This is a genomic window from Pseudorhizobium sp. NPDC055634, from assembly GCF_053618655.1.
The window spans coordinates 57,672-169,944 of the sequence record NZ_JBSHHW010000007.1; the positions used below are offsets into that span (position 1 = coordinate 57,672).

106 protein-coding genes, 1 tRNA gene and 4 pseudogenes (2 of these 111 only partly in view) are annotated in these 112,273 nt (G+C 62.5%); 48 read left to right on the forward strand and 63 right to left on the reverse strand.

The window, feature by feature from the left end; all coding sequences use genetic code 11:
• Window positions 1–491 carry the start of a Gfo/Idh/MocA family protein gene (locus ACWGPT_RS12915; RefSeq protein ID WP_452606019.1) on the reverse strand. Its footprint begins 580 nt before the window's first position, so the window shows 491 of its 1,071 coding nt (coding positions 1–491); the start codon lies at window positions 489–491; the stop codon falls past the left edge of the window.
• 222 nt (window positions 492–713) lie between these two features.
• On the opposite strand from ACWGPT_RS12915, the gene ACWGPT_RS12920 reads away from it, so the two are divergent.
• The 7 genes from ACWGPT_RS12920 (at window position 714) to ACWGPT_RS12950 (ending at window position 7,335) form a co-directional block, all read left to right on the forward strand.
• Entirely contained in the window at window positions 714–1,613 is a 900-nt protein-coding gene (locus ACWGPT_RS12920) for an NAD-dependent epimerase/dehydratase family protein (RefSeq protein ID WP_452606020.1), read from the forward strand.
• Between the two features lie 333 nt (window positions 1,614–1,946).
• The gene (locus tag ACWGPT_RS12925; protein WP_452606021.1) at window positions 1,947–3,074 is read left to right on the forward strand and encodes an ABC transporter substrate-binding protein; all 1,128 of its coding nucleotides are present in this window, start codon (window positions 1,947–1,949) and stop codon (window positions 3,072–3,074) included.
• A 95-nt stretch (window positions 3,075–3,169) separates the two neighbouring features.
• Window positions 3,170–4,048 carry a branched-chain amino acid ABC transporter permease gene (locus ACWGPT_RS12930; protein ID WP_452606022.1) on the forward strand — a complete coding sequence of 293 codons (879 nt, stop codon included), beginning with the start codon at window positions 3,170–3,172 and terminating at the stop codon, window positions 4,046–4,048.
• Window positions 4,045–5,019 (forward strand): branched-chain amino acid ABC transporter permease, encoded by a 975-nt coding sequence (locus tag ACWGPT_RS12935; RefSeq protein ID WP_452606023.1) that lies wholly within the window; start codon window positions 4,045–4,047, stop codon window positions 5,017–5,019. The genes ACWGPT_RS12930 and ACWGPT_RS12935 overlap by 4 nt, the downstream gene beginning before the upstream one ends.
• Entirely contained in the window at window positions 5,016–5,783 is a 768-nt protein-coding gene (locus ACWGPT_RS12940; RefSeq protein ID WP_452606024.1) for an ABC transporter ATP-binding protein, read from the forward strand. The genes ACWGPT_RS12935 and ACWGPT_RS12940 overlap by 4 nt, the downstream gene beginning before the upstream one ends.
• Window position 5,784: 1 nt before the next feature.
• Entirely contained in the window at window positions 5,785–6,507 is a 723-nt protein-coding gene (locus ACWGPT_RS12945; RefSeq protein WP_452606025.1) for an ABC transporter ATP-binding protein, read from the forward strand.
• A 73-nt stretch (window positions 6,508–6,580) separates the two neighbouring features.
• A protein-coding gene (locus ACWGPT_RS12950) for an IS5 family transposase (protein ID WP_452606026.1) occupies window positions 6,581–7,335 on the forward strand; the annotation gives its coding sequence in 2 pieces (ribosomal slippage) (window positions 6,581–6,896 and window positions 6,896–7,335; 756 coding nt in all).
• Window positions 7,336–7,450: 115 nt separating this feature from the next.
• Here ACWGPT_RS12950 and ACWGPT_RS12955 read toward each other — a convergent pair.
• Genes ACWGPT_RS12955 through ACWGPT_RS12965 form a run of 3 tightly spaced genes read right to left on the reverse strand, consistent with a single transcriptional unit; the run spans window position 7,451 to window position 10,663 of the window.
• On the reverse strand, window positions 7,451–8,206 hold the full coding sequence (locus tag ACWGPT_RS12955) for an SDR family oxidoreductase (RefSeq protein ID WP_452606027.1): 756 nt from the start codon (window positions 8,204–8,206) through the stop codon (window positions 7,451–7,453).
• The gene (locus tag ACWGPT_RS12960; RefSeq protein WP_452606028.1) at window positions 8,199–8,978 is read right to left on the reverse strand and encodes an SDR family NAD(P)-dependent oxidoreductase; all 780 of its coding nucleotides are present in this window, start codon (window positions 8,976–8,978) and stop codon (window positions 8,199–8,201) included. The genes ACWGPT_RS12955 and ACWGPT_RS12960 overlap by 8 nt, the downstream gene beginning before the upstream one ends.
• Window positions 8,975–10,663 (reverse strand): FAD-dependent oxidoreductase, encoded by a 1,689-nt coding sequence (locus tag ACWGPT_RS12965; protein ID WP_452606029.1) that lies wholly within the window; start codon window positions 10,661–10,663, stop codon window positions 8,975–8,977. Before ACWGPT_RS12965 ends, ACWGPT_RS12960 begins: the two co-directional genes overlap by 4 nt.
• 118 nt (window positions 10,664–10,781) lie before the next feature.
• Here ACWGPT_RS12965 and ACWGPT_RS12970 point away from each other — a divergent pair, with 118 nt between their 5' ends.
• The 3 genes from ACWGPT_RS12970 to ACWGPT_RS12980 all read left to right on the forward strand — a co-directional run bounded on the left by ACWGPT_RS12970 (window position 10,782) and on the right by ACWGPT_RS12980 (window position 13,256).
• On the forward strand, window positions 10,782–11,681 hold the full coding sequence (locus ACWGPT_RS12970; RefSeq protein WP_452606030.1) for a helix-turn-helix domain-containing protein: 900 nt from the start codon (window positions 10,782–10,784) through the stop codon (window positions 11,679–11,681).
• Window positions 11,682–11,778: 97 nt separating this feature from the next.
• Complete coding sequence (locus ACWGPT_RS12975) at window positions 11,779–12,342, forward strand: NIPSNAP family protein (RefSeq protein WP_452606031.1); 564 nt, start codon at window positions 11,779–11,781, stop codon at window positions 12,340–12,342.
• Window positions 12,343–12,461: 119 nt separating this feature from the next.
• Window positions 12,462–13,256, forward strand: a complete 795-nt coding sequence (locus ACWGPT_RS12980; protein WP_452606032.1) for an IclR family transcriptional regulator — start codon at window positions 12,462–12,464, stop codon at window positions 13,254–13,256.
• An 89-nt stretch (window positions 13,257–13,345) separates the two neighbouring features.
• Here the strand turns inward: ACWGPT_RS12980 and ACWGPT_RS12985 are convergent, their stop codons facing one another.
• The 5 genes from ACWGPT_RS12985 to ACWGPT_RS13005 all read right to left on the reverse strand — a co-directional run bounded on the left by ACWGPT_RS12985 (window position 13,346) and on the right by ACWGPT_RS13005 (window position 19,231).
• Window positions 13,346–13,957, reverse strand: a complete 612-nt coding sequence (locus ACWGPT_RS12985) for an NIPSNAP family protein (protein WP_452606033.1) — start codon at window positions 13,955–13,957, stop codon at window positions 13,346–13,348.
• Entirely contained in the window at window positions 13,944–15,698 is a 1,755-nt protein-coding gene (locus tag ACWGPT_RS12990; RefSeq protein WP_452606034.1) for an FAD-dependent oxidoreductase, read from the reverse strand. Before ACWGPT_RS12990 ends, ACWGPT_RS12985 begins: the two co-directional genes overlap by 14 nt.
• Window positions 15,688–17,487, reverse strand: a complete 1,800-nt coding sequence (locus tag ACWGPT_RS12995) for an FAD-dependent oxidoreductase (RefSeq protein WP_452606035.1) — start codon at window positions 17,485–17,487, stop codon at window positions 15,688–15,690. The genes ACWGPT_RS12990 and ACWGPT_RS12995 overlap by 11 nt, the downstream gene beginning before the upstream one ends.
• 120 nt (window positions 17,488–17,607) lie before the next feature.
• Entirely contained in the window at window positions 17,608–18,429 is an 822-nt protein-coding gene (locus ACWGPT_RS13000; protein WP_452606036.1) for a sugar phosphate isomerase/epimerase family protein, read from the reverse strand.
• Window positions 18,430–18,439: 10 nt separating this feature from the next.
• Complete coding sequence (locus tag ACWGPT_RS13005; protein WP_452606037.1) at window positions 18,440–19,231, reverse strand: shikimate dehydrogenase family protein; 792 nt, start codon at window positions 19,229–19,231, stop codon at window positions 18,440–18,442.
• 279 nt (window positions 19,232–19,510) lie between these two features.
• On the opposite strand from ACWGPT_RS13005, the pseudogene ACWGPT_RS13010 reads away from it, so the two are divergent.
• A pseudogene (locus ACWGPT_RS13010) lies at window positions 19,511–20,244 on the forward strand (nucleotidyl transferase AbiEii/AbiGii toxin family protein); the annotation flags it as partial.
• Window positions 20,245–20,365: 121 nt separating this feature from the next.
• Here the strand turns inward: ACWGPT_RS13010 and ACWGPT_RS13015 are convergent.
• Complete coding sequence (locus tag ACWGPT_RS13015; protein ID WP_452606038.1) at window positions 20,366–21,328, reverse strand: dihydrodipicolinate synthase family protein; 963 nt, start codon at window positions 21,326–21,328, stop codon at window positions 20,366–20,368.
• Between the two features lie 45 nt (window positions 21,329–21,373).
• A complete protein-coding gene (locus ACWGPT_RS13020) occupies window positions 21,374–22,048 on the reverse strand; it encodes a GntR family transcriptional regulator (RefSeq protein WP_452606039.1) in 675 nt (224 codons plus the stop codon).
• 71 nt (window positions 22,049–22,119) lie between these two features.
• Here ACWGPT_RS13020 and ACWGPT_RS13025 point away from each other — a divergent pair, with 71 nt between their 5' ends.
• Genes ACWGPT_RS13025 through ACWGPT_RS13035 form a run of 3 tightly spaced genes read left to right on the forward strand, consistent with a single transcriptional unit; the run spans window position 22,120 to window position 25,020 of the window.
• Complete coding sequence (locus tag ACWGPT_RS13025; RefSeq protein WP_452606040.1) at window positions 22,120–22,740, forward strand: TRAP transporter small permease; 621 nt, start codon at window positions 22,120–22,122, stop codon at window positions 22,738–22,740.
• Window positions 22,740–24,005, forward strand: coding sequence for a TRAP transporter large permease (locus ACWGPT_RS13030; protein WP_452606041.1), 1,266 nt, complete (start codon window positions 22,740–22,742; stop codon window positions 24,003–24,005). Before ACWGPT_RS13025 ends, ACWGPT_RS13030 begins: the two co-directional genes overlap by 1 nt.
• A 25-nt stretch (window positions 24,006–24,030) precedes the next feature.
• Complete coding sequence (locus ACWGPT_RS13035) at window positions 24,031–25,020, forward strand: TRAP transporter substrate-binding protein (protein ID WP_452606042.1); 990 nt, start codon at window positions 24,031–24,033, stop codon at window positions 25,018–25,020.
• A 405-nt stretch (window positions 25,021–25,425) separates the two neighbouring features.
• Here ACWGPT_RS13035 and ACWGPT_RS13040 read toward each other — a convergent pair.
• The 9 genes and pseudogenes from ACWGPT_RS13040 to ACWGPT_RS13080 all read right to left on the reverse strand — a co-directional run.
• Window positions 25,426–26,287: pseudogene (locus ACWGPT_RS13040) on the reverse strand (transposase); the annotation flags it as partial.
• Window positions 26,288–26,538: 251 nt separating this feature from the next.
• On the reverse strand, window positions 26,539–28,461 hold the full coding sequence (locus ACWGPT_RS13045) for a hypothetical protein (RefSeq protein ID WP_452606229.1): 1,923 nt from the start codon (window positions 28,459–28,461) through the stop codon (window positions 26,539–26,541).
• A 70-nt stretch (window positions 28,462–28,531) separates the two neighbouring features.
• Window positions 28,532–30,592 (reverse strand): nSTAND3 domain-containing NTPase, encoded by a 2,061-nt coding sequence (locus tag ACWGPT_RS13050; RefSeq protein WP_452606043.1) that lies wholly within the window; start codon window positions 30,590–30,592, stop codon window positions 28,532–28,534.
• Window positions 30,579–32,885 (reverse strand): nSTAND3 domain-containing NTPase, encoded by a 2,307-nt coding sequence (locus ACWGPT_RS13055; protein WP_452606044.1) that lies wholly within the window; start codon window positions 32,883–32,885, stop codon window positions 30,579–30,581. The genes ACWGPT_RS13050 and ACWGPT_RS13055 overlap by 14 nt, the downstream gene beginning before the upstream one ends.
• The gene (locus tag ACWGPT_RS13060) at window positions 32,882–34,930 is read right to left on the reverse strand and encodes an AAA family ATPase (protein WP_452606045.1); all 2,049 of its coding nucleotides are present in this window, start codon (window positions 34,928–34,930) and stop codon (window positions 32,882–32,884) included. The genes ACWGPT_RS13055 and ACWGPT_RS13060 overlap by 4 nt, the downstream gene beginning before the upstream one ends.
• Window positions 34,927–35,457: a hypothetical protein gene (locus ACWGPT_RS13065; RefSeq protein WP_452606046.1), complete on the reverse strand. Its 531-nt coding sequence runs from the start codon at window positions 35,455–35,457 to the stop codon at window positions 34,927–34,929. Before ACWGPT_RS13065 ends, ACWGPT_RS13060 begins: the two co-directional genes overlap by 4 nt.
• Window positions 35,457–36,092 (reverse strand): hypothetical protein, encoded by a 636-nt coding sequence (locus ACWGPT_RS13070; RefSeq protein ID WP_452606047.1) that lies wholly within the window; start codon window positions 36,090–36,092, stop codon window positions 35,457–35,459. Before ACWGPT_RS13070 ends, ACWGPT_RS13065 begins: the two co-directional genes overlap by 1 nt.
• A gap of 34 nt (window positions 36,093–36,126) precedes the next feature.
• On the reverse strand, window positions 36,127–36,774 hold the full coding sequence (locus ACWGPT_RS13075; RefSeq protein ID WP_452606048.1) for a hypothetical protein: 648 nt from the start codon (window positions 36,772–36,774) through the stop codon (window positions 36,127–36,129).
• Between the two features lie 248 nt (window positions 36,775–37,022).
• On the reverse strand, window positions 37,023–37,367 hold the full coding sequence (locus tag ACWGPT_RS13080) for a hypothetical protein (RefSeq protein ID WP_452606049.1): 345 nt from the start codon (window positions 37,365–37,367) through the stop codon (window positions 37,023–37,025).
• Between the two features lie 312 nt (window positions 37,368–37,679).
• Here ACWGPT_RS13080 and ACWGPT_RS13085 point away from each other — a divergent pair, with 312 nt between their 5' ends.
• A complete protein-coding gene (locus ACWGPT_RS13085; RefSeq protein WP_452606219.1) occupies window positions 37,680–37,967 on the forward strand; it encodes an HAD family hydrolase in 288 nt (95 codons plus the stop codon).
• 21 nt (window positions 37,968–37,988) lie between these two features.
• Here ACWGPT_RS13085 and ACWGPT_RS13090 read toward each other — a convergent pair.
• A pseudogene (locus ACWGPT_RS13090) lies at window positions 37,989–38,430 on the reverse strand (DUF1612 domain-containing protein); the annotation flags it as partial.
• A 158-nt stretch (window positions 38,431–38,588) separates the two neighbouring features.
• On the opposite strand from ACWGPT_RS13090, the gene ACWGPT_RS13095 reads away from it, so the two are divergent.
• The 3 genes and pseudogenes from ACWGPT_RS13095 to ligD all read left to right on the forward strand — a co-directional run bounded on the left by ACWGPT_RS13095 (window position 38,589) and on the right by ligD (window position 43,562).
• Window positions 38,589–38,798: a hypothetical protein gene (locus tag ACWGPT_RS13095; protein WP_452606050.1), complete on the forward strand. Its 210-nt coding sequence runs from the start codon at window positions 38,589–38,591 to the stop codon at window positions 38,796–38,798.
• Between the two features lie 419 nt (window positions 38,799–39,217).
• Window positions 39,218–40,316, forward strand: a pseudogene (locus ACWGPT_RS13100) (IS3 family transposase).
• 591 nt (window positions 40,317–40,907) lie between these two features.
• A complete protein-coding gene (ligD, locus tag ACWGPT_RS13105) occupies window positions 40,908–43,562 on the forward strand; it encodes a DNA ligase D (protein WP_452606051.1) in 2,655 nt (884 codons plus the stop codon).
• 58 nt (window positions 43,563–43,620) lie between these two features.
• Here the strand turns inward: ligD and ACWGPT_RS13110 are convergent, their stop codons facing one another.
• The 4 genes from ACWGPT_RS13110 to ACWGPT_RS13125 all read right to left on the reverse strand — a co-directional run bounded on the left by ACWGPT_RS13110 (window position 43,621) and on the right by ACWGPT_RS13125 (window position 46,089).
• Window positions 43,621–44,727: a tyrosine-type recombinase/integrase gene (locus ACWGPT_RS13110; protein ID WP_452606052.1), complete on the reverse strand. Its 1,107-nt coding sequence runs from the start codon at window positions 44,725–44,727 to the stop codon at window positions 43,621–43,623.
• 191 nt (window positions 44,728–44,918) lie between these two features.
• Window positions 44,919–45,377 carry a helix-turn-helix domain-containing protein gene (locus tag ACWGPT_RS13115; protein WP_452606053.1) on the reverse strand — a complete coding sequence of 153 codons (459 nt, stop codon included), beginning with the start codon at window positions 45,375–45,377 and terminating at the stop codon, window positions 44,919–44,921.
• The gene (locus tag ACWGPT_RS13120) at window positions 45,374–45,778 is read right to left on the reverse strand and encodes a helix-turn-helix transcriptional regulator (RefSeq protein WP_452606054.1); all 405 of its coding nucleotides are present in this window, start codon (window positions 45,776–45,778) and stop codon (window positions 45,374–45,376) included. The genes ACWGPT_RS13115 and ACWGPT_RS13120 overlap by 4 nt, the downstream gene beginning before the upstream one ends.
• 221 nt (window positions 45,779–45,999) lie before the next feature.
• Window positions 46,000–46,089, reverse strand: a tRNA-Ser gene (locus ACWGPT_RS13125).
• 293 nt (window positions 46,090–46,382) lie between these two features.
• Between ACWGPT_RS13125 and rplU the strand changes: the two genes are divergently transcribed.
• From rplU to ACWGPT_RS13145, 4 genes are all read left to right on the forward strand, one after another.
• Window positions 46,383–46,694 (forward strand): 50S ribosomal protein L21, encoded by a 312-nt coding sequence (gene rplU / locus ACWGPT_RS13130; RefSeq protein WP_452606055.1) that lies wholly within the window; start codon window positions 46,383–46,385, stop codon window positions 46,692–46,694.
• Window positions 46,695–46,730: 36 nt separating this feature from the next.
• Window positions 46,731–47,000, forward strand: a complete 270-nt coding sequence (gene rpmA, locus ACWGPT_RS13135) for a 50S ribosomal protein L27 (RefSeq protein ID WP_052639912.1) — start codon at window positions 46,731–46,733, stop codon at window positions 46,998–47,000.
• A 132-nt stretch (window positions 47,001–47,132) separates the two neighbouring features.
• Window positions 47,133–47,765, forward strand: a complete 633-nt coding sequence (locus ACWGPT_RS13140; protein ID WP_452606056.1) for a GNAT family N-acetyltransferase — start codon at window positions 47,133–47,135, stop codon at window positions 47,763–47,765.
• On the forward strand, window positions 47,762–48,340 hold the full coding sequence (locus tag ACWGPT_RS13145; protein ID WP_452606057.1) for a GNAT family N-acetyltransferase: 579 nt from the start codon (window positions 47,762–47,764) through the stop codon (window positions 48,338–48,340). The genes ACWGPT_RS13140 and ACWGPT_RS13145 overlap by 4 nt, the downstream gene beginning before the upstream one ends.
• Before the next feature lie 37 nt (window positions 48,341–48,377).
• Here the strand turns inward: ACWGPT_RS13145 and ACWGPT_RS13150 are convergent, their stop codons facing one another.
• Window positions 48,378–49,241 (reverse strand): endonuclease/exonuclease/phosphatase family protein, encoded by an 864-nt coding sequence (locus ACWGPT_RS13150; protein WP_452606058.1) that lies wholly within the window; start codon window positions 49,239–49,241, stop codon window positions 48,378–48,380.
• Between the two features lie 96 nt (window positions 49,242–49,337).
• On the opposite strand from ACWGPT_RS13150, the gene obgE reads away from it, so the two are divergent.
• From obgE to ACWGPT_RS13200, 10 genes are all read left to right on the forward strand, one after another.
• Window positions 49,338–50,399, forward strand: a complete 1,062-nt coding sequence (gene obgE / locus ACWGPT_RS13155; protein ID WP_452606059.1) for a GTPase ObgE — start codon at window positions 49,338–49,340, stop codon at window positions 50,397–50,399.
• Window positions 50,396–51,574, forward strand: a complete 1,179-nt coding sequence (proB, locus tag ACWGPT_RS13160) for a glutamate 5-kinase (RefSeq protein ID WP_452606060.1) — start codon at window positions 50,396–50,398, stop codon at window positions 51,572–51,574. Before obgE ends, proB begins: the two co-directional genes overlap by 4 nt.
• Window positions 51,567–52,853 (forward strand): glutamate-5-semialdehyde dehydrogenase, encoded by a 1,287-nt coding sequence (locus ACWGPT_RS13165; protein ID WP_452606061.1) that lies wholly within the window; start codon window positions 51,567–51,569, stop codon window positions 52,851–52,853. Before proB ends, ACWGPT_RS13165 begins: the two co-directional genes overlap by 8 nt.
• A gap of 42 nt (window positions 52,854–52,895) precedes the next feature.
• Complete coding sequence (locus ACWGPT_RS13170) at window positions 52,896–53,480, forward strand: nicotinate-nucleotide adenylyltransferase (protein ID WP_452606220.1); 585 nt, start codon at window positions 52,896–52,898, stop codon at window positions 53,478–53,480.
• 161 nt (window positions 53,481–53,641) lie between these two features.
• The gene (gene rsfS / locus ACWGPT_RS13175; RefSeq protein WP_452606062.1) at window positions 53,642–54,028 is read left to right on the forward strand and encodes a ribosome silencing factor; all 387 of its coding nucleotides are present in this window, start codon (window positions 53,642–53,644) and stop codon (window positions 54,026–54,028) included.
• A gap of 104 nt (window positions 54,029–54,132) precedes the next feature.
• Window positions 54,133–54,615: a 23S rRNA (pseudouridine(1915)-N(3))-methyltransferase RlmH gene (gene rlmH, locus ACWGPT_RS13180; RefSeq protein WP_452606221.1), complete on the forward strand. Its 483-nt coding sequence runs from the start codon at window positions 54,133–54,135 to the stop codon at window positions 54,613–54,615.
• A gap of 82 nt (window positions 54,616–54,697) precedes the next feature.
• A complete protein-coding gene (locus ACWGPT_RS13185; RefSeq protein ID WP_452606063.1) occupies window positions 54,698–56,098 on the forward strand; it encodes a murein hydrolase activator EnvC family protein in 1,401 nt (466 codons plus the stop codon).
• A complete protein-coding gene (locus tag ACWGPT_RS13190; protein ID WP_452606064.1) occupies window positions 56,088–57,413 on the forward strand; it encodes a S41 family peptidase in 1,326 nt (441 codons plus the stop codon). Before ACWGPT_RS13185 ends, ACWGPT_RS13190 begins: the two co-directional genes overlap by 11 nt.
• Window positions 57,414–57,481: 68 nt before the next feature.
• Complete coding sequence (locus ACWGPT_RS13195) at window positions 57,482–58,681, forward strand: divergent polysaccharide deacetylase family protein (protein WP_452606065.1); 1,200 nt, start codon at window positions 57,482–57,484, stop codon at window positions 58,679–58,681.
• Window positions 58,678–59,205: an RNA pyrophosphohydrolase gene (locus ACWGPT_RS13200; protein WP_452606066.1), complete on the forward strand. Its 528-nt coding sequence runs from the start codon at window positions 58,678–58,680 to the stop codon at window positions 59,203–59,205. Before ACWGPT_RS13195 ends, ACWGPT_RS13200 begins: the two co-directional genes overlap by 4 nt.
• 10 nt (window positions 59,206–59,215) lie before the next feature.
• Here the strand turns inward: ACWGPT_RS13200 and ACWGPT_RS13205 are convergent, their stop codons facing one another.
• The gene (locus ACWGPT_RS13205; RefSeq protein WP_452606067.1) at window positions 59,216–60,391 is read right to left on the reverse strand and encodes a LysR family transcriptional regulator; all 1,176 of its coding nucleotides are present in this window, start codon (window positions 60,389–60,391) and stop codon (window positions 59,216–59,218) included.
• Window positions 60,388–61,275, reverse strand: a complete 888-nt coding sequence (locus tag ACWGPT_RS13210) for a DUF1932 domain-containing protein (protein WP_452606068.1) — start codon at window positions 61,273–61,275, stop codon at window positions 60,388–60,390. The genes ACWGPT_RS13205 and ACWGPT_RS13210 overlap by 4 nt, the downstream gene beginning before the upstream one ends.
• A gap of 154 nt (window positions 61,276–61,429) precedes the next feature.
• On the opposite strand from ACWGPT_RS13210, the gene ACWGPT_RS13215 reads away from it, so the two are divergent.
• The 4 genes from ACWGPT_RS13215 to ACWGPT_RS13230 are packed head-to-tail and all read left to right on the forward strand — an operon-like array spanning window position 61,430 to window position 64,869.
• The gene (locus ACWGPT_RS13215) at window positions 61,430–62,167 is read left to right on the forward strand and encodes a PIG-L deacetylase family protein (protein ID WP_452606069.1); all 738 of its coding nucleotides are present in this window, start codon (window positions 61,430–61,432) and stop codon (window positions 62,165–62,167) included.
• 12 nt (window positions 62,168–62,179) lie between these two features.
• Entirely contained in the window at window positions 62,180–63,136 is a 957-nt protein-coding gene (locus ACWGPT_RS13220) for a VOC family protein (RefSeq protein WP_452606070.1), read from the forward strand.
• 1 nt (window position 63,137) lies between these two features.
• On the forward strand, window positions 63,138–63,809 hold the full coding sequence (locus ACWGPT_RS13225) for a 4-carboxy-4-hydroxy-2-oxoadipate aldolase/oxaloacetate decarboxylase (protein WP_452606071.1): 672 nt from the start codon (window positions 63,138–63,140) through the stop codon (window positions 63,807–63,809).
• Window positions 63,802–64,869, forward strand: coding sequence for a 4-oxalomesaconate tautomerase (locus tag ACWGPT_RS13230; RefSeq protein WP_452606072.1), 1,068 nt, complete (start codon window positions 63,802–63,804; stop codon window positions 64,867–64,869). Before ACWGPT_RS13225 ends, ACWGPT_RS13230 begins: the two co-directional genes overlap by 8 nt.
• 29 nt (window positions 64,870–64,898) lie before the next feature.
• On the opposite strand, the gene ACWGPT_RS13235 is transcribed toward ACWGPT_RS13230, so the two are convergent.
• The 4 genes from ACWGPT_RS13235 to ACWGPT_RS13250 all read right to left on the reverse strand — a co-directional run bounded on the left by ACWGPT_RS13235 (window position 64,899) and on the right by ACWGPT_RS13250 (window position 70,031).
• Window positions 64,899–65,729: a phosphatase PAP2 family protein gene (locus ACWGPT_RS13235; protein WP_452606073.1), complete on the reverse strand. Its 831-nt coding sequence runs from the start codon at window positions 65,727–65,729 to the stop codon at window positions 64,899–64,901.
• A 100-nt stretch (window positions 65,730–65,829) separates the two neighbouring features.
• Window positions 65,830–67,410 (reverse strand): acyl-CoA dehydrogenase family protein, encoded by a 1,581-nt coding sequence (locus ACWGPT_RS13240; protein ID WP_452606074.1) that lies wholly within the window; start codon window positions 67,408–67,410, stop codon window positions 65,830–65,832.
• 6 nt (window positions 67,411–67,416) lie between these two features.
• A complete protein-coding gene (locus tag ACWGPT_RS13245) occupies window positions 67,417–68,178 on the reverse strand; it encodes an SDR family NAD(P)-dependent oxidoreductase (RefSeq protein WP_452606075.1) in 762 nt (253 codons plus the stop codon).
• Window positions 68,175–70,031 carry a feruloyl-CoA synthase gene (locus ACWGPT_RS13250; RefSeq protein ID WP_452606076.1) on the reverse strand — a complete coding sequence of 619 codons (1,857 nt, stop codon included), beginning with the start codon at window positions 70,029–70,031 and terminating at the stop codon, window positions 68,175–68,177. The genes ACWGPT_RS13245 and ACWGPT_RS13250 overlap by 4 nt, the downstream gene beginning before the upstream one ends.
• Before the next feature lie 109 nt (window positions 70,032–70,140).
• Between ACWGPT_RS13250 and ACWGPT_RS13255 the strand changes: the two genes are divergently transcribed.
• From ACWGPT_RS13255 to ACWGPT_RS13280, 6 genes are all read left to right on the forward strand, one after another.
• The gene (locus ACWGPT_RS13255) at window positions 70,141–70,944 is read left to right on the forward strand and encodes a crotonase/enoyl-CoA hydratase family protein (RefSeq protein WP_452606077.1); all 804 of its coding nucleotides are present in this window, start codon (window positions 70,141–70,143) and stop codon (window positions 70,942–70,944) included.
• Between the two features lies 1 nt (window position 70,945).
• Window positions 70,946–71,428: a MarR family winged helix-turn-helix transcriptional regulator gene (locus ACWGPT_RS13260; RefSeq protein WP_452606078.1), complete on the forward strand. Its 483-nt coding sequence runs from the start codon at window positions 70,946–70,948 to the stop codon at window positions 71,426–71,428.
• Entirely contained in the window at window positions 71,415–72,290 is an 876-nt protein-coding gene (locus tag ACWGPT_RS13265; protein WP_452606079.1) for an amidohydrolase family protein, read from the forward strand. The genes ACWGPT_RS13260 and ACWGPT_RS13265 overlap by 14 nt, the downstream gene beginning before the upstream one ends.
• A gap of 40 nt (window positions 72,291–72,330) precedes the next feature.
• The gene (locus tag ACWGPT_RS13270; protein WP_452606080.1) at window positions 72,331–73,446 is read left to right on the forward strand and encodes a C4-dicarboxylate TRAP transporter substrate-binding protein; all 1,116 of its coding nucleotides are present in this window, start codon (window positions 72,331–72,333) and stop codon (window positions 73,444–73,446) included.
• A gap of 69 nt (window positions 73,447–73,515) precedes the next feature.
• The gene (locus ACWGPT_RS13275; RefSeq protein ID WP_452606081.1) at window positions 73,516–74,031 is read left to right on the forward strand and encodes a TRAP transporter small permease; all 516 of its coding nucleotides are present in this window, start codon (window positions 73,516–73,518) and stop codon (window positions 74,029–74,031) included.
• On the forward strand, window positions 74,028–75,335 hold the full coding sequence (locus ACWGPT_RS13280; RefSeq protein WP_452606082.1) for a TRAP transporter large permease: 1,308 nt from the start codon (window positions 74,028–74,030) through the stop codon (window positions 75,333–75,335). Before ACWGPT_RS13275 ends, ACWGPT_RS13280 begins: the two co-directional genes overlap by 4 nt.
• Before the next feature lie 109 nt (window positions 75,336–75,444).
• Here ACWGPT_RS13280 and ACWGPT_RS13285 read toward each other — a convergent pair whose 3' ends face one another.
• From ACWGPT_RS13285 to ACWGPT_RS13370, 18 genes are all read right to left on the reverse strand, one after another.
• Window positions 75,445–75,969, reverse strand: a complete 525-nt coding sequence (locus tag ACWGPT_RS13285) for a hypothetical protein (protein WP_452606083.1) — start codon at window positions 75,967–75,969, stop codon at window positions 75,445–75,447.
• Between the two features lie 15 nt (window positions 75,970–75,984).
• Window positions 75,985–77,811 carry a DUF294 nucleotidyltransferase-like domain-containing protein gene (locus tag ACWGPT_RS13290; RefSeq protein WP_452606084.1) on the reverse strand — a complete coding sequence of 609 codons (1,827 nt, stop codon included), beginning with the start codon at window positions 77,809–77,811 and terminating at the stop codon, window positions 75,985–75,987.
• An 84-nt stretch (window positions 77,812–77,895) separates the two neighbouring features.
• The gene (locus ACWGPT_RS13295) at window positions 77,896–79,662 is read right to left on the reverse strand and encodes a sodium:solute symporter family protein (RefSeq protein WP_452606085.1); all 1,767 of its coding nucleotides are present in this window, start codon (window positions 79,660–79,662) and stop codon (window positions 77,896–77,898) included.
• 15 nt (window positions 79,663–79,677) lie between these two features.
• Window positions 79,678–79,938, reverse strand: a complete 261-nt coding sequence (locus ACWGPT_RS13300) for a DUF4212 domain-containing protein (protein WP_452606086.1) — start codon at window positions 79,936–79,938, stop codon at window positions 79,678–79,680.
• A 352-nt stretch (window positions 79,939–80,290) separates the two neighbouring features.
• Window positions 80,291–81,790, reverse strand: coding sequence for a siroheme synthase CysG (gene cysG, locus ACWGPT_RS13305; protein WP_452606087.1), 1,500 nt, complete (start codon window positions 81,788–81,790; stop codon window positions 80,291–80,293).
• A 73-nt stretch (window positions 81,791–81,863) separates the two neighbouring features.
• Complete coding sequence (locus tag ACWGPT_RS13310) at window positions 81,864–82,709, reverse strand: formate/nitrite transporter family protein (RefSeq protein ID WP_452606088.1); 846 nt, start codon at window positions 82,707–82,709, stop codon at window positions 81,864–81,866.
• Window positions 82,710–82,739: 30 nt separating this feature from the next.
• Entirely contained in the window at window positions 82,740–83,093 is a 354-nt protein-coding gene (gene nirD / locus ACWGPT_RS13315; protein ID WP_452606089.1) for a nitrite reductase small subunit NirD, read from the reverse strand.
• Window positions 83,090–85,546 (reverse strand): nitrite reductase large subunit NirB, encoded by a 2,457-nt coding sequence (gene nirB / locus ACWGPT_RS13320; protein WP_452606090.1) that lies wholly within the window; start codon window positions 85,544–85,546, stop codon window positions 83,090–83,092. Before nirB ends, nirD begins: the two co-directional genes overlap by 4 nt.
• A 351-nt stretch (window positions 85,547–85,897) precedes the next feature.
• Window positions 85,898–87,184 (reverse strand): CmpA/NrtA family ABC transporter substrate-binding protein, encoded by a 1,287-nt coding sequence (locus tag ACWGPT_RS13325; RefSeq protein WP_452606091.1) that lies wholly within the window; start codon window positions 87,182–87,184, stop codon window positions 85,898–85,900.
• Window positions 87,185–87,219: 35 nt separating this feature from the next.
• Complete coding sequence (locus ACWGPT_RS13330) at window positions 87,220–87,807, reverse strand: ANTAR domain-containing response regulator (protein WP_452606092.1); 588 nt, start codon at window positions 87,805–87,807, stop codon at window positions 87,220–87,222.
• A gap of 152 nt (window positions 87,808–87,959) precedes the next feature.
• Entirely contained in the window at window positions 87,960–88,523 is a 564-nt protein-coding gene (locus ACWGPT_RS13335; RefSeq protein WP_452606093.1) for a rhodanese-like domain-containing protein, read from the reverse strand.
• Between the two features lie 12 nt (window positions 88,524–88,535).
• On the reverse strand, window positions 88,536–89,351 hold the full coding sequence (locus ACWGPT_RS13340) for a quinoprotein dehydrogenase-associated SoxYZ-like carrier (protein WP_452606094.1): 816 nt from the start codon (window positions 89,349–89,351) through the stop codon (window positions 88,536–88,538).
• Between the two features lie 29 nt (window positions 89,352–89,380).
• On the reverse strand, window positions 89,381–90,361 hold the full coding sequence (locus ACWGPT_RS13345) for a quinoprotein relay system zinc metallohydrolase 2 (protein ID WP_452606095.1): 981 nt from the start codon (window positions 90,359–90,361) through the stop codon (window positions 89,381–89,383).
• A gap of 164 nt (window positions 90,362–90,525) precedes the next feature.
• On the reverse strand, window positions 90,526–91,101 hold the full coding sequence (gene gfa, locus ACWGPT_RS13350) for an S-(hydroxymethyl)glutathione synthase (protein ID WP_452606096.1): 576 nt from the start codon (window positions 91,099–91,101) through the stop codon (window positions 90,526–90,528).
• 81 nt (window positions 91,102–91,182) lie between these two features.
• A complete protein-coding gene (locus ACWGPT_RS13355; RefSeq protein ID WP_452606097.1) occupies window positions 91,183–92,310 on the reverse strand; it encodes an S-(hydroxymethyl)glutathione dehydrogenase/class III alcohol dehydrogenase in 1,128 nt (375 codons plus the stop codon).
• Between the two features lie 95 nt (window positions 92,311–92,405).
• The gene (locus ACWGPT_RS13360) at window positions 92,406–93,266 is read right to left on the reverse strand and encodes a substrate-binding domain-containing protein (protein WP_452606098.1); all 861 of its coding nucleotides are present in this window, start codon (window positions 93,264–93,266) and stop codon (window positions 92,406–92,408) included.
• Window position 93,267: 1 nt separating this feature from the next.
• Window positions 93,268–93,789: a c-type cytochrome, methanol metabolism-related gene (locus ACWGPT_RS13365; protein WP_452606099.1), complete on the reverse strand. Its 522-nt coding sequence runs from the start codon at window positions 93,787–93,789 to the stop codon at window positions 93,268–93,270.
• Window positions 93,790–93,917: 128 nt separating this feature from the next.
• On the reverse strand, window positions 93,918–95,822 hold the full coding sequence (locus ACWGPT_RS13370) for a methanol/ethanol family PQQ-dependent dehydrogenase (RefSeq protein WP_452606100.1): 1,905 nt from the start codon (window positions 95,820–95,822) through the stop codon (window positions 93,918–93,920).
• A 441-nt stretch (window positions 95,823–96,263) separates the two neighbouring features.
• Here ACWGPT_RS13370 and ACWGPT_RS13375 point away from each other — a divergent pair, with 441 nt between their 5' ends.
• A complete protein-coding gene (locus ACWGPT_RS13375; protein WP_452606101.1) occupies window positions 96,264–96,608 on the forward strand; it encodes a hypothetical protein in 345 nt (114 codons plus the stop codon).
• Between the two features lie 6 nt (window positions 96,609–96,614).
• Here ACWGPT_RS13375 and ACWGPT_RS13380 read toward each other — a convergent pair whose 3' ends face one another.
• Genes ACWGPT_RS13380 through ACWGPT_RS13390 form a run of 3 tightly spaced genes read right to left on the reverse strand, consistent with a single transcriptional unit; the run spans window position 96,615 to window position 99,149 of the window.
• Entirely contained in the window at window positions 96,615–97,364 is a 750-nt protein-coding gene (locus ACWGPT_RS13380) for an ABC transporter ATP-binding protein (protein WP_452606222.1), read from the reverse strand.
• The gene (locus ACWGPT_RS13385) at window positions 97,333–98,157 is read right to left on the reverse strand and encodes an ABC transporter permease (RefSeq protein WP_452606102.1); all 825 of its coding nucleotides are present in this window, start codon (window positions 98,155–98,157) and stop codon (window positions 97,333–97,335) included. The genes ACWGPT_RS13380 and ACWGPT_RS13385 overlap by 32 nt, the downstream gene beginning before the upstream one ends.
• Window positions 98,154–99,149, reverse strand: a complete 996-nt coding sequence (locus ACWGPT_RS13390; protein WP_452606103.1) for an ABC transporter substrate-binding protein — start codon at window positions 99,147–99,149, stop codon at window positions 98,154–98,156. Before ACWGPT_RS13390 ends, ACWGPT_RS13385 begins: the two co-directional genes overlap by 4 nt.
• A 551-nt stretch (window positions 99,150–99,700) precedes the next feature.
• Between ACWGPT_RS13390 and ACWGPT_RS13395 the strand changes: the two genes are divergently transcribed.
• Window positions 99,701–100,033 carry a c-type cytochrome gene (locus ACWGPT_RS13395; RefSeq protein ID WP_452606223.1) on the forward strand — a complete coding sequence of 111 codons (333 nt, stop codon included), beginning with the start codon at window positions 99,701–99,703 and terminating at the stop codon, window positions 100,031–100,033.
• Between the two features lie 2 nt (window positions 100,034–100,035).
• Here the strand turns inward: ACWGPT_RS13395 and ACWGPT_RS13400 are convergent, their stop codons facing one another.
• From ACWGPT_RS13400 to ACWGPT_RS13425, 6 genes are read right to left on the reverse strand one after another with little or no spacing between them, the layout of a single operon-like run.
• Complete coding sequence (locus tag ACWGPT_RS13400; RefSeq protein WP_452606104.1) at window positions 100,036–100,674, reverse strand: hypothetical protein; 639 nt, start codon at window positions 100,672–100,674, stop codon at window positions 100,036–100,038.
• Window positions 100,671–101,543, reverse strand: a complete 873-nt coding sequence (locus tag ACWGPT_RS13405; RefSeq protein ID WP_452606105.1) for an ABC transporter permease — start codon at window positions 101,541–101,543, stop codon at window positions 100,671–100,673. The genes ACWGPT_RS13400 and ACWGPT_RS13405 overlap by 4 nt, the downstream gene beginning before the upstream one ends.
• Window positions 101,540–102,325, reverse strand: a complete 786-nt coding sequence (locus tag ACWGPT_RS13410) for an ABC transporter ATP-binding protein (protein ID WP_452606106.1) — start codon at window positions 102,323–102,325, stop codon at window positions 101,540–101,542. The genes ACWGPT_RS13405 and ACWGPT_RS13410 overlap by 4 nt, the downstream gene beginning before the upstream one ends.
• A gap of 27 nt (window positions 102,326–102,352) precedes the next feature.
• Window positions 102,353–102,838: a hypothetical protein gene (locus ACWGPT_RS13415; protein ID WP_452606107.1), complete on the reverse strand. Its 486-nt coding sequence runs from the start codon at window positions 102,836–102,838 to the stop codon at window positions 102,353–102,355.
• A 29-nt stretch (window positions 102,839–102,867) separates the two neighbouring features.
• Complete coding sequence (locus ACWGPT_RS13420; protein ID WP_452606108.1) at window positions 102,868–103,845, reverse strand: YVTN family beta-propeller repeat protein; 978 nt, start codon at window positions 103,843–103,845, stop codon at window positions 102,868–102,870.
• Window positions 103,846–103,868: 23 nt separating this feature from the next.
• On the reverse strand, window positions 103,869–105,077 hold the full coding sequence (locus ACWGPT_RS13425; RefSeq protein ID WP_452606109.1) for an ABC transporter substrate-binding protein: 1,209 nt from the start codon (window positions 105,075–105,077) through the stop codon (window positions 103,869–103,871).
• Between the two features lie 406 nt (window positions 105,078–105,483).
• On the opposite strand from ACWGPT_RS13425, the gene pqqB reads away from it, so the two are divergent.
• The 4 genes from pqqB to pqqE are packed head-to-tail and all read left to right on the forward strand — an operon-like array spanning window position 105,484 to window position 108,585.
• The gene (gene pqqB, locus ACWGPT_RS13430; protein WP_452606110.1) at window positions 105,484–106,422 is read left to right on the forward strand and encodes a pyrroloquinoline quinone biosynthesis protein PqqB; all 939 of its coding nucleotides are present in this window, start codon (window positions 105,484–105,486) and stop codon (window positions 106,420–106,422) included.
• Window positions 106,419–107,177 carry a pyrroloquinoline-quinone synthase PqqC gene (pqqC, locus tag ACWGPT_RS13435; protein WP_452606111.1) on the forward strand — a complete coding sequence of 253 codons (759 nt, stop codon included), beginning with the start codon at window positions 106,419–106,421 and terminating at the stop codon, window positions 107,175–107,177. Before pqqB ends, pqqC begins: the two co-directional genes overlap by 4 nt.
• 23 nt (window positions 107,178–107,200) lie before the next feature.
• On the forward strand, window positions 107,201–107,470 hold the full coding sequence (pqqD, locus tag ACWGPT_RS13440) for a pyrroloquinoline quinone biosynthesis peptide chaperone PqqD (protein WP_452606112.1): 270 nt from the start codon (window positions 107,201–107,203) through the stop codon (window positions 107,468–107,470).
• The gene (pqqE, locus tag ACWGPT_RS13445) at window positions 107,467–108,585 is read left to right on the forward strand and encodes a pyrroloquinoline quinone biosynthesis protein PqqE (protein WP_452606113.1); all 1,119 of its coding nucleotides are present in this window, start codon (window positions 107,467–107,469) and stop codon (window positions 108,583–108,585) included. The genes pqqD and pqqE overlap by 4 nt, the downstream gene beginning before the upstream one ends.
• 58 nt (window positions 108,586–108,643) lie before the next feature.
• Here the strand turns inward: pqqE and urtE are convergent, their stop codons facing one another.
• The 4 genes in view from urtE to urtB are tightly spaced (at most 27 nt apart) and all read right to left on the reverse strand, a layout consistent with a single transcriptional unit that may run on beyond the window.
• Complete coding sequence (gene urtE, locus ACWGPT_RS13450) at window positions 108,644–109,339, reverse strand: urea ABC transporter ATP-binding subunit UrtE (RefSeq protein ID WP_452606114.1); 696 nt, start codon at window positions 109,337–109,339, stop codon at window positions 108,644–108,646.
• Window positions 109,340–109,366: 27 nt separating this feature from the next.
• Complete coding sequence (urtD, locus tag ACWGPT_RS13455; RefSeq protein WP_452606115.1) at window positions 109,367–110,128, reverse strand: urea ABC transporter ATP-binding protein UrtD; 762 nt, start codon at window positions 110,126–110,128, stop codon at window positions 109,367–109,369.
• 4 nt (window positions 110,129–110,132) lie between these two features.
• Window positions 110,133–111,293: an urea ABC transporter permease subunit UrtC gene (gene urtC / locus ACWGPT_RS13460; RefSeq protein ID WP_452606116.1), complete on the reverse strand. Its 1,161-nt coding sequence runs from the start codon at window positions 111,291–111,293 to the stop codon at window positions 110,133–110,135.
• Window positions 111,290–112,273 carry the 3' portion of an urea ABC transporter permease subunit UrtB gene (gene urtB, locus ACWGPT_RS13465; protein ID WP_452606117.1) on the reverse strand. The gene runs 624 nt beyond the window's last position, so only the last 984 of its 1,608 coding nucleotides appear in the window; its start codon lies beyond the right edge, outside the window; the stop codon is at window positions 111,290–111,292. Before urtB ends, urtC begins: the two co-directional genes overlap by 4 nt.

Below are 112,273 nucleotides of genomic sequence, written 5' to 3' on the forward strand. Positions count from 1 at the left end.
TAGGAAGGGGTCTTGGCAAGGGAACAGGTCACCGTCGCCATCACCAGGTCGCCAATCCGCCCTTCGTGGATCGCCTCGTGCGCGGCTTTGATGATTGGATTGTGCCGCCGGTGATGGCCGACCAGCAGCGGCACCAAGGTTTCCTCTGCAAGTTTGATCAGTTGAAGCGCCGATTCCAGGCTCTCGGCAACTGGCTTTTCTAGGAGCACCGGCACTCCTGACTTCAACAGCGCTGCCGAGATCGGCAGATGTGTTTCGTTGGGAGTCGCGACAATGGCGGCTCGAGCAAGGCCCGACTGGATCAGCGAGGCAACGTCAGGGAGACAGGGAACCTCCCGAGCCTCGGCGGTCGTTTTCCCCGGCGGCGCGGGATCCACAACTGCGGCCAATCGCAAACCTCCTGCTCTTGCCCTTTCCATGCTGACCAGGGTGTCTATGTGGGTGCGGCCGATCGCGCCTGCTCCGATAACCGCGATACCAATGTTGTCCAACGTCAATCCTCCTATTACGCCGGATGCAACGATACAAAAACAGAAACGGAATTAAAGTTTATTCTTGAATGGAATTCCATTTTTTGCGAGGATTGCGCCCAAGGACGAGAATAGTGGCCTGAGGAGGAGCGTGACAGTGGGAGTTCCGGTAGGCAGGAGCAGAGGAGAGCGCGTGCGGGTTATTGCTGCCCTGCGGACCCTCAGGCCCATGAGATCCAATCTATGAAGCTGGTTCTCCTCACCGGAGGTACAGGGTTCGTGGGGCTGCGGACCGCGACCGCCTTGCATGCGGCCGGTCATTCAATCCGGATCTTCGATCTCGCTCCGCGGCCGGAGCGCCTTCCCGCCGGCATGTCCGTGGAGGTCGTTTCCGGCGATATCGCAGATCCTGCCGCTGTCGCATCCGCCTCAGAGGGATGCAATGGCATCATCCATCTGGCAGGGCTGATGACGGTGGATTGCGCGCGAGATCCTGTACTTGCCACGCGCGTGAACCTGATAGGCAGCCTCAACGTGTTCGAGGCAGCCAAGGCAGGAGGGCTGCCGGTCGCCTATCTCAGCACCGCAGGCGTCTTCGGCCCGAACGATGCAATCCATCCGCAGCCGATGACGATATACGGCGCGACGAAGCTCGCAGTCGAGGGGGCGGCGCGCGCCTTCTTCCTAGACCACGGCGTGCGCAGCCTCGGGCTTCGCCCCTACATTGTCTACGGTCCGGGCATCAGCTCCGGCATCGCGGCGGGCCCGTCCATCGCGATCGCGGCATCGGTTCGACGGGAACCGGCTGAAATCCGGTTCTCGGGTCGCGTCGGCTTCGTCTATGTCGATGACGTCGCCCGCATCCTGGCGGCCGCGATGACTGCACCACTCGAAGGAGCGACCGCGCTGACCATGGCCGGCCAGACCGCAGAGATGGAGGCGTTCGTAGCCGAACTTCGTGCACAGTCGAGCTGGTCCGGCATCGGCATCAGCGGAGAGCCGCTAAGGATCCCGGCGGACTTGGCGTCGGACCCCGTGCCTGCCTTCCTGGGGGCCCAGCCGGTCACGGGAATCGCGGATGGAATTCGCCAGTCGATTGCCACGCTGAAACGGGCCGCGGGCGACGAATTGTCTAATGTTTAGCGCCCATTGTCCATTTCACGTATTCCGCACCCGTGTTTTGACGATACCTGCGGAGAGGCAGGGACCAGCCTTTCCACAGGGAGGATCTTGAAAGGCTTAGTCGCGCTTGGCCGCCGACAAATAGGATGGCAGGCAGGTGGCCCGAGATCCGGGACGAGAGGTGGAGAACCAATTTCGGCAGCTGTCTGGGGATTGAGGGGTGTTGGTCTTGCAAGGACGAGAGATGCCGACAGAAAAGACAATCCAGCCGCAGGCGAACCCAGGGGGCACGCCTTCGGCAGGCGACAGACGTCGCCAGCACGTTTACGCAATGATCATTCAGGGAGGAAAATGATGATCAAGAAACTGCTTTCCGCAACCGCACTCGTCACGGCGCTTAGCGTCGTGCCGGCACTGGCCGAACTGAAGGTCGGCTCGATCGTGGAATTGTCGGGACCCGGCGCTGCCGCGGGCACCAACTTCCGCGACGGCGTCAAGATGGGCTTCGAGGAAATCAACGCTGCAGGCGGGATCCTCAAGGAGCAGGTCGCCATCACGGAATACGATAGCCAGACCGATCCGCAGGTGTCCCGCGCCATGGTGCAGAAGGCGATCGATGACGGCGTCTACGCCATCATGGGCACCGTCTTCTCGTCCTCGACCGTCGTGAACATGCTCGTTGCCCGCCAAGCCGGCATCCCGCAGTTCACCGGTTCGGAAGCGCCCTCGATCACCGGGATGAACAATCCCTACATCTTCCGGACCGCATTCGGTTCCCAAAAGGGCGTGCCGAAGATGGCCAAGTACATGGCCGAAGAAATGAAGGTGAAGAAGGTTGCGGTCGTTTGGGCAAACACGGAGTTCGGCAAGGGCGGCCACACGTCCTTCTTGAAAGAAGCCGAGAACTACGGTTTTGAGATCGTCGCCGACATTCCGACCGAACAGGCACAGACGGACTTCTCAGCCGACATCGTCAAGCTCAAGGGTGTCCAGGCCGATGCCGCCTTCGTTTATGTGACGGAAGAGGAAAGCGCCCGCTTCCTGCGCGAGGCGCGCAAACAAGGCATCACCATTCCACTCGTCGGCGAAACCACGCTGATCGGCCACAAAGTGATCGAACTCGCCGGCGAGGCGGCAAACGGCGCAATGGGTCACGTGGGCCTGACGCCGGACGCCAACATCCCCGCGATGACGGAGATGGTTGAGAAGTTCAAGGCCAAGTTCAACTACACGCCCGACCATAACGCGATCAAAGGCTACACCGCCGCCTATACGCTTAAGTGCGTGACTGAAACGGTCGGCGAGGCCGACAGCGCCGCGATTGCCGAGAAGATGCACGGCCTGACGCTGAAGGTCGCGGATTGCCCCGGTGTCCTCATGGATGTCAGTTGGGACGAGACTGGCGAAATGGCGCGCGAGAGCTTCTTCGTGGAGGTGCAGAACGGCAAGCAGGTCGTGAAGGCGATCCTTCCTGCGAACTAAGCCTCAACTCACACCGTGCCGGCGGGGACTTGAGCCGCCGCCGGCACGATCGTTTATCATCCGCCAAGCCGACCTATAGCCTCGAGGACGACATCATGGCCGAGCTTCTCCAAATTCTTATCTCCGGCCTTGCCGCCGGCTCGATCTATGCGCTGGCCGCCGTTGGCTTCACGTTGCTGTGGCAGGCCTCGCAGACGATCAACTTCGCCCAGGGCGAGTTCGTCATGCTTCCGGCTTTCTTCGTGCTCATCGGCATGACAGTGCTCGGACTGCCTCTGTGGGCATCGGTCATCCTCGGCCTTGTCCTTGCGCTCCTCATCCTCGGCCTCGCCTTTAAGCGAATGATTGTCGAACCCATGCTTCCGCATGGCACGCTACCGCTGGTCATCGCCACAATCGCGCTCGGTCTCTTGATGAAGGAAAGCGTCAAGGAGTTCTATGGCGCAACCGCGCAGCCCTTTCCGGCGATTTTCCCGCAGACCGTCTACAATGTCGCAGGCGCAAGCGTTTCGGTGCAGGACATCTGCAACCTGATCGTTTCGATGATCGCCATTGGCGGACTGCAGCTTTTCTTGAACCGCACCCGAACCGGCCGCTGCATGCAGGCAAGCGCCCAGAACCCGGCAGTAGCTGAGATCCTTGGCGTGAACGTTCGGCGCATGGTGCTTTACACCTTCCTCATCAATGCCGCACTCGCAACCATCGCATCGGTCCTCATCTCACCGATCTATCTCGCCAAGTTCTCGAACGGTGAGACACTGGGCCTTGTCGCCTTCATTGCCGCGATCGTCGGTGGCTTCAACCAGATCCGCGGTGCTCTCGTGGGTGGCCTGCTGATCGGCGTGATTGACAACCTTTCAGCCGTTTACATCTCCGCCGAGTATCGATCCGCCATGCCGCTCATCCTGCTCATCGCCATCATCCTGCTGCGGCCACAGGGCCTGCTCGGCACCCCGGAAGGGAGAACCGTATGACCCGCTATAAACCAGTTCTCGTCGCCTTCGGCCTCGCGGCGCTCATTGTCGCCCCGCTTGGGCAGGGCAACTACATCATCTATACGCTGTGCTCCTGGCTGCTGTTCTCGATCGCCGCCATGGGTCTCAACCTGACGCTCGGCTATGCGGGCCAGGTGAGCCTGGCGCAGGCAGCATTCATGGGAATCGGCGCATACATCACCGCGCTGATGACGCTGAACGGCATTCACTGGAGCCTTGCCGCCATCGTCTCGATCGGCGCGAGCTTCCTGGTGGGACTGGCGCTCGGCTATCCGGCGCTGCGCGTCCAGCATCATTTCCTGGCCTTCGTGACGCTCGCCTTTAACACGCTGCTCTTCCTCGTTCTGCGCAACGAGGAGGAGATCACCGGCGGCTCCTTCGGCCTCGTCGGCATGCCCCGCCCCTCCTTCTTCGGCATTGCGACGGACGGAAACCTGCCTTTCTACTACTTCTCGCTTACCTGCTTCCTTCTTGCTGCCGCCGTTCTGTGGTGGATCCTTCGCTCGCCGTGGGGCCGTGCCTTTAAGGCACTGCGCGAGAATCCGGTCCGGGCGGAAAGCCTCGGCCTCAATATCCGCCGCCAGACGCTGCTTGCCTTCGCGATCGGCTCGGCCTTCGGAGGACTTGCGGGCGCCATGCAGGCGCCGCTTGTTCAGTTCATCGAGCCGGGCAGCTTTGCGCTGATCCACTCGCTAAAGCTTCTGCTGATGGTGGTCGTCGGCGGTTCCGGCCTCTTCTTCGGCCCGATGCTAGGGGCCGCCGTGGTGATCCTTCTTCCGGAGCTGTTGCGCTTCACCGAAGGTTACTACCTCATAATCTACGCGGCCCTCGTTATCGTGTTGATGGTCTATTCGCCAAACGGCCTGATCGGGCTTGGCATGAAACTTTATGAAAAGTTCAAGCCGAGGCAGGAAGAACGTCGCGATCTCAAGCAGGGGGTCCAGCTATGAACATGCATACACTGGGACATGACGGGCCGATCCTGTCCGTCCGCAACATCTCGAAACAGTTCGGCGGCATCCGCGCCGTCAACAATGTCAGCTTCGACGTACGTAAGGGAGAAATTCTCGGCCTGATCGGGCCGAATGGCTCCGGCAAGTCGACGCTGTTCAACTGCATCCTCGGCCAGCTCAGGCCAAGCGAGGGCCACTGCGAGATCAACGGTCAGCCGACCGATGGAGTACGCCCAGCCGATCTCTCGCTGATGGGCGTCGGGCGTACGTTCCAGCAGCTGTCGGTGTTCCCGAAGATGAGCGTCCTCGACAACGTCATCCTTGCCGGCCAGGAGCACGAAGGTAGCATGATGTCCCGCCTGTTTGGCAAGCCGGATGCGGGACTGACACAGAAGGCGGAGCAACTGATCGAGTTCTTCCGGCTGGCTCCCTACCGCGACACGCCCGCAGGCTCGCTTTCGTACGGGCAGCAGAAGCTTGTCGACGCGGCGATGGCCTTCATGGCCGGACCTGGCATCGTTCTACTAGACGAGCCTGCCGGCGGTGTGAACCTGACGATGCTCGGCCACCTGAAGGAGCGGCTCGTCACCTACAACCGCGAGCACGGCACGACCTTCGTCGTCATCGAGCACAACATGGAATTCGTCATGTCGCTGTGCACCCGCATCATCGTGCTGGCGCAGGGTGAAATCATCGCCGAAGGAACGCCGGACGAGATCCGGTCGAACCAGATGGTCATCGACGCTTATCTCGGAGGCTGACATGCTGGAACTGAGGAAAGTCACCGGCGGCTATGGCCGCATCACGATCCTGAACGGAACCACCTTCGCCAGTCCGAAGGCATCCATTACAACTGTGATCGGTCCGAACGGCGCCGGCAAGTCCACCGTGTTCAAGGCGATCTTCGGGCTTCTCAACATCCATTCTGGCGAAATCCTGCTGGAGGGCGAAGACGTCACGAGGAAGTCTCCGGCCGAGATGATCGCCCGCGGCGTCACCTATGTACCCCAGGGCCGCAACGTCGTGCCGCAGCTCTCGGTCCTCCACAACCTGGAGCTCGGCGGCATCACCTCCAGGGACCAGCCAAAGGTACGCCAGCGCATGGAGGAGGTGATGGACCAGTTCCCCATGCTTCGGGAGCGCAAGGACCAGAAGGCGATCGAGCTTTCCGGCGGCCAGCAGAAGCAGCTGGAGATCGCCCGCGCCCTGTTGCTGGACCCCAAGCTGATCCTGATCGACGAACCGTCCATCGGCCTTTCCCCGAACCTCGTCCAGGAGGTCTTCCAGACGCTCATCCGCCTGCGAGACCAGGGCGTCACGATCTTGATGGTCGAGCAGAACGCCAAGGCTGCACTTGCCATGTCGGACTATGGGCTGGTGCTCGAACTCGGCCAGACCCGCATGTTCGACGAGGCCGACAAGCTTCTGAAGGATCCGCGCGTCGGCCAGCTCTTCCTCGGCGGGCACATCGATGATGCTGCCTAGGGTCTGTACTCAATAAGGGTTGAGGTTGTGCTCGAAGCCTGATTCGACACTGCCGACAGGTAGGTGCTTGAGGATGGCACGTTACGATTTGAGCGAAGCGGAGTGGCGGATTGTCAAGCCGCTGCTTCCGCCGGTTGGCAAGGGCAAACGCCGACAAGACGATCGGCGCATCTTCTATGTGCTGCGGACCGGTTCGCCCTGGCGGGACCTTCCGGAACGCTATGGGCCTTACACGACCGTCTACAACCGCTTCAATCGATGGGCCAGGAGGGGCGTATGGCTGGCCATGTTCGAGGCCTTGAGCGATCGTTCGCCGCAAAGCCTGCAGTTGATCGACAGCTCGATCGTGCGAGCGCACCAGCACGCTGCCGGCGGCAAAAAGGGGGGCCGGATCACGCCATTGGCCGTTCTCGTGGCGGACTGAGTACCAAGATCCACGCCGTCGTGGACCAGGACGGCTTGCCGGTTCGGCTGCTGATCACCCCGGGTCAGGCATCGGATAAGGCGGCGTTCCCAACCCTACTCGCCGGACTGCCGCAAGCCACTATCGTTGTGGCCGATCGAGGTTACGATAGCCGCGCTCCGATCGAACTGGTCGCAGCGCGAGGCGGAACGGCGCATATTCCCACCCAGCGTCGGGTCAAGATCCAGCGCTCGGTCGAGCCCGGCCTCTATCGAAAGCGCAACCTCGTCGAGCGTTATTTCTGCAATCTCAAACAATTCCGCCGAGTGGCTACTCGCTTCGAGAAGCTTGCAAGTAATTTTCTGGCTGCCGTCGCGCTCGCTTCAGCACGCATGTGGCTGGGGGCTATTGAGTCCACGCCCTAGCCAGAACTCCTCCCAAGCGAAAAAACGAAGGGCCTGGCAGAATGCCGGGCCCTTCATCTTTTATGGCGAGGAGTTCGCGTCGGACGCAAGCCGCCTGGTCGGCGGACGGCTCTGCTCAGGCCGTCGACGCATCTCCGAAATCGCCGAAGGCGGTCCAGCCACCATCGACGGGCAGGACCGCGCCCGTGATGCCGGAGGCCATCGGCGAGGCAAGGAAGGCGACAGCCGCGGCGACCTCCTCCGCACGGATCAGACGGCCGATCGGCGTGCGGCGGCGAAGCGTCGGCAGATCCACGCGGCCTGCATCGGCGAGCTTCCTTAAGAGCGCCGTCTCCACGAAAGCGGGAGCGACCGCATTGACGCGCACGCGGCGGCCGGCCCACTCGCAGGCCATCGCCTTCGTCATTGCGACGATACCCGCCTTCGCTGCTCCATAGGCATTGCGCTTCGGCAGCCCGGTAATACCGGCGATGGAAGAGAGATTGACGATCGCGCCGCTGCCTCGTTCCACCATTCCTCTGGCCACCTCGCGAGACATCAGGAATGTGCCCGAGAGATGAACATCCAGCACCTTCCGGAACGCGTCGAGCCCTTGTTCCAGCGTCGGCAGATGACTGTCGCCGATACCGGCATTGTTGACGAGGATTTCGAACGGGGCTGAGGCGGCCGCAGCAATCGCCTGCGCCTCCACCGTGATATCGCAGGCAATGCCGCTATGGCCTGTGCCGAGCGCTGCAGCACGCTCGGCGGCCTTGGTGCCGTCGAGATCGGCGATGGTTACGCGGCACCCTGCCGCAGCGAGTGCCTCGGCGATGGCGAGGCCGATCCCCTCGGCCCCGCCGGTCACCAGTGCCTGCCGGACCTCACGCATAGCCGGGTCTCGGAACGAGGCCCATGAGGGCTTGGGACAATCCGCCATCGACCACGATATCCTGGCCGGAGACGTAGGACGAGCGTGGAGAGGCCAAGAACAGGGCGACGTCCGCCATGTCCTCGGGTGTCGCGATGCGGCCGGCCGGCACCATGGCCTCGCGCCGCGCCTTCACCTCTTCGTCGCGATAGAAGGGTTCGGAAAGGGGCGTGCGCACCAGGCCCGGGCTCAGCGTGTTGGAGCGGATGCCCTTCGGCCCCCACTCGTATGCCAGTTGCCGCGAGAGCATGAGGATCGCGGCCTTCGACGCCGAATAGGCGCCGCTGGCCGGCTGCGGCTGCGTGCCGGCGATGCTCGCCACATGGACAAGCGCTCCACGGCCGCGCGCGATCATGCCCCGTCCGAATGACTGTGCGGCGGCGAGATAGCCGGTGAGGTTCACGGCAAGCATGGCCGACCAGTCAGCCTCCGATACGCTCTCCAGCCGACCGGGCCGCAGGATACCGGCATTGTTGACGAGGACGTCAACCCTGCCCTCCCTCTCCACCCGATCTGCGGCTGCCGCAATGTCCGCTGCCTTGGAGACGTCGCAGGCGACCGTGAACGCGCCGCCTCCGAGTTCCGCGACGAGCGACGCGGTGCGTTCCTGATCACGATCGAGCAGCACCACTCTTGCCCCCTGCCCGGCGAAGGCCCGCGCAACGGCCTGACCGATCCCTCCGCCGGCGCCGGTCACGACGACGGTCTTTCCTTCCAGCCCGAGCCAGTTCATGCTGCGTCCTCTTCGATACCTGCGAGATAGCGGCCGGTGATCCAGCCAAAGGTCATGGCCGGGCCGAGCGTGATCCCCGCACCCGGATAATTGCCGCCCATGATCGAGGCACGATCGTTGCCAACGGCAAAGAGGCCGGGAATTACGGCTCCCTGCCGGTCGAGCACCTCACCCGGCACGGTGGTCTTCAGACCATCGAATGTGCCGAGGTCGCCCATCTCCAGCTTTACCGCATAGAAGGGGCCGTGCTCCACGGGCGCCACGCAGGGGTTCGGCTTATGGTCGGGATCGGCGAGATAGCGGTTGAACGAGGTTTCGCCGCGGTGGAACTCAGGATCCTTCCCTTCCCGCGCCGCTTGGTTGAATTGTGTAACCGTCTGCTCCAGGACGGCGGAGTCGATCCCGCAGGACCGGGCAAGTTCAGCGAGGCTCGCCCCCTTCCTGAGGTAACCCGAGCGCAGCCAGGGAAGGAGCGGCATCGGTGCAGGTTTCGCGTGGCCGAGGCCGTACTTGCGGATGGTAGGATGGTCGCAGATCAACCAGGCGGAGGACTGCCCCGAGGCGATGATCGCTGCGCCGACGTCATGATAACTCTCGCTCTCGTTCGTGAAGCGCCTGCCGCTGGGAAGCACCGCGATCACGCCCGGCTTGTACCGGTCGAGGAGGTGCGGGAATACGCCCTGGCCCGGTACGCGGCTCACCGGCATCCAGGCGGCGGGCTGCGGGAACTCCGCATCGAAGGCACCACCGGCCTCCTCGCCAAGGCGGATGCCATCGCCGGTGTTTCCCGCCGGTACCGGTGAATGGTGCTCCCCGCCCGCCTTGAGGTGGCCGTAGATCCCTGCTCGGCGGGCAAGGTCGTTCGCATACCCGCCGCAGGCCAGCACCACGCCGCGGCCCGCGAGGATCCGGTCCGGCCCACCGCCGCCGACTACCGCCCCGGTGACCCGCCCCCCCTCGCTGATCAGGCGGAGCGCCGGAGTCTCCGTCAGGATCGGGATGTCGAGATCGAAGCAGGTCTTGGCCAGCCTTGCAGCAAGCGCATTCCCGCTCGTGACCTGTACCCCGCGGCCATGGCGGACGACTTCTCCGGCATGTGCGGCAAGCCGCTTCATCACATAGGCGAAAGACCTAGCCGATTTCGTCGCATTGAAGAAGTGCTTGATGTCCGCGTTGGACGAATTGAACATCATGCCCATGAACGTGATTGTTGCCAGCGGCGGCCGCAGACGCTTCAGGTTTTCGCCGAGTGCGCTCGTGTCGAACGGTGCGGCCAGAACCGAACGGCCGACGTCGACACCGCCATCCACCGTGGGGTGGTAATCGGGATAAAGCGTCGGCACGAATTTGACGGCGGTTTCCTGCTCGAACCAGTCGAGCATCCTTGGTCCGGCTGCGAGATAGGTATCCACCGCACTTTCCTGAAACCAGTTTCCCGTTTCAGCCTTCATGTACAGCCGGGCGGCTTCGCGCGTGTCGTCCGGATTGTTGGTTTTGCCGTGCCGGTTGCCGGGGATCCAGAGCACGCCGCCGGAAAAAGCGGTCGTTCCCCCGAAGACCTCCTCCTTCTCGATGACGATGACCGAGAGGCCGTGCTTTCGCGCCGTGATGGCGGTGGATAGACCACCTGCACCCGATCCAATGACAAGCACGTCGCAAACACGCTCCTGCGTGGGCCGCTCCATCGGTTCCTCCCTTGCATGATCGGCATGCCACCTTGCTAGCCCAGCAATCGCGGGGGACCAATGGACGCAGCTGCGCATTTGTTGCACTATTCGTCGAGCATGAGGCCGAGGAGAAAGAATGCCGAGCGGTGCCATAGGCGGAATTCCCCACTATTATCTGTATGGCGATCAAGGGGCAGACGTCGAACTCGACTTCCTGCATATCGAACCGCTGCGGGATCGCAGCGGGCCGCACGATTGGAGAATTCGTCCGCACACCCACCCCGACCACATGCAGGTTCTTCTGGTGCGCTCAGGCGGCGGCACCATCCGCATGGAAGACCAGACCTTGCCCATTCCCACGCCCGGCATCCTCGTCATCCCGGCAGGGATCGTTCACCAGATCGACTTCGAACCTGGCACCGACGGCTATGTCGTCACAGCAGCGCTCGGCTGCCTCAAGGCGGCCGCCGCCTCCGACTCGCGCCTAATCGGGGTGGCCGGCCGGCCGGCCGTTTACCCGTTGAAGGGCACGGGGGTCAGCATCCCGGCCGTCATCGACACGTTCGAATGGCTTCACCGCGACTTCATCTGGTCGGCTCCCGGCCGCCGGACCGCAATCCTCGCCCAGTACATGCGCGTGCTCGTGGTGATGCTGCGGCTCTATATCTCCTACGACGACCCGGGGATCGCCGCGCCGGACCGCGACTACGATCTTTTAGTGCGCTATCGGGCACTGCTGGAAGAGCATTTCCGCAACGAACGCTCCCTTGGCTTCTATGCCCATAGCCTCGCCGTAACCCAGACACGACTTAACAGCGCCTGCAAGGCGCGGGCGGGAAAGACCGCCTCTGACCTTCTCTACGAGCGCATCATAATGGAGGCCAAGCGGTACCTGGTCTATACGGAAAGTAGCGTCGTCCAGATCGCCCACCTGACCGGCTTCGAGGACCCCGCCTATTTCAATCGCTTCTTCGCACAGCGGGTCGGCCTGTCGCCGGGTATCTTCCGCAAGCGGACCTTGCATCGCGATAGCTGAGATCCATTGCGGCAAGGTCCAATCTTTCCGCGGCTCCGTCCATTTTTTGGCAGGAGGCCAAGGTCCAGTCTGCGGCAACTGAAACAGGGGCAGATCCATGATCCATGAGTGGCGAGTCTACCGCTTGAAACCCGGGGCAGCAGGCGAATACCTGACGCTCTTCGCAGACGAGGGACTGCCGCTCGTATCCCGTCATCTGCCGTTGATGGGTTACTGGCTGGGCGAGACCGGCCCGCTCAACACGCTCTATCATCTCTGGTCCTATGCCGGCTGGGCCGAGCGCGAGGCCTGCCGCGCATCACTCGCAACCGAGGAGGCCTGGGTAAACGGCTTCATCCCGCGCGCCTTCGCCCTAGTGGAGGAACAGCACAACCGTGTCCTCACCGCCACTGCGAGTTCCCCCTTGCTCGCCGAAGCACTGGCCCGCCGCCGAGAACCGCATCCCGCGAGAACAACGGGAAGCGCCCTGTTTGCCTCCAGTTTCGCGGGCCTGGTCATCGGTGAAGCGCCGGACAATGCTGTTGCAGTCTGGCAGTCGGTATCGGGCGGTGGCGACGCTCCGATAGCGCTGCTTCCGCGCAACGTGGATCCTGTGCCTGGGGAGGCATCGCCACAGGGACATCATATTGTCCTACGGCCCCTGGCGTTTTCGCCGCTCTGAAGGACTGGTCGTAAATCGCCTACGGAAAACGTCCGGCGCGTCAGCCATCTGGGCCCCAGCCGCTTGACTATCCGTTCTCTGGCGCCAAAAGTGGAATGAGTATCCACAATGGAAAATCTATGAGCAATCTCGAGAAATCCCTGACGATCATCGAGCTCCTTGCGGAGAGGCCAGGCGGCCTTTCGGTGTCTACGATCGCCCGCCAGGTCAACCAGCCGGCTAGCGGCGTCCACCGGACGTTGAACGAATTGATCAGGCTCGGCTATGTGCGTCAGGTGCAGGATCAGGGGGACTACGCCCTGACGATGAAGCTCGCCGCGCTTGGTGTCGGCTTCCTGGGACGGACAGGGGTGGGCGACGTAGCCCAGCCCATCCTCGACCGGCTGGCCCAGAAAAGCGAGGAGCTGGTCCGCCTTTCGGTGATCGACGGCGAGGACCTGATCTGGGTGGCCGTGGCGCAGGGCGCGACCGGTGGCCTCCGCTATGACCCCGGCCAGGAGCAGGGCGTTGTGGTGCATCTCGCCAGCAGCGCCGGCGGACAGGCCTGGCTCGCATCAATGTCGGATGAGGAGGCGCTGCGGCGGGTGTCGCGGCAGGGGCTTATTAATCCAAACAAGCCATCAGGACCCGGGGCGCCCCGCACCATGACCGAGTTGCTGCAGATCGTGGCGGAAACGCGGCAGCGGGGGTTTGCCGTCTCGAGCAACAGCTACACGCTCGGCATGACCGCCATGGCGATGCCGGTGCGCAGCAATGGCCAGGTGATCAGTTGCCTGTCGATCGCCGGACCAGCGGTGCGCATGTCCGAGGAACGGATGGCGCAACTGGCGCCGCACCTGGCCAGCGCCGCCGAAGAGATCGGCATGGCGGCCAGCGGCTCACGCTACTTCCCAGGCCTTCACGGCAAGGGGTGAACGCCTGGGCCCGCAAAGGCGGTGCTCCGAAGTTCCAGATTCGAGGAGGCGCCGCCAAGGTTCTCGGCCGCGGCGCCGTCCATCGCTCCTCACTTCAGCGGCGAGTTTGCCGTCGGGAAGGCGATGGTCGACTGCATGTCGGTCGTGAGCCAGTCCGGCCCGCCCTTCGGCGGCCAGACACCCTGCGCCACCGAGTCCGCGCGGATCTGGCCGCGTTCGTTGACGGAACTGAACGGCCAGATGTGCGTCATCCGCGGATTGCCGTCGAGGCCATAGAGGCAGATCGTCAGCTTCGAGAGCTTCGTGCGCTCGGGAACTGCAGCCTCCCAGGCCCGGATGGTGGGCTCGAGGCCGCCGGTTTTCAGGACATAGGTCCGGAACTCGTAGGCGGGGCCGAAGCTTCCAGTCTCCACTGGCGGCAGGAAGGGAAACGGCGCGTAGCCCTCCAGCTGCAGGCCGGTCAGCCACTCTGCCGATCCGAACGGATTGGCGGCCCGCAACGTGCGCTCCCGTTCCGCATCGTAATCGGCCGCTGTATCGAATCCGCGCAAGACCAGCACACGGTTCAGCGCGCCGATGTCGGCATAGAAGATGCCGAGCAGACGCCCCCCGCCTTCACCTGCGAAAGCCTCGATGGCCGGTGCCGCCTTGGAGGCGGCCCCCATTGTCGTGGAGAGGGTTGCGATTTCATAGCGCTGCATTTTCGGTCCTTTCTTGTGCCGTCGCGCCGGCATCCGCCGGCGCATCTGTCAGTTTCCCCGCCGCGTGCTTTGCGACCCGCCAGCCGAACACCAAGGCGGGTCCCAATGTGGTGCCCGGGCCGGGATAGGTGCCCCGGAAGATGGAGGCGAGATCATTGCCGCAAGCATAGAGACCGGGAATGGCTTCGCCTGTCTCGTCAAGAACCCGGCCGAATTCGTCTCCGGAAAGACCGGCGCTGGAGGCGAGATCAGCCGGCTTTACCGCCATTGCATAGAACGGGCCCGTGCCGACGGGCGCCAGGCACGGGTTCGGCTGGACGGACGCATCGCCATTGAACCGGTTGACGACCGACTTGCCGCGGCCGAACGCCCCATCCACGCCGGTTACTGCGGACCGGTTGTAGGTGTCGATTGTCTTGGTCAGAGTTCCAGCACTGACGCCGATCTTCTTCGCGAGATCGGCCAGCGTCCTCGCCTCGATGACATAGCCGGCCTTGACCATGGACCTGAGGTTGCGGGCGCCGGGCAGGATCATGCCCATGCCATAGCGATACATGAAGGTGGAATCGCAGACGAGATAAGCCGGCATCGAGCTGTCGCGTATCTGGCCCATCGAGAAGTCGTGGTAGGAGTCGGACTCGTTGACGAAGCGCTTGCCAGTGGAGTTGACCGCCAGCAGGCCGGGCTTTGCACGGTCGAGGATAATGTGGGGCCAGACAGCGAGGGACCCGTCCGGCCGTGTGTATGAGGAGCACGGCATCCACAGTGCCGGGCTGTCTGCGCCATCCTCGAAGCCGGCGCCGATCGCCATCGCGACATCGGCACCATCCCCGGTGTTGGTGGGCGGCGCGAGAGCATAGTCCCGCGCAGCTTGGGGGAACAGTCGGTCGCGGATCTTGCGGTTCCAGCAGATGCCGCCGGTCGCCAGGACGACACCCTTGCGGGCGCGGATGCGCCGCGGACCGGTGGGGCCATCCAGCAAGGCGCCGACCACGCGCCCGTCCTCGACGATGAGTCCCTGGATAGCGGTTTCGAACAGCAGCGGAACCCTGGCCTTGCGGAGGCTGTAGAGCAATCGTCCGACTAGGGCGTTGCCCATCAGGAGCCGGGTGCCCCGGCGATAGCTGATGCGGTCCAGCGCATAGCGCCCGACGATCGACACAGCACCACGCAGATTTGCAGCGGACCGGAACGGCTTGAGCAAGGAATCGAGTTCGTTGCGCCCCACCATCATGCCTCCTAAGCCGAGGAACTCCCGACGAGGCGGACGAACCCGGGCAAAATCGTCCGGGCCCAGCAGCTTGCCATCGAATGTCAAGGGGGCCAACGCACGCCCACCATAGGCAGCACCGGGACCGTCAAGATAATCCGGATGAGCCGCAGCAGCGACGAACTTCACATCCGTGCGCCGGTCCAGTTCTTCGATGGCGCGGCGGCCAGAGGCCAGAAACGCTTCGCGCAGGCGGATGCCGCTGCGATTGGCAACGACGTGCTCCAGGAACTTGCGGGCATCCTCGACCTTGTCCGGCACACCGGCCTGTTCGGAAAGGTGCGTGCCCGGGACCCAGGTCGTACCGCCGGAGGTCGATGTCGTGCCGCCCACCTGATCGGTCTTCTCGCAGAGAACCACCTCGAGACCTTCCAGCGCGGCGACCAGAGCCGCCGTCATGCCGCCGGCGCCTGCACCGCAAACCAGCAGGTCCACCTCCTCTATTGCGTCAGCCGAGCGTTCAGACGGCATTTTCCTTCCTCCCATTATTTCCAAACTCCTCCGCACCGCTGCCGGCGATCGTCTCGGCAGCGAGGAACCCGTAGGTCATGGCCGGACCGAGGGTGATCCCGCCGCTCGGATAATGTCCGCCCATGATGCTGTTCATGTCATTGCCCACAGCGTAGAGCCCCGGAATGGGGTCCCCTCGCTTATCCAGCACGCGGCCGCGCCCGTCGGTCCTGATCCCGGCGAAGGTGCCAAGGCTGCCGGGCACGACCTTAACCGCATAGAAGGGCGCGCGTGTAATCGGCGCCAGGCATGGATTGGGCCTATGGTCCGGATCGCCCTGCGCCTTCCGGTAGGGCGTGGTGCCGCGATGAAATTCCGGGTCCTCGCCTCGTTCAGCGTGACGATTGAAGGTGCGAATCGTTGCAGACAGCCCCGCGACGTCGATGCCGCAGCGGTGGGCCAGTTCCTCGATCGTACCTGCCGAGATCAGGTAGCCGTTTGCCAGCCAGCGGCGGAAGGGCACCGGCGCCGGCTTGACGGCGCCCAGTCCGTAACGACGCAGAAAGCGGTGATCGCAGATGAGCCAGGAGACTGCCGGCTGCCCCTCGGGCGTCGCCGCGATCATCTCCCGGACATAGTCGTGGTAGGGGCCGCCCTCGTCGGCGAAACGCCTTCCGGCGGCGTTGACGGCGATGATGCCCGGCTTGCCGCGCTCAACCAGATGGGGAAAATGGCCGAGGCTGCCGTCCGGTCGCGGCACCAGCGATACGGGCGCATAGGCCGCGGCATGCGCCTGCGAATCCGAGACCTGAGCCCCGACACCTTCAGCCAGCCGAAGACCGTCGCCGCTGTTCCCGTCCGATGCCGCCGAGTAGTGCAGCGTACCCGCCTGCACATGCGGCAGCATGTCGTTCAGGCGCCGGGCGTCATGCGGAAAACCACCGGTCGCCAGCACCATGCCGCGCCGCGCCCTCACCTCTGTCACGCCCGCGCCCGTTTCGAGAACGGCGGCCACGACGCGTCCATCCGCACGCACCAGCTCTCGCACGGAGGCGCCTGCCCACAAGGTTACCCCCTTGTCGGCAGCGGACCGCAGGAGCCTCGCCACCAGGGCGTTGCCGTTCACCAGCTGCATCCCGCGGCGATGGAGGGCGAGGTCACGCACGTGCCGCATCAGCCGCCGCGCGACGTAACCGAATGACTTAGCCGACCGCGTTGCCGTCAGGAACATGCGCATGTCCACGCCGGATGCAATGCCCATGCCCAAGAATGTGGTTTCTGGGATCGGGGAGCGAAGCTTCGATATCAGCGGGCCGAGTTCACGCCCGTCGTAGGGCGCAGCAACAACGGAACGCCAGCCGGTGGCAGCACCCGGTACATCGCCATGGAAATCAGGCACGCCGATGCCCGGGCTGAACCGGACCTCGGTGTTCTGCTCGAAGAACTCGACCATACGTGGCGCACAATCGAGATAGCCATCAATCATGGCATCGTCATATCGATTGCCCAGTATGTGCCGCAGGTAAGTCCGGGCTGCCTCCGGGCTTTCGGCTTTTCCGGCGGCGACCGCATGGGGGGCATTCGGAATCCAGAGCCAGCCACCGGAATAGGCCGTGGTGCCACCGAAGACGCCGGCCTTCTCGGCCACGATGACGCGCAAACCAAGATGTGCTGCGGTGACCGCTGCCGACAGACCGCCGGCGCCGGAACCAACCACGAGTACATCGCAATCGCTCGGACCGGAGATTCTCCCATCTACCCCGGCAGCTTCTCCGTGCGGGTCGCCACTTCGGTGTGCTGTCGTGTCCATTGCTATCTCCGATGGAGCGCCAGACGCACCACCAGCCTCTATCCCAACTGCAGGCACCTGTGACCGCGAGTTGCCTCAGCAGTTTATACACAAAATGGAATGGTATTCAAAAAAATAATTTCATTCCGAGACGGACAGTTCAACGACTTTCTTCGCTTTCCGCAATGCCAGGGCCGCGCGTTCTCTGGCTGGCATTCGCTTCGTCAGTTCTGACGACGCGATCTCGACACTGATCGGTACGCCGTCCGGCAGTGCGCGCAGAAAGGAAACAAGGTCGATACCCCCGTCCCCCGGCATCAGCCGCCCGCCACGGGCAATGCTGATGAGTCCCTCGTCCGAGGCGTCGTAATCCGCCGGTCCGTCGCAAAGCTGGAAATAGTGAATGCTAGCGCGGGGGATGGCTGTCAGATCCTCCGCCTTGCCGCCGGTGCGGCTCCAGTGCAGCGCATCGGCCAGCACGCCACCCGCGGGATGGGCCGCCGCCTGCACGATGGCATTGGCTTCGACGGCATTTCGCACCTCGGTCCACGGCATGAATTCCAGATCAGCGGTCATGCCGTAGCGTCCGGCGAGTTCGGCAAATGCGGCGAAGGTCTGCGTCATGCGCGCATGGTCGCCGTCGTCGCCGGCAACGAGAATGTTGGCGGCACCCAGATTTGCCGCGCAATCCAGGAAGGGAATGAATTCGTCGAGCTTCGTTTGCGGCTTGAGCCGGACGATTTCCACATCGCCGACTCTTATGCCCGTATCGGCGAGCGCGGCTCGCGCCTCCTTGAGAACGCTAGGATCGGTAAGGATCGGATAGGGTCCTTCACCGCTGGCGGCGGCCGGGAGCAGGCGAAGCCCCACCCTGTCGTAGCCGGTCTCGACCGCCACCCTCATGGCATCGGCCGGCCCGAGATCGGCGACGGTGAGGAAGGATAGAGAATAGCTGCGCGTCATCGTTCGCTCCTCACGCCGCACACAGGAAATCGACCATCAGGTCGCGCACCTCGACAAACATGTCGATGCCGGTAATCGCCTGGCAGCCGATCTCCCGCGCCCTGACGACAAGCGGCGAGACCGCCGGCTGGGTGATGACCTCGCCTATGAACATCTGCGGAGTGAGCTTCTCGACGTCGAAAGGCAGGGGATCGCCCTCCATCATGCCCATCGGGGTTGCGTTCACGACCACGTCGAACCCGGTAGGATCAGCACTTCCAGAACTGATCCTGGCAAGGTTGAGGGACGCTAGCCTTTCGATCAGGCTCTCGCGGCGCGCCTCGTCCATTTCCTGGATTGCAAGTTCCGACACGCCTGCCAGCACCAGGGCATGAGCAATGGCGCTGCCTGCGCCACCCGCTCCCGCGATCAGCGCCCGCTTTCCTGCGAGTACGCAGCCGGCCTTCTTGAGCGCGGCGACGTGGCCAAGGCCGTCGAACATGTCGCCCTCCCAGCCGGACGGGGTGCGGCGAAGTGTATTGACCGCTCCGAGAAAGGCAGCGCGATCGGACAGGTGATCCACGATGTCCAAGGCCGCGATCTTGTGAGGCACCGTGATGATGACTCCGTCCAAGTTCTGCAGGCGGACGATCCCCTCCCAGAAGATCCTGAGGTCCTGCGGCGCGACATGGCCAGGAATGCAGACGGCGTTGAGGCCCCCTCCTTGCAGCAGGTCCGTTACCCCGCCGGGCGACTTCACCTGTGCAATCGGATCGCCGATCACGAAATGCAGGCGGGTCGCGCCATCAAGCCGAACAGTCATCCTCTCCTCCTTATCTGGAATCTAATTCCAATATGGAATACACAACCGTTTTTCCTTGGTCCAGAGGATTTAATCGCTTCTTCTGCCGCGAGCTTGCCCGGGGATATCGATCCGGGTCTCCCGCTGCCGCTACCGCCCGAGGAAGAGCTTGAGCAACAGGCAACCATTTTCGCCCAGCTCGGGAAGATGGGATATATGAGACAATGCGAACTCCCGCCGGTCCGGCGGGCTTCTCACTTCAGGACGTCAGCTTGTTCCGCGGCATGCGCTCGGCATGGCGAGGAGAAACGGTGGACCAGTGAGGTGCTAAAACGGCTTCCGGTCTGGGTGGCGGACTCGGTGGAGCCGGTGATCGCCGGCGCGCTCCGCGATCAATCTCTCCCGGCGGCAATCCGCCTCGAGGGCAATATGCTCTACCTGGACTATGAAGCGGTGAGCAGCGGATCCGGCTATGTCGCCCCGAGCGTCATGCTCGAATTCGGCGCCCGGTCAACCGGCGAGCCAGCCAGTATCCGCGATGTGGACTGCGACGCGTCGGGTCAGGTCGATGGCGTCGAATTTCCGAAAGCGAGTCCCCGCGTCATGCACGCGGAGCGGACTTTCTGGGAGAAAGGGACAGCAATCCATGTTCTGCCTGCGGCAGCGCCTCCGCGGCGATCGGTTTGCCCGCCACTGGCGTGACGTCGCTCGGCTGGATGATGCAGGTTTCGCCGGCAAAGCATTCGCCGATCGGCAGCTTGCTAATGCCGTGGCGAAACACAAAACCATGTTCTTTGCGGAAAAGGCGGCGACCGCTCGTGATCGACTACGCCGCTGCCGTCAACGGCAATCTTGTTCTGACACCCTCCGGAGAAGGTCTGCGCCCGCTCGGCGAAGATTATACGCGCATGGTCGACGACGGTTTGTTGCTCGGCGATTCCGAACCGTTCGAGCACCTGATCGAGCGATGCGCGCAAATCCAGGCACGCGCCAACAAAGCCGACACGTCGGGATCGGAGAATACAGGCAAATAGCTTTAACCGCCTTGAACGGAATCGAACCGTGGGCCCCGCACACCTCTTCCCTTCGAAGCTTGGGGCGACTCAAAATGCCTTCCGCTGGCGGCCGGCCGCCAGCGGATATGAACGATAGCTGCTAAGACTTGAAACTCTGTACTGCGCCCGGCAGCTCACTCCATTCGGCGTACCACTTGTCAAAGAGCTCCAACTGAGCCTCCACATAGCCGCGCTGACTTGAAGAAAGCTCGTCGCTTGCGTTGAAGTGAAGAGCGTATTCGCTGTTACCCTTCAAGACCATCATGTGCTTGAAGTAGAGTACCAGATCGGGTCCCTCGTCAAAGGAGGAGAGAACTCCCAAGGCGGATTCCAGCTCCAATGCGCGCTGACGTGCTTCCGGGTCGCCCTTTGCTGCTGCTTGCGCCAAATTGCACAGGTGAAGGACTTCCTTCGGAAGAACGCATCCGATGCCGGTAATGGCGCCGACTGCCCCGCAGTTGACGAAACCATGGACGACGCAGGTGTCGACGCCGATCATCAGCGCGACTTGGTCATCACGGCTGGTGATGTTTTCAGCCGCGTAGCGCATGTCGGCGGCACCGCCGAATTCCTTGAAGCCGATAAGATTCGGATGCTCCGCCCGCAGGGCAAAGAACAGATCTGCTCGCGTAGCGAAGCCATAATACGGGCTATTATAGATGACAGCTGGCAGGTCGGGAGCTGCCGACAAGATGGCCTTAAAGTGAGCCTTCTGCGCGGTGATAACCGTTCCCCGGGAGAGAACACGCGGAATGACCATCAAACCTTTCGCGCCCACTTCCTGAGCGTGAGCGGCGTGTGCCACGGCCGATGCGGTGTTCACTGCCCCTGTTCCCACGATCACTGGGATCCCGGCTGTGACCAGACGTTCAACGCCTTCCCTTCGCTGAGCGTCCGACAGGAGCGGCCAGTCACCCATGGACCCGCAGTACACGACCGCGGACATTCCCTTGGCAATCAGTTCGGCCCCCTTTCGCACCAAGGCGTCGAAATCGGGCGAGCGGTCATCTTTGCAGGGAGTCATTAGAGCCGGTATCACACCGGAGAAAATCTGTGCGTTCACGTAATATCCTTTTCGTGTTTCTGGATTAGATGGATTACGGCCTTGTCATGAGAGCCAGGGGGAGGTGCTGAATGCCTTCATCAGGTCGTCACGCACTGCCGAGACGTGATCGGCAAGAAATTCTCCGGCACGTCCGAACTGCCCTGACTGGCAAAGAGCTATGAGTTGCGCATGCTCTGCCATCGCCCGTTGCATGGCTTGCGGGTTGGATAGCTGAATTCGGGTGTATCGCTCGCTGGTCTGCAGAAGGGCGACAACGATCTGCTGCGTTCGAGGCAGGTCGGCATGATGATAGAGGGACAGGTGGAGGTCCGCGTTCATTCGACCGTAGTCATGTACAGACCTCGAGGAGATGGCTTCAACATACGCCTCGTGCTTGGCGAGGACCCACTCATAATCACGATCGGTCAGCTTGGGCGCTGAGGCTAGCAACAGCCGCGGCTCCAGCAGAATCCGGAGATCGAAGACATCATTTATTTCTTCGCGGGACAGTTCGGAAACGACCGCGCCCTTCTGCGGAACGATCTTCACGAAGCCTTCGGCCTCAAGTTGGAATAGCGCTTCTCTGATCGGAATGCGGCTCACGCTGAAGTCTTCCGCCAGGGCGTCCTGACGAAGCTGCGTGCCGGCAGGATAGCGACCGGACAAAATTCCTTGCCTTATTTCTTCGACCAGGGCTCCAGAGAGCGTCCGTGGCCCGAGAGACGATTTTGCACGCATAAAAAATCCACGGGAGGCATTGACTTAGAAAATGTATAAAATCTACGTTATAAAAAAACAAGGGAACTTGGATGAGCAATACGTCGCTTCAATCTGGTGGACAGCCCAAGGCGACCTTTCGCCTCGCAATACAGCTTTCCGAGGCCGTCCTAATCGTCGAGAAGGCCGTAGTGAGCCTACTGATGGCGCTCCTGCTCCTGTTCATCATCTTGAACGTGGTTACGCGCTACGCCGGCATCCCGCTCTATTGGGTCGATGAGGCTGCAGTCTTCTCAATGGTGTGGCTCGCCTTTATCGGAGCTTCAGCGCTAACCCGCCTGAGGCTGGACTTTTCGGTCACCCTCCTCTCGGACAGGCTTTCCGATGTGAATGCAGGCAGGTTGAAGGCGCTCGCCAGCGTATTCAGCGCGGCGTTCGCATTTGCTCTGGGAGTAATGTGCTGGCGGTGGATGGACCCAGTAGGAATCGCGAGCGCGGGCTTTGATGCTAAGGCTTATGCCGGGGTCAGCTTCAATTTCCTATACACGGAGCAGACGCAGACCCTTCGCTGGCCGACCTGGGCTGTCAGCCTCGTCATACCGATCTTCGCGGTAACCATGTTCATCCACGCGGTCGCGAACGTCGTCGAGGACCTGCGGTTGGCGCCGGCCCGCCTACGTCCGGATTTCTCAAACGCCGAGGTCGTGAACTGATGGTGACAACAGCCGCATTCGTAGTTCTGATGATGGTCGGGGTTCCGATCGGCCTCTGCCTTCTGCTCGTCAGCATGATCTACGTTCTGGACAGCGGCAATATGCTGTTGTTCGACAGTCTTCCAATGCAACTGTTCGGGGGCGTAGACAACTACGGGCTGATCGCAATCCCGCTTTTCGTGCTGATCGGTGAAGTCATGAATGGCGGCGGAATTACACGACGCATCATCGACATGACGATGGCCTTCATCGGTTCGTTGCGGGGCGGCCTCGCCTATGTGAACTTGCTTGCGAACATGTTCGTCGCATCCATCCTTGGCTCGGCTACCGCTCAGGTCGCCATAATGGCACAGATGATGGTCCCAGAGATGGAGAAGGCCGGCTACGACAAGACCTATGCCGCCGGGCTGACGGCCTATGCGGGCATGCTTGGTCCGATCATTCCGCCGTCGATCATGTTTGTAGTTTACAGCGTGCTTGCACAAGTACCGGTAGCCGACATGCTGATGGCGGGACTGATGCCAGGCATCATGCTGACCGGCATCTTCTGCGTCGTGATTGCCATGATGGGATACGTCTACAACTACCCCAGGGGGCAAAGAAGAACCGCCAGGGAGAGGGTGAAGATCGTACTCGCCGCACTTCCGACCCTGCTCATCCCGGTCTTCATAGTCGGCTCCATTCTTACCGGACTCGCCAATCCGACAGAGGCTGCCGCAGTTGGCGTGGTGGTCGCATTCCTTGTCGGACGCTACTGGATTGGTGAACTGTCTTATACCGACATTCCAAAGATGCTGCTCCGGGCCGGAATCTATTCCGCAGTAGTACTTTTCCTTGTGGCCGCTGCCGCGGTGTTTTCATGGGTTCTCGTCTATGGAATGGTGCCCCAGAAGGTGGCGGCGTGGGTGCAGACGGTAGCATCCGATCCGATCACCTTTATGCTGCTGGTGAACGTCATCCTGCTCATCATCGGAACCGTTATCGACGGCGCGCCTGGGCTGATTATGACGGTTCCTATCCTTCTGCCGATCGCTACCGAAGTCTATGGTATCGACCCGATTCACTTCGGTGTTGTGGCGGTGATCAATCTGGTGCTTGGCTTCCTGTCACCGCCCGTCGGTCTCAGTTTCTTTATCGCCTCCGCCGTCACCGGTGCCAAACCTGGCAAGATGTTCATCGTCACGCTGCCCTTCTTTTTTGCCGCGTGCCTTCTGCTCGTCCTACTCTCGATCTTCCCCCAGCTCACAACCTTCTTTGCCGGATAAACCATAAACTCCAGAGGATAATGACATGAACGTAACCCGCAGAACCCTCCTTCAAACTGTAGCCATCGGTGCGGCCGCGCTTGGTGCGCCGACGGTTCTACGTGCCCAGGAAAGCAAGACATTTCGCCTCGGGATTACTACTCCCCCCGGCCACCCGTGGAACAATGCCGCGCTCAAGCTTGGGGAGATGCTAAAGGCTGAAACAGGTGGTCGGTTGGATCTCGCCGTCTTCCCGGCAAATCAGCTTGGCACCGAAGCTGCCATGATGCAGCAGATGCAAGCCGGATCGCTTGACTTCGGCTGGATCATGACCGCCGAACTTGGCTCGCGCATTCCTTCGGTCGCAGCGATCAACGCTCCGTGGGTCGTCGACTCCACTGCCAAGGTGGCCAAGCTTGTTCGCGATCCGATCGCCATGAAGCTGCTGGAGGTCTTGCCCGCTGAGACGGGGACGGTGGGCCTGGCTTGGGGCATCACCACCATGCGTGTCGTCTTCACCGCGAAGGAAATCGCCGGCCTCGACGACATCAACGGCATGAAGCTGCGCATCAACACGACGCCGGCCTACAAGGACTTCTACGAGCTGCTGGGCGCAGCGCCGACACCCATTCCGACGCCCGCCGTGTTCGATGCCATGTCGAACGGTCAGGTTGATGGTCTGGAGGCGGACCTCGACTTCTCGTGGAACCAGCGGTTCGACAAAGTCTCCAAAACCATGCTGAAAATGAATGCGATCTTCATGCCTTGCGTTGCCCTTGCCTCGGGCCGCGTCTGGCAGGGCGTCTCGGAAAGCGATCGCGAACTCATTAGCCGACTGACCAAATCGGCGCTCGACGAACAAATCGATGCGACAGTCGCGAACGAAGCGACGCTGCTCGAGGAATTTAGCAAAGTCATCTCAGTCAAGGATGTGCAGGTCTCCGACGCCGGGAAGATTATCGACGCCTACGACAAAATCTGGTTGCCTAAGGCACCCATCCTGGCCGATCTCCGCAAGATAGGATCCACTATCTGATCCAAGTTGGGCGCCACTTCTCAGACGAGAGCTGCACCCCGGTCTACAAAACAGTAGCAACGGAAGAGCCGGATTGCCGCAGGTCGGAATCCGGCTCTTCCTTGCCGCGGTTCGACGCTTTACGACGAAACGTCTTTGCCTTGCGCGGGAATTGAACCTTCGCTCCGAAGAGCGGCTCCCAATACCTCAGTACCCACTTACAGTTAGTGCAGTTGGGGCTCACCCCCTACTGGAGGTGAGGAGTATAATCATGGTCAGTCAGGTAGTTCATTTCGCCGAATTGATGGATCGTGAACCTGACCTTGCCCCCGTGTTTTATCCAGTTTTGGGTTCGCTCCGGCAGTTTTTGAAGTGCACCCCGATTTTGGGCCAGCGGGAGCTGGAATTTTCCGGGGTCATGGCTCAGTTCGGCGGGGGTGCCGATGAGCCGTTCATGAGCGATATCGGCACCTTGGTGCCGATCGCGCTGTGTGGCCGGAACTCGTTATAGTCTCTACGCCAATCCTCCATCTTCGATCGCGCGTCGTCAAGGCTCATGAACCAGTGGGCGTTGAGGCACTCGGCGCGGAACTTGCCGTTGAAGCTTTCGATGTAGCTGTTGTCTGTCGGCTTACCCGGCCGCGAGAAGTCGAGCACGACACCCTTGTGATAGGCCCATAGGTCGAGGTCTCGCGAGATGAACTCGCTGCCGTTATCGACGCGAATGGTGGCCGGGTAGCCTAGCTGCCTGCAGACGCGCTCAAGGGTCTGAAGCACGTCCTCGCCCTTGTAGCTGAAGCGTGCATCAACCGCCGGTGAGAAGCGCGAGAAGGTGTCGACTACTGTCAGCACCCTGATCTTGCGGCCCGTTGCCAACTGGTCATGAACGAAATCCATAGCCCAGACATCGTTGGAATGCGTCGGCTCCGTGCGGTCAGACCGCAGCTTTGCCATGCCCGGCGTTTGGATACGTTCCAGTCGGACCGGACCTTATCGATAAGCGAACGCTTGCGAACAGGCCTCAGAGCTTTTTTGACAACACATCCTGAAGCATGGCCTTGTCGAGAGAAAGGTCGGCGACGATACGCTTCAGCTTGGCATTCTCCTCCTCGAGCTGCCGAAGACACTTCATCTCAGACGGCATCAGGCCCGAATACTTCTTGCGCCAGTTATAGAAGGTCGCATCGGAAATCCCGGCCTTGCGGCACACCTCCCCGATCGGCGTTCCATCCTCCGCCTGCTTCAACACAAATGCAATCTGCGCTTCTGAAAACTTGGACGCCTTCATCGAATTCTCCTCTTCTTCCCAGCAGGGATCATAAGTGGAAAATTCCAGCTCCGAATGGCACAATTTATTGGGGGCACGTCAGTCGCTCTCAGGTGTCGTACCTCCGCTCTCTATGGTCGCTGATCGTCACTTTACGCCCTGCAAACATTCCAGCTGATAAGCCGTGTCCACGAGATCTCTCAGCCGCTCGATCTGATACTCTGTTAGCCAATCATGGTAGAAACCTAAGCTGCGCGAGAAATTCGGATCGACTAGTTCTCGGCGGATACAATGCGATCTCCGAGCCTTTTCCGGACTGCCTCTCGTAGTTGCACTTTGCCCAGATCATCCAAAATCGACGCTGGTAAAGGTTCGGACGTCGAGAGCAAGTGGCGTCCGGGATGGTCAGGTTCGAGAAGGTCGAGAATGCGAGCGGCAGCGTCGCCGTCGCGTTGCGCCATGGCAGCGGCGCCGACGAGTAGGAGCGCGCGTCTCTTGTTCGAGCTTGCGATCCGTTCGAAACACCGCACGGCTTCGGGGACTGCAGCATGCGCGCCGATGAGGTGAGCGGCCGGTGCGGCGAGAATGGGCGGCGCTTTCAGTAGATATGCGGGCTTTAGCTGGGCGACGATAGAAGGGTCGATGGCTTCTGCATCAGCCAGCGCATCCATGGCGTCGAGCCGGATCCACCGGGCTTCCGGGATGTTGACCATGTTCGCAATCTTCTGTTGGATACCGGCGCTACAGCAATGGACCGCAACAATGAGCGCGTATTGGCTGAGGACTCGATCATCCGTCGTGTTGGCGAGATGCAGCAGCATATCTCCAACTTCATCCGACAAAGTTTTGTTGGCCGCGAGCGCGATAACGGCCTCCTGGGCCACATCGTAACTCTCCGGCTCATGATGATGCGGCTCTGCGCTCGACCACGTGTCGTGAATCAGACTTAGTAAGGTACGAAGATGGTCCGGATGCGGGCGCTCGCTAAGGATAGAGACCAGGGCGCGCCGCACACGACTGCCAGGATCTCCGGCCATCGCCAGAATCGCTGGGGGCAATGGGTCCGGCAGGGTCAGCGCCAGATGCAGCAACGCCAAACGACGTGCATCGGCGCGATCGTGCCGTAACGCTTGTTCGATCAGAGGGGCGTCGCCGGTAGCGATTGCAGCTTCCGTTGCTTGGATGGCCTGCTCTTTGCGGGAAGAAACAGCAATCCACTGTGCGATCGCTGCTGAGGCATCGCCGCCACTTTTCCGAATTACTGGAACGACCAGCGCGAGCGCTTCCGCTTCCAATTTCGCCGCGCAGTTCGTCAGAAAAGCGAGGGCTCCCGCTCCAACTCGATGCGCAGTCTTCCGCTTGTTCGGCAGGGCGTGGGCGATCTCGGCCAAGTATGGCGACAGCGCATCGGCGACGCGCTTCAGCTTGCGCGACCGGCCACTTTTTCCAAGCCGATACTGAGCGCACCGCATATTACACAGCAGAAGCACCTGTCGTTCAGGATGCTCCCGTTGGGCAGCAAACGCGGCGATCATCGCGGCGGGTGCAACACTTAGAGCGGTGAGAGCGAGGTCATCGCGAAGGTCCACCGCGAGCAGCCCCGCACTTAGTCGCTCGGTCAGCAAGACCTCCAGTGCGGGGTGCCAGTGTTGTCGGACGGCGGCCCAGATACTCGTTTCTGCGTCGAGCCCTTTGCCTGCACTTATCAGCGCCCTAAGCTCGTCCTCGCTCGCGCGGTCAGCAGATCTGTGCAGATCTTGAGACCATGCCTGAACCAGTTCAGCTATGCGAGGGTGATTGGATAGAACCTGCCAGCGCCGCTCGGCGCGAAGCCTGCGGACATAGGCGTCGATGAAGACACCTGACGTGTAACCGTCGCCTTCATGGTTCCACTGCGCTGCCTCTTCGGCAGCGTAGTCGCGTTCCCCGTCCTCAATCGCGCGCAATTCTTCAAAGCCATCTTGTGCGTATCGGCGGTGGAGCGTGGCCAGATCGTCGAGCGACGCCTGCAGCACGCTTTCGAAGCCGACGAGATCGCGAATTGCCCCGGTCGCCACGGCCTCTGCGTTCAGTTCGAACCCATTGCCCACCATCTGGCGTGCCGCGTCCAGGTAGGCCAGTGTCAGGTTGGGAGCGAAACTGTCGAGCCGCTGGGCGAAGTTGGATCCGTAGTTGCCCCTATCGAAGCCGAGCACCTCTCGGATGAACCGTGCCGCAACTTGGGCCGACACAGGATCGGCCGCTACGGTGCGATACCAGTCGTCGTCAAAAACGGGGGGCTGCCAGTTTCGGATAAAGACCGAAGCGCCGCGCTGTGCCTTTCAGGAGCCATCGCGCTACTCGGCTGGGGATGGATGCGTCGCTTCCGACCTCCGACGCAAGTTCGAGCAACGGCGCAAACTTCGATCGTGGATCCAGCAAACTCTCATCGAGCCAGCCATCGATCAATGATTGGCTGACATCATCGATCTCGAACGGCTGATCGATATCGGTGCGGCGAGAGAATGACCGGGTCATTTCCAGCACACGCGCGGCTGTCTCCAATCCCCATTCCCTGTGGGCCTCGGGCAACCGGACAAGGGCCGATATCAGAGTCTCGATGGCCGCTTCGCCCCGCAACCAATTGGCGATGACAAACGCCTCGAAGCCTTGTTTGACGCTGGGATGCGCAAAGGCGACCACTCTCGCCGGCTGGCGAAGGTGCCGGGCGGCAACCATCCGGTCGACGACCTTGCCGAAGGCTTCGCTGAGAGCGCTGTCGAAGGCGCGCAAGGCGCGCTGGAGGGGGTGCATTCGCGTGCGGTCGAACTGAGCCCGCGAAGCCAGAAGTGCCCAAACGAGGGCTGAAGCACCGGTTGTGTCCATTGAGGAAAGCGCTCGAACGACCACGCCCTCAACTGCGTCGCGCTGTGCCAGTTCGAGCAGGCGGCGGGAGAAAGCGTGATCTGGCTCTTCTGCCTCTGGGCCAACCTGCAGGTGACTGAAGAACAGTTCGAGTTCTAGCGGAGTTTCGAGTTTTTCGAGAGCATCCTTGCGGAACTCATACGCCTTCGTCTGCAGGGGCGCCGGCAGTTGGTCCATGCGATTATCATAGATGTCGCCTAGCTGGCCGTCGCGATATTGAACGGCGTCCAGCTCGACGGACCAGGTGTCGAGGCTGCTGCCGACGCCCGCGCCGTGCAGCATGTCACTCCGAGTGGTGATCACAAACTGATGCCCCGGCGAAGCTTTCGCCAACAGGCGCGGCAACTGCTCGGTCCATGCCTCATTACCGCCGGCGAGGCTGTATTGCCCCCATGGATCATCGACGTAGAAGAGGGTCGGACCCGTGTCGACCACTTTGCGCGCGTTCGTGGGAGCGTCGTCGGGACCAAGGCTGACGACGTCCAGCGTCCCGTCCCGACGCCGAGCCATGTCGCACAGCTTCAGGGCAGCTTGGGTTTTGCCCGTTCCCGATGGGCCACGAAGGACCACCGCATTCCTATCGGTCAGCAGACGAACCATTTCGTCGAAATTTGCCGGCGCGACGAAGTGTTCGAGGCTCGCAGAACTGGCAAGAAAGCCGCCATGCGCACGTACTGTCGCGAGAAGATCGTCGCGGGTCCATATGCCTGGGGCGCCTCCTCTGGTGCGGCGCTTCGCTTCGAGGCGTAAATGTTCAAGAAGTTTCTGCTGCTCAACTTTGGGAACATGCAGGAGGTCCGACATCAGTTCGCGGATATCGGATGCAAGCTGCTTTTCGGTGAGTTTCCCCCAGATCGCCACACGGCCTTCAGACGAACTCTTCAGCGTCGCGTTCAGGCTAGCGGGAAAGCTCGCTTTGTCGGATAGCTCTTCGAACCCTTGAACCAGTAGTCCTCTCGCGGCGCCCGTGGCATCCGCATTGGTGACGAGGAGGTAGCGCGTGTTGGGGTCGTCGAGGTGATGTAATGCCTTCCGGCGACCGCCTTTCTTGTCGGAACCGTGCTTGAGCAGAGCCTCGAAATCCTCGACCCGCCACGGATCCCCATTGTTCAGTTTGACCTGGACGACCAGTTTCTGATTGCCGGTCACAGTCGCGCTGGGCTGGACACGGCCGGGCACATTTGGTTGCAGATCCGCTTCGAGATCTTCTTCGTTTGCGGGCTCCAGGACCAAGCGCGACGCAGCCTTAGATATGAGGAGGAGCTGCAGGGCCGCCAGAATCGAGACGTCGAGCTGGTAATCAAACCCCGCTTGAGCTGCGGCCGCCCCTCTCAGGGATTGCCTGGAAGGTGGCGGTGTTTGGCCGGGCGAAACTTTGCCCGTGGTTACAGCGTCGATGCTGGAAGGCTCATTTGTCGACATCGTCGAACACCGAGCGTTTGGTGGCGGTTGGAGGCGGCGGAGCGGCAGTCGACGCCTCGTCCTTCTTCTGTGTGACGATATGGGTCCAGTCTGTGGTGTCAGCCTCTTCGTCGCTTTCGCGCTTGCGCTCCTCGATCGCCTTGATCGACCGTTTCACCTGCTCACGCGCGTCGTCGATAAGTGAGGCGGCATCGTCATCGACGCAGATCGTCTCGACATGGTCCAGCACGCCGAGCAGCTTCTCAAAGTGGCTTTCCGGCTCCTCGTCGAGGTCGGCATCAGCCGTAATCTCATCGATGCGCTCTTCGAGCGATGGCAGCACCGCAGTTCGTAGGCCAACGCCCAAGCCGACCAGCCGAAGTGGTGGAATGAGGGCGAGCTTGTCCTCCTCACCGAAGAACGATGCGTCGAAATTCTTGAGTGCCGCAGATTCAAGCTCATCGGCCGCCTCCAAACGGAGGTCGTCCGGAAGCAAATTTAGCCGATGCGCGCGGGCATAGGTGGCTACACGCGGATCATTCCCTACCGGTTCCGTGTGCCAGCATGAACGACGCAGTAGTCCCGGCGAAGCACTTATGGCTTTGCTGAAGACCGCGTCGCTGGCCCTGTAGGCCAGGAAGAGGAAGAGCATCCAATTTCGTTGCAGCTCGTTGGGCGTGCGGCCTAGCCGGCCGACAAGGGCGTCGTCGAGGCTGGTGGGGATCACCAGTGCGTCGCGAATGAGCGATGAACCTTCACAGGTGAAACTGCTGAGGATCGTGTCGATGGTCGCGCCCCGGATGAGTGCGGCCATCATGTGTGGCTTTTGTCTCAGGATCTCCGTCAAGGCGTCGGAGATTGTCGGATGAGCGAATGTCCATTTGCTCCCGGAGAGCTTCAGGAACGAACCCTTCAGTTCGGCGAAGCAATCCTGGATGCGCGTCAGGGTGAAGCCCGTCAGCTCGGCGACGGCTTGCGCGGCTGATGGATCATGATCGTTCGGGTCGAAGCCCGCTTGATGCACATAGACGAGGATAAGGGCAGCCTGGAGGTGGTCGTCCAACGCGTTGACGGTGTCGACGAGATGCTCGCGCGGTTCCTTCATGAACTGGACGAGCGCGCTTTCGCGGGGCGCCAGGCTTTTCGTGAAGTTTGGATCCCCCATGCGCTCGGCGATGCCCGGAAGGAACCCGGGTACGGCGGCGACCGCCTCGAGATGAGGCTTCACGCTCGACCGCCAACTCTGGGTTTGGGTGCCGAAGTTCACATGATTATAAAGGATTTGCGTCTTCTCATCGATCGTCAGTTCACCGACATCGACCACCGCGCTTTCGTCGGCAAACTGCGGAAGGTTTCGCTGTCCTAACCGCCGCCGCGCCGCTTCGTAGATGTGCTTGCGCGAGGTGAGAAGAAAGCGGTTTCCGTGCGCGACGGCCGCGCGGAGCTTTGAAAAGGCGGATGCCCAGTCCTGGACATAGTCGTCGCGCAGGACGTTCGAGCCGAACGCGTCGTCTATCCAGAAGAAGCGGCCAGGATCGTTGGGATTCCATCCGGCTTCGAAGTCACGCGGGCTGGTCAGAGCAAGGACGGTATTGTCAGCATTTTCCGAGGCGATCGTTGAAACGATGGCTCCTATTGCCGACTTTCCGCTCGATGGATTTCCAAGCAGCAGCACCACGCCATGTTTCGAGATGGCATGCACAGCGTCGCGATGGGCTTTGGTCGGGACATAGGTGCGCAGTTTTGGAATCCAGCTATCCAGCAGCGCACGGGACTGTTCACTGAGGCGTTCATCGACGATCGCCGTGAGATCCCCCAGGCCATATACCTGTGGAACCAACGCACGGAGACGCGCGCTGCTCCTGATGACCCGAACGATATGCTGCCGACCAAAAATATGCACTTTGCGCACGCCGAGCGTCCGCAGCTTGGCACGTGCGGCGACCGCCACTGGCGCATCCACGCTCATGTTGGTCATGAAGATATATGTGTCGGCCTGACCCGCTTTGACCAATTCCTCGACGTTTTCCAGCTCAGCGGTCAGATCCGAAACTTTCAGCGCCTTGCCGGCGTCCGACGTATGTTTGCATTGGACCGTGCCGATCGGCGAGGCCGTGGGCTCGGAGGGGATGAGGAACACGGCATCCTGTCCGCCATCATTGGCTTCGCGGAAGATCTCAACAGGCCGGCCGAGCAAGACCTCGCAAACTTGCGAGCAGAGATCCTGGAATGCGCGCCACCCGATTGTGTGGAGCGCCAGATCGCTCCAGGGACCATGTGCCCGACGCCCGTTCAACTCCGTCTCAGAGCTCATGCAGAGTTCACACCTCGCAGAACACCGGCGGGCATCGGGTAGATCTCTCGCTCCATGACGACGCTCGTCGCCCCCAAGGGTCCGAGCTCGATATCCACACGGCGGCCGCCTTGCGTGGCGGTGCTGATCAAGCGTCGGCTCAGAAGATTAGCAAGAGCGGGATCCTCGACGGCACAAATGATCTGGCGCCCATCGGAACGCAGGGCAGCAAGCACCTCGACGAGATGAAGCGCCCTGAAATCATCGATGTGTTGAACGGGATCGTCCAGCAGCAGCGATCGCAGCGGCGTCCATGCGCGAGCCAAGTGGACAGACAGCAGAAACGCAAGACCGGCCGCGCGCCGCTGGCCACTGCTGAAAACAAACTGGGGATTCAGGCCGTCACCCACCTTCAGGCTTAGAAACCGGCGAACATCACCGCGGATACTGTAGTCGATCGTGCGCCAGTCGGCGTGCGGACGCAGCCGCTGATACAGTTCGTTGAGCAAGGGGCTGATCTGAGCAAGCCGCTCATCAATGATCTCTGCGCTCACACGCCTGACTGACCGCTCGATTTCCCGGGCCGCGGTGACGGCACTCTGCGACTGGCCAACCGCCCGCGCCAGTTTCTCGATGTCATCACGCAGTACCGCGATATTGCTTTCGACCGACGACATCCGGGAAACCGCCTGCGACGCCTCCACCACGAGCATAGCTCGCTCAAGGTCGATTAGCCGGTCTCGTTCAGACGCCACGGCCAGCTCAAGGCCGTTGGGGTCTTGGATATAGGCGTGATCGAGCTTCCAATGGTCGTAGAACTCGACATGCGCCGCTTCCTGTGCCCGCAGGCTTCGCAAATCGTCCGCATGGGCCTGAACCGTGGCGGCGGTCTTTTGCAGCGTGAGGCCCGGCTCGCGTGCATTCGCCTTTGCGCTCGCAAGGTCATCGCGGGCGGCCTGAACGCCCGACGAGAGCGACGCGACCCTCTTGCGTGCTATCGCGAGACCGGCCGTAAATTGTTCGGAGGTACGATGAGCCGCACACAGCGGGCAGTGATCGTCATGCAGACCCAAGCTCTCGCCGTGCTCGACCAGAAGTGCGAGCGAGGCCGCGACCGCATCCATTTCTTCTTCACGTGCGAGGCGTTGCTCGGCGTCCGAGACTGCTTTTTGTGCCGCTTTATTGTCTCGCTGCGCCGTCTCATGCGCGGCGGCCGCCGCTGCGCGGGCGGCAACGGCATCCGGATTGTTATAGACGTCCTGTGCGGCTGCCATATCCCTACCGAGTTGGACGGCCTCGCTCATGCGCCCCAACCTGGCGCGCCCGTTCGCTAGAATATCCCGCGCGGCAGATAGTTGTGCGGTCAGCTCGGGCGGCGCACTGGGCGCTGCCGCGGCGACGACTTGCAGGGCCGAGGAAACATCGCCAGATCGGGTCAGGGCAGTCTGTAGCTCCGACTGCTGTGTGAGCCTATCGGCAAGACGCGCGCGAGCCGTCTCATAGGCCGTTTCATCCTTGGTGTGATTAGCTTCGGCAGCCGCGACAACCTCCTTTGCCCTGCTACCGGCTTCGGAGCCTTCCATCGCACCAAGCGCAGCACGGACGAGGTCGAAACGCTCTGTTTCGGTGAGGTCCAAACTAAGTGCAGCGATCCACTCGTCGCGGATGATTGAAGTGCGGGTGAGCTGCTTGAGTGCGTCATCAGGCACTGGCCCGCTACACAACGCAGCTTCGATATCTTCAGGAGATCTATCGCACCCGGCTTCACGCGTCCGCGTGATCGTGAATGGCTTGCCGTCGTGATCGACGAAAGACGCGATAACGTAGTGCGCTTCGGGCACACCTTCGCCGCGCCACCACAAATAGTCGCTCAGGCTTTCCTTGGCGGCTTTCTCAACAGAATATTTGTCGATCGAGCCCGTTATGGCGAACTCTACAGCATCACAAACCGTGCTCTTGCCCACGCCGTTGCGGCCCGCGATGACCGTGAAGCCGCGACCAAAGGTTATCCGGGCGACATCCCTGAACCCGCGGAAACCACATATCTCGACGAAATCCAGCCTCATGATTTTGCTCCCAGAATGCGAGCGACGTCCGCTGGCGTAGCTTCATTGAGGAAGGCTGTTACACCATCGGGGGAGATTTCTTTGAGCCTGGTGCGCAGTCTCATTTCAAAGTTGGCGGCGCCGAGCAGTGGTTTTGATCGAATGGCTAGCAGCGGCAGCAAAGCCATCTCCATGTCATCGGCCGTCCTGATCGAGGCTCGCGCTATCTTTCGGGTCAGCGAGAAGTCTTCTTCTATGCGCTCAATCTCACGACCCCTGCGCGCATCTGAATCCTCGGTCAGGAAGAGGGAATAGACGTTCCAAGCCTTGGCGCCGGCGCTGCGCAGGAATGTCGCGTGTCGAGCCAACGCGAGCTTCTGCCGTTCTTCCCATGTACCAAGGAGCGCATCTGCCGTGTCGAAGACATGCACAAAACCCATGAGCGCGGCGTTTTCAAAGCATGTCACCGGCTCTGACGGCCCGGTCCATGTCCAGGTGTCATATTGGGCATCGCGAAGAAGGATTTCAGATTGGATGTAGATGTCCATCATATGCCCAACGCAGTTCTTGCCCCAGCGAGGTCGTACCATTCGCCACCCGCATCTGGGCGGATGAGATCGCCCGCCCGTCCGCTACGAATGACATTGTCGGGCACACCCAGATCCGTCGCGCCGACGGCGACGACGATGTCGGCCTCCATTGCTGCTGGCGGCTCGACAAACCGCCCGCGCAGCGTGCCCAGCACTGTTTGCGCTCCATTGAGGACGCGAATGCTACGGCCATTGAAGTCGTAACCGTCCGCGCTTTGCACTGCCCCAGCCTGACGTAGCAACAAGTGGAAGAAGCCAAGCGCCTCCGGATTAGCAGGACGCAGGAGCGTCGCAGGGTCCGCCGCCGAGACGCCTTCGGCATCCCGCCGCAGCCCGTACAAAGCCTCGCTATCGAAAGCCGCGACTTCGAGCCAAGCAGGGTCACATTGAACGCCGGTGGCGTGCTCAAAGGCGGCCCGTCCCGCATCCAGCACTTGGCGAAGATAATTGGATGAAAATGCCCGTCGCAACTCGTCGAGCGCGGCAGCGCCGGACTCCTGAACGTGTTCGAAAGTTACGTTCTGAGCGTGGGCGATCTGCCAGAGCTGTGGCGCCTTTTGCTCAAGGGCGTCTGTCGGCGACAGGTCGATCACGGTGACGGACAGCGGCTGAACATCGATCAGGGCCTCACCGACCAGCGCGTTGAGGTATTCCCAATCCGACCAGAAACCGACGACGAGGACCCTTTTGTCGGATGTTGGCGGCCATCCAGACCTTGCTACGGGCGATGCGTGTTGAAATCGTCGGATCGTCGAGCTGTGACGGAGCCCAGACCGTGGAGGGACGATCTCGGTGGGCGCAGCCATGAAACTTCAGCAACGGTGCCTGTCGAACGTTGTCGGCAGTGGCTTCGTCCCCATCGAGCGAGCCACGAAAGTCGGCGCCATAATCCCACGCGCGTCTCTCCATCAACGTGTCGTAGTTGCTCGAAATGCCGGCTACGGCGGCGCGTGTGATGAGGAAATCTGCGATGGCGGCATGACCCGTGTTCGAGGGCCGAACAAAAGACGACCACGGGACGAGGTGCTCGATGAAGACAGATTGCAGGGTGTTGAGGCCAGCGAAGTGCTCTGCCAGCGCCTCCAGGTTTTCGCGCAGCCCGGCGTCGCAATTGGGGTCTGACTCAAGTCGGTATTTGTCGAAACAACGCTTCGCTACTGCTCGCGCGGATGGAAGGCTGCTAGGGGGAGCCATGGAAAGGCCGGCGCCGCAGACCACCAACAAGCGGCCCGCGTTCATCGATGCCAATAGCCGAGCGATTGTTTCCGGCGTCAAGTAATCCTCCGTGCTTAGTCAGTTTCCCGCACTTTCGCGCCTTACGTCGTTCCATTTGCTCGTCAGTCAGACGTCGATCACTACGTTCATACGATTCAATTCCCCAGCATAGGCACTTCGTGTATAGCGTTTATATTTCTTCCTTGCCCCAATTTTCGCAAGTATCGTATCGAATTATGTTGGTCAGTTCTCAAGCTTGCTCGGCACGTTAGTGAGCAGTCTCACCGGAGGCAGCAATCCATCACAAATCACGTCATAGGATCGACAGGCACGACTTTACCCGCCCCCCGGTTTGGACCCGCACTATAGTAGCGGGTCAGAAATCTCGCCGTGCCATCTAAATCGGGGAAGAGCATTCTCTCGCTCACATTGTCCTGGTCGAGCTTATCTCGGAGCTCCCACTTGATTTTTGCGGGTATGATTATGCGCTTCACCAGATCCTTGTTCTCGTGCCTGAGAATGTAAGTTCTCAGATCAAATTCCGGGCCAGGCATCATCGATAAGACCGCTCCTTGGTTGATGATGCGGCTATCAAGGGAAGAAGGTTCAAAAGAGAACAAATTCGTTGTTTGGCTCAATAGTGTCGAAAGCACTCAGCGATTTGTACTGATCTGACATTTCGAGCGAGAAAACGAATGCGTCTTCATCAGTGAGGATAGTGGCGAGAGTTGGAGGAAGCACACGTCGCGCGTTGGCCACGTCGACGCACCAAATGGCTCCATCCACGTCGAAGTGGTTCTCGTTAGATAATGCAAAATGTGATGCTACCCTGGGAGATGTCGTCCAGTCCCTGGGGCTGCGAATGCCATCAAGGCAATTTTTGATGGAGGCGGTCAGGTTTGTGTTGCCTCATCGACGGAACTGCCAAGTCTTCGAGGTAATCTGGACCGTGCCGGCCTTCTGACATTCGTCGAGCCACATGTGTTTCGGTCAGCCAGGTTAAGCGCGCCCCCGACGTCTTTCTGTATGCGGCATCTCAAATGGGATTTGATCCGAGCGAAACGGTCGTCATCGAGGATGCCGTAACCGGTGTCCTTGCGGCTAAGCGAGCTGGTATGAAGGTTTTTGGTTTTACGGGCGGCGGACACGCCTACGGTTCTCTCGCGTCTCGCCTGTCTGAGACAGGCCCTGTGCATGTCTGCAGATCGATGCAAGAAGTGGTGAATCGTTTCTCGTCCCGGCCGCTTATGTAGGTTTTCTGTTCCGTTGCTACTCAGACTCCACGACGCGCGGCGCCCCGCCAGCTTGCGCTGCATCAGGGTGCGCGCCACGCCAGGCGGTCATGCTCTTTTAGGCCGATCTCGGCGGCCGCGATCAATCCCTGTGCGATGGCCAGCAGCCGGATTTCGCGGTTGCGATGCCGGCGCCGATCGACGGGGATGGTTTCCAGGCCGAGATTGATGGCCGCCCGATGGTTTTGCGTTCGTGGGTGGGGGTGCGGATGTCGCGGGTGGCGTCGTGGAGGACGTTCGAGGTGGACGAGTTCGCCGTCGATCCAGAGGGAGGCGCAGGCGTCGGTGAAATCTTGCCGCTCAATGCAGCCCTGCCCGACCTGAGACCGCGCGATTCTTTCATCCAGGCGAGCAAGGCGCTGGCGTCGGCGACGGGTTTCAGCAGGGTGGAGATGGGCAATTTCGCGAGATCGTAAGATGCCACGGTTCTGGTCCTGAGACCATTGAGAACGCGGTATACGTCGGCTTGCACCCCTGCAGTTCAGAGGGTATCGGCTACGGAAAGACGCGCGAACGCACAACTCCTCGCGCATATAGACGATAAGCTTCAATCGTTGACGATCATCTAAGATTGGATCCCCCATGGAAACCTCAACTATCAGCAATCGCGCAGACTTCGCTCAATGGGCGATCGAACGTTCCCGTGCCATCGTTGCTGAACAAGGTGGCAACCTTGCGCTGGCGGCACGCGACATGGATGAGGGGCAGATCGCTGAAACAGGTAATGCACTCGGTCAGGCGATTGTCGACGCCCTGCTTGAGGTTTTCGATGGCTTGCTCGAGGAGGAGTAATCATTCGGCTTCAACGTTGCCGCATAAAACTCCATTCCCGTTAGCGGAATACCAGAGCCCCAACGGTTGCCCTGATTTGGTGGCGCTTTACCCCTTTGGCATCAATGAACACAGGGCTTACCAAGACCGCGCGCTGATTTGGTGGCGCCCCCTGCGCGCCGATTTGGCGGCGCTCCGGCGCTGATTTGGTGGCGCTTCTTCAAAAATCCGCGCTGATTTGGTCGCGCTTCACCCCTTTGGCATCAATGAACACGGGGCTTACCAAGACCGCGCGCTGATTTGGTGGCGCCCCCCTGCGCCGATTTGGTGGCGCTTTTCCAAAAATCGCGCTGATTTGGTGACGTGCCCCCAATAAATTGTGCCATTCGGAGCTGGAATTTTCCACTTATGATCCCTGCTGGGAAGAAGAGGAGAATTCGATGAAGGCGTCCAAGTTTTCAGAAGCGCAGATTGCATTTGTGTTGAAGCAGGCGGAGGATGGAACGCCGATCGGGGAGGTGTGCCGCAAGGCCGGGATTTCCGATGCGACCTTCTATAACTGGCGCAAGAAGTATTCGGGCCTGATGCCGTCTGAGATGAAGCGTCTTCGGCAGCTCGAGGAGGAGAATGCCAAGCTGAAGCGTATCGTCGCCGACCTTTCTCTCGACAAGGCCATGCTTCAGGATGTGTTGTCAAAAAAGCTCTGAGGCCTGTTCGCAAGCGTTCGCTTATCGATAAGGTCCGGTCCGACTGGAACGTATCCACACGCCGGGCCTGTGCTGTTCTGAAGATCGACCGATCGCTTTATGTCTACAAGTCCAGGCGCGGCGAGCAGGCCGAACTGAAGCTCAGGGTCAACGACATCTGCCAGACCCGTGTGCGCTACGGCTATCGTCGCGTCCATGTCCTGCTGAAGCGTGACGGCTGGTCCGTCAACGCGAAGCGAATCTATCGCCTTTACAAAGAGATGGATCTGCAGCTCCGCAACAAGGTATCCAAACGCCGGGCATGGCAAAGCTGCGGTCTGACCGCACGGAGCCGACGCATTCCAACGATGTCTGGGCTATGGATTTCGTTCATGACCAGTTGGCAACGGGCCGCAAGATCAGGGTGCTGACAGTAGTCGACACCTTCTCGCGCTTCTCACCGGTGGTTGATGCACGCTTCAGCTACAAGGGCGAGGACGTGCTTCAGACCCTTGAGCGCGTCTGCAGGCAGCTAGGCTACCCGGCCACCATTCGCGTCGATAACGGCAGCGAGTTCATCTCGCGAGACCTCGACCTATGGGCCTATCACAAGGGTGTCGTGCTCGACTTCTCGCGGCCGGGTAAACCGACAGACAACAGCTACATCGAAAGCTTCAACGGCAAGTTCCGCGCCGAGTGCCTCAACGCCCACTGGTTCATGAGCCTTGACGACGCGCGATCGAAGATGGAGGATTGGCGTAGAGACTATAACGAGTTCCGGCCACACAGCGCGATCGGCACCAAGGTGCCGATATCGCTCATGAACGGCTCATCGGCACCCCCGCCGAACTGAGCCATGACCCCGGAAAATTCCAGCTCCCGCTGGCCCAAAATCGGGGTGCACTTCAAAAACTGCCGGAGCGAACTCAAAACTGGATAAAACTTGGGGGCAAGGTCAAATCAGTGGAAAGTTCTTCGTGGGATAAATGAGGCCTGCGAACTCATGCACGCGTAAGGCCCACCACATTCTCCGATTCCTGGTCCGGGGAAGCATTCGCCCCGATTGCCGACATATTTTCCCAACACTAGCCCACCGGTGGTGGACGAAACGAGGCCTGCCGGGAGGAGGTGCGACAGACTTTCTCAAAGAACCGGGCAGCGGCTGCTGGGAGAGTGCCGCGCAATCATGATGGAGCCGTAGACAAATACAGCGAGTGCTCGATAGAGCCGTCTTGTACGATCGCGCTTATCCGACTCCGGGGAACAAAACGACATCTGTTGCTTTTTGCCTGCTGAGGTCGCGCACTGTGTCCACCGGAGGTGACTCGGATGACGAACTTCTCGTCGCGGCCGACGAAACGGCAGCAGAGAGTCCAACCTATCCGGTCCGCGCCTCAGGCCGTCGTCATCCGGCGCGGGAGCCGGATCTGTACCGGGAACTGAAATGGCCAGCGACAAGCTCTCCACCTATAAGCAAAAGCGCGATTTTCAGAAAACGGAGGAGCCAAGCGGCGCAACGAAGCTGAAGGCGTCGCACCGCAGGCGTTTCGTCATCCAGAAGCATGACGCAACTCGGCTGCATTATGACTTGCGGCTGGAACTCGATGGCGTCTTCAAGTCCTGGGCGGTCACCAAAGGGCCGTCGCTGGATCCGCACGACAAGCGCTTGGCTGTCGAGGTCGAGGACCACCCGTTGGACTACGGTGACTTCGAAGGTACCATCCCAAAAGGCCAATACGGCGGCGGCACGGTCATGCTCTGGGATCGCGGCTACTGGGAGCCGGAAGGCAGCAAGACGCCGGAGCAGGCTCTGGCCAAGGGCGATTTCAAGTTTACACTGGAGGGCGACCGGCTGCATGGCAGCTTCGTGCTGGTCCGGATGCGCAACGATCGCGACGGCGGCAAGCGCACGAATTGGCTGCTGATCAAGCATCACGACGATTTCTCGGTCGAGGACAATGGCGCTGCCATCCTTGAGGACAATGCAACCTCCGTTGCATCCGGCCGGACGATGGAGGCGATCGCCGCCGGCAAGGGCAGGAAACCGAAACCGTTCATGGTGCGGAGCGGCGACGTTCAGGCCGATGCCGTTTGGGACAGCAATCATGGACTGGCGGCGGAGGAACGCGCCGCGGAAACGAAGACAAAGCGAAAGCCAGCAGCGCCGAAGGCAGCGAAGTCCGCAATGCCGGAGTTCATTCCTCCGCAGCTTTGCGAAACACTTGAACGCCCGCCCTCGGTCGACGGATGGATCCACGAGATCAAGTTCGATGGTTATCGCATCCAGATGCGCATCGAAAACGGCGAGGTGACGCTGAAGACCCGTAAGGGCTTGGATTGGAGCTCCAAATATCCGGCAATTGCCAACTCCGGCGCTGCCCTTCCCGATGCGATCATCGACGGGGAGATCTGCGCCCTCGACGAGAACGGCGCTCCGGACTTCGCCGCGCTTCAGGCGGCGTTGTCGGAAGGCAAGACCGACGCCCTGGTCTATTTTGCCTTCGACCTGTTGTTCGAGGGCGATGAAGACCTGCGGCCACTGCCGCTGAGCGAGCGGAAGGAACGCCTTCGGACACTGCTGAGCGATGCAGGCGAGGATTCCCGCCTGCGTTTCGTCGAGCATTTTGAAACCGGTGGTGATGCCGTCCTTAGGTCGGCATGCAAGCTCTCATTAGAAGGTATTGTCTCGAAGCAAGCCGACGCTCCCTATCAATCCGGCCGCACCGCGACCTGGGCGAAGTCGAAATGCCGGGCTGGCCACGAAGTCGTTATCGGCGCCTATGCCAAGACCAACGGCAAGTTTCGTTCCTTGCTGGTCGGCGTCTTCAAAGGTGACCACTTCGTCTATGTCGGTCGGGTCGGGACCGGCTATGGTGCAAAGGCAGTCGATACGATCCTGCCGAGGCTACGGGAGATCGAGGCCGAGAAATCACCATTCACGGGCACCGGCGCCCCAAAGAAGGATCCCAACATTGTCTGGGTCAAACCCGATCTGGTCGCCGAGATCCAATTCGCCGGCTGGACTGCGGATGGCCTGGTCCGCCAGGCGGCGTTCAAGGGACTGCGCGAAGATAAACCTGCGACCGAAATCGAGGCAGAAACACCGGCATCACCTGCAAAAACGGACACCCCGACGCCGGTCGTGACAAAACCATCGCGCCCGGCACGCGGCAGGAACGCCAAGGCGGAGGTGATGGGCGTGATGATCTCTAGCCCGGACAAGCCCCTCTGGCCGGATGCCAATGACGGAGAGCCGGTCACCAAGGAAGATCTCGCCCGCTATCACGAAGCCGTCGGTCGATGGCTGATCGACCACATCAAGGGGCGGCCATGCTCAATCATTCGCACGCCGGATGGCATCGGCGGCGAGCAATTCTTCCAGCGGCATGCGACGCCGGGAACGTCGAACCTGCTCGAACTGGTCAAGGTGTTCGGTGACAAGAAGCCCTATCTGCAGATCGATCGGGTCGAGGGCCTTGCCGCCGTTGCCCAGATTGGCGGCGTCGAGCTGCATCCATGGAATTGCGAACCGGGCCAGCCGGAGGTTCCGGGGCGTCTTGTCTTCGACCTTGATCCCGGACCGGACGTCCCTTTCTCCGTCGTCGTCGAAGCCGCGCGCGAAATGCGCGATCGGTTGGAGGAACTCGGTCTCGTCAGCTTCTGCAAGACGACCGGTGGCAAGGGTCTGCACGTCGTCACGCCGCTCGCCGTCGCAAGGAGTAAGAAGCTGACCTGGGGGGAAGCAAAAGGGTTCGCTCACGATGTCTGCCAGCAGGTGGCACGCGAGAATCCTGAGCTCTATCTGATCAAGATGGCCAAGAACCAGCGCAACGGCCGGATCTTCCTCGATTACCTCCGCAACGACCGCATGGCGACGGCGGTCGCGCCGCTGTCGCCCCGTGCCCGTCCGGGTGCGACGGTATCGATGCCGCTTACTTGGAGCCAAGTAAAGACCGATCTCGATCCTAGACGCTTCACCATCCGCACCGTGCCGGCGCTCTTATCGAAGACGACGGCCTGGGAGGATTACTGCAACGGACAGCGCTCGCTGGAGCAGGCCATCAAGCGGCTGGCAAAGTCCAAAAAACAAGCCGTCTGACGCCCCGCCGGCAATTACCGTGGCGGCAAGAAAACTTGGCGCTCCGCGTATTCGCCGGCTATTTCCTCTCCAGTTCCATCACGAGAATATGCAGAATCACCTCCTGCGTTGCGAGGCATGCGTTCTCGGCAAGTGCGGCGATCTTGCGAGCGCGGGTATTCACCCGCTTCTCTCGCATCTGGCGAAACAGCTCCTGCTTCCTGTCGGGCTCGACGTCACCATAGTACTTCCGCGTGGTCCAGATCTGCTTATGCCCGAGGTTCTGGCTGACCGCCTTCGCAATGTCTTCTGACCAGTTCCCTGCACTGCAAAGCTTAGCGACGGTCGAACGTATGGCATGAGGCTTGAAGTAGGGAACGCCTGCGGCAGCGGCGGCCTTCCGCAAGACCTGACGCACCGGCGCGGCCGTCGTGAGAAACTCCAGCTCGATGGTGGGGGCGCCGATCCACGGCTTGAAAGGCGCCTTGGGAATGAGCGGAGCATCATCTCCGGCACCCATCGACCTCAACTCTTCAGTCCACTCGATAACGATCCGTTCGATGTCGTCTCCCACGGGAAACCAGTCAACGATACTCGTCTTGCTGAACTTCGTATCCACTTCGCGCGCATCCTGGAAGACCTGCTTGCGAGCGATATCGACATGCTTCAGGCGAAGCGAGATCAGCGCGCCGTCGCGCACCCCAAACAGGAAGAGCGTGGCCAGCATGGCACGGTCCCGCCGTTGCGCCGGCGTATTCGTCGGCATTTTCTCCAGTATCGTCCGAAGGTGATCCGCGCTGGGAACGAACTTCTCAGCCGCCGCTCCTGCGAGCTCGACCAGACGGCGCGGAGAGTTGAAATGATTGTACAGGCGGCCCGTGATAGAACGCCTGTAACCTTCCTGGTCGGAAAGCCAGGTGAAGAAGGCCTTCAGATTCCCGAACGTGTGCACGACGGTGGAGGCCGACAGTCCCTCCTTGCCCGTCTTTTCTGCCCGACTGATGAGCTCGTCCTTGAACTCTTCGATCATCTTCAGGGTCACGGACCGGAAATCAACGGAACCCGTGTGTTCCTCGAACTGCCAGATGTGGCGCAGGGCGCCGTTGATGGTCGTCGGTTCGAAGCCTTTACCGTGCCTGAGTTCGCCCTGATAGACATAGACGATGGAGGCATTGTTGGTATTCATAGTTATTACTTTCGATTAATCGCGATCTGACGAGACCGCATGGGTTGTGTTGGAGAGGCGGTGGGCCTTCGGCCGGTGGGTCTGTTCTTTGGGGGATGCTCCGCGAGCTGTGAGGTGGACCGCGTGCCGAGGCGGCCCCGGAGTCGAAGCCGCCCGACTTGCACATACCCAGAGTGAACTGGCGAAACATATTAGTCGCGAGTCTGGCTTCCGGGATTGGAATCAAGAAGGCTACGGATGGTCTCAATATCTTCGCGGCAAATGTACCTGTTCACCCCTACTCCCGTCTCTGGGCAGGTGATTTGGGCTCGGAAGACGTCCGGCGTCCGGCCAGGAGCGAAGACGACCTCGGGAGCGATCAGCGAGTGATAACCCTTGCAGCCAAAGCACTTGACCAAGAAGGGACCGGGCGGTGTCCCGGAAGCCCTTTCCTTCCGCCGAGCGTGAAAGGCATTCAGCTCCTTGCCGCGGAACAGCCGAATCCCGGCAGCGATGAACGGAAGTCCGTCGGCGATCCAGTTCGTCAGGGTATTGCGTGAGATATCATAGAGCTTGATGACATCGTCACTGGAGTACAGCTGATGCATATTGGCCTTGCAGCTGCTCTGGAGATTGCGGCGCTTGTTGCGGGGGGAGGCGGGCACGTTCATCGGCCGGTCTCCCCACGAGAGACCTCGTAAGCCACGATATCACTGAGCCGCCAGCGGGTGGATCCGCTGAGGATCTTGATCGGCTTCGGAAAGTCCGGATTTCCCTTGGTGTGGCGCCATACGGTCTGAATGCTGATCGAATAGCGGCGCGCTACTTCCTGAACAGAGAGATAGCGCTCTTCAACATCTGGCTTTGCATCCGAAACCGTTTTGCCCGTGCGCCGAAGATCGCCGTTTGCCGGAGCAACGGGCTTCTGCCGGGGTGTGGCTTCGTAAACCGCCACAGGCTTTGCAGCAGCAGCCTCACAAGACGTGCTGGAATGATTCGCTACATCATCGGACGAAGTAGCTTGGGGGATGACCGGGCCGGAGAACAGGCCCAACTGCGATTCTGAAGACATAGGTGTCCCTTTGAAGAGGACCCCGCACGTCTTGCGCAGTGGTTCGTTTCTAACGGATCACAAGTAGTCGAATGTCGTAACGACTGGCAACCGGCTGATATGAGTTTTTCATGTGGATTATTGGAAAAAGTTCATTCGAAAAACCCATGGCGGGCTGACTGGCGGGCCCAGAGCAGTCGCTCGAACATATTGCAATAAAATCAATAACTTACGAAAGATAATGGCGGAGAGGGTGGGATTCGAACCCACGATACGGTCACCCGTATGCCGCATTTCGAGTGCGGTGCTTTCGACCACTCAGCCACCTCTCCGCTTCGCTGGTCGGCGCTTTGGAAGCGCGGGCTGTCTCATAGCGACGAAAGCCGGGGCTGGCAAGCGGCAAATCCCGGTCCGGCGATCCTTTTTCCTTGACAGTTCCGGTGCCCTCGCCTATGCCCACGAGCGATCAGGCGTGGAATGGATTCCATGCCTCTTTCTTTTGCGCGCGGCCCTGAGGGCAGGCGTCAAAAATCCACCGGCGGAGGGCTTCGGGCCTACCGCTCAACGACTGGCAAAAAGACGGCCGCCCTCGGGCAGAGCCGGAACGAACATGAAAGGATAAAAAATGTTCGCAGTCATCAAGACCGGCGGTAAGCAGTACCGCGTCGCGGCCAACGATGTCCTCACCATCGAGAAGCTCGACGCCGAAGCCGGTTCCACGATCGAATTCAACGAAATCCTGGTTGTCGGCGTAGGCGCCGATGCCAAGTTCGGCGCTCCCTTCGTCAAGGGTGCGACGGTCAAGGCCGAAGTGGTCGAGCACAACCGCGGCAAGAAGGTCCTGTCCTTCAAGAAGCGTCGTCGCCAGAATTCCAAGCGGATTCGCGGCCACCGCCAGCATCACACGGTTGTCCGCATCACGGACATCTTGGCTTAAGTCGATCAGGGTTTCTAAGGTTTAAGGAGAACACCAATGGCACACAAAAAAGCTGGCGGCTCGTCGCGTAACGGTCGCGACTCCCAGTCCAAGCGCCTTGGCGTGAAGAAGTTCGGCGGCGAAGCCGTCATCGCGGGCAACATTATCGTGCGCCAGCGCGGCACGCAGTGGCATCCGGGCGCCAATGTCGGCCTCGGCAAGGACCACACGATTTTTGCTCTGACCGCCGGCAACGTGAACTACCGTACGAAGGCCAATGGCCGAGTATACGTGTCCGTAATGCCGAAAGCCGAAGCAGCGGAATAAGCCGGTAGCGCTCTAAAACAGCCGGCGTCTCATCGACCCGGCTGGCACCACCAGGTTTCAGTCCAGAAGAAAGGGAAGATGGGGCGCCACCCACCTTCCCTTTTTCTTTTGTTCCACAAGGAGGACTGAACCATGCAAGGCGAATTGATAAGGGCGAGCCAATCGCGGCCGCCCGAGGAACGGCTCAGGCCCGAGCGGTCAAGAAGCGATTGCCCCGTCTTACTGTCGCAGAGACTGGTTCTGCGTGCACCCCACCAGGAAGACATCGACGCCCTTGCCCATCTCGCCAACAATGCGAACATCGCCACCATGGTGTCGCGCATGCCGCATCCCTACACGGCAAGAGACGCAGCCGACTTCGTGCGACGTACGAACAGCGGCGAGATCGGCAAGTGCGTCTATGCCATCACCCGAGGTGACAACGGCGTTTTTCTCGGCTGCTGCGCGCTTGAACCGCAGGAAGACGAGCGGACCGTCGAGATCGGTTACTGGCTCGGGGAACCGTACTGGAACAAGGGCTACGCGACCGAGGCGGCACATGTCCTGATCGACATGGCCTTCCGCACCCGCGATATCGACCATATCGATGCGCGTTGCCGCGTCACCAATGTCGCGTCGCGCCGGGTGATCCAGAAGTGCGGCTTCCAGTTCCAGAGTTCCGGCATGATCGGATCGCTGGCGCTGGGCGGCATGTTGCCGGTCGAGTGGTTCAGGCTCGACCGCAAGACCTGGATGTCGCTCAGGAGTTGGGGAGAACTGCGGTGACCGCGGCCCTTCACCAACGCCACCGTACCGAGATCGGGACCCCGGGACCTTGCCCCGTCGTCACGACCTCCCGCCTCGTGCTTCGCCCGCACCGGCTCGCGGATGCGGGGAGCCTCGCGGAATCGCTGGCCGATTTCGCCGTGGCGCGAATGCTGGCGCGGGTGCCGCAACCCTATGACCGTCAGGACGCGGAAGACTGGCTGCAGATCCAGCTTTCCGATGCCGCGAACGGCTGGGCGGCCGCCATTACCATGGGTGACGACGTGCATATCGGCATGGTCGGGATCGAGCAGCGCGGTCAGGCCTGGCACGTCGGCTACTGGCTGAACCGCTACTATTGGGGACGCGGCATCATGACCGAGGCGGTCGGCGCCCTCCTGGATCGCTTCTTGCGGCGAATGCCGGAATCGGCCATCCGATCCGGCGCCTTCGCCGACAACACCGCATCCCTGAAGGTCCAGCAGAAGCTGGGCTTCCGGGTCACCGGCTGCAGCGAAATGTTCAGCCTCGCCCGCAACGGCGTGGTGCCGCACATCGACACGCTTCTCCGACCGGAGGATCTGCGGCGCCCGTGACACCCCTGGTTGACCGACGGGCGACGCTCGCCTTCGGTCAGCCGATCTCCACCCAGACAGGAAAGTGATCCGATCCGGCAGCCCCATGATCGATGTGGGCAGACCGGAGGCGCGGCACCAACCCGGGGCTTGTGAAGCAATGGTCGAGATGCATCCTGACAGTCCCCTCGCCTGGCGGCTTCGCCCAGGTGTAGGCGTCCTCGCCCGCGATGCCGAGATGCGCGAGTGCATCGAACGCATATCCCTCGCGCGCGGCTCTCGGATAGTATCGGTCCAGCCGCCCGGCCATTTCCATATATTCCGGCGATTCCGGCACCATGTTGAAGTCGCCCATCATCACGAAATCCTCGGTGAGTGGCGGCTCGGGAAGGTCGAAGTCGCCAGCACCGGTCAGGGCCCCGCCCTCGCGGACGAAGCCGAGTGCACGCTCCTTGAGGGAGCGCAACTGCTCGATGCGCTCGTCGGGCGACACATGATCGAGATGGACCGAATAGACGCGCAACGGCCCGTCGGGCGTCGCGATCAAGGCCTCAAGGGCACCGCGCTGCAGGTTGAGCCGGTCGAATGTACGGTTGCGTGGCAGGAGCAGATGCCGCACGGCGAGGATCGGCCATCGGGAGAGGATCATGTTGCCGAACTGGAAGCGACGCTCCACCCGCCGGCCATCGAGCTCGACGATATCGAGGAAGACGTCGCAGGGAGCGGCGAAGACGGGGAAATGGTCCGGAAAGCCGTTCGCCATCAGCGAGACGAGATCGGCATGCCCGTTCCTCGGAAAGCCGCGCGTGACCTCCTGCAACGCGATGATGTCGGCACCGGCAAGACTGGCGGCGATCCTCTCCGGGTCGAAACGCCCGTCCATCCCCACGCCGTATTGTATGTTATAGCTGACAAGCTTCATGATATGCTTTGACCTCCGCCTGACCGGCCTATATCGAACCCACGATGTTCCACCCCGGGATGGAACCGTCGCTAACACGAGACTGATGGCAGTAAGATGAAATTCCTCGACGAGACAAAGGTCTACATACGCTCCGGAGATGGCGGAGCGGGAGCGGTTTCGTTCAGGCGGGAAAAGTTCATCGAATTCGGCGGCCCGGACGGGGGCGACGGCGGCCGAGGAGGAGATGTCTGGATCGAGGCGGTCAACGGCCTCAACACCCTGATCGACTTCCGCTACCAGCAGCACTTCAAGGCAAAAGTCGGCATGCATGGCATGGGGCGGAACCGGACCGGCGCCAACGGCGACGACGTCACGCTCAAGGTGCCCGTGGGAACCCAGGTGCTTGAAGAAGACGGGGAAACGCTGATAATCGACCTCACCCAGGAAGGCCAGCGTTTCAGGCTCGCCAAGGGCGGCAATGGCGGCTTCGGGAACGCCCACTTCAAGTCGTCCACCAACCAGGCTCCCAACTGGGCAAATCCCGGCCTGGAAGGCGAGGAAAAGACGATCTGGCTGCGGCTGAAACTGATCGCCGATGCCGGCCTTGTCGGCCTGCCCAATGCCGGAAAATCGACGTTCCTGGCAACCGTGACCCGCGCCCGTCCCAAGATCGCCAACTATCCGTTCACGACGCTGCATCCCAATCTCGGGGTCGCCACGATCGACGGCCGGGAATTCGTGCTTGCGGATATCCCGGGACTGATCGAGGGCGCGCACGAGGGTGTCGGCATCGGGGATCGCTTCCTCGGTCACGTCGAGCGCACCCGCGTGCTCCTGCATCTGGTCTCCGCCCAGGAGGAAGACGTCGGCAAGGCTTACCGCACGGTAAAGTACGAACTGGAAGCATATGGCGGCGGGCTCGAAGACAAGCGCGAAATCGTCGCTCTGTCCCAGATCGACGTGCTTGACGACAAGGAACTCAAGAAGAAGGCGAAGGAACTGGCGAAGGCCTCGGGGACCGAGCCGTTTCTGATCTCGGCTGTCGCGGGCAAGGGCATGACCGATCTGCTGCGGGCGCTTCGCGACGTCATCGTCGAAGAAGCGGGCGAGAATACCGCGCTACCCGACCGGAGTTCCCGCTGGGCATCCCAGGACGCGGACGGGGAGCCCCAGTGAGCACGTCCCGGAAGCCGCTGACGCAACACAGGCGTATTGTCGTCAAGATCGGCTCGGCCCTTCTTGTCGACAGGCAGACGGGATTGAAATCGGCATGGCTTGATTCCATCTGCGACGATATCGCCGCGCTGCGGGCGCGCGACATCGACGTCCTGGTCGTGTCCTCCGGCGCGATCGCGCTTGGACGCACCGTCCTCGACCTTCCTGCCGGGACCCTGAAGCTGGAGGAAAGCCAGGCTGCCGCTGCTGTCGGGCAGATTGCTCTCGCAAGAGCCTGGTCCGAGAGCCTCTCCCGAAGCAACTCGATAGCGGGACAGATTCTGCTCACCCTGGGCGATACGGAAGAGCGGCGCCGCTACCTCAACGCCCGCGCGACAATCAATCAACTGCTCAAGATCGGCGCCGTGCCGATCATCAACGAGAACGATACGGTGGCCACGTCGGAGATCCGCTACGGCGACAACGATCGCCTGGCCGCCCGCGTCGCGACCATGACCAGTGCCGATCTGCTCGTTCTCCTATCGGACATCGACGGTCTCTACACCGCTCCGCCCCATCTCGATCCCAACGCCCGCTTCCTGGACACGGTCGCCGCGATTACGCCTGAGATAGAGGCCATGGCCGGCGGGGCGGCTTCCGAACTCTCCCGCGGCGGAATGCGCACCAAGATCGATGCCGGCAAGATAGCGACGAGCGCCGGTTGCGCAATGATCATCGCCTCCGGGAAGGAAGAGCATCCTCTAGCCGCGATCGACAACGGCGCGCGCTCCTCCTGGTTCGCGCCGTCCGGCAGTCCGGTCACCGCGCGCAAGACCTGGATCGCCGGACAGTTGCAGCCGGCCGGCAAGCTCGTCGTCGACGCCGGCGCTGAGGCCGCACTGGGAAGCGGCAAGAGCCTGCTTCCGGCCGGTGTCGTCGCGGTCGCCGGCAATTTCCACCGCGGAGACACGGTGGCCGTGATCGGCGCGGACGGGCGCGAGATCGCCCGCGGGCTCGTCAGTTACGATGCCGACGAAGCACGCCAGATTGCCGGCCGCAAGTCCGCCGAGATAGAAGCGATCCTCGGCTATCCGGGGCGCGCCGCCATGGTTCATCGCGACGACCTCGTGGTGACGCGATCCGGCGTCGGCCCGGGCGATTGCCCCAGTGACGTGAAGGATACCGCCGATGCTTGATCTGGTCACCATTGAGGCCGCGGACGTCGCTACCCTGATGAATGACATGGGGCGCCAGGCGAAGGCGGCCGCGAAGCTGCTCGCCGTGGCCTCTACCGAGGCCAAGAACCGGGCACTCAATGCGATGGCCGATGCACTTATTGCATCGAAGGACGAGATCTTGGCCGCCAATGCCGAGGACCTGCGCGCGGTCGAAGGCAAGGGGCTGCAGGGTTCCTTCATCGATCGCCTGACGCTTTCGGAACAATCGATAGCCGCGATGGCGCAGGGCTTGCGCGAAATCGCAGAACTGCACGATCCCGTCGGCGAGACCATCGCCGCCTGGGAGCGTCCCAACGGCCTCAGCATCGAGAGGGTGCGAACACCCCTCGGCGTCATCGGCGTGATCTACGAAAGCCGGCCCAACGTGACGGCCGATGCCGGTGCCTTATGCCTGAAGGCCGGAAACGCGGTCATCCTCCGCGGCGGCTCGGATTCCCTGCACTCGTCCAGGGCGATCCATCAATGCCTCGTGAAGGGGCTGCGCGCAGCCGGCCTCCCGGAACATGCAATCCAGATCGTCCCGACCGGAGACCGTGCCGCGGTGGGCGCCATGCTGACAGGCCTCGACGGCGCAATCGACGTCATCGTGCCACGAGGCGGCAAGAGCCTGGTGGCGCGCGTGCAGAAAGAGGCGCGCGTGCCGGTGTTCGCGCATCTGGAAGGCCTCTGCCACATCTATGTCGACGCCTCCGCCGATCTCGAGATGGCAAAGCGCATCGTCGTCAATGCCAAGATGCGCCGGACAGGAATCTGTGGTGCCGCCGAGACGCTGCTCGTCGACAGCGCGGCTGTCGGCACCCATCTGATCCCGCTGCTGGAAGCCCTCCTTGCGGCCGGCTGCGAGGTCCGCGCCTCGCCGGCCGTCCTCAAGGTATATCCCGGACTGAAGCCGGCAACGGATGAAGACTGGCGGACGGAATATCTCGACGCCGTTATTTCGGTCGCCATCGTCGACGGGATCGGGGGCGCCATTGCTCATATCAATACATATTCCTCCCACCATACCGAAGCGGTCATCGCCGAGGATCCGAAAGTCGTCGAGCGCTTCTTCAGCGAGATCGATTCCGCGATCCTGCTGCACAACGCCTCGACCCAGTTCGCCGATGGCGGCGAGTTCGGAATGGGGGGCGAAATCGGCATTGCCACCGGGAAGATGCATGCAAGGGGACCCGTCGGCGTCGAGCAGTTGACGTCGTTCAAGTACCTGGTGCACGGCACCGGCCAGATCCGGCCCTAGCTGCCTGTGGAGAGGCTCCCCGTCGACCGCCGTTACCTGTCGATGCCGCACGTGGAGAGCGGCATGGTCGTGGGCCTCTTCGGCGGTTCCTTCAACCCGCCTCACGAAGGTCACCTGCTGGTCGCAGAAACGGCACTTCGCCGCCTGGGCCTGAACCAACTGTGGTGGATGGTGACGCCGGGCAACCCGTTGAAGAGCCGGACGGAACTCGCTCCTCTGAGGGAGCGGATCTCCCTTTCCGAAAGGCTGGCCCGCAACCCCCGGATCAAGGTTACGGCCTTCGAGCAGGCACTCGGCAGCCCCTATACCGCCCGCACGCTGGCTTACGTGAAAAGCCGCAGGCCCGACGTCCGTTTCATCTGGGTCATGGGCGCCGACAGCCTGCGTACGTTTCACCGCTGGCAGAAATGGCGCTCGATCGTCCAGACGTTTCCGATCGCCGTCATCGATCGTCCCGGCTCCACTCTCTCCTTCCTCTCGTCGCCGATGACCCGGACCTTCGACGAAGCCCGCGTGGACGAGGACGATGCGGGCGCTCTTTGGAAGAAGCCTGCCCCCGCATGGACATTCCTCCACGGCCCCCGCTCCGCCCTCAGCTCCACCAGCCTGAGAAAGACGCCAACGTGATCAGGAAGGTCCGATCAAGTTTTGAACGACCAGCTTGAAAGATGGTGCCTTCGGTGCCACCTTTTCAGTCAGCGGCCGGCGATTCCGGATTCGCTGACAGTGCTGTAGCTGTTATTTGGAAGAAAGGAACAACCCTGACAACAGTGCACGCCAAGGGAAAGATGCCGAGCATCCTCCCGAAGAGACTGGAACGCGGCGCCGATGCTGCGACCCGTACTCTCGAACCTGTCCTCGCGAGCCTCGAGGACTCCAAAGCGGAAGACATCGTCACCATCGACATCGCGGGAAAATCGGCGCTGGGAGACTACATGGTCGTAGTCACCGGACGATCGAACCGGCATGTCACGGCGATTGCCGATCACCTGATCCGCGACCTTAAGGACGAGGGCCTCGGGGCTCCTCGCGTCGAGGGTCTGGAGAGCGGTGATTGGGTCCTTATCGACGCAGGCGATGTCATCATCCACGTGTTCCGACCGGAAGTCCGGGAGTTCTACAACATCGAAAAGATGTGGGCCGCTCCCGACCTCGAGGACGAAACACTGCACTGACCGGTTGTCGGGCCTGTCCTGACCCGGTAAGCCGACCGTCTGTGGTGCGGCTGTGCACTCGCGCAGCCGCCGGAATGACATCGGCCAATTTCACGGGACTGGACATGCGCATCAGCCTCTTCGCCGTGGGACGGCTGAAAGCCGGCCCCGAGAAAGACCTTGCGTCTCGCTACCTCGATCGGTTTTCCAAGGCGGGCCCGGCGGTCGGCCTTGAATTTTCGCGGCTTATCGAAGTTCCGGAAAGTCGGGCCTCCAATGCCGAGACCCGCAAAAGGGAGGAAGCCGCCACACTCCAGAAGGCGCTGCCGGAAGGCGCGCTCCTCGTTCTTCTGGACGAACGAGGCAAATCGCTCGACAGCGAGAGCTTCGCGCGAATGATCGGTCGCTTCAATGACAGCGGAAAACGCGAGATGATGATCGCCATCGGCGGTGCGGATGGGCTTGACCCCGATCTTCATTCCCGGGCCGACGCGGTGGTGAACCTCGGCACGATGACCTGGCCCCACCAGCTGGTTCGCATCCTGATTGCCGAGCAACTCTATCGGACCGTCACGATACTCGCGGGCCATCCCTATCACAGGGTCTAGGCCTTCCACGCTGCCCGATGAAGGTGTTGGTCATGTCACGCAAATCAGCTTACCTTGATGGCGCGCTACCAACGGTAGAGAGATGAGCTTCAAATCACCACGGACATTCCGTCGCGGTGCCCCGGCGGGGCTAACCCTGATAGTCGCCGCGCTCCTCACGGCGCTGGCGTCTGTTGTCCCCGCCCCGCATGCCCAGGTCCTGGAGCAGTCGCTCGCGCCCGGCGATCCGACGCTGGAACTGCAACGCAAGCGGGACGAAGCGCGCCAGGAACTTGACGCTCTCGGCGAAACGATCGGCCTCTCCGTCGACAAGACCGACGCCATCGAACAGACCATCGCGGAACTGGAGAAGACGACCGCCAACCTGCGTCAGGCGCTGGTCGACTCTGCTGCCCGCCGCAAGGAACTGGAAGAGAAGATTCACGCCAGCGAGGAGCGCCTGGCGCGGCTTCGCCTGCGGGAGGAAGAGATCCGCCATTCCCTGCAGGCGAGACGCGTCCTTCTTGCGGAAGTCCTGGCGGCGCTGCAGCGAATGGGCCGCAATCCCCCGCCTGCTCTCCTGGTAACACCGGAGGATGCGCTTGCCTCGGTGCGGAGCGCTATCCTCCTCGGGGCCGTGGTGCCGGGCATGCGTGCGGAAGCGGATCGGCTGGTCGCCGATCTCGAAGCCCTTGCAAGGCTGCAGGGAGAGGCAACCGCCGAAAAAACCTCCGCATCGCAGACTATTGCGGAAGGCCTCGAGGAAGAAAAGCGCATGGACATGCTCCTCGCCGAGAAAGAGAAACTCAGCGAGCAGAACGCCGCGGAGCTTGCCGCGGAGCACCGTCGGTCGGAGGAACTGGCGGGGCGCGCCACCTCGCTGGAAGGCCTGATCCAGTCGCTCGAAGGCGAGATATCGTCGGTCCGGGAAGCGATGGAGCAGGCGCGGCTTGAGGAAGAGCGCCAGCGCCGCCTTTCCGAGGAAGAGAGGGAGCGCGCGAAGGAGCGGGCCGACAACAGCCTGCCTGACAAAAACCGCATTGCCCCAGCATATGCCTTTTCCAGCCTGAGGCAGAAGCTTGATCTTCCCGTTACCGGGGACATCCTGCGGGCCTTCGGTGAACCGGATGGGACGGGACATTCTGCGGTGGGCATGACCGTGGCTTCAAATCCTGGTGCAGTCGTGACGGCCCCATCTGATGGATGGGTCGTGTTTGCCGGTGCGTTCCGGAGCTATGGCCAGATGGTCATCCTGAATGCGGGCGACGGCTACCATATGGTCCTGGCGGGGATGGATGAGGTTCGCACGCGGCAGGGCCGTTTCGTCGTTGCCGGCGAACCCATCGCGGTGATGGGTAACAAAAGAGTGGCGAGCGCCACGGCATTGACGCTGGAAACGGATCGCCCGACACTTTACATTGAATTGAGGAAGGACGGGTCACCGGTCGATTCTAGACCATGGTGGACTGCCAAGGAACTCGGAAGGGCACGAAATGATTCGTAAGGCTTCTCTGGTGATCGTCGGTGCGCTGATGGGTGCCACGGCCATGAGCGTCATCTACTCGGCAGGAGTGCCGGCGCAGGCTGCCGGCCCTTCGACCTACAAGGAATTGTCCATTTTCGGCGACGTCTTCGAGCGCGTGCGGGCACAGTACGTGACGCCGCCCGACGAGGGCAAGCTGGTGGAAAGCGCCATCAACGGCATGCTGACCTCGCTTGATCCCCATTCAAGCTTCCTGAATGCCAAGGACGCAGCCGACATGCGCACCCAGACGCGCGGCGAGTTCGGCGGCCTCGGCATTGAAGTCACCATGGAAAACGAGATGGTGAAGGTGATCGCGCCGATCGACGATACGCCAGCATCGCGTGCCGGTATCCTCGCCGGCGATCTGATCGCGGAAATCGACGGCGAAGCCGTCCGCGGCTTGAAGCTCGAGGAAGCCGTTGAGAAGATGCGCGGCGCCGTGAACACGCCCATCAAGCTGACCATCCTTCGCGAAGGCGCCGACAAGCCGCTGGAAATCTCTATCGTCCGTGAGATCATCGCGGTTCGCGCGGTCAAGTCCCGCGTCGAGGGTGACGTCGGCTACGTTCGGGTGATCTCCTTCACCGAGAAGACCTATGACGATCTCGAGAAGGCTATCGAGAAGATCAAGGCCGAAGTTCCGGAAGACAAGCTGAAAGGCTACGTCCTCGACCTCCGCCTGAACCCGGGCGGCTTGCTGGACCAGGCGATCAACGTCTCCGACGCCTTCCTGGAACGCGGCGAGGTGGTTTCCACGCGCGGCCGCAATGCCGACGAGACCCGCCGGTTCAACGCAGGTCCCGGCGACATTACCGATGGCAAGCCGGTCGTGGTACTGATCAACGGCGGTTCCGCCTCGGCGTCGGAAATCGTCGCCGGCGCCCTGCAGGATTTGAAGCGGGCAACCGTGCTCGGCACCCGTTCGTTCGGCAAGGGCTCGGTCCAGACGATCATCCCGCTCGGCGAAAGCGGAGCCCTCCGACTCACCACGGCGCTCTATTACACGCCGTCCGGCACGTCGATCCAGGGAACCGGCATCAACCCGGACATCAAGGTCGAGCAACCGCTGCCTGAAGACCTTCAAGGCAAGGTTCGCGCAGAGGGCGAGTCGAGCCTGCGCGGTCACATCCCCGGACAGAACGAAACGGACGAAGGCTCCGGGTCGGTCGCCTATGTCCCGCCGGAAGCCAAGGACGACGTTCAGCTGAACTATGCCCTGGATCTGTTGCGGGGTGTCAAGACAGATCCGAGCTTTCCTCCAAGTCCGGACAAGGCTGCGGCCGTAAAGCAGTAATATTCACGGGAAGCCGGAGCTAGCCTCCGGCTTCTTCACCTCCGGCATGCCAATCCGCGGACCTTCCCTTGGACCCTGACCTTCACGCCCCGCTCGGACAGAACAGACCGGCCGGACGAAGAAGACGTTTTCGGGTCACGTCATCGCTCGCCGCCGGCGCGGCCTTTGCGACCGCCGTACTCGCAGTCTCGATCTACACGATACTGGAAGGCGACCGGTTCGGATCATCCCCTCCGGATGCCCGGCTGGAACAGCAGGCTGCCCACACCGAGACCCCGCAACCTTCGGCACCCCGCGTGGGCGAGCGTCGGAGCGAATCCGATGCAGGCGCCAACGTCGAACGGACGACCACGGACGACGGCAGCGTCGTGAACATATATTCGCCTGGAGGACGCGGCAGCAGGGATCCTCTCCTCCTCCAGACGCCCCGGATCGGGCAGGATCCGCGGTTGGCCGGGACGCCCAACGAGGACCTGCTGGAGGATTCCCCCTACGGACCATTGCCGGCTGTCGGCGCCGATGGGTTGCGGCCCATGGATCAGTATGCGCGCCCGTGGTCGGGAGCGCGCGGCACGCGCATCGCCCTCATCGTCGGCGGGCTCGGTCTCAGCCAGACGGGAACGCAGCGCGCGATCGAAAAACTCCCACCCGAGGTCACCCTCGCATTCGCGGCCACCGGCAACAGCCTGCAGCGGTGGATGCAGGTCTCCCGCCGTCAGGGCCACGAAATCCTGCTTCAGGTCCCCATGGAGCCTTTCGGCTTCTCGAACGAGGAAGGCGATCCCGCCACTTTGCGCGTCGAGGCAACGCGCGGCGAGAATATCGGACGGCTTCACGAGGCGATGGCGAGAATTACCGGCTATACCGGGATCATGAACCACCTGGGCGGCCGTCTTCTCGCCAGTGCAGATGCGCTGGAGCCCTTGTTGCGCGACATAACGGCACGCGGCCTCCTCTTCCTAGACGACGGCTCATCCGCGAGATCGACCAGCGGCACGATCGCCAGGGCGATCGATCTTCCGCACGCATTCGCGGACATGACCCTTGACGGGCAGGTTGAAACCGCAGCGATCCTGCGCAAGTTGGACGACCTCGAGCGTATTGCGCTTCGAAAGGGAAGTGCTATCGGTGTCGCGTCCGCATTCGACGAATCCGTCGATGCCATTCGCCAATGGGTTGACGAGGCGAGCCGCCGGGGGATCGAGATCGTCGGGATTTCGGCACTTGCGGACGACCCGGCCGATCATCGGGCAGAGGTAAACGAATGAGCAAGGCTCCCAAGGCCGCGGAAGATCTTCCCTATCGACCCTGCGTCGGAGTGATGGTGCTGAACCATGACGGATTGGTCTGGGCGGGACGGCGGATTTCGGAAGGCAATACGGAATTCGATGGCTCGCCGCAGCTCTGGCAGATGCCCCAGGGCGGCATAGACAAGGGCGAGGATCCGCTCGCGGCTGCCCACCGGGAACTCTACGAGGAGACCGGCATGGAGACGGTGTCCCTGCTTGCCGAGAGCCGCGATTGGATCAACTACGACCTTCCGCCCCACCTGATCGGGATCGGCCTGAAGGGCAAGTACCGCGGCCAGACCCAGCGCTGGTTCGCCTTCCGGTTCGACGGTGACGAGAGCGAAATCAGGATCAACCCGCCCCCCGGCGACCATGCGCCGGAATTCGATGCCTGGGCGTGGAAGCCGATGAGGGAACTTCCGGGGCTGATCGTTCCATTCAAGCGCGCCGTCTACGACCGCGTCGTTTCCGAGTTCGCTCATCTCGGCAAGGCGCAGGCCTGAGGCTTTCGGCTCAGCCGTCCGGGGCAAGCTCCCCTATGATCTCCATCATCTGTCGCTGCGTCCGGGTCGGCTGCCAGTTGTGCCGATAGGTGAGCCCGATCGGTCGGATGAGATGATCGGTTGGAAACGGCAGTTGCGTCAGCAGCCCGTGATCGCATTCCGGCTGGGACTGGTGGCGGGAGATGCAGCCGAGATGATCGCTCTCGCCGAGAATCCCTCTCATCAGGAGAAACGACCCTGACTCGATCAGCCGTGTTGGCGGCGTTCTGCCCGCCGACGCAAACAGCGTCTCGAACTGCGCGCGGGTCGGCGTTTCAAGCCGGGGGACCACCCATGGATAGGCGAGGAGATCGTCTATGGTGACGGCTGCCTGTCGCGCCAGCGGATGGTCCGGCCGCGACAGAAGCGCAAGCCTGTCGTCGAACAGCCTCTCCTGGACGACGTCACCTATGGGGGCCGGCTCCCGCAGGGCGCCGACGAGGAAGTCGATCGATCCCCGGCGAAGGTCGCCAAGCAGCGCGCCATAGGTCCCGTCGATGATCCGCACCGCAAATGTCGGGTATCGCTGCCGAAACCGTGCAAGCGCGCGTGGCAGGAGTGCTGATCTTGCCAGCGGCATGGCGCCGATCACGATCGATCCCGCCTCGCCTCCGTCGAACTGCGCGAGCTCCGCATCCGCCTGGTCGAACTCGTAGATCGCAAGGCGGGCGGCCTGTGCCAGCGCCTGGCAGAGACGCGTCGGCAGGATTCCAAAGGAGGTCCGTTCGAACAGGGTTCGTGCGGCTTCCTGCTCGATCTGCGTCACGGCCCGATGCACGGTCGGCTGGGCAAGGCCGAGACGCCGCGCCGCAAGGGTAAAGTTCTCGCTTTCGCTGACCGCGATAAGCGCCTGGAGCTGCGCATAGGTCAGGGAAATCCGCAGCCGGGGCGAAATATCGGCAAGGATCGGATCGAGAAGCGCGAATGCGCCTTCGACACGCAGAAGCAGGATCTCTCCGCGCGGCGTGAGGAAGAAGCCGTGCCGGGTCCGATCGAAGAGCGCTCCACCGGCCGCACGTTCCAGCTTGTTGATCGCCTGGGTCACCGCCGGCTGAGAGAGATGCCATTTCTCCGACGCCGAGGTGAGCGATTTCAGTTCGGCGACCGCTGCGAAGAGCCGGAGGTGCCTGAGGTTGCGGGGGATCATAGGGTATCGAGCACGGCGTCGCAGCGCCGCGCCAGATCGTCATCCCCGGCGTCCAGATGGAGATCGGAAATCGCCTGCTGCCATTTGACGGTGCCGCTGCTCATCCAGTCCGGCACGCCGAACTCGCGCAAGGTGACGCAGACCTCCTGGACCTCTGCAGCCCGCCTCGCGCCGTGAACGATCATCCGTTCGAGATTGTAGGATCCCCGGGCGGCCCAGTCTATGCCGGGGTCCGAAGCCTGAAGCGAGGCTAGGACGGCATCCTCGACGCCCGCCCTCCTCGCCGCCAGCAGGCATTCGGTCGTCAGCGCCTCAAGCCCCTTGACGATCACGGAGCGAAGCATCTTCACGCTCGATGCGTCGCCGACCCGCTCCCCCGCGATTTTCGGGCGCATGTCCAGTTTCGCGATAATGCCGGCCGCTTGTTCCGCATGAGGTCCGGCCAGCAGAAGCGGTACCTCGTGCCTCTTCGGATAGACCGGCGCCATGACTGCGACGTCGACATACCGGCCGCCCGCTTCCTCGACGAGCAAGGCCGCCTTCTGCTTCGTTTGCGGGGCGCAGGAATTGCAGTCCAGCCAGAGGGCTCCGGGTGCTAGGTAAGGGACGGCTTCACGGGCGGCTTCCAGCGCCTTGTCGGCGGTCACGAGGCTGAAGATCATTTCCGCCCCGTCTAGAGCCTCCTTCAGGCTCACAACGGCCTGGACGTGCGCCGCGCCGGCGCGCGCGGAAACCTCGGACGCAGCCTGCGGGTCCAGCAGCTTCAGATCATAAGCGCGCACACCCGCAGCAAGCGAACGCGCCCACCCCGATGCGATCGCGTGTCCGGCTTCGCCGAAGCCGACAAAGGTGATTCTCGGCAGATCTCCGGCTATCTCGGTCATCAGAACCCTCCTCCGTTTGGTATGCCAGTGTGGCAGGAGGTGCTCGCGAATTCCAGCGCCTATAGCGTAAACTTATGCGCTGGCAGGTTCTTTCCATTTGATTGGATGGGCACGAGGAACGACGCTAGGCCAACGAAAATCCAGGGAGGCTTTCATGACCAGCGAAAACAGGACTGCCCTTGTCATCAGCGCGCATGCCGCGGACTTCGTCTGGCGCTGCGGCGGTGCGATCGCGCTTCACGCAGAACTCGGCTACAACGTGACCGTCGTCTGCCTCTCGTTCGGCGAGCGCGGTGAAAGCGCCAAGCTCTGGAAGCAGGAAGGCATGACCCTCGACCGCGTCAAGGATGCCCGCCGCGCCGAATCCGAGCGCGCGGCAGAAGCCCTGGGCGTGCACGATCTCGTCTGCATGGATCTCGGCGACTACCCACTGGAACTGACGCGCGACAACAAGAACGACCTGGTGGATGTGATCCGCAAGGTCCAGCCGCGCTTCATGCTCAGCCATTCCCAATACGACCCCTACAACACCGACCACATGTACGCGACGCAGGTCGCGCTCGAGTGCCGGATGATCGCCCAGGCCTGGGGCCACAACCCCGGCCAGAAGGTGCTGGGATCGCCGCAGCTCTATCTCTTCGAGCCGCACCAGACAGAGCAGATGGGCTGGAAACCGGACACCTTCCTCGACATCACTCCGGTCTGGGCGAAAAAACGTGCGGCCATCGAGTGCATGGAAGGCCAGGAGCATCTTTGGGAATACTACACCCGCGTGGCAATCAACCGCGCCAATCACTTCAAGCGGAATTCCGGCGGCCAGTCGGGCGGCCGCGATTGCAAGTATGCGGAAGGCTTCCAGTCGGTCTTTCCCCGTACCGTCGACGAACTGTGAGGCGCCGCGACCATGGAACCCTGCCACGACATTGCGCACCTCGCCCATGTGGAAATGTATACGGACAGGTACGAGGAGAGCCTCGACTTCTTCACGCGGATCTACGGCCTCAAGCTTTCCGGAGAAGACGAAAGCTCCGCCTATCTTCGGGCCTGGGATGACTACGAGTTCCACTCGCTGAAACTGACGCGTCACCATCGGACCGGGGTGGGTCACATCGCCTACCGCACGGCCTCGCCCGAGGCGCTCGAGCGACGGGTGAACGCCATCGAGGCCTCCGGCTACAAGGTCCACGGTTGGACCGATGGCGACCTTGGCCACGGCAGGTCCTTCCGCTTCGAAGATCCGTTCGGCCACATCTTCGAAATCTACTGGGACACCAACTGGTACCGGCCGCAGATCGATGCGGAGCGCGCCGCGCTGAAGAACACCGCCTCGTCCTTCACCGGCGCACCGCCGCGCCGGCTTGACCATCTGAACCTCCTGGCAAGCGACGTCACCGAGTTCAGGCGCTTCATGGAAACCTGCCTCGGCTCCCGGGTGACGGAGATGATCCAACTGGACAATGGTCGCATCGGCGGCTGCTGGTTCACGATCAACAACAAGACCTACGATCTCGCCTGCACGGAGGAACACGGCGGCGGAAGCGGGCGTCTTCACCACGTCACCTATGCGACGGACCAGCGCGAGGATATCCTCCGTGCGGCGGACCTGTTCCTGCAGAACGGCGTCCATATCGAGACCGGACCCCACAAGCACGCCATCCAGGGCACCTTCTTCCTCTACGTCTGGGAGCCCGCTGGCAACCGCGTGGAACTGGCAAATGCGGGTGCCCGGCTGATCCTTGCTCCGGACTGGAAGCCGATCGTCTGGACGGAGGCCGACCGCAGGAAGGGGCAGGCCTGGGGCCTCAAGACCATAGAGACCTTCCATACGCACGGCACGCCGCCGGTAACGAAGGAGCACTGAGATGACCGTCGTGGTTCAGAATATCGAGCGCGCCGACCCGGCCGTGATCGACCGCCTTGCGGCAGCCGGCGTGGCGACGGTTCACGAAGCGCAGGGCCGACGCGGGTGCCTGGCCTCCTACATGCGGCCGATCTATTCTGGCGCCCAGATCGCCGGTTCGGCGGTGACCATCTCTGCCGCGCCCGGAGACAACTGGATGGTCCACGTGGCGATCGAGCAGCTTCGGGCCGGAGACATACTCGTCCTTTCGCCGACCTCGCCCTGCGACAACGGCTATTTCGGCGACCTTCTGGCGACCTCCGCCATGGCGCGCGGCTGCCGCGGGCTGGTGATCGACGCGGGCGTCCGCGATATCCGCGACCTGACCGCCATGGGATTTCCGGTCTGGTCGAAGGCAATCTCCGCCCAGGGAACCGTCAAGGAAACCCTCGGCTCCGTGAACGTCCCGATCGTCTGCGCGGGCGCGGCGATCAACGCCGGCGATATCATCGTGGCGGATGACGACGGCGTGGTTGTCGTCAGGCGTGCCGAAGCCGAAGCCGTGGCGGTCGCCGCGGAAAAACGGCTGGCAGCGGAAGAAGCCAAGCGCCGGCGCCTGGCGGCGGGCGAACTTGGTCTCGACATCTACTCCATGCGTGAACGGCTTGCGGAGAAGGGGCTGAAATATGTCTGATCCTCACGCAGACGGCATTCCCTGCCTCTGGATGCGGGGCGGAACGTCCAAGGGGGCGGTCTTCCTTGCCTCCGACCTGCCCTCGACCCCGCAAGAGCGGGACAGCCTGCTCCTGCGGATCATGGGCTCCCCCGACCCGCGTCAGATCGACGGCATAGGAGGGGCTGATCCACTGACCTCGAAAGTCGCGATCCTTTCTCCATCATCAAGGCCGGATGCCGACGTCGACTATCTCTTCCTGCAGGTCTTCGTCGACAGGCCCGTGGTGACCGATGCGCAGGGCTGCGGCAACATCCTCGCGGCGACCGCACCCGCGGCAATCGAACGGGGCCTCGTCTCAGCCGAAGACGGCGTGACCCCGGTCCGCATCCACATGCTCAACACGGGAGAAGTATCGCTGGCGCAGGTTTCCACGCCCGGGCGCAAGGTAAGCTATGCCGGCGATGCGCGCATCGACGGCGTTCCGGGCAATCATGCCGCGGTTCCGCTGCTGTTCCAGAACACGGAGGGCTCCATGTGCGGGGCGCTCCTGCCCTCGGGGAGCGCCTGCGATATCGTGGAAGGCGTCGAGTGTACCCTGATCGACAACGGCATGCCGGTCGTGATCCTCCGGGCCTCCGACTTCGGCCTCACGGGCGCCGAAGGCAGGGACGACCTTGACGGGAACACCGACCTCAAGATGCGTCTGGAAGCGATACGGCTTGCCGCTGGACCGCTCATGAACCTCGGCGAGGTTGCCGATAAATCGGTGCCGAAGATGGTACTCATCTCGGCTCCGCAAAATGGCGGGACAATCAGCACCCGCAGCTTCATTCCCCACCGTTGCCACGCCTCGATCGGCGTCTTTGCGGCCGTCAGCGTCGGCACCGCCTGCACCCTGCCCGGTTCCGTCACCGACGGCCTCGCCCAACTGCCCGCAGATGGCCGCTTCCTGGTGGAGCACCCGAGCGGTGCCGCCGAAGTCCTCGTCCACCGCGATGCGGACGGGACGATAACCGGCGTCGGGACACTGCGCACGGCCCGCAAGCTCTTCGACGGAAAAGTATTCCCGGCTCCATAAATCGCCGCTTCTGCCAGCGTTCCTGCCGGTCAGGTGATTTTCGCGACGCCAGCACCTCCGGTCGCGGCCTTCCAAAGCGCATGCATCACGCGCCGCCCCTCCTTCCGTCGCAAGTGCCCCTCCCGGTCGTAGAAGAACATCATTCGACGGCGTGCGAACACGTGCCCCATCCAGAGGGTGAAGGCCACTCCGACGGCCCAGCCCATCATCGTGTCGCTCGGCCAGTGCGCCCCGACCAGCTGTCGGGAAAGCGTAATCAGCACGCCAACCGGAATGAACAGCGAACGCAGGCGGGGAAAGACCAGCGCCAGTGACATAGCCATCGCGCCGGCCGTCGCGGAATGTCCCGAGGGAAATGCTGCGAAATCGGAGTCGAACGTGAAGGGCTCGAAATGGAGATATCCGTGGGTGTCGAGAAGGCTCGGTCGAGCCCGCCCGATCATGTTCTTGACGAGGGAGGCCGTCAGCCCGCCTCCGGCAACGGACAAGAAGATGAAGGCCGCTGCCGCGGCGATCGAATTGGCGCCGACCACCACCCGTCGGCGCAGGCGGGTGGAAGGGACGAAAATGCAGAGGATGAGCACGACACCGCTCGTCACGAGGATCTCGACCCCCTCGCCCAGATCCGTGATCCAGCGGGCGAAGGGCCTCAACTCGTCGGGAAAATCTTGCATCCACAGACCGAGCGGGAGATCCGCCCAGAACATCAGCGCGATCGACAACGCCAGGAACAGACCGACGATCAGCAGGGGACGTTCCAGTGGAGCCCGCTTTGGGGGATAAGGCACGGTCGGGCGGGAGAAGAGGCGTTCGAAGCCCGCAGCAATCCTCGGCCTGGTGCCCCTCAATGCCATGCCCATATACGCTCCCATGTCTCCAATAACGGTGATAGGGAGATATCGCGCCGCATGCAATGCCGGTTCATGGGTCCGCCAATGCCGGGGTATTGTGATGGTGGGTTCACCGTTGCCGAATATCCCGCCCGCGACATAGCCGCAGCTCCATCCATGCGAAGACGGTTTCCCATCCCGCAAGGAAGTAGTCATGGGCGAGGAAGTACGCCTTCTCCGGCCCGCTTTGTAACGGCATCATCCGTTGGCTGAACGCCTCGAAGGCGTCGAGCTTTTCCTGCGCCGCACGGGCTTCCCGCACCTGAGCGTCTGCTGCCGAAAGTTCGGCTCCCATCCTTGCCATCAACTCTTTGAGACCTGCTCCTTTATCCCGCCAGAGCCGGCGGGTCAGGAAGTCGAGAGCCTGGATGCCCGTGGTTCCTTCGTAGATGGTCATGACGCGGGCATCGCGGAGATACTGCTCGAGCGGCCAGTCGCGTGTATAACCCGCCCCTCCGAGCACCTGGATGGCGGCGTTGGCGACAACGAAACCCGCATCCGCCCCGAAATTCTTGATCAGCGGCAGCATCCAGGCAGAGAAATCGGCAAGCTCTCGGCGTTTCTCGCTGTCCGGTTCGCATCGCGCCAGGTCCATGACGGTGGCAAGCTCCAGCACCGCCAGCCGCAGAACCTCCGTTCGGTTGCGCATCCCGCGAAGTTGACGCTGTACGTCCGGATGCTCCGCGATCACAACGGGCGGGTTTTCAGCATCTCCGCCCTGGCGCCTCTCCCGCGCATACTGTTCGGCAATATCAACCGACGCCGAAGCGAGCCCCAGCCCCTGGCACGCCGTCTGGAGGCGCATCAATTCGATCATCCCGAAGAGCTCGTTCAAACCGCGCCCCTCGCTCCCGATCAGCGCCCCCCGTGACTGATCGAAGTTCAGGGTGCAGGTCGGCGAGGCATGGAGCCCCATCTTGTCCTCAAGGCGTTCGACCGTCACGCCATTCGGTCCCCCGTCGATGATATTCGGGACGAGGAAGAGGCTGAGCCCCTTCGTGCCCGGCGCGTCTCCGCTTCGTGCCAGAAGGCAATGGCCGATCTGCTGCGTCATGTCGTGGTCGCCGAAGGAAATCCAGGTCTTCCGGCCCGAGATCCGCCATTCGTCCCCGACCCGTTCCGCTCTCGTCCGGAGCCTCCCGACATCCGAACCCGCATCGGCTTCCGAGATGCAGATGGTGGCCGTTCGCTCTCCCGAGGCAAGCTTCGGCACCCATTCCCGCGCCAGCTGTTCATCGCCCGCTTCGGAAATCAGATGGGCTGCGGCACGGGTGGAGCCTGCCGCCATCATGAGCGCGACGCAGCCTCGTTCGAACAGCGGCCCGCACGCCGCCTGCAGGGTCAGCGGCAGCCCCTGCCCGCCCCCGTCATCGGCGATATCCATCGCGAGCCAGCCTGCCTGCGCGTAAGCGTGAAATGCATCCGCAAAGCCGGCCGGGGTCGTTACCCGCCCGTGCACCAGCTGCGCTCCCTCTCGGTCACCGGCAGCATTGAGGGGCGCAAGCACGCGCTCCGCGAAGGATGCCGCCTGCGCCAGGATTTCGGCAGTCGTCTCGTCCTCGCAATCCGGCCGAAATTGCTGCAGCCGCCGCCAGCCCGGCGTGACCGCAAGCGCCTCGAGAGTTCTCGTCACCTGGTCGTGAAACGACATCCCCGACTACTTCGGCTGCATCCGAAGTGCACCATCCAGACGGATGACTTCACCGTTCACATACTGGTTCTCGATCAGGAAACGAACGGCATCGGCGAATTCGGACGGATGTCCAAGGCGGGACGGATAGGGAATGGCAGCACCGAGGCTCTCCTGCGTTTCCTGCGGCAATGCCGAAAGCAGGGGCGTCAGGAAAATGCCCGGCGCAACGGTATTCACCCGGATGCCGAACCGTCCGAGTTCCCGGGCCGCCGGGAGCGCCATCGACAGTATCCCCCCCTTGGAGGCGGAGTAGGCCACCTGTCCGATCTGTCCCTCGAATGCCGCGACCGACGCGGTATTGACGATGACGCCACGTGCGCCGTCTTCCCGTTCAGGGGCGGCAGCCATCCGCTCGGCGGCGAGCCGCATCATGTTGAACGTCCCGACGAGGTTGATGCGGATCACCCGTTCGAAATCGGCAAGCGGAAGCACCCCTTCTTTTCCCAGCATGCGACCGGCAGACGCAATCCCCGCACAATTGACGAGGATGCGCAGGCCGTCGCCCGCCTTCGCGGCCGTATCGACTGCCCGCCTGCCATCCTCTTCGCTGGCCACGTCGCCAGCCACGGGTACGCCGCCGATCTCGGCCGCGATCTCGCGGGCCGCAGCCTCATTCCTGTCGAGGACGTGAACGATGGCGCCCTGGGCGGCCAGGAGGCGCGCCGTCGCCTCGCCAAGCCCCGATCCGCCCCCCGTCACGATCGCGCTCGATCCTTCGATTTTCATGCGGCAAGCTCCTTCTCCGCCCGGATCACCCCCGGGTCATCACCATAAAGCGCGTCGACGAGTTCGCCCCGATGAGCGAGAACGGCGCGCTGGTTGATCGATCCCTTGTCGGTCACCTCGCCCTTTTCGAAGCGCAGCGGCTCGCCCATCAGCATGACGCGCATGACCCGCGTCGCAGAACCGCTTGCATTTCGCTGATGCTCGGCAAGCTTTGCAGCGATCGCCCTGCGCACTGCGTGGTGGTCCAGGATCTCGTCATCGCTCATACCTGCCTCTTCGCCTACCAGGGCTCGCAGCGCCGGCATGAAGGGCACGAGCAGCGCCCCGAGTTCCGCGCAGTTCTCGCCTGCGATGACGGCATCGCGGACGAGGCCGCCGAACTGGTTGACGAGTTGCGCACGCAAGACCCCGACTGCCACCCAGGTCCCGGTCTGCAGCTTGAAGTTTTCGGCGGTCCTGCCGTCGAAGTAGAAGCCCTTGCGGGGATCGCCCGGGACGGCGAAGCGCACCGCGTCGCCGATCCGGTAGAAGCCCTCCTCGTCGAACGCCTCCGCAGTCAGTTTGGCGTTGCGCCAGTATCCCGGCGTGACGTTGGGACCCTTGAGCCGCAGTTCGTACTTGTCGTCGAACGGAACAAGCTTCATCGTGACCCCCTGGGCCGGGATTCCGACATTGCCTGGCTGTTCCTGCGGGTCCGTACAGAAGAGCGCAAAGGGTGCCGTTTCGGTGGAGCCGATGCCGGTGCACAGGCGCACGCGGCGTTCGGTTGCGCTTTCCGACAGTTCAAGGAGTGAATTCCAGGTGTGCTGCGCCATGCCCGCACCGGCATACATCAGCATCTTGAGGTTCCTGAAAAAGCTTCGCGTCAGGGCGTCGTCGCCCCGCATGGCCTCCACAAGCATCTCGAAACCGGCTGGAACGTTGAAGTACCAGGTCGGCGAAACGTCGCGCAGGTTGGCGATCGTCTGGCCGATCATCGCGGCAGCGGGCTTGCCCCGATCGATGTAATAGGTTCCGCCGTTGTAGATCGCGATATTGAAGCACTTGTTGCCGGCGGCCGTGTGGTTCCAGGGAGCCCAGTCCACCAGGACCGGCGGCTCCTCCCGGAAGTACTGGTAGCAATCGGCAACCATTTCCTGGTTGGAGCACAGCATTCTCTGGGTCTGGATCACCGCCTTCGGCGATCCTGTCGTCCCCGAGGTGAAGAGAAACTTTGCTACCGTATCCGGCCCAACGGCATTGTAGGCGCGATCGACGTCCGGCGTGGGTCGGGTGCGCAGGATTTCCTCGAACGAATAGGTATTCGGCCGTCCGGGTGGGAGAGCCCCGACACCTGCAAGCGGGAACTCTCGTCCGAATACGGCATCGACGGCGTCCCGGAAGGCGTTGGCGTTCTCCGCGAATACAAGCCCCGGCGTGACCTGCCTTGCGATATCCTCGAGCTTGCCGAGACCAGTCGCGCTCGAAGCATAGGCCGGCGCGATCGCCGCCGAAGGCACTCCGACATGCTGGGCGCCAAGAGCCATCAACGCATGCGCTATCGAGTTTTCCGAGAGGATCAGGAGTGGTCGATCCACGGAAAGGTCAAGGTCCAGGAGGAACTGGCCGATACTTCGGACGCATACCAGCGCCTCGCCGTAGGTGACTGTCTGCCACTCTCCGGCTCCCTCGCGGTCCGCCATCCACACGCGACCCGGCGCCGTTCCAGCCCAGTGGACCAGCCGCTCGTTGATCTTGTCCGGGTAGGGACCGAGCGGATCTTCCCGCCAGATCACGATCTCGCCGCTTGAACGGTTCTCCCACCGAAGAACGGGCGACCACAGCTGCGCATCCCGCACGGCTTTGCTGGCCATGACACCTCCTCCCAGAGATTGCTCCCGATTTTTTGTTTACAAGGAAACAATCTCCTCGTAAACAATTAAACCGAGGACGGGCCAGCCCCGTGACGAGGAGAGGCGAGGAATGGCCGAACAGCCGGCACGCAATTTCGTCAGCTACGAAATCCAGGGCGAGATTGCTCACATCGGGCTCAACCGGCCCGAGAAGCGCAATGCGATCAGCGACGGCTTCGTCGAGATGATCGCCGATGCGGTCGCGCGCGCCGAGGGCGAGGCGAAGGCCGCGGTGCTTTACGGCCATGGCGACCACTTCTGTGCCGGACTCGACCTCGCCGAACACGTGAAGAAGACGCCGATAGAGGGCATACGCGGCTCCCGCCGTTGGCACGCCGTCTTCGCGACCATCGAGCACGGGACCATTCCGTGGGTTTCCGCGCTCCACGGCGCCGTGGTCGGAGGCGGGCTGGAACTGGCGGCGTCAACCCATATTCGCGTGGCCGAGCGGTCCGCCTTCTTCGCGCTTCCGGAAGGACAGCGCGGCATCTTCGTCGGCGGCGGCGGATCGGTCCGCGTCGCGCGCCTCGCGGGTACTGCCCGGATGACGGACATGATGCTGACGGGCCGGGTCGCGACCGCGGAGGATGCCGAACGCTGGAATCTGGTCCAGTACGTGGTCGAGACCGGAGAAGCGCGCCGTAAGGCCCACGAACTCGCAGTGGCGGCGGCAGGCAACGCCGCGATATCCAACTATGCGGTCATCAACGCTCTTCCCCGCATTCAGGACATGGCGAAGGAGGACGGGCTGTTCGTCGAATCCTTCATCGCCTCCTTTACTGCGACGAGCCCCGAGGCGGAGGAACGGCTGCGAGCTTTTCTCGAGAAGCGGGCAGCCCGGGTAAAGGCACCCGGCGCGGCGGGAGGGAACTGACGTGGACATCTCCTCCTCCCGCCGTGTCGAAAAGGTAAGGCTCGACGAGCTGTCGGACTCGCTCGGCTTCCTCCTGCGTCTGGCGCAGCTGCGCGCCTTCGAGGATTTCTTCTCCGATCGCGGTCCGCGCGGGCTGAAGCCCGGGGAGTTTTCGGTCCTTTGGGTGATCGCACGCAATCCCGGCATCCGGCAGAGCGTTCTCGGCCAGCGGCTGATGATCAAGCGCGCCCACATGACCAAGCTGATCCGTGCCCTGGAGGATCTGGGACTGGTGTCGCGGCGGACACCGGAAGCCGATCGCCGGGCCGTGGAACTCACCCTCACCGCCAGCGGTCGCCGGATGGTCGAGACCTCGAGCACCCAGTTCTTCTCCTATGAGGACACGACAGGCGATCCATTGAGCGACGGCGAGCGCGCGCAACTCATCTCGCTTCTGCAGAAGTATGTCGGGCTGGGGGAGGACAGGCGCGATGAACATCGATGAGCTGATCGCGATCGATATTCATACCCATGCCGAGGAGCCCTGCTGCGGTCCGCGCGACGATGGCTACGAAGAGTTCCAGGCCGGCATGGCCCGCTACTTCAAGAACCCTGCCGGTGCCAAGGGCATGCTGCCGACGGTCGAGGAGACCGCCGCCTATTACCGGGAACGCAGGATCGGCTGCGTGATCTTTCCGGTCGATTCGGAGCGGGAGACCGGCTTCCGGCGCTACGAGAACGAGGAAGTCGCCGAGATCGCCGCGCGCAACGCCGACATCATGATCCCGTTCGCATCGATTGACCCTGCGAAGGGAAAGCTGGGCGCGCGGGAAGCGCGGCGGCTGGTGCGGGAGTTCGGCGTCAGGGGGTTCAAGTTCCACCCCACGATGCAGGCCTTCTATCCCAACGACCGCAGTGCCTACCCGCTTTACGAGGCGATTGCAGAGGAAGGCGCGATCACCCTGTTCCACACGGGCCAGACGGGCGTCGGTGCCGGCATGCGTGGCGGCATGAACATGCGGCTCAAATATTCCAACCCGATCTACATGGACGACGTCGCCGCCGACTTTCCCGACATGCCGATCATCCTGGCCCATCCCTCCTTCCCCTGGCAGGAGGAGGCACTGTCGGTCGCCACCCACAAGCCCAACGTCTACATCGACATGTCCGGCTGGTCGCCCAAGTACTTTCCGCCGATTCTGGTCCGATATGCCAATACGATGCTGAAGCATAAGATGCTGTTCGGCTCCGACTGGCCTGCGATTACACCCGACCGCTGGCTCGCCGATTTCGAGGGCATCGAGATCCGCGACGAAGTACGCCCGCTGATCCTCAAGGAGAATGCTCGCAAACTGCTGAAGCTTTAGATTGCCATCTGCAACATGTTCCAACTGGGAGGGACAGAACATGAATCGCATGCTTGGAATGCTTGTCGGTTTCGCGGCACTCGCCGCAACCACGGCCGACGCCCGTGAACTTCGCATTGCACCCGGCGCGCCGCCGGCGCATCCATCGCACAGCCACCTTTACTCGAAACTGGCGGAACTTCTTCCGGAAGTTTCCGGCGGCAATCTGACGGCCCAGGTGCTGGGACCGGAGGTGGTCGGCCTCGGCCAGATGAAGGACGGCCTGCAAAGCCAGCTTGTCGAGATCGGCAACCTTTTGCCGCTCTATTTTCCCGCCGATCTGCCCAACATGTCGCTTGCCGGAGAACTGGCTCTTTCCGGCCGCGAACCGCACGCCATGGCGGCCGCGATGACCGAATACATGGTCACCTGCGCCACCTGCCAGGAAGAGATGAAGAAATTCGGCGTCACCTATCTCGGCTCGGGATCGTCGGACGTCTACGCTCTCCTGACCAACAGACCGGTACGGACCGCAGAGGACGTCAAGGGACTGAGACTGCGCAGCGGCGGCGCCCCGTTCTCGCGCTGGGCCGAGAATTTCGGTGCCGTGCCGGCGAATATCGGCGTCGGCGACACATTCGAGTCCATGTCGCAGGGGGTCATCGACGGCTCCATAGCGTCGATCGGCGACCTTCTGTCCTTCCGGCTCGTGGAACTGGTAAAGAACATCACCTTCGTGCCGCTGGGTACCTATCACGCAACTTCCGACTTCACCGTGGCCGATACGACCTGGCAAAGCCTGAGCCCGGAGGAGCGCAAGCAATTGGCGACCGCCGCCAACCAGGCGAACGTCATCTTCACCCAGCGGTGGGGCTACGAGATCGCCAAGGAGGCCCGAGCAGCCGCCGAGGCGGCCGGCATCCAGTTCGTCGAGCCCGATCCGGCATTCGTCAAGGCGGTAGAGGACTTCGCCGAGGCGGATAAGGAAACGGCCGCCAAAGTCTCGAAGGAACGCTTCGGCTTCGCCGACGCACCGGAAAGGGTCCAGCGCTTCTCCGAACTCGTCGACAAATGGACGGGCATCGTCAAGGAAGCCAACGGCGACCCGCAGGCGATCGCCAAGCGCCTGGACGAAGAGGTCTGGAGCAAGGTCGACTTCCAGACCTACGGCATGTAGCGCCACCGTCGCGGGGGTCTGCCCCCCGCGACCCCGCCTTGACCTGACAAATTCTCAATGGGATCAGCGATGCCGCTCGTTACAAGGCTTACTGACAGTCTGGCGCGCCTGCTTGCCTTCGTCGGCGCCGCAGGGGTTCTGGCGATGATGGTGCATGTCTGCGCCGACGTCGTCTCCCGCGTGACCACCGGCGCATCGCTATCCGCCACGGTAGAGATCGTTTCCTATTACTACATGGTGCTGATTGCCTTTCTTCCGCTGGCCTGGGTGGAGCGGAAGGAGGGGATGATCTCCGTCGAATTGATGGACTTCGTGCTGACGCCACGGATGCGCCGCATGTCCGACATCGCCATCGTCGTGTTCTCAATCGTGGTCTACGCCGTCATCGCCTATGCGAGCTGGCTCGCCGCCATGAAGAACTATCAGACCGGCACATTCGTCATCGCTCTCCAGACGAAGATTATCACCTGGCCGGGCTATTTCCTGCCGCCGATCGGCTTTGCCCTTGCCGCGCTGATCATGGTCGTGCGGCTTCTCAACCTCATCCGCGGGGAAACCGAGACGGACCGGGAGGCCTCGCTATGAGTGTGGAGGTTGGTCTCTACGGCGTCGGCGTCCTTCTGGTACTTCTCCTGCTGCGCGTGCCCGTGGCGCTCGCCATGATTGCGGTTTCCTTCGGAGGCATTGCGAGCCTTCTCGGCATCAGGCCGGCGCTCGGCATCATCACGTCCACGCCCTACAGCTTCGTTGCCAGCTGGACGATGAGCGCCGTCCCCATGTTCCTGCTGATGGGGTTCATCGCCTTCCATGCGGGACTGACCGCGAGCCTGTTCGGTGCCGCGAAGGCCATCCTGTGGCGGGTGCCGGGTGGATTGGCGATTTCCTCGATCTTCGCCTGCACGGGGTTTGCGACCGTCTCAGGCTCGTCGATAGCCTGCGCCGCCGCCATGGGCCGGATCGCCATCCCGGAAATGGTGTCGGCGGGCTACAGGCCAAGCTTCGCGGCGGGCTCGATCGCGGCCGGCGGAACGATCGGCGCGCTGATCCCGCCGTCCATCCTCATGATCATCTACGGCGTATTCGCCGAGACCTCGATAACCCAGGTCTTCATCGGCGGCATAGGTATCGGCCTGCTCACGGCCCTCTTCTATTGCCTCGTCGTCCTTGCCTTCTGGTGGCTGCGGCCCGACGTGGTTCCACGCAACAGCATGGGCACCTTCCGTGAGGCGGGAGGCTTCGCGGCGATCCTCAGGACCTGGCCGATTGCCATCCTCGTCGTCCTCGTTTTCGGCGGGCTGTTCTCCGGCTACTTCACGGCGACGGAAGCTGGCGCCGTCGGGGCGGGCGGAGCGATCCTGCTGTCGCTTGCAACAGGGAGGTTGACCCGGCAGGTCCTGCACACATCGCTGTTTGAAACCCTGATCACCTGCGCCTCGCTCTTCATCATCGGCATCGGCGCCTCCATGTTCACCCGTTTCCTCGGGGTGACCGGACTTTCCGGCTTCATCGGCTCGCTCGTCTCCGGGTCGGATCTCGGCTATGTCGAACTGATGAGCATTATCGTGCTGATCTATCTGGTCCTCGGTATGTTCATGGAGCCCTTCGGGGCGATGCTCGTCACCCTGCCTGTCCTGCTGCCGCTGCTGAAGGCGGAAGGGATCAGCCTCGTCTGGTTCGGCGTATTCGTCGTGAAGATGCTCGAGATCGGCATGATCACCCCACCCGTGGGCCTAAACGTCTTCGTGATCCGCAACGTCGCGTCACGCTACGTCACTGTCGTTCAGGTCTTCAGGGGTATCGTCCCCTTCCTGATTGCCGACTTGCTGGTGGTCGCGCTGGTCATAGCCTTTCCCGGCATCATTCTCAGCCTACCGCTTCTCCTGCAGTGATGCCTGCCGGCCGGGATCGCGTCGAGCGTAACGCCCCGGGCGAGCACCCGCGGCATCCCGCCCTCAAACCGTAGGTTACCGCGCACCGACGGGGCCGCGGCAACGGCCATCATGCCTGCTGGCAGGCCACCTGGAGGTTTGGATCGTCTGCCGGCAGGTCGATCCACCGGGCATTCGAGACGGTTCCATCCGCTGCGATCGCAACGTCGTCATCGACCAGATCAGTCCGGCGGTGGTTATTGCAGTCGAAGACGACCTTGATCACGGTGGTTTGCTGCCATCGGGCAGCGAGTATCATCGAGACCATGACCTGGCCGGGCTGCTCGGGATGCGTCCGCGCCGTGGACGTCTCGACGCCGGTGAAGCGCGTGGTCAGGGGACGGATATAGGACCATGGCCGCCAGCCGGCGCTTTCCGTATTCGACCACGTCACCGTGACCGATTGAGGGAACGAATTCCTCATGCGGTCGAACCAGCTGTATTCGCTCCATATGGCATACGAGATCATTCCGATACCGGCCGTGGCCGGCACGATCCACTTCGGCAGCCACCCGCGACTGATCCATCTCAGGCTCATGGCGAACCCGGCCACCGCCACACCAGCCACCACGGCGGCAATCAACTCAAACAGCATTCAGACTTCTTCCCTTTACACCGGTGCGCTTCCAGAATTGGCAAGCGCAGACTGCATGGTCCGCACCACCACGAAGGCGTCCCGCAAGTGCGACCTCTCGAAATCACCGAACTCGTATGGTCCGAGATAATTGCTTGGCCTTTCGCCGGCCTTGATCTGGTTTGCCTGGTTGCGGAGCCTGAAATCCGCGATCAGGTCATAGGCGGCGATCAGGTCCCGCCCCCCTGAACTGGAAATGATGCCGGCTTCCTCCGCCGCAAGCAGGCGCGCCCGGGTATTGACCGGCGTCAGGGCCCCCATCAGCGAATAGACGCGCGCCAGGTCGATCACCGGCACGACGCCATTGTGCTTCATGTCGATCTGGTTGCGATGTTCCCCCGCCCGGATTGTGACGAATGCCCGCAGCAGACCGAGCGGTGGAGCATGCTTCAGCGAATTGCTGATCATGTGCCCGACGAAGAGCGAATTGCGGCTGGCTTGCGCCAGGACGTCCGCCTGCAGGTCCTCGAAGAGCCGGGTTTCCCCGACGATTGGCCTCAGGTCGAACATGACGCTCGCCAGCATCTGCGCCATCGGTTCCGGCTCCCGGATCCAGCCTTCGAAATATCCCTTCCACACACGGACCGGCTGGCACCACCGGGTGTTTGTCGCCATCATGTCGCCGGGGCAGAAGAAATAGCCGCATGCGTCCAGGCCGTCGCTGACGAAGCGCGCCAGCTTCTCGAACCAGGGCCGCTGGCTCTCCTGGAAACCGTCATCGATGAAGATGCAGTTGTCCTGGTCGGTGATGCCCGCCTGCTCCTGCCGGCCCTGGCTGCCGCAGGCGAGCCACAGATAAGGTACCGGCGGTGGCCCGAGATCCGCTTCCGCCAGGGCCACGAGGCGGCGCGTCACCGCATCGGTGATATCCGTGATCAGTCGCGTGACGACATGATGCGCGTTGTTGCCGCCAACCAGCTGGACGAGCAGCTGCGGGATCTTCGCCGTCACCGCGCGGAGTTCGCCCACGCCTTTCGCACTGGTGATCTCACGAATGAGGAGAGCCGACGAAATCGCCTGGAAGCGCGTCAGGTCCGTCTGTGTGATCATCCCGACCAGGCGCTCGCCATGCACGACCGGCAGGTGGCCGATGTTCTTCTCCAGCATGAGGTGGAGGACATCCGAGCCGAGATCGCCTTCCGAAAGCGTCATCGGCCTCGCGGTCATCACTTCGGAGACCTTTGTCGTGGCCGGATCCAGCCCCTGCGCAAGCACGCCCGATGTCAGGTCCCGGGTCGTCACCAGTCCGACGAGACGGTTCTGCTCGACAACGCCGAGGCTCGATACCCGGTGCTCCCGCATGATGCCGGCCGCGTGGCGCACGCTGTCGTCCGGCGAACAGGTCCGCACCGGAGTCGACATCAGGTCGCCGACCTTCCGCATCGTCACGTCGTCGCGGCGCGCCTCCGCCGAGCGTCCTCGGCTGAAGAAGCGGGCGTAGACCGGCTGCTCCTGCATCAGCCGCTTGAATTCGGACTTCGGCAGCACGAGCAAGGCACCGTCGGACAGCGAATTGGCGCTCGTCACGGCGCGACCGTCGGCCAGCAGGCCTCGTTCGCCAAGGGAATTTCGGGGAAAAAGCTGCGAAATGACCGTCCCGGACTCGTCGCGGACCTGGACGCTACCCTTCATGATCACGAAGAGACCGGGCAATTGATCGCCGCGGAAGTAGATGGGATCGCCGCCGGAGACCAGACGCCGCTCGAAGCGCGGAATCAATCGGTCGAGTTCATCCCGGGGCAGGCTGTCGTAGGGATGAAGTGTCTCGAGAAATCCTGCTATGTCGCGGGTTTCGACACCCATGGACCCCTCATTTCGGCCGGATCGGCAGCCTTGGCTGCAAATGGGAAGGCGGCAGTCGTACCGCCGCCTTCCCGGGGTTCGAAGTTAGTGGCCGGTTGCGCCGCCTGCACCGCGGGGAACGCGGATCGACTCTACGAGATCCTGCACGTGCTGCGGCGGTGCCTGCGTCATCATCGAGACAGCGTAGGCTGTGGCGAAGTTGAGCAGGGCGCCGATCGGGCCGAATGCCGCCGGCGTGATGCCGAACAGGTAGTTGGCCGGTACGTTCTCGAGCATGTTCGTACCCGGGATGAAGAACCAGCCCAGATAGGTGAACAGGTAGAGGCAGGTGACAACGAGGCCGACGAGCATGCCGATCGTGGCACCGGCCGAGTTCACCCGCTTCGAGAAGATGCCCATCATCAGGACCGGGAAGATGCTGGCTGCGGCAAGGCCGAAGGCGAGAGCCACCGTCTGGGCTGCGAAGCCTGGCGGGTTGAGGCCCAGCACGGTTGCGACCAGGATGGCGCCGCCCATGGAGATACGGGCTGCCAGCAGTTCTCCCTTTTCGGAGATGTCGGGCTTCAGGTAGTCCTTGATGAGGTCGTGGCTGATAGCCGACGAGATGGCAAGGAGCAGGCCTGCGGCCGTCGACAGGGCGGCAGCGAGACCGCCGGCTGCGATGAGGCCGATAACCCAGCCCGGAAGCTGAGCGATTTCCGGGTTGGCGAGAACGAGGATGTCGTTGTTGATATCCAGTTCGTTGCCGGCCCAGCCACGCTGCGTTGCGGTCTCGGTGAAACCGGCAGCCTTGTCATTGTAGTACTGGATGCGGCCGTCGCCGTTCTTGTCCTGGAACTTCAGAAGACCGGTGGTTTCCCAGTTCCTCATCCAGTCCGGACGCTCGTCATAGAGAACCGCCTGCTCCTGCGGGCCGTTCGGGAAGATGGTGTCGATGATGTTGAGGCGTGCCATGGCACCGACGGCAGGAGCCGTGAGGTAGAGAAGCGCGATGAACACCAGCGCCCAGCCGGCCGACCAGCGAGCATCGGCTACCTTCGGAACGGTGAAGAAGCGGATGATGACGTGCGGCAGACCGGCGGTGCCGATCATCAGCGACAGCGTGAACAAGGTCATGTTCAACATGTCGCCCTGGGCTGTGTAGGCGTTGAAGCCGAGATCGGTCACGACCTGGTCGAGTTTCTGCAGAAGCGGCAGGCTCGATTCCGTATGGGTCGAGAACAGGCCAAGCGGCGGAATTGCATTGCCCGTCAGTTGCAGCGAGATGAAGATCGCCGGGATCGTGTAGGCGATGATCAGGACGATGTACTGCGCCACCTGCGTATAGGTGATGCCCTTCATGCCGCCCAGAACAGCATAGATGAAGACCACTGCGGCAGCGATCCAGAGACCCGTCGAGACTTCCACTTCAAGGAAGCGCGAGAAGGCCACGCCGGCGCCCGTCATCTGGCCGATGACGTAGGTAACCGAGATGATGATCAGGCATACGACTGCGACGAGGCGAGCCGTCTGGCTGTAGAAGCGGTCGCCGATGAACTGCGGAACCGTGTACTTGCCGAACTTGCGGAGATAGGGCGCAAGCAGGAGCGCGAGGAGGACGTAGCCGCCCGTCCAGCCCATGAGATAGGTCGAATTGACGTAGCCGACGCCGGCGATCAGGCCAGCCATGGAGATGAAGGACGCGGCCGACATCCAGTCGGCGGCCGTCGCCATCCCGTTCATGACCGGGTTGACGCCGCGGTTGGCGGCGTAGAACTCGGCCGTGGAGCCTGCGCGGGCCCACAGCGCGATGCCGATGTAGATCGCGAAGGACGCGCCCACGATCAGCAGGTTGAGTGTATACTGGTCCATTATTCCCCCCGTCCCTTACTGCTCGTCTACGCCGTGCTCGCGATCGAGCCGGTTCATGTAGATCGAGTAATAGAAAATCAGCCCAATGAAGACGATGATTGACCCCTGCTGAGCAAACCAGAAGCCCAGGTCGGTGCCCCCGACCGGAATGCCCGACAGCATCGGGCGCAACAGGATGCCGAAGCCGTAAGAAACGACCGCCCAGATCACCAGGCAAATGGTGATGATGCGGATGTTCGCTGCCCAATAGGAATTGGACGATGATTTGTCCGTCACGTGTACCTCCTCCAAAATTCGCGCCCCCCAAGGACGCCACCTCCTGTCCAAACGCTCACCGTTTCCCAACACGAGTGGACAAGTCTGAAGAAGTACCTAATCGGTTAGCATGCGTACATCCTCCGATAGTCTTAGTTCTTCCGCGAGCGTTACTTACCGCGCGAAGAGCGACTGACGGGGAGTATGTTTTCCACAAATAAATGCAGCAGCGGCGTTCGACCCGTGCCTTTTGTCCGGAGCAAGCGGCCTGTCGGATGACACTTATTGGCGCAACCCGGCGACCGATGCGTTCGCCTCTGAGAATTTATGGGCCCTGACAGGAAGCATTCGTCTTCGATGCTGGGAGCCCGCATCAGCCTGTTTTCTGGCGTTCGCCGAGCCTCGGCCCGCGCTCGCAATCGAGGGAGACTGCGTCCGCGAATACCTGTCCGATGCCGATGAGAACCGGGTCGTCGTAGCCGATTTCAGCGATACCCATGCCGAGTTCGGCCAGGCTTCCGATCCACCGTCGCTCCTGCGGACGCGACACGGAACTGACGATCACCGCCGCGGCTTCCCCCGGCATGCCTTCCTTCAGGAGTCGATCCCGGATGACGGTAGCGGTGCGGCCGCCCATGTAGAAGACACTGGTCGTCCCGGGTTCCGTGAGGCTTCGCCAGTCGAGGCTTTCCGGAAGTCGCCCGTCGCGGGCATGCCCGGTCACGAAGCGCACCGCCTGCGCATGGTCGCGGTGGGTGAGCGATATGCCGAGACGCGCCGCCATGGCGCTCGCGGCGGTGATACCCGGCACCACGTCCACCGCAATGCCCTGGCTCATGAGGACCGCAATTTCCTCACCGGCCCGGCCGAAGATCATCGGATCGCCTGACTTCAGCCGCACCACGTGTTTGCCGCCCCTGGCGAAGTCGATCATCATGCGGTTGATATCGTCCTGCCGGCAGCTTTCCCTTCCTCCGCGCTTGCCCACCAGCATGCGCTTGGCCTCGCGGCGAGCGAGCTCGAGAACCTCGGCGGAGACAAGATCGTCGAACAGGATGACATCGGCGGCCTGAAGCGCCCGAACCGCCTTCAGCGTGAGATACTCGGCATCCCCCGGCCCCGCCCCCACCAGTGTCACCCGCCCGGCTTTCGGCGCGGGAGCGCCATTCGTCGCCAGGGCAAGGAGGTCCAGCTCCGCCCTCGCGTCCGGCCCCTCGCCGGCAGAAAAGGCGCGATCCACGAAGCGCTCCCAGAAGAAACGCCGTTGCACCCCGGGCTGGAGGCGCTCGTTCACCGCGTCGCGAAGCGACTGTGCAAGCTTCGCCCACTCCTTCAGCCCATGCGGAAGCAGGGTCTCAATGCGCCGGCGGATTGCCTGCGCGAGAATAGGCGCCGCGCCGTCCGTGGAGATTGAGACAACCACCGGGGACCGGTTGACGATCGATCCGAACTGAAACTGACAGAATTCCGGCTTGTCGATGACGTTGACCGGCACGCCGGCCGCGAGTGCCGCCTCGAAGAAGGCCCGCGCCTCGGGCTCGTCCTCGCAATCGCCTATCGCCATCGCCGCACCCGGGAAGATGTCCGGTCCCCACGACCGTTCGTGATGAACGCAGCGGCCGCCATTCTCTCCCGGGATACGCCTGATCAGCGCCTCGAAGGTGGGCGAGAGAGCCCCGTCGGGTGCGTAGACCGCCACCTCGGCGCCGCAGGCGCAAAGAAGCTCCGCCTTCCAGGCAGCCGCATCCGAGCCGCCCGCCACCACCACCGTCTTGCCGGCAAGGCTCCAGAACACGGGAAGCTTGACCAGCGGCTCGATCCGGTCCGGTGTCTCCCTCTGTCGACCGGTCTCGACAATCTGCACTTCGGGCATGGCGGTCTCCATGGCAGGGGACGATGGGAGCGGATGGGTCAGGTCCGTGAACCCGGACCTGACCCGGTTCGCGCTACTCCGCGGCGACGAGGCGCGGCGCGGATTTTTCCGCGATCTTGCGGCTCGGAGACGTGCGGTAGTGGGTTGCGTAGATCATCCCGCCCACGAAGGTCAGGCCGCCGACGAGATTGCCGACCACTGTCGGAATTTCGTTCCAGAGGAAATAGTCCGCCCAGGTAAACTGGCCGCCCAGCATGATGCCCGAGGGGAACAGGAACATGTTGACGATGGAGTGCTCGAAGCCCAGGTAGAAGAAGATGACGATGGGCATCCACATCCCGATCACCTTGCCGGATACCGACGTGGACATCATCGCGGCGATGACGCCCGTGGAGACCATCCAGTTGCACATCACCGCACGGACGAAGAGCGTCAGCATGCCCGAGGCGCCGGCGGCGGCATAGCCGAGCGTGCGCGACTCCCCGATCAGGCCGATCTTCTGGCCAACCGCGTTGGGCGCCTCCGAGAAGCCCATCGTGAAGATGATCGCCATGAAGATCGCCGTCGTCATGGCACCGGCGAAGTTGCCGATGAAGACCAGCCCCCAGTTGCGCAGGATGCCGCCGACGGTCACGCCCGGCCGACGGGCAATCAACGCAAGCGGCGCGAGCGTGAAGACGCCGGTGAGGAGGTCGAAACCCATCAGGTAGAGCATGCAGAAGCCGACCGGAAACAGCAGCGCTCCGATGAGCGGGTTTCCGGTGTTGACGGTAACGGTCACCGCGAACGCCGCGGCAAGCGCCAGGATGGCGCCGGCCATATAGGCCCGGATGAGAGTATCCTTGGTGGACATGAAGACTTTGGATTCGCCCGCATCGATCATTTTCGTGGCGAATTCCTGGGGTGCTACATAGGACATCGGATTTCCTTTCGCGAAGCAGGAGACGGCTCAGCAAGCCGCGGTGGTTGCAGTGAGGTTGAGGTAGACGTTGCGACCTTCGATCCGGACGGGAAAGGCTGGTGTCCTCCCCTCGTCGGCACCCTGGGCCTCCCCGGTTTCGAGCGAAATCACCCAGTTGTGGAGCGGGCATGTGACGCAGCCGTCATGCACAATCCCTTCGCTGAGGGGCCCGTTCTTGTGCGGGCACTTGTCTTCGAGCGCGAACACCCGATCATCGGCGGTCCTAAAGACGGCGATCCGCCGCGCCCCATCCTTGACGCGCCGCGAGCCCTGGCGCGGAATGTCGTCGATGGTCCCGATGAGAACCCAGGCCGTATCGGCAAAGATCACACGCGCGTTCATTCCGCTGCCTCCTTCTGGATGACGGCCATGGGGCTGAATTCATGCTTGTCCTTGCCGGAGACGCGTTCCGACCAGGGGTCGACCTGCGCGAATTTCTGGCTGAACACGAAGCGCTCGTAATAGGCCCGGCGCTTGTCGCCATCCGCCATGATCTGGCGGCGGATTTCGTCGAGGCCGACGCGCTTCGCCCATTTGTAGATGCGCTCGAGGTAGCGCCCCTGCTCGCGGTACATCTGCGTCAGCGCGACGATGTGCTCCAGCGCCTCGTCCGCGCTCGCTACCTGGCCGAGCACTTCCGTACCCTTGATGTCGAGCCCGGCAGCACCCGCGAAGTGGATCTCGAACCCCGACTCGACGCATATCACGCCGATATCCTTGCAGGTCGCTTCGGCGCAGTTGCGAGGGCAGCCGGAGACGGCCATCTTGAGCTTGGCGGGCGTCCACGAGCCCCACATGAACTTCTCGATACGGATGCCGAGCCCGGTGGAATCCTGCGTGCCGAAGCGGCACCAGTCGGAGCCGACACAGGTCTTCACGGTCCTGAGCCCCTTGGCATAGGCCTGGCCCGATACGAAGCCGGCCTTGCCGAGGTCCGCCCAGACGGCCGGAAGGTCTTCCTTCTCGATCCCGAGCAGGTCGATGCGCTGCCCGCCGGTGACCTTGACGGCGGGGATTGCGAACTTGTCGACCACGTCGGCGATCGCCCGCAACTCCTTCGAGGAGGTCATCCCGCCCCACATCCGCGGCACGACGGAATAGGTCCCGTCCTTCTGGATGTTGGCGTGCACGCGTTCGTTGATGAAGCGCGACTGGTAGTCGTCGGCATATTCCGCCGGCCAGTCGCAGACGAGATAGTAGTTCAGCGCAGGACGACACTTGGCGCAGCCGCAAGAGGTTTTCCACTCCAGTTCCTGCATCACCGCCGGGATGGTTTTCAGGCCCTTCGCCCGGATCAGCCGCCGCACGTCGTCGTGACCGAGTTCGGTACATGGGCACATCGGCGTGACCGCCGCGGGGTTGTATCGGTCGCCGAGCGTCAGCGTCATCAACTGCTCGACGAGACCCGTGCAGGTACCGCAGGAGGCGGACGCCTTGGTGTGCGCGCGAACGGCCTCCAGTGTCGTCAGGCCCCGGCCGGTGATCGCCCCGGTGATTTTGCCCTTGCACACGCCGTTGCAGCCGCAGATTTCCGCGTCGTCCGGCAAGACTGCGACGGCCGCAACAGGGTCCAGCGGGGCGCCGCCCTGGTATGAGTGGCCGAAGATGAGCGTGTCCCGCATCGCGGAAATGTCGGTGCCCTTCTTCTTCAGGTCGTTGAACCAGGCGCCGTCGCCGGTTTCGCCGTAGAGAACGGCACCGATGATCCGGTTGTCCTTCAGGACGATCCGCTTGTAGACGCCGGCAGTGGCGTCGCGCAGGACGATCTCCTCCCGCCCCTCTCCCTCGGAGAAATCGCCGATGGAATAGAGATTGATCCCCGTGACCTTCAGCTTGGTCGGCGTATCGGAATGGGCGAATACCGGGCTTCGCTCGCCGGAGAGGCGGGCCGCGGCCACGCGGGCCATCTCGTAGAGGGGAGCCACCAGACCATAGACCTGCCCGGCCACTTCCGCACATTCGCCGATGGCAAGGATGTCGCCGTCCGAGGTCTGCATGCGGGCGTCCACGACGATGCCGCGGTCGACCGCAAGGCCGGCTGCCCTGGCCAGGGCGATGTTCGGCCGGATACCGACCGCCATCACCACAAGCGAGGCGTCTACGACGCGGCCGTCCTCCAGTTCGACGCCCTTCGCGCGGCCTTCCCCGAGGATCGCCTTGGTGTTCGCCTTGCAGATGACCTTGATGCCGCGCTGCTCCACCGCCTTCTGCAGGAGATAGCCGGCCGCCGGATCGAGCTGTCGTTCCATCAGGGTCGGCATCACGTGCAGGACGGTGACGTCCATGCCGCGCTCGGCAAGCCCTGCCGCCGCTTCCAGACCCAGCAGCCCGCCGCCGATGACCACGGCCTTCTCTCGCGATTGCGCAGCGAGCAGCATGGCGTTGACGTCGTCGAGGTCGCGGTAGGTGATGACCCCCGGCAGATCCCTGCCCGGCACCGGGATGATGAACGGTAGCGAGCCCGTCGCGATCACCAGCCGATCGTAGTTTTCGGTGACGCCCTGATCGGATGTTACGGTCCGGGCGAAGCGATCGATCGCGACGATCCGATGCCCCTTGTAGAGGGTAATGCCATGGTCGATGTACCAGCCGTCGCCGTGGATGACGATCTGCTCGTAGGTCTTCTCGCCGGACAGGACGGGCGAGAGCATGATCCGGTCATAGTTCACACGCGGTTCCGCGTTGAATATGGTCACCTCGTAACGGCCGGGCGCGTGCTCGAAGAGATGCTCCAGCATGCGTCCAGGTGCCATTCCGTTGCCGATGATGACGAGCTTCTCGGGCGTGGTGGTCATTGGCGGTCCTCGATGGAGGTATCGGAAACGAAAAAACGCCGCTCGGAGATCGCGCTGGCGGGACGAGCCCGTGCTGCAAAATCCTTGCGACGTCGATGTCTTGGTGGGCGCGGCCTGGCGCCCTATATCCGATCGCCATTGACCGGCACAATGTTACAAAGCAAGCCCTATGCCAGACGCCGAGCCAGGTAGGAAGTCATTGACCGGATTGAGGCTTTTCTCCCGGAGCTCACAGGCTCCGCCGGCGGCAATCACGTGCACTGCTGAAACATTGTGCGCAGGACCGCTCTTCCCGTGCTGGCGGAATAGGCAGTGGCCGGATCACGCCCGGGCCAACATCGACCGGCATTTCTAGGTGTCGTCCTCGTCGGCCGACCCGTCACGACCGTGCCGCGCAATCGGAAACTCGCCCACATAGTCGGCAATCCGTCGCGGATCGAAGACATGACCGTCCAGAAAACGGTCATCCGGGCGGTCGCCTTCCACGCGCAGGTCGTCGTCGGCAGGCGCCGACGCTTCCCCAAGCGCAGCACGGTAGATGTCGGGGCGATACGATGAGATGGCGGCCGCCACTCGCTCTTCCGAATACCGGGCCTGTCCCCAGCGGATCATCTGGCTGTAGATCCATAGCGCATGGCTGGGTCGCGGATAGCCGGCATGGTCGGCATGAAAGGAAAAGTAGTTCGGGATGACCCGGAGCGTCCCTGCCGCATCGAGGCAGAACTCGCCGGCCAGTACGCGCCGGATGATCTCGACCGGCGCGCCGACGTGACCCGGATGGGCAAGCGCATCGGCCAGTGCGTTGTGGTTCTCCGGCTGGTCGCACCACCGTGCCGCGGCGTCGAGAGCCACGAGCAGTCGCATGACGTTCTCGACGTGGCTTTCCGCCCAGTCGGGGCGCATGCCCAGCACCTTCTCCGGCGCGGAAGGCCAGATGTCCTGCTTGGCGGCTACGATCCTGCCCAGGCCCCGCTCGGACGCGACCATGTTCCATGGCGCACCGACGCAGAAGCCATCGATCGCGCCTGCTTCCAGCGCATCGGATGTCAGGGGCGGCGGGACGACGACAAGCCTGACATCCAGGTCGGGATCGATCCCACCGGCCGCCAGCCAGTATCGGAACTCGTAGTTGTGGGAGGAGAAGGGATAGGTCATGCCGAGCGTCGGCGGCGGCTCGCCCGCATCCTTCATCGCCCGTACCACCAGTGCCAGCGCCCGTGCATGTTCGAGTGCACCTGCACCCTCGGCAAGTCCGGCAGCGGCCTGCATGCGCGAAAACAGCCGCGTCGAGAGCGTGATCGCATTGCCGCCCCGCCCGAGCGAGAAGGGCGTGATCGTGGGGGACGGGTTGGAGCCGAGGCCGAGCATCGAAGCCACCGGCATCGGCGAGAGCATGTGCGCGATGTCGAACTGCCGAAAGGCCAGCCGGTCCCGGACATTGGCCCAGGAAACGTCTCGGACCAGTTCCAGCCGCAAGCCCTCTCGTTCCGCAAAACCGAAGACGGAGGCGGCGACCAGCACGGAGGCATCGACCAGCGGTATGAACCCGGCGCGAATGACCCGGACACCTTCGGGGCGCACCGCCGCGGGGGCTGGCAGGCTTGGTCCTGTCCGGTCGCTGCTCGTCGTCATGTCCATTACCGTCCTCGATAGGGAGTCCGCCCCGCCTGCCCTCAGAGCAGCAGTCGTGCGGCCGTCACAATGCTTTGGGCGATATCCGCCATCTTCTTCTTTTCATTCATCGCGGACTGGCGAAGCAGCGTGAACGCCTCCTCCTCCGACAGTCCGCGCATTTTCATCAGGATACCCTTCGCACGCTCGACGACCTTGCGCTCCTCGAGCGCCGAGCGGGCCTCCGCCAGTTCGCGCTGCAGGCGGCTGAAGGCGTTGAAGCGGCTCACTGCCATGTCCAGGATCGACTTCACCCGCTCCTTCTTGAGTCCATCGACGATATAGGCGGACACGCCCGCCTCGACCGCCGCCTCGATGGACGCCGTGTCCGACCTGTCCACGAACATCGCGATCGGACGCCCCACCGTGCGGGTCAACTGGAACAGGTGTTCCATCATGTCCCGGTTGGGGTTTTCGATATCGATGATGATGACGTCGGGCTGCAGCATGTCGATGGTCCGCGCCACGCCATTCACTTCCTGGATGACGGTGACCCGCTCATGCCCTGCCTCCCGCAGGCCCTCCTCGATGATCGAGGCGCGGATGGCGTTTTCGTCTATGACGAGGATCGTGAGTTCGGCCTGCGACATCCTCCAACGATGCCGCAGCGCAGCAAACCTGGCAAGCGGCATTGTCTAAAAAATATGCGATACATTGCGGTGACCAAAAATGGTTCAACGCTTTTCGTTCGTCTCGGACTCAAGCGGCCGGGACAACTCTGTCAAGGTCAGGCCGCCGTACTCTAGTTTGCCGGGGGCACGGGCCAGCCCTTGTCGGGGTCGACAGCAACCGTTTCATGCTTTTCCTGCCAGCCGTCCACGCCGCCGGGATACCAGTGGACACCGGTATAGCCCTGGGTCACGAGCCGCTTACCGGCATTCCAGCTTCCCCAGCATCGTGGCTGGCAGAAGACGACGATCGGTCTTGCCCGATCCCCTTGGGTCAGTTCTTCGACGCGGTCGAAGAATGCCTTCTCCCGCCCCGGCTCCAGCGCGGGCGCGCCGGCGCCCGGCAACCAGACGGCGTTCGGAAGGGAGCGATGGGTCGGCAACCAGAGCCGGTCCTCGGAAAATCCCTCGGGTTTCCTGTCGGCGGGACCGACGTCCAGAAGCACCGGGTCCTGCGGCAGGAGCGTCTCGAGCCCGGAAAGGTCGACGACTGAAGCACCTTGAAGCGTTTGCGGGGTCTCCCCGCGCATGGCGCCGGTCCAGATGCCTTCCGGCTCCTTCACCTCGGCGAAAGTCGTCCTCCCGCCGAGGAGAGCCAGCAAGATAGCAAACAGGATGACGAGCCGTGACCCTTGCATCGCCTCGCCCTCCTAGTTGGTTGCCGGTGGCAGGTCGAAGCTTTGCTCCCATTGTCCACCCTTGTTGTCCGAAGCTACCACCTTGATCGGGCCCTGGCCCTCCGGATCGAAGCGGAAGCCCATGGCGGGATTGGTGGAGAGCGAAATGTCGCCGACAACTTCCAGCACCGTCCGCTCGCCCTGGGATACGACCACCTTCTCCACATACCGGGGCGGGGTGTAGAGCCGGGTAAGCTGGTTCATCTGCATGCCGGTGAAATTCGGATGGCGGATCATCAGCGTCGCCTCGGCAGGTTGCCCCTGCTCCACGCTCTCCGCGAACTTCATGCGCATGTCGCCCATGCCCTTCATCGCCTCGGCGTCGCTCGGGCCGGACGGTGCCGAGCAGCCCCCGGAGGCCTTCACGAAGACCGCGTTGGAATAGAGCTTCCCGTCCTTGGTTTCGGCGACCGCGTGGATGTTGGTGTAGGTGTCCACCCGGACGCGAAGATCAAGCGTGCCGGCATCCGCGGCCGGACCGAAGGTGACGTGGGCAGCCAGGGGAACCGGATTGTCGTCGATGACGAGGTAGACCGACCTGATCTTGTCCTGTTCCGGCATGGTGAGAGTGATCGGCACGAGAGCGGCGTCCTGCGCCCGCGCGGGTGCATCGATCCTGATCAGCGTATCCGTCGGCACCACCTCGCGTTCCTCGAAGAGGTAGTCGACGATCTGCTGCCAGCGCTCCTCCCGCTCGGCGTCCACTTCGGAAGCATTGACACCCGGCGCCGAGACGATGCAGGCCATCGCCATCAGGGCAATCGAGAAGGTTCGTCGCATTATCGGCATCGTGTTTTCCTCCCTGCGTTACATGAGGGCTATTCCCATTCGAGTTCCTTGTAGGCCTGTATGACGTTGCGCCCGTGATAGTCCGCGGACATCTCCCAGCCTTCCGCCTCCTCCAGGGCCACTTCGCGACTGGCCGCGTCGATCGAAAGTCCCTTGGCGATCGCCCGCCGGGCACCGTCGCGGAGCGCGGCAAGATAGGCGACCTGCCTGTTCATGGCCTGGTCGAAACCCACCAGCGCCGGACCGTGGCCCGGCACCGCGCGAGCCGCGCCAAGTCCTTTCAGCTTTTCCGCCTCCGCCAGCCATCCCGTGACACTCCCGTCCACTGACGGAATACGGTCCACGAAAAGCAGGTCGGCGGGAAAGAGCGTTCCGGTCGACAGGTCGAGCATCGACAGGTCGCAATCGGTATGAGCCGTGGCATGAGCCGTGAGCCGCAGCCGGCGATCGCCGAAATCGATCTCGGCAACACCGTCGACGACGCGGCTGGGATAGACCACCTCACCGACGTCCTGTGCCCCGAGAACCTCCACCAGCCGCTCGCGGTAGTAGTCCCCGCGCGCATCCAGCGCGGCCCTCAGGCGATGATGCCCGAGGAATTCCGGCTGGTCCCCGATGAAGGCGGCGGCCCCGAAACAATGATCGGGATGGACATGCGTCAGGACCACGTGCCGGATCGGTTTTCTGCTCCGCTCCCGGATCCGCGCCCTCAGCCAGTTTCCGTCCGCCAGGCTGCCGCCGGGATCGGTGACGAGAACGCTGTCTCTGCCAACGATGAACCCGATATTGGCGATCCCGCCCCGGTTGACCGGCGACGCTTCCTCGTGCGGCGCCTCCCGGACGAAGAGGCCGCCGCCCAGTTCCTTCAGCCCCGCATCCTGGCTGGCGAAACCGGGCCGGGAGATGCAGCAGAGGCAGAGGCCGAGCACCATGGCCTCGCGGCGGGTGATGCGCCCGCTGGTCGCAAGCTGGTCGGCATAGTCGACGGGATGAAACCTTTCGCTCGACATTGTCCAAGATATCACGCTTGCCGGCTGCCCGGTAGCGTCCTCTCCTTGATCCTGACCGCAACTGGTCGTGACCAGCCTCCGGGGAAAGCCATCCACGGATCGCCCTCGCGTGAAAGGTCACCGGCTGCGGACGGCTCCGCCCGACCGGCCGGTGACGATCGCGATCAGGACGGAAGCGCTCCGGATTTCTTCGCCACCCAGGTCGCGACGTAATCCATCAACGGAGGCGAGAGGCAGTCATAGGGCTCCAGCCCGAGCTGCCGCAAGCGTGCCCGGATCCCATCCATGCGGCTGGGATCGACACCGGACTCGATGATCGACGAAACGAAGGCCGCGAATTCCGGCGGTGCCCAGCCCGCCTCCTGGAAGCGCTCCGGATGAACGAAATCAAGCCCCTGGAAGGCATGCTCCCTTTCCACCGGGCCATACATGTGGACGCCGCAGTCCCGGCAGGCGTGGCGCTGGATCAGTGCGGACGTGTCCACCACCTGCAGCTTGTCGCCGTTTTCCAGGACGGTCACCTTATCGTGCGGCACGACGGCGACGACCGAGAAGACGGTTCCCTGGGGTTTCCAGCATTTCGTGCAGCCGCAGACGTGGTTATGCGCAACCTGCCCCTCGATCTTCACCTTGACCGGTCGATCCGTGCAGGCACAGACCAGCGTCCCCCCTGAAAAGCCGGGATCGGCCGGTTTGACGCCATTGTCGACGGCCGGATGTATGCGGACTTCACTTTCCATGACATGCCACCTCCCCTGTTGGGCCGAAGCGGGTCCGCTGTCCGGGCCGTCTTCGACGTTGAAGCTGCGCGCCGGCCGTCCTCAGTAGACGACGACGCTCCTGATGCTCTTTCCGCCATGCATGAGTTCGAAGCCGCGGTTGATGTCCTCCAGGCCCATCGTGTGGGTGATCATCGGGTCGATCTCGATCTTGCCTTCCATGTACCAGTCGACGATCTTCGGCACGTCGGTCCGCCCGCGCGCGCCGCCGAAGGCGGTGCCCATCCAGGTGCGGCCGGTGACCAGCTGGAAGGGGCGGGTGGAGATTTCCTGGCCGGCGCCGGCGACCCCGATGATCACCGACTTGCCCCAGCCGCGATGCGAGGCTTCGAGCGCCTGCCGCATGACCTTGGTATTGCCGGTGCAGTCGAACGTGTAGTCGGCGCCGCCGATCTGGTCGGCCCCGCGCTTTGTCATGTTGACGAGATAGGCGACGATGTCGTCGCCGGCCTCCGTCGGGTTGACGAAATGGGTCATGCCGAAGCGCTCGCCCCATTCCTTGCGGTCGTTGTTGAGATCGACGCCGATGATCATGTCGGCGCCGGCGAGCCGCAGCCCCTGGATGACGTTGAGGCCGATGCCGCCGAGGCCGAAGACGATGGCGGTCGCGCCGATCTCTACCTTGGCCGTGTTGATGACGGCGCCGATCCCGGTCGTCACGCCGCAGCCGATGTAGCAGATCTTGTCGAAGGGCGCGTCGGGATTGACCTTGGCGACGGCGATCTCCGGCAGGACGGTGTAATTGGCAAAGGTCGAGCAGCCCATGTAGTGGTGCAGCTTCTCGCCGTTGATGGAAAAGCGCGACGTGCCGTCCGGCATCACGCCCTGGCCCTGGGTGGCACGGATGGCGGTGCACAGGTTGGTCTTGCGCGAGAGGCAGGACGGGCACTGCCGGCATTCCGGCGTGTAGAGCGGAATGACGTGGTCGCGCTTCTTCACCGAGGTGACGCCCGGCCCGACATCGACGACGATGCCGGCGCCCTCATGCCCGAGGATGGCCGGAAACAGCCCTTCCGGATCGGCGCCCGAGAGCGTGAAGTCGTCGGTGTGGCAGATGCCGGTCGCCTTGATCTCGACCAGCACCTCGCCCGCCCGCGGACCCTCCAGCTGAACGGTCATGATCTCAAGCGGCTTGCCGGCAGCAACGGCAACGGCGGCGCGAACGTCCATGGTAGTCACTCCTTCTGTCCCCGTCAGACCCGCTCGGGGGCCCTCTCGTCTGCCTGCGCGCCTCGCGGAGCAAAGCGCACTCCGATCAATCCGCGTCACTGCGTTATCGCATGGTCCTTCTCGTCGAGCAGCGGCACGCCATAGTCCAGCAGCAAGCTGTTTATGTCGCGCTGATGCTCGCGGATGTACGTGTTCAGGGTGCGCTTCCACTCCTGGTCCGAAGGACGCACGCCCATGGTGATGCGATAGATCATGCGTTGCCCCGCCTTCTCCTTGATCAGCGGCACGACGGCGAGATCGGCATTGGCCCGCTTGACGTAATAGCCGGCCATCGGTCCCCAGATCACCGCGGCATCGATCACGCCGTTCAGCATGTCCCGGATCATCACCTCCGCCATGGACGGCGCGACCCGGGTATCGATCATCAGCGGGTAGACCTTGGCTTTGCGCATCAGCCCGCTCGTCGCCATGTTGGCCGAGGGGGGCGTCCCCTCCACCACGCCGATGCGCTTTCCCGCCAGGCGGGCATCCGTCAGGGTCTCCACGCCCGCCAGGTCTCCATCCTGCTTGTAAACGATCACGTAGGCGGAGCGGTAATAGGCATTGGTATTCTGGACCAACTCATCGCCCTGGGCATAGCCCATGATGATGTCACAACGATTTGCACCCAGCGTATTGCGTACGAAGCCTGTAATAGACGGGAACCACGTATAGGCGACGGAACTCCGGCCCGTTGCCGTCGCGACCATCTTGGCAAGCTTGTCCTCGAAGCCTTCGCCGCTCTCGTCGGTGAAGGGCATGTTGGACGGATCGGCGCAGACGCGCAGCACCTCGGGATCGACCAGTTCGCCGGCCGCTCCCAATCCCGCGGTCTGGGCCTGCGCCCCGAGGGGAACAAGAAGGGCCGCACAGACCAGAAGGAGCCTTGCCGCCATAAGGCCAGAGGTGCTCGCCATCTCACCCACCCATGCAGGAGGCTTCGTAATCCTTCGCCGCCTGCGGCTTGTCCGCCTTCTTGGGCGGTCGCCCCCGTGGCGCCGCATCCACCGCACGCGCGCGAAGATAAATGTATATGTCGTCCAGGTAGCAGTAGACGTTCTTGTTGTCCCCGAACGCCGGCATGACGTTTTCCTTGCCGCCTCCGACGTTCTTGCGCCCCTCTGCAACGACCGACAGGAAGGTCGCGTAGTCCATGTCCTTCATGCTCTGCGCCAACGCCGGAGCATAGCTGGACCCGACACCGTCAGGTCCGTGGCAGACGTGACAGTCCGAATGATATCGCCGGTAACCGCTGAACGTGTACCAGTCGACGGTGCCATTCTCGATCTTGAAGGTCGGGGTCCCTTCCGCATCGAAGAACTTGCCGTCCTCCTCGGAAACGGCGGCGGCCTTTTCCTTGGAATCTGCTGATATGGCGATGGCGGGGATCAGGACGGAAATGGAGGCGGAAAAGGCTAACGCTAAGAGACGAAAATTCATCAAGAAACCTCACGCTCACTTGCGGCATGGTCCGTTCCCGGACGTACGAATCTGGCAATCCGCGACGCGATCGCCACCGGGCTGCAACCGGGCGGCCATTGGCGCCCGGTTGCCTGTCAGCGATATGCTCAGTCCGGCAGGCCGAAGACGGTCAGCTGCCCTCCGAGGGTCGTATAGTCCGCGAGGGCAGCATATCCGCCCACGGCGCCAAGTCCGGCCGTGCCGACAACCTGGCTTTCGTCTCCCTGGCCGCGGCCCTGGTCGACGGCTCCATGCCAGGCCGCTGCGTTTTCCGGATTGAGCAGGCCACCGGCGAGACCGATACCCGCCCAGCCACCGACACCCGACAGGACCGCGATGTACTGCTTGCCGTTGTGCTCGTAGGTGTTGATGTTGCCGATGATGCCGGAGGGGGTCTTGAACTTGTAGAGTTCATTCCCGTCCATATCGACCGCCTTGATGTAGCCTTCCAGCGTACCGTAGAAGACCACGTCGCCGGCTGTCGTCAGGGCGCCGGACCAGACCGAGAACTGCTCGGGCTTCGACCAGACGATTTCACCCTTGGCGGCATCCCAGGCAATGAAATTGCCCATTCCGCCGTGGCTGTCGGGGGCCGGATACATCGAGACCGTCGCCCCGACATAGGGCTGTCCTGCCGTGTAGCTCACCCTGTAGGGCTCGTAGTCCATGCAGACATGGTTGGTCGGCACGTAGAACAGGCCCGTCTTGGGGGAGTAGGATGCCGGCTGCTGGTCCTTGGTCCCGAGTGCGGCCGGGCAGACGCCGGTCGTGTTCGTATCTTCCCCGTTATTGTCGGTCGAATACTGGGCCACGACCTGAGGCCGGCCGTACTGGTCACTGTTGGGGTCCATGACGACTTCTGTCGCCCAATTCACCTTCGGATCGTACTTTTCGGCGACCAGAAGCTCGCCGGTGTTGCGATCGAGGGTATAGGCGAAGCCGTTGCGGTCGAAATGCACGAGAACGTCGCGCGGTTGACCGTTGATCTCCATCGCATCGACGAGGATGTTCTCGTTGACGCCGTCATAGTCCCATTCGTCGTGCGGCGTCATCTGGTAGAGCCACTTGGCCATGCCGGTATCCGCATCGCGCGCCATCAAGGTCATGGACCAGCGGTTGTCGCCGGGGCGTTGTACGGGGTTCCAGGTGGACGGGTTTCCGGTACCGTAGAAGACCAGGTTGGTCTTCGGGTCGTAGGAGAACCATCCCCAGGTCGTTCCGCCGCCGGTCTTCCACTGCTCCCCTTCCCAGGTATTGGTGCCGGAGTCGGCCCCCACGGGCTTGCCGAGATGGGTGGTCTTTTCCGGATCGATCAGGGTCTCTGCATCGGGGCCCATCGAATAGGCTTTCCACGCCAGCGAACCGTCCTTCAGGTTATAGGCCGCCGTCCAGCCCCGCACGCCGAACTCGGCGCCCGAAACCCCGATGATCACCTTATCCTTGACCACCATGGGCGCGGCCGTTCCGGATTCGCCCTTGCCGCCGTCGATCTGGTCGCCGTTCTTTACCGACCAGACTACCTCGCCGGTCTTGGCGTCGAGCGCCACAACCGTCGTGTCCGCCTGGTTCAGGATGATCTTGCCGTCGCCATAGGCCACGCCGCGGTTCACGGTATCGCAGCACATGATGCCGATGACGTTCGGATCCTGCCGCGGCTCGTACTTCCAGAGGATCTTGCCGTCGTTGTTGAGATCGAGGGCGTAGACGATGTTCGGGAATGGCGTGTGGACATACATCACGTCGCCGATCACCAGTGGACCGCCTTCATGCCCGCGCAGGACGCCGGTCGAGAAGGTCCACTTGGGCTGCAAGGTCTTCACATTGTCCTTGGTTATCTGGTTGAGCTCGGAATATCGGCGGTTCGCGTAATCGCCGGTGGGCATTGCCCAGTTCTTGGAATCTGAAGCAAGGGCAGTCAGTTCGTCGTTGGCAAGTGCCGTGCTGGCCAAGGCGGCCGCCACAAATCCGGCGGCAGTCAGAGACAGACAGGCAGAGGTTTTGGTCAGGCGCATGCGAAGTCCTCCCGATGCGGTTATCACCCGAGGCTCGTCATCGCGGCACGACTGGTCCCACAAGACCAGGTTTGCCGGTCATGAGCGTTCATGCTGTCTGGGATCGCCTTCCGTCAGCGTGTCACTGTGTCCATCGAGATGAGCAGCGGGCACCGAAGCTGCCAGCCCGATTGGCACCTACGAAGCTTTGCCCCTCCCATAAGACAAAGCCTTGAAGCCGGACGACCAGAAGAAGGATAGGGCACAATACCGGCCTAGGCAAGAATAAATACACGGAAATGGTGCAGTGCAAAAGTATTGCTGCATCGCAGCAGTCATAAAAACTACACTCCAAGGCGTTTAATGCTTGAGCACGCGGCATAGATTTCTATGATTATACTTGTATATTCTGGTCACGCGCACTTTTGGTTGCGCCGCCCACTTTTCGGAGATCGCTCTGTGATGCCCGTCCGGAAATACCTGCCGTTGGCGTTCACCGCAGCCCTGATGTATGCCGGCGGCGCCCATGCTGCTTCCGACTATCCGACGGTCGCCGTGGTCGACTATGTGTTCGGATGCATGAAGGCCAACGGCAATTCGCGCCAGGCTCTGGACAGTTGCTCCTGCTCCATAGACGTCATTTCATCGATCATACCCTACGCCCGTTACGAGGAAGCGGAAACCTTTCGCAGCCTTGGCCTGATCACGGGCGAGCGGGGCGTCCTGTTTCGACAGAGCGCACCGGCCCGGTCCGCCACATCGGACCTCCGCCGCGCCCAGGCGGAAGCGGACGTTCGCTGCTTCTGACGGAGATCAGCACGGGTCTTCCGGATCGGCAAAGCGTCGCCTGAACTCGAAGGCCAGGCGGTCGAGTTGTTCGGCGTCCCTTTCAGGTCGCGCCACATCGACGTCGAACACGCCGACGACATGCGCCGGCCGCGGCGAAAGCACGATGATCCTGTCGGCGAGGAACAGCGCTTCGAGAAGGTTATGGGTGACCATCAGCGCGGTAGTGCGTCGCGCCGACCAGACCGTCACCAGCAAGCGGCGCAGTCTCTCCGCGGTTGCCTCGTCGAGCGAGACGAAGGGTTCATCGAGGAAAAGGATGGAAGGCTCGGCCGCAAAGGCGCGGGCCAGAGCAACGCGCCTCGCCAGGCCGAGCGACAGCTCCCCCGGATAAAGCGTCTCCAGGCCTGAAAGGCCGAGGGTTTCAAGCAGGTCGCCGAGCGCGGCGTGCCTGAGCGACGGAGGCAATGTCAGCCGGATGTTCTGTTCCACCGTCCGCCACGGCAGGAGGACCGGCTCCTGGAAGACCGCGGCGATCCGGTCGCTCCCCTCCAGCGGCATCCGGACCGTGCCCGAGAAGCGGCGATCGAGGCCGAGCAGGATGCGCAATGTCGTGGTTTTCCCGCATCCCGACGGGCCGAGGAGACAGGCGAACTCTCCTTGCCTGACCTCGAAGGAAAGGTCCCGCAGCGCCACGACGTCCACGCCTTCCGTCGAGCGAAACGTCTTTTCACGGATATCGACCTTAAGCGGCGCGGCGACGCCAGCGGCTTGCATGCTGTTCAATGGGCTGCACCACAACAAGTTCGATCGTCAACATGACGGCCACGAAGGTCAGGGTATAGGCCAGGATCCCCGCGACGTCGAATATCTGGAAATAGAGATAGATCTGGAAGCCGACGCCGTTCGACCTGCCGAGCAGTTCCACGACGAGGACGATCTTCCAGATCAGGGCAATGCCCGAACGCGATGCCGCGGCAAAATAGGGCTGGAGCTGCGGCATCAGGACATGGCGGATTCGATCGAGACGCGTCAGCCTGTAGACCTGCGCCATCTCCATGAAGCGTTCGTCGAGTGCCCGCGCGCCCTCGCGCATCGTGACCACGACATTGGGAATCTTGTTGACCGCCACGGCTCCGATCGCCGCAGCTTCGGTGAGCCCGAACCAGATATAGGCAAGGACGATGATCACCAGCGCCGGGATGTTCAGGAAGAGAACGAGCCACGGATCGAAGAAGGAATCCAGCCGTCCTTGCCGCCCGAGCAGGACACCGATCACCGTCCCCACCGCCATGGCGATGACATAGGCCGCGGCCACCCGCCACAATGTCATCATCAGGTTGAAGGGGAGATCGCCGTTGATCGTGTCCGCGACGATCACCCGCCAGACCTCCGCCGGCGGCGGCAGTGCCCGGCTGGGCCAGAGCTCGGCCACGACGCTCCAGACCAGTACCAGGCCCGCCAGCGACGCTGCGCTCGTGGCAAGCGGCAGCAGCGCGGGCAGATTGCGTCCGCCAGGATCGTTTCGCCCGGACCGCAGGCCATCCGTCGCCCCCTCTTCACCCCTCATGCCTTCAATGCGGTCCAGTAGGTGCCGGGCGCTATGCGGGGCGCCTTTCCGACAAGCTTCTCGCCGCCCAGTGCGGCAAGGACCCCGTAGAGCTTTGCGGCATCAGCTTCCTCCTCCGCGACGGGACGGTTCGGAATGCCTTCGCGATATCGATCCCGCATCACCTCCAGGGTACGCCCGTCCGCGCGGACCAGGGGCGCAAGCCGCTGCCATTCCGGATCCGACGTCGCAAGCAGCGCCTTCGCCTCGGCGCTTGCTCGAATGAAATTCAGCGCTACGGCCTCGTTTCCATCGGCCCACTCCTCGCGGAACACGTAGCCGAGCGCGGATACCGGCCCCGATGCGCCGAGGCCCCGCGCGGCATCGTCGGCGCCGAGCATCCTGCGGAAACCCTGCGCCTCGAGACGAGCACAGAAATGCCAGAAGTTCAAAACCGCATCGAGTTCTCCAGAAAGAGCCTTTTCCGCCAGGAGCGGAGGCGCGCCGTAGACGATCTCCGCCTCCTCGGTTAGGTCAAGCCCGTGATCCTGCCGGGCGAGCCCCTGGATCAGAAGCCAGCTCTTGTCCAGCGGACCGCCCGCCACGCCGATCTTCTTCCCGACCAGGTCGGGAAGCTGCCGAAGCCCCGCGTCTTCCTTGACCATGATGGCGCCGACCGCCGTGGAATAGGGAGCAAGCGTAAGCGCCTCGCCTTCCGAGCGCTGGCGCGAGACCCAAAGCCAGTCGGAGACGATGATGTCGAGATCGCCGGCGAGCATCGCGACATTGGTCGCATCCTCCCCGGCGAAATCGAGAACCTCGACCTCCACACCGTTCTTCCGGTCGAGACCATGATGCTTGATGGTATCCAGCTCCCAGCTGACGGTCCCGAACTTCAGGACACCCACCTTTATCTTCGGCAAATCCGGCGCCCCGAACGCGGGAGGGCCAAAGGCGGCAGCAGCCAGCATCCCAAGGCCCAGTCCGCCAAGTTCACGTCTCGAAATATCCATGTCACCCCCCAAGGCGGCCCGCCCTCAAATGTCCCGGCTCCCGTCCGGATAGACGCATTTCCAACGCATGATCTTCAGCGCGGGCCGGCCTTCCGACCACCGCGCGATACGGCTTGGTGCGGAAACCATGCACTGCATGAGCGAACCCTGGCTCTCGAAATATAGGTGCTCGTTCCGGCAGCTCGTGGGGCTGGCGAACAGGCAGACGGTCAGGACAAGATCGACGATATTCAAAGGGGGCACCCTTTTTCGCATGAACGAACATTCTGCGCGTATCGCACCCGCATCGGACGCGCACGGCAGCATCGGCTCGTCAAGGTGCCCGATGAAAAGCCACCGTGAGAATAGGCTCCGGGCGGACCTCCGTCAACCGAGAGCCTCGGTGATGGCGCGGCTTGCCCGGTGTTGACTCGGCAGGACGAAGGCCTAACTTCTTTTGCGCGTGCGGCCCGATGGGTTGGAGCAGGTGGTCGTCATGCAAGTGGAGACTTCTGGGAGGAAGCAGCATGCAACTTACGGCAATTGCGGGGGCCGTCGGCCTCTTCGTCGCGATGGCGGGGCAGTGTCTCGCGCAGGACGCTGCCGCCGGCGAAAAAGTGTTCACCAAGTGCAAGGCATGCCACATCGTCGACGGCGACACCAATAAGATCGGCCCGTCTCTCAAGGGGGTCGTCGGTCGTACCGCGGGTACGCATGAAGGCTTCAAATATTCCAAGGCCATGGTCGAGGCCGGAGAGAAGGGCACCGTCTGGAGCGACGAAACCCTGAGCGCATATCTTCGCGAGCCCAAGGCCTACATCAAGGGTAACAAGATGGCCTTCGTCGGCCTGAAGAAGGACGAGGACCTCGCGAACGTCATCGCCTATCTCAAGCAGTTCCCGTAATCCTACCTGTCTTCCATCGTCTGCGAGATTGTCTTGGCGAGAGCATACAGGCGCTGCTCGATCAATGTCGGCACCTCGCAGACGAAGGTCAGCGACTGAACCCTTTCCTGGAATATCCTTGTCTGGAAGACGAGCCTGTCGTTTCGGACGGCAATCTCGTTGGGATCGACATTCGTTTCCTTTCGTAAGGCATCGACCGCAGATCCCTCCTTGCGCAGGGCGTCCGCCATGTCCCTTTGCTTGTGGGCATATCGGCCGATACCGCTGATGACCTGCGACCGCTCTTGGTTCATCTCGTCGAAAAGCCCCATCATCAGCTTGCCCAGTTGCGCATGCCGCTCGTCCGGCGTCAGCCTTGCGGCATAGTCGCGGATCATCTGCTCGGCTTCTGGAAGTGGCATCCGCCGTGCGGAGATCTCGGCGACGAGCCGGACAACGCTTGCATCGCCTTCCCATTGCTCGGCGGCAGCCGGCAGTTCCGGGCCGCTCCAGATCTGCGCCAGCGAAAGTTCCGGCACCTTGCGCTGGATGCATGGCCAGTCCGGATCATGTCCCTGGGCTGCGCAAGCTTGCCCGAAGAGGGCGCCCTGCAGCATGAACGACACGATGCATGCCGTCGTCATACGCGCGGAAAATCTCATGTGTTTCCTCCTGCGTCCCGCCTGCGGCTGAGCAGGCCTTTCGATGGGTCATAGGCATAGATCGCGCCGCCGAGGAAAATCACGATACACCCGATCACCACCGCCAGCGAATGCCAATCTATCTGGCCGTAAAGCGCGAACCGCACCAGTTCAACGGCATAGGTGAAAGGGTTGGCGAGGCAGATCTTGTAAAGAAGCGGACTTGCTTCCTGGATGCGCCAGAGCGGGTAAAGGGCGGAAGACGCGAAATACATCGGGAAGATCACGAAGTTCATGATGCCCGCGAAATTCTCCAGTTGCTCGATCAGCGACGAGAGCAGCAGGCCGAGCGCGCAGAGCATCACGCCGGCGAGAAACAGCGCCGGCAGGACGAAGAGATAGCCGGCGACAGGAGGCTTCACGCCCCAGAACCAGGCAATCGCCAGGAAGACATAGACCTGCAGGATCGAGACCGTGACACCGGCGAGAAGCTTGGAGACGAGCAGGAACCAGCGTGGGAAGGGGCTGACCAAGAGCGTCCTCATATTCCCCATTTCCCGGTCGTAGACCATCGACAGGGAGGACTGCATGCCGCTGAACAGGAGGATCATGCCGCACAATCCGGGGGTTATGTAGACCTCGTAGAGGACGTAGGTCCTGTAGGGCGGAATGATCGATACGCCCAGCACCTGCCGGAAGCCGGCGGCAAAGACGAACAGCCACAAGAGCGGGCGTACCAGCGAGGAAATGAAGCGTTCCCGCTGGTTGAGGAAACGCAGCGCCTCCCTGACGACAATGCCGCGAAAGCAGACGAGGTACTGGCGCAGACCGAAGCCGGACCTGCGGCCGCGCTCGGCGGCGGGAGCATCGGCTTCCATCGGCAAACTCATCGCAGCACCTCCGTCTCCTGCAGGCCGGATTGCGTGAGGACCCCGAAGGCCTCGGCGATATCTTCACTTCCCGTGGAAGAAACAACCTCGGAGACGCGACCGTCGGCCAGCACGCGTCCCTTGTGGAGGAGGACGACGCGATCGCTGCCGTCTACCTCGTCGATCAGGTGCGTCGCCCACAGCACGCTGATACCCTCGTCCGCCACGAGGCCCCTTATGGTCGCGAGGATTTCTGCGCGAGACTGGATGTCGAGACCGACGGTGGCCTCGTCCAGCAGAAGCAGCGGCGGGCGGTGGAGCAAGGAACGGACGATCTCGACGCGGCGCATCTGGCCGCCCGACAGCGCCCTTACCTTGTCGTGAAGGCGGTCGCCCATTCCGACCTGCTGCAGCAGCTCGGCGATCCGCTCGCGCGCCTCCGTACGGCCGATGCCGTGCAGGGACGCATGATAGGCGAGGTTCTGGTGGACGCTGAGATCGACATCCAGCGTACGGGCCTGGAACACGATCCCGAGTTCGCGAAGCGCTTGTCCCGGACGCCTTGCAACGTCGTGCCCGAAGATACGGATCGAGCCGTGCCGGGTCTCGTACAGATGGCAGATCAGCGAAAACAGCGTCGTCTTCCCGGCACCGTTGAGACCCAGCAGGACCGCGAAACGGCCCTGCGGGACCGTAAAGGACACGTCCGAAAGCACCTGTTTGCGCCCGTAGGCGTGGCTTACTTCGGATACGTCCAGGGCGGCAGGCGGGACCATGGCCTCATTTGCCTTCACGTGCTGCATGATCCCGCCTTCTTCAGCCGTTTCCTGCTACTTGATGGTAATCGTGCCCTGCATGCCCTTGTCGACAAGATCCGGCACCGACCAGGTATAGGTTCCCGGACGGACCGTGGTGAACTGCACCAGCATCGTGCCCTCGGCGTCGAATTCCAGCCAGGCGGGCGCGCCGTTCATGTGCACTTCGAGATCCTCGATGACGATCTGGTTCATCCAGACGTTGCGGAAGAGATCCGTGTGGAACTTGTATTCCAGCCCCGCCGCCGAGGTGATCTTCCAGCGGTAGCCCTGCCCGGCGATCAGTTCGAAGTCCTTCTGGTTTACCGCGAAACTGTCCTCCGCCGAGCCAAGAATCAGTTCGGGCACGTCCTTGCTCGCCCGCGTCACCTGCTCCGTTGCCGCGGCCGCGGGAGCCGGCGCATCGTCATCGTCGTTATCGGCATCCTGCGGGAATGCAGGCGTCACGGACATGGCGATCGCCATGAATGCTGCGAGAGCTGGTCTGCTAAGATATTCCATTTTCAGTCCTCCTCCTTGAGACGCAGAAACTATTGCGGCGATACGACCACTCCCCACGGCAGGGCGCCCACCGTGACCGACTGGACCGGCTCGTCCGTCGCGACATCGATGAAGGTGATGTCGTTCGAAATGCCGTTGGTGCTGATGATCGTCTTCTGGTCCGGCGTGAACGCAAGTTGCCAGACGCGCTGCCCGACGAGCACGTACTTCTCGACCTCGTAGGTCTCGGTGTCGACGACGGCGACACGATTTGCCGGGCCGAGCGCGACATAGGCCTTCTTGCCGTCCGCGGTAATCCGCACGCCGACCGGCTGAATTGCCTCTGAGCGCAGGCCCGGAATCTCGAAGGAGATCTTCTGCTTGATCTCGCGACTGTCGTTGTCGATCACCGAGACGGTGCCGCCGATCTCCGCACTCACCCAGACCTCCGAATTGTCCGGCTTGAACTCGGCAAACCGCGGACGGGAATCGACGAGCACATTGTGGGTGATCTCGTTCGAGGACGTGTCGATGAAATGCGCCATGTTGGTCGTCTCGGACGTATTTACCATCGTCTTGCCGTCCGGGCTGATGCCCATTCCCTCCGGCTCCACGCCGACAGGGATTTCCGCCACCACGCTCTTGCCGTCGAGGTCGATGACGGTCACCAGGTTGTCGTCCTCGTTGGCCACATAAAGCGTCTTGCCGTCCGGCGAGAGCACGAAGAGTTCGGGGTCCGGCCCTGAAGGCAGCGATCCGACGATCTCGTTCGTCGCCGTATCGATGATCTCGATCGTGTCGTCGTCACTGGCACACAGGTAGATGAACTTGCCGTCATGGGAGATGGTGATCCCACGGGGCCGCTGGCCGACATCGATCGTGCGGACCACCTCCATCGTGGTGGAATCCACCACGGTCACCGTATTGTCCTTCTCGTTCGAGACATAAACCATATAGGCCGACGCCGGTGTTGCCATGCAAACCCCGACGGCAAGCACACTTGATAAAAAGGTCAGTCTTCCAGGCATTCGGTTCTCCTCCTCACACGTTTTCAGTCCAGCACGCATTGGGTTTCCGGCTGATCGACACCGAGCGTATCCAGTTCGGACACCTGGTGCAGAAAGCCCTCCTGCGGCGAGGTCGAGACGACCGAACGAGCATCGCCGAGGAAGATCGGCTGGCGAAGCTGCCCGTTCCACGGACGGAAGGTCAGCTTCTGGCCCTTGAATGCCGCGATCGCAAAGTCATCGCTCCGCAGGAAGTCGGCCGTCTTCCCGGGGTCGTCGGCCTGGATGCGCGTCACCGCCTCCCCGACAACCCGCACGGCCGTCCACGCGGCCATGTCCTTCCACAGCATCCGCCGGCCGGTGGCCTTCACGAAGCGGTTCTGGATTTGGGTACCGCCCCACTGCTCGCTTGCCGGGTGCCATGCCGACGGGATGAGGCCGGCCGTGCCGGCGACGGGACGAGGGGTCCAGGTCCGAAAGGGCACATAGGTGCCGAACACCTCGCTCTCATCGGCCACCAGAACGACGTCATGCTCGGGAAAATCCTGGGTGAAGACCGGCATCTGCCGCTGGATCTGGACTACGCCGGAATCCGTCCTGCGGGCCGTACCGGTGTCGGTAAACTCCTTCTCGAAGACGATCTCGCCGCCGAAGCGCGTTGCGGCGCGGCGAAGCGCCTCCGCGAAAAGCTTGTCCCTCTCGTGGGAACCGTGGACCAGCACCCAACGGGGCCATTGCTTCCAGATGAGATACTGGGCCAGCCCGTCGGCAAGCATGCTGCGCGTGGGTGCCGTGTGGAAGACGTTCGCACTGCAGGCTTCTTCCCGCAGCCGATCATCCGTCGCCCCGACATTGAAGAGCAGTACCCCCCGGTCGCGCGCGAGGTCGGTGATCGACAGAAGCTGCTCGGCAGAAAGGTCCGCGAGGATATGGTGCGCACCCTTCGAAATCAGCTCCTCCGTCGCCGCGACCACGTCGGCATCGAGAGGCACCTCCACCACGTCGAGCGTGTAGGTCTGGCCCAGGAAACTGCCGGTCGTGTTGTTGTCCGCAATCGCCACCTCGGCGCCGGCGACCCCTTCGTCACGCGGAGCGACATCCAGCACGGAGAGCGCAAGCTGAGGTTCGTACGACCTGAGGTAACCCAGCCTGACGTCCACCCTGGGCGGGCCCGCCTGCTGGGCCACGGCAGTCGATGCGGCGGAGAAGACCGTAAGAACGGCAAGAAATGCAAGCGGCAGGACAACTGGCACCGGATTCCTCCAGACAGGAAAACAGGTCCCGATTGTGGTCGGGACGACGGATTTTCGGTGCCAGTTTCAAAACTATCCGGTGATCGAAATTAATCAACCCCACTATAGGCAGGAAACACGCCCAAGATTTTGTGAGCCGGTCAGGGGCTTGGATGTTGAGATATTAGGCGTATGCTAACAACGGCTCCAGAATGGCGCCGCATGGAAGGAGGAAACAATGAAGAAGACATGGAAGAAGCCGGCAATGTGCACCGTTGCTGTCGGGATGGAGATGTCGCGTTACTTTCCTGCCCAACTCCCCGCCAAGAAGTAACTGATCCACCGTCTCATTCGCGAGACGCGGATGGGACGGTCCTCGCATGCTAGGACGGCCGGGCATTTCGCTGCGGTGGCGGAGAGGCATTTGATGTGGCTGACGATCCTGGGATCCGCCGCCGGTGGCGGCTTTCCCCAGTGGAACTGCAATTTCCGACTAAGCCGAGCGGCCCGGAAGGGCATGGAGGGCGTCAGGGAAAGAACGCAATCCAGTCTGGCCGCCTCCGCCAATGGCTCCGCCTGGGTCATCTTCAACGCGTCACCCGATATCCGCCAGCAGATCGCGGCGACGCCTGAACTGCAACCGGCCGTGGATGCGCCCCTCCGCTCGACACCGATTGCCGCGGTCGTCCTCACCAATGCCGACGTCGACCACATTGCGGGGCTTCTCAGTCTCCGCGAACGGCAGGCCTTCGTGATCTACGCCACCCGCCGGGTGCTGGACGTTCTCGCTCAGAACTCGATCTTCAACGTCCTCGACCCCGCGATCGTCAAGAGGCGCGAACTGGTCCTTGAGCATCCCACCCCCATCCTGGACCGGGAAAACCGGCCGACGGGCCTGACCGTGGAAGCCTTCCCGGTTCCGGGCAAGGTAGCCCTCTTCCTGGAGGACGAGACCATGGCCGAGGCAGGCTTCGGAACACAGCCGGGTGATACCGTTGGCGTCCGGATCTCATCGGATGCGGATGATGAAGCAGCCTTCTACGTTCCGGGATGCGCGGCGATCGACAGTGACCTCAAGGCGCGTCTTCACCGGGCACGATGTCTGCTCTTCGACGGCACGGTCTACACGGATGACGAGATGCTCGCCTCGGGCGTCGGCACGAAGACCGGGCAGCGCATGGGCCACCTGCATATCGCCGGTGCGTCCGGTTCGGTTGCGGGCCTTTCGGATACGGAGGTGGGACGCCGCATCTTCGTCCACATCAACAATACCAATCCCATCCTTGACGAGGGCTCCCCTGAAGCGGAGGCGGTGCGTCGCGCCGGCTGGGAGATCGCCTATGACGGGATGGAGGTGCGGCTGTGAACGAGTTTGCGCAAGCGGCACGGGGCGGGCTTTCGCCGCAAACGCTGGAGCAGGTCCTCCGCGAGGTCGGCGCCAGCCGCTACCACAACCGCCACCCGCTTCACCAACAGATGACCGCGGGCCTCCTGTCAAAGGTGCAATTGCAGGCATGGGCACTCAACCGCTATTGCTACCAGGCTGTCATCCCGCGCAAGGACGCAATGATCGTCGCCCGCGCCGGGGACCCCGCCTTTCGCGCCGAATGGCGAAAGCGGATCGAGGATCACGACGGCACCGACGGGTGGAACGGCGGGATCGCGCGATGGCTGAAGCTCGCGACGGGTCTCGGTCTCGACAGTGACCTGGTGAAGAGCCAGAGGGCTGCGCTACCGGCGACGCGCTTCGCGGTCGGAGCCTATCTTTCCTTCTGCAGCGACAGAAGCCTTCTGGAGGCCGTTGCCTCCTCGCTGACTGAACTCTTCTCCCCTGTCATCATCGCCGAACGTGTCCCCGCCATGCTCGCGAAATACGAGTACGTCACGGAAGACATCCTCGAATATTTCCGCCCCCGGCCGTCGCAGGCCTCGCGCGACTCCGATTTTGCCCTCGCCTATGTGCTCGCCCATGCCGACACGCCGGAGAAACAGCAGGCGGTGATCGACGCGCTCGTCTTCAAATGCGACGTGCTCTGGGCGATGCTCGATGCGCTGGAACAGGCTTACGGCGATCATGGCCACGTGCCGCCCGGCGCTTTCGATCCGGGGCGGTCACAATGATGCCGCGGCGGGAGCGCAGGGTCGTGACTGCGGGTTCCCTCCCGGCGCTGAAGCGCCACGTGCGCCTGCAATATGATCCGGTTCGACAGGCCTGGGCCCTCCTGTCTCCCGAAAAGGTCTTCTGGCCCGACGAGATCAGCCTCGACATTCTGAGGCTCTGCGACGGCAGACACTCGGTCACGCAGATCCTGGCGGACCTTGCCTCCGCCTACGACGCCCCTCCGGACGAAATCGCTGTGGACGTAGAGGGCTTTCTCCAGGAATGGTCGGACCGATCCTTGGTGACGCTATGACCCATGACCTCCTTCCCCCGATCGGAATGCTTGCCGAGCTGACGCATCGGTGCCCCCTCCAATGCGCCTACTGCTCCAATCCTGTGGAGCTTCTGAAGGCAAACCGGGAAATGCCGACCGAAGCCTGGCTCGCACTCTTCGACGAGGCGGCGGATCTCGGGGTGCTGCAGATCCATTTGTCGGGAGGCGAACCGACCCTGCGGCCGGATCTGGAGATCCTTGTGGAGCGCCTGGCCCGTCGCGGGATCTACACCAATCTCATCACCGCGGGGATCGGCATTCCCGAGGGACGCATGGAGGCCCTGGCCGGGGCAGGGCTGGACCACGTGCAGATCAGCTTCCAGGGCGCGGTCGCGCCGACGACGGAGAAGATCGGCAATCATCGCGGTGCCCACGAAAGGAAGATCGAGACGGCCATTCGCGTGCGGGCAGCCGGCCTGCCGCTGACGATCAACGCTCCCATCCACCGGCACAATATCCATGAAGTGCCCGAGTTCATCGACCTGGCGCTGGCTCTCGACGCCGAGCGCCTGGAGATCGCCAACGTGCAATATGCCGGCTGGGCCCTGCTCAACCGCAACGCCCTGATGCCGGATCGGGTCGCGGTCGAGCGTCAGGTCGAGATCGTGCGGAGGGCGCAGGAGGACCTGTTCGGCATCCTGACCGTCGACTTCGTCACGCCCGACTACTTCGCGATGTATCCGAAACCATGCATGGGCGGATGGGCGCGTGACGCCTTGATGGTGGCGCCGGATGGCAGGGTCCTTCCCTGCCACGCCGCCGGCACGATCCCCGGCCTCGTCTTCGATCGCTTCGGGGACAGGAGCCTCACCGATATCTGGCACCATTCGGCGGCGTTCAACGCCTTTCGTGGCACCGACTGGATGAGCGAGCCCTGCCGCAGTTGCGACAGGCAGGAGATCGACTGGGGCGGTTGCCGCTGCCAAGCGATGGCGATTGCCGGCAGCGCGGCGGAGACCGACCCGGCTTGCGTCAAGTCACCGCTGCATTCGCGAATGGCCATGCTCGTCGACGAGGCCATGTCGACCGATCGGGACGACTTCCGGTACCGGCGCATCGGCTTCGGCAATCCCGAACCCAACTCGCCCCAGTAGGCAGGATACAGCTGGAGAAAGCGTTCGGCCAAGGCGACCTTTCGCTGCCTCCCGGGTCTCACACGGTAAGATGCCGCCGCGCTTCGGGAGTGTCGAGCGTCTCCGCCGCTCCCTCGTGCACGATCTCGCCGCGATCCATGATGTAGACATGATCGGCGAGTTCGCGGCAGAAATCGAGATATTGCTCGACCAGCAGGATGGCCATGCCGCTCGTGTCCCTCAGGTAGCGGATCGCCCTGCCGATATCCTTGATGATCGACGGCTGGATGCCTTCCGTCGGCTCGTCCAGCACCAGGATTTTCGGCCGCATCACCATAGCACGGCCGATCGCCAGCTGTTGTTGCTGTCCGCCGGAAAGGTCGCCGCCGCGTCGCGACAGCATCGTGCCGAGCACCGGAAACAGGCTGAAGATGTCGTCGGGGATACGGCGGTCCTTTCGATCGAGCGGCGCGTAGCCGGTCTCCAGGTTCTCCTCCACGGTCAGCAGCGGAAATATCTCCCTGCCCTGCGGCACGTAGCCGACGCCCCTCCTGGCTCGCGCGTAGGGCGCCAGTCCGTTCAGCGGCGCGTCGTTGAACCGGATCGTGCCGGCGCTGACCGGATGCAGGCCAGTGACTGCACGCAGGAGCGAACTCTTGCCGACGCCGTTGCGACCGAGCACGCAGGTGATCTCGCCCATCTCGGCGGTCAGCGAGACGCCTCGCAGGGCCTGGGCCGCACCATAGTGGAGGTTGATGTTTTCGACTGCAAGCATGGACGCTCTTTCCCTTTCGGCTGCGCCTCAGCGCCCGAGATAGTTCTCGATGACCTTCGGGTCGCTCGAGACGAAATCGATCGACCCTTCGGCCAGCACCGAGCCTTCGGCCAGGCAGGTCACCTTCACGCCGAGGTCGCGGATGAAGCCCATGTCGTGCTCGACCACAACGACGGAGCGCGTCCTGGCGATCTCCCGGAGCAGGATGGCGGTCTCGGCCGTCTCGGCGTCGGTCATGCCCGCGACCGGTTCGTCGACGAGCAGGAGCTTCGGCTCCTGTGCGAGCAGCATGCCTATCTCCAGCCACTGCTTCTGCCCGTGAGACAGGTTGGCTGCGAACTCGTCCTTGCGGTGGGCAAGCCGAATGGTGGAGAGGATTTCCGATATCCGCTCCCGATCCTCCGGCGTCAGCCGGTAGAACAGGGTGGCGAAGACGCCGCGGGAACGATTGAGCGCAAGCTCCAGGTTGTCCCACACGGTGTGGCTTTCGAAGACCGTCGGCTTCTGGAACTTCCGGCCGATGCCGAGCTGGGCGATATCCGCCTCGTCCTGCTTGGTCAGGTCGATCGTATCCTCGAAAAGCACGGTGCCCGTATCGGGCCGGGTCTTGCCGGTGATGATGTCCATCATCGTCGTCTTGCCTGCGCCGTTCGGGCCGATGATGGCCCTGAGCTCTCCCGGCTCCACCACGAAGGAAAGGGCATTCAGCGCCTTGAAGCCGTCGAACGAGACGGAGACATTGTCGAGATAGAGAAGGCTTTTCGCGCGGGTTTCGGAAACGATGGTCATCGGGTCACTCCGCTGCCTGCGGCAGGATGTCGGCATCCCTGCCCTTTTCTGCATCCGCCGCCGCCTTCATGGCCCTGCGCCCGTTCCACCCGTGCTGGATCGTCCCGACGATCCCCTTGGGCAGGAAGAGCGTGACCGCGATGAACAGCCCGCCCAGCGCATAAAGCCAGAACTCGGGGAATGCGCCGGTGAAGAAGCTCTTCCCGGCATTGACGAGGACTGCACCGATGATCGGACCGATCAGCGTGCCGCGACCGCCCACCGCCGTCCAGACCACCACCTCGATGGAGTTCGCTGGCGCGAACTCGCCCGGGTTGATGATGCCGACCTGCGGAACGAACAGCGCACCGGCAATCCCCGCCATCATCGCCGAGACGACGAAGGTGAAGAGCTTGATGTTTTCAACCCGGAAGCCGAGGAACCGCACCCGGCTTTCCGCATCGCGCACGCCGACCAGCACCTTGCCGAATTTCGACCGCACGATCCCCGAGGCGATCAGCAGGCAGAGCGCCAGCATGATCGCCGACATCGCGAAGAGAACGTTTCGCGTCCCGGCCGACTGGACGGAGAAGCCGAGGATATCCTTGTAGTCGGTCAGCCCGTTATTGCCGCCGAAACCCATGTCGTTGCGGAAGAAGGCGAGCATAAGCGCATAGGTCATCGCCTGGGTGATGATCGACAGGTAGACGCCGTTGACGCGGGAACGGAAGGCAAACCAGCCGAACACGAAGGCGAGCAGGCCCGGCACGAAGAGCACCATCAGCATGGCGAAGGGGAAGATGTCGAAGCCGTACCAGAACCAGGGAAGCTCCTGCCAGTTGAGGAACACCATGAAGTCCGGCAGCTCCGGATTGCCGTAGACGCCGCGGCTGCCGATCTGCCGCATCAGGTACATGCCCATGGCATAGCCGCCGAGCGCGAAGAATGCGCCATGGCCGAGCGAGAGGATGCCGCAATAGCCCCAGACGAGATCAAGCGCGAGCGCCAGCAGCGCGTAGCAGAGGTATTTCCCGAACAGCGAGACCGCATAGGTCGGGACGTGGAAGGCGCTTTCCGGCGGCACCAGCAGGTTCAGCGCCGGCACGAGCGCCGCAATGGCAAGCAGTATTCCGATCGCCACGATGAGCTTGCCGTCGAGGGCGCGAAGAATGAAGCCGGTGATCATGCTTCCACCGCCCTTCCCTTGAGCGCGAAGAGGCCGCGCGGTCGTTTCTGGATGAAGAGGATGATCAGCACGAGGACGAGGATCTTGCCGAGGACAGCGCCCGCCCAGGGCTCGAGGAACTTGTTGAGGACGCCGAGCGACAGCGCGCCGACAAGGGTGCCCCAGAGATTGCCCACCCCGCCGAACACGACCACCATGAAGCTGTCGATGATGTAGCTCTGGCCGAGGTTGGGCGAAACGTTGTCGATCTGTGAAAGCGCCACGCCGGCGATCCCCGCGATCCCCGACCCGAGCGCGAAGGTGAAGGCATCGACCCAGGGCGTACGTATGCCCATGGACGAAGCCATCCGCCGGTTCTGTGTCACGGCCCGCATCTGGAGCCCGAAGGACGACTTCTTCATCAGCACGAGAAGCGCGAAGAATATCGACAGCGAGAAGACGATGATCCACATGCGGTTCCAGGTGACCGTCATGCCGCCGAGCGCGAACGAACCGGACATCCAGGAAGGATTGCCCACTTCCTGGTTTGTGGGCCCGAAGATCGAGCGGATTGCCTGCTGCAGGATGAGCGATATGCCCCACGTGGCGAGCAGCGTTTCGAGCGGCCGGCCGTAGAGAAACCGGATCACGCCGCGCTCGATCAGGAGACCGACCGCTGCCGTTACCAGGAATGCGACCGGCAGGGCGATGGCCAGCGACCAGTCGAAGAGCTGCGGCGCGTTCGAGCGGATGATGTCCTGGACGACGAAGGTGGAATAGGCGCCGAGCATCACCATCTCGCCGTGGGCCATGTTGATGATGCCCATGACGCCGAAGGTGATGGCAAGCCCGATCGCGGCAAGCAGCAGCACCGAGCCGAGCGACAGGCCGTACCAGACGTTTTGCGCGAGGTCCCACAGCGCCAGTTCGCTTTCGATCGATGCGACAGCGGCGTCGATATCCGGCTGGAGGGCGGGGTCTGCCGCGCCGTAGACGCTGCG

Excerpts from the sequence above, each read along its gene's own strand:
- ACWGPT_RS12920 (WP_452606020.1), top strand. The coding sequence starts at position 714 with ATGAAGCTGGTTCTCCTCACCGGAGGTACAGGGTTCGTGGGGCTGCGG.
- ACWGPT_RS12925 (WP_452606021.1), top strand. The coding sequence starts at position 1,947 with ATGATCAAGAAACTGCTTTCCGCAACCGCACTCGTCACGGCGCTTAGC.
- ACWGPT_RS12930 (WP_452606022.1), top strand. The coding sequence starts at position 3,170 with ATGGCCGAGCTTCTCCAAATTCTTATCTCCGGCCTTGCCGCCGGCTCG.
- ACWGPT_RS12935 (WP_452606023.1), top strand. The coding sequence starts at position 4,045 with ATGACCCGCTATAAACCAGTTCTCGTCGCCTTCGGCCTCGCGGCGCTC.
- ACWGPT_RS12940 (WP_452606024.1), top strand. The coding sequence starts at position 5,016 with ATGAACATGCATACACTGGGACATGACGGGCCGATCCTGTCCGTCCGC.
- ACWGPT_RS12945 (WP_452606025.1), top strand. The coding sequence starts at position 5,785 with ATGCTGGAACTGAGGAAAGTCACCGGCGGCTATGGCCGCATCACGATC.
- ACWGPT_RS12955 (WP_452606027.1), bottom strand. The coding sequence starts at position 8,206 with ATGCGTGAGGTCCGGCAGGCACTGGTGACCGGCGGGGCCGAGGGGATC.
- ACWGPT_RS12960 (WP_452606028.1), bottom strand. The coding sequence starts at position 8,978 with ATGAACTGGCTCGGGCTGGAAGGAAAGACCGTCGTCGTGACCGGCGCC.
- ACWGPT_RS12965 (WP_452606029.1), bottom strand. The coding sequence starts at position 10,663 with ATGGAGCGGCCCACGCAGGAGCGTGTTTGCGACGTGCTTGTCATTGGA.
- ACWGPT_RS12970 (WP_452606030.1), top strand. The coding sequence starts at position 10,782 with ATGCCGAGCGGTGCCATAGGCGGAATTCCCCACTATTATCTGTATGGC.
- ACWGPT_RS12975 (WP_452606031.1), top strand. The coding sequence starts at position 11,779 with ATGATCCATGAGTGGCGAGTCTACCGCTTGAAACCCGGGGCAGCAGGC.
- ACWGPT_RS12980 (WP_452606032.1), top strand. The coding sequence starts at position 12,462 with ATGAGCAATCTCGAGAAATCCCTGACGATCATCGAGCTCCTTGCGGAG.
- ACWGPT_RS12985 (WP_452606033.1), bottom strand. The coding sequence starts at position 13,957 with ATGCAGCGCTATGAAATCGCAACCCTCTCCACGACAATGGGGGCCGCC.
- ACWGPT_RS12990 (WP_452606034.1), bottom strand. The coding sequence starts at position 15,698 with ATGCCGTCTGAACGCTCGGCTGACGCAATAGAGGAGGTGGACCTGCTG.
- ACWGPT_RS12995 (WP_452606035.1), bottom strand. The coding sequence starts at position 17,487 with ATGGACACGACAGCACACCGAAGTGGCGACCCGCACGGAGAAGCTGCC.
- ACWGPT_RS13000 (WP_452606036.1), bottom strand. The coding sequence starts at position 18,429 with ATGACGCGCAGCTATTCTCTATCCTTCCTCACCGTCGCCGATCTCGGG.
- ACWGPT_RS13005 (WP_452606037.1), bottom strand. The coding sequence starts at position 19,231 with ATGACTGTTCGGCTTGATGGCGCGACCCGCCTGCATTTCGTGATCGGC.
- ACWGPT_RS13020 (WP_452606039.1), bottom strand. The coding sequence starts at position 22,048 with ATGCGTGCAAAATCGTCTCTCGGGCCACGGACGCTCTCTGGAGCCCTG.
- ACWGPT_RS13025 (WP_452606040.1), top strand. The coding sequence starts at position 22,120 with ATGAGCAATACGTCGCTTCAATCTGGTGGACAGCCCAAGGCGACCTTT.
- ACWGPT_RS13030 (WP_452606041.1), top strand. The coding sequence starts at position 22,740 with ATGGTGACAACAGCCGCATTCGTAGTTCTGATGATGGTCGGGGTTCCG.
- ACWGPT_RS13035 (WP_452606042.1), top strand. The coding sequence starts at position 24,031 with ATGAACGTAACCCGCAGAACCCTCCTTCAAACTGTAGCCATCGGTGCG.
- ACWGPT_RS13050 (WP_452606043.1), bottom strand. The coding sequence starts at position 30,592 with ATGTCGACAAATGAGCCTTCCAGCATCGACGCTGTAACCACGGGCAAA.
- ACWGPT_RS13055 (WP_452606044.1), bottom strand. The coding sequence starts at position 32,885 with ATGAGCTCTGAGACGGAGTTGAACGGGCGTCGGGCACATGGTCCCTGG.
- ACWGPT_RS13060 (WP_452606045.1), bottom strand. The coding sequence starts at position 34,930 with ATGAGGCTGGATTTCGTCGAGATATGTGGTTTCCGCGGGTTCAGGGAT.
- ACWGPT_RS13065 (WP_452606046.1), bottom strand. The coding sequence starts at position 35,457 with ATGGACATCTACATCCAATCTGAAATCCTTCTTCGCGATGCCCAATAT.
- ACWGPT_RS13095 (WP_452606050.1), top strand. The coding sequence starts at position 38,589 with ATGGAAACCTCAACTATCAGCAATCGCGCAGACTTCGCTCAATGGGCG.
- ligD (WP_452606051.1), top strand. The coding sequence starts at position 40,908 with ATGGCCAGCGACAAGCTCTCCACCTATAAGCAAAAGCGCGATTTTCAG.
- ACWGPT_RS13110 (WP_452606052.1), bottom strand. The coding sequence starts at position 44,727 with ATGAATACCAACAATGCCTCCATCGTCTATGTCTATCAGGGCGAACTC.
- ACWGPT_RS13115 (WP_452606053.1), bottom strand. The coding sequence starts at position 45,377 with ATGAACGTGCCCGCCTCCCCCCGCAACAAGCGCCGCAATCTCCAGAGC.
- ACWGPT_RS13120 (WP_452606054.1), bottom strand. The coding sequence starts at position 45,778 with ATGTCTTCAGAATCGCAGTTGGGCCTGTTCTCCGGCCCGGTCATCCCC.
- rplU (WP_452606055.1), top strand. The coding sequence starts at position 46,383 with ATGTTCGCAGTCATCAAGACCGGCGGTAAGCAGTACCGCGTCGCGGCC.
- rpmA (WP_052639912.1), top strand. The coding sequence starts at position 46,731 with ATGGCACACAAAAAAGCTGGCGGCTCGTCGCGTAACGGTCGCGACTCC.
- ACWGPT_RS13140 (WP_452606056.1), top strand. The coding sequence starts at position 47,133 with ATGCAAGGCGAATTGATAAGGGCGAGCCAATCGCGGCCGCCCGAGGAA.
- ACWGPT_RS13150 (WP_452606058.1), bottom strand. The coding sequence starts at position 49,241 with ATGAAGCTTGTCAGCTATAACATACAATACGGCGTGGGGATGGACGGG.
- obgE (WP_452606059.1), top strand. The coding sequence starts at position 49,338 with ATGAAATTCCTCGACGAGACAAAGGTCTACATACGCTCCGGAGATGGC.
- ACWGPT_RS13165 (WP_452606061.1), top strand. The coding sequence starts at position 51,567 with ATGCTTGATCTGGTCACCATTGAGGCCGCGGACGTCGCTACCCTGATG.
- ACWGPT_RS13170 (WP_452606220.1), top strand. The coding sequence starts at position 52,896 with ATGCCGCACGTGGAGAGCGGCATGGTCGTGGGCCTCTTCGGCGGTTCC.
- rsfS (WP_452606062.1), top strand. The coding sequence starts at position 53,642 with ATGCCGAGCATCCTCCCGAAGAGACTGGAACGCGGCGCCGATGCTGCG.
- rlmH (WP_452606221.1), top strand. The coding sequence starts at position 54,133 with ATGCGCATCAGCCTCTTCGCCGTGGGACGGCTGAAAGCCGGCCCCGAG.
- ACWGPT_RS13185 (WP_452606063.1), top strand. The coding sequence starts at position 54,698 with ATGAGCTTCAAATCACCACGGACATTCCGTCGCGGTGCCCCGGCGGGG.
- ACWGPT_RS13190 (WP_452606064.1), top strand. The coding sequence starts at position 56,088 with ATGATTCGTAAGGCTTCTCTGGTGATCGTCGGTGCGCTGATGGGTGCC.
- ACWGPT_RS13200 (WP_452606066.1), top strand. The coding sequence starts at position 58,678 with ATGAGCAAGGCTCCCAAGGCCGCGGAAGATCTTCCCTATCGACCCTGC.
- ACWGPT_RS13205 (WP_452606067.1), bottom strand. The coding sequence starts at position 60,391 with ATGATCCCCCGCAACCTCAGGCACCTCCGGCTCTTCGCAGCGGTCGCC.
- ACWGPT_RS13210 (WP_452606068.1), bottom strand. The coding sequence starts at position 61,275 with ATGACCGAGATAGCCGGAGATCTGCCGAGAATCACCTTTGTCGGCTTC.
- ACWGPT_RS13215 (WP_452606069.1), top strand. The coding sequence starts at position 61,430 with ATGACCAGCGAAAACAGGACTGCCCTTGTCATCAGCGCGCATGCCGCG.
- ACWGPT_RS13220 (WP_452606070.1), top strand. The coding sequence starts at position 62,180 with ATGGAACCCTGCCACGACATTGCGCACCTCGCCCATGTGGAAATGTAT.
- ACWGPT_RS13225 (WP_452606071.1), top strand. The coding sequence starts at position 63,138 with ATGACCGTCGTGGTTCAGAATATCGAGCGCGCCGACCCGGCCGTGATC.
- ACWGPT_RS13230 (WP_452606072.1), top strand. The coding sequence starts at position 63,802 with ATGTCTGATCCTCACGCAGACGGCATTCCCTGCCTCTGGATGCGGGGC.
- ACWGPT_RS13235 (WP_452606073.1), bottom strand. The coding sequence starts at position 65,729 with ATGGGCATGGCATTGAGGGGCACCAGGCCGAGGATTGCTGCGGGCTTC.
- ACWGPT_RS13240 (WP_452606074.1), bottom strand. The coding sequence starts at position 67,410 with ATGTCGTTTCACGACCAGGTGACGAGAACTCTCGAGGCGCTTGCGGTC.
- ACWGPT_RS13245 (WP_452606075.1), bottom strand. The coding sequence starts at position 68,178 with ATGAAAATCGAAGGATCGAGCGCGATCGTGACGGGGGGCGGATCGGGG.
- ACWGPT_RS13250 (WP_452606076.1), bottom strand. The coding sequence starts at position 70,031 with ATGGCCAGCAAAGCCGTGCGGGATGCGCAGCTGTGGTCGCCCGTTCTT.
- ACWGPT_RS13255 (WP_452606077.1), top strand. The coding sequence starts at position 70,141 with ATGGCCGAACAGCCGGCACGCAATTTCGTCAGCTACGAAATCCAGGGC.
- ACWGPT_RS13265 (WP_452606079.1), top strand. The coding sequence starts at position 71,415 with ATGAACATCGATGAGCTGATCGCGATCGATATTCATACCCATGCCGAG.
- ACWGPT_RS13270 (WP_452606080.1), top strand. The coding sequence starts at position 72,331 with ATGAATCGCATGCTTGGAATGCTTGTCGGTTTCGCGGCACTCGCCGCA.
- ACWGPT_RS13275 (WP_452606081.1), top strand. The coding sequence starts at position 73,516 with ATGCCGCTCGTTACAAGGCTTACTGACAGTCTGGCGCGCCTGCTTGCC.
- ACWGPT_RS13280 (WP_452606082.1), top strand. The coding sequence starts at position 74,028 with ATGAGTGTGGAGGTTGGTCTCTACGGCGTCGGCGTCCTTCTGGTACTT.
- ACWGPT_RS13285 (WP_452606083.1), bottom strand. The coding sequence starts at position 75,969 with ATGCTGTTTGAGTTGATTGCCGCCGTGGTGGCTGGTGTGGCGGTGGCC.
- ACWGPT_RS13290 (WP_452606084.1), bottom strand. The coding sequence starts at position 77,811 with ATGGGTGTCGAAACCCGCGACATAGCAGGATTTCTCGAGACACTTCAT.
- ACWGPT_RS13295 (WP_452606085.1), bottom strand. The coding sequence starts at position 79,662 with ATGGACCAGTATACACTCAACCTGCTGATCGTGGGCGCGTCCTTCGCG.
- cysG (WP_452606087.1), bottom strand. The coding sequence starts at position 81,790 with ATGCCCGAAGTGCAGATTGTCGAGACCGGTCGACAGAGGGAGACACCG.
- ACWGPT_RS13310 (WP_452606088.1), bottom strand. The coding sequence starts at position 82,709 with ATGTCCTATGTAGCACCCCAGGAATTCGCCACGAAAATGATCGATGCG.
- nirD (WP_452606089.1), bottom strand. The coding sequence starts at position 83,093 with ATGAACGCGCGTGTGATCTTTGCCGATACGGCCTGGGTTCTCATCGGG.
- nirB (WP_452606090.1), bottom strand. The coding sequence starts at position 85,546 with ATGACCACCACGCCCGAGAAGCTCGTCATCATCGGCAACGGAATGGCA.
- ACWGPT_RS13325 (WP_452606091.1), bottom strand. The coding sequence starts at position 87,184 with ATGGACATGACGACGAGCAGCGACCGGACAGGACCAAGCCTGCCAGCC.
- ACWGPT_RS13330 (WP_452606092.1), bottom strand. The coding sequence starts at position 87,807 with ATGTCGCAGGCCGAACTCACGATCCTCGTCATAGACGAAAACGCCATC.
- ACWGPT_RS13335 (WP_452606093.1), bottom strand. The coding sequence starts at position 88,523 with ATGCAAGGGTCACGGCTCGTCATCCTGTTTGCTATCTTGCTGGCTCTC.
- ACWGPT_RS13340 (WP_452606094.1), bottom strand. The coding sequence starts at position 89,351 with ATGCCGATAATGCGACGAACCTTCTCGATTGCCCTGATGGCGATGGCC.
- ACWGPT_RS13345 (WP_452606095.1), bottom strand. The coding sequence starts at position 90,361 with ATGTCGAGCGAAAGGTTTCATCCCGTCGACTATGCCGACCAGCTTGCG.
- gfa (WP_452606096.1), bottom strand. The coding sequence starts at position 91,101 with ATGGAAAGTGAAGTCCGCATACATCCGGCCGTCGACAATGGCGTCAAA.
- ACWGPT_RS13355 (WP_452606097.1), bottom strand. The coding sequence starts at position 92,310 with ATGGACGTTCGCGCCGCCGTTGCCGTTGCTGCCGGCAAGCCGCTTGAG.
- ACWGPT_RS13360 (WP_452606098.1), bottom strand. The coding sequence starts at position 93,266 with ATGGCGAGCACCTCTGGCCTTATGGCGGCAAGGCTCCTTCTGGTCTGT.
- ACWGPT_RS13365 (WP_452606099.1), bottom strand. The coding sequence starts at position 93,789 with ATGAATTTTCGTCTCTTAGCGTTAGCCTTTTCCGCCTCCATTTCCGTC.
- ACWGPT_RS13370 (WP_452606100.1), bottom strand. The coding sequence starts at position 95,822 with ATGCGCCTGACCAAAACCTCTGCCTGTCTGTCTCTGACTGCCGCCGGA.
- ACWGPT_RS13375 (WP_452606101.1), top strand. The coding sequence starts at position 96,264 with ATGCCCGTCCGGAAATACCTGCCGTTGGCGTTCACCGCAGCCCTGATG.
- ACWGPT_RS13380 (WP_452606222.1), bottom strand. The coding sequence starts at position 97,364 with ATGCAAGCCGCTGGCGTCGCCGCGCCGCTTAAGGTCGATATCCGTGAA.
- ACWGPT_RS13385 (WP_452606102.1), bottom strand. The coding sequence starts at position 98,157 with ATGAGGGGTGAAGAGGGGGCGACGGATGGCCTGCGGTCCGGGCGAAAC.
- ACWGPT_RS13390 (WP_452606103.1), bottom strand. The coding sequence starts at position 99,149 with ATGGATATTTCGAGACGTGAACTTGGCGGACTGGGCCTTGGGATGCTG.
- ACWGPT_RS13395 (WP_452606223.1), top strand. The coding sequence starts at position 99,701 with ATGGCGGGGCAGTGTCTCGCGCAGGACGCTGCCGCCGGCGAAAAAGTG.
- ACWGPT_RS13400 (WP_452606104.1), bottom strand. The coding sequence starts at position 100,674 with ATGAGATTTTCCGCGCGTATGACGACGGCATGCATCGTGTCGTTCATG.
- ACWGPT_RS13405 (WP_452606105.1), bottom strand. The coding sequence starts at position 101,543 with ATGAGTTTGCCGATGGAAGCCGATGCTCCCGCCGCCGAGCGCGGCCGC.
- ACWGPT_RS13410 (WP_452606106.1), bottom strand. The coding sequence starts at position 102,325 with ATGCAGCACGTGAAGGCAAATGAGGCCATGGTCCCGCCTGCCGCCCTG.
- ACWGPT_RS13415 (WP_452606107.1), bottom strand. The coding sequence starts at position 102,838 with ATGGAATATCTTAGCAGACCAGCTCTCGCAGCATTCATGGCGATCGCC.
- ACWGPT_RS13420 (WP_452606108.1), bottom strand. The coding sequence starts at position 103,845 with ATGCCTGGAAGACTGACCTTTTTATCAAGTGTGCTTGCCGTCGGGGTT.
- pqqB (WP_452606110.1), top strand. The coding sequence starts at position 105,484 with ATGTGGCTGACGATCCTGGGATCCGCCGCCGGTGGCGGCTTTCCCCAG.
- pqqE (WP_452606113.1), top strand. The coding sequence starts at position 107,467 with ATGACCCATGACCTCCTTCCCCCGATCGGAATGCTTGCCGAGCTGACG.
- urtE (WP_452606114.1), bottom strand. The coding sequence starts at position 109,339 with ATGCTTGCAGTCGAAAACATCAACCTCCACTATGGTGCGGCCCAGGCC.
- urtD (WP_452606115.1), bottom strand. The coding sequence starts at position 110,128 with ATGACCATCGTTTCCGAAACCCGCGCGAAAAGCCTTCTCTATCTCGAC.
- urtC (WP_452606116.1), bottom strand. The coding sequence starts at position 111,293 with ATGATCACCGGCTTCATTCTTCGCGCCCTCGACGGCAAGCTCATCGTG.